Genomic DNA, 113,686 nt, shown 5'->3' with positions numbered 1-113,686 from the left:
GTAGCTCACGTGGCCCAGCAGCGAGCCGCGCAGGCCCAGCGTGGCGCCGGCAAGCTCGTTACCGAGCAGCCACTCGCTGCTGGGACCGCTCACCCGGCCGTAGTCGAGCCCCGCATAGAGCGTTTGGCCGCTGCCCCCCAGCGCCAGCCCGAGGTCGTTGCGTATCAGCCAGCCCCGCTCCGCCACCAGGCTGGCTTCGTTGAAGCCGCGCACCGTGTAGCGGCTACCGATGGAGAAGCGATCCAGGGGAGTCAGCGGCGTCAGGTTGTTCTGCATGCGCCAGCGCCCGCGGTACTCCAGCGCCTGGCCGCCCACCTGGAACGGCAGCGTGAGCCCCGCATGGGTGGAAACGAGCTGGAAGCGCGAGGTGCCTTCCCCGAACGCCTCCTCGGGCGCCGCCAGGGAGCCGAAGGCGCCGGTACCGCGCTTGTAGGCGGTGCCGAGGTCCAGGGTGGCGCGGCCGATGAACTCGCGGTGGTCGAGGCCGGCTTCCCAGCCGCCCACTACCCGGCGCTGGATCTCGATCTCGATGTCGTCGATGTAGTTGCGCGAGCGGCGCTGGAAGCCGCCCAGCGACACCGTGGTCTTGCGGGTGGCATCGCGATAGACGAGGCGTGACAAGGTCGCCCCGATCTGCTGGCTGGTACCGCTGTAGACGTATTCCTGGAAGGCGCCGGCAATGGTCTGGTAGTACTCGTGGTCGCTGTAGTCGAGCGCCAGGCTCCAGTAGCCCCAAGGCACCGAGTAGTGAAGGCTGTGGCTGCGGCTCCCCCGCGGCCCGGCCGCGCCGCCGCCGAGATCCCGCCCCAGGTGGATATGGAAGAGGTCGTTGATGCCCAGGGGATTGTCGAAGGAGATGCCGACGCCGCCCATGTACTGGCCCGTTGCGTCACTGCCGCTGTCGTCGGCCGACCATGAGGAACGCAGGCGCCAGTCCTGCTGGTAGTCGATGACCAGGTCGCTGGCACCCGGCTCTTCTGCCGGTGCGATCTGGATATCGGCCTCGACGGAAGGCAGACGCTGGAAGTTTTCCAACGCCTGCTCGATGTCGCGCAGGTTGAGCACGTCGCCCGGCCGGGCGGGCACGGCATTGCGCAGCGAGGCATGAGAGCGACTGGGATCGGTGACGCGAATGGCGGCGATGCGCCCGGGCAGGAGACTGAGGGTGAGCGTGCCGTCGCTGAGGTCCTGGGCTTCCAGCAGGACTCGGCTGGTGATGAAGCCGCGCTCGATCATGGCGTTCTGGGCCCGCTTCATGACCAGGTTGATGCCTTCGGTACCCAAGCACCGCCCGATGGGCGAGTCCTCGCCCCGCTCGCCCGCTGTGGCATCCAGCACCCAGGCGAAACGCTGCGCTCCCTCACCTTGCAAGGCGAGCTCTTCGATGACGAAACAGGGCGACTCCTGCTCGGGCAGGCGCTCGAGTTCCTCAACGGGAACCGACAGACGAACGTCCGCCTGGGGGAGTTCTCGCTCCTGGATGGCCTGCTCGCGCTCCTGCTGGCGGCGAAGCGGCTCGTCCGGCGTCGCGTCCTGCGCCAGGAGCAGGGCCGGCCAGGCCAACGCCAGCCAAGCGGAGTGAAGGAAAAGGTGGATGACGCCTTTCTTCGCCATGGGTAGGTTACCGGAGGCCTTGTAGTAAATCGTATGCGGTGACGACAATGCGCCATGCCAGGCAAGCACAGACCCGGGAAGAGGGTCAGGTGCACGCGGCAACAAGCGCGAAGCGTTGGCGCCTTGCGCGCCTTGCGCGGGAGGCGAGAGGGTAATACGGCGGCCAGGGGGCGCCAAATGGCACGAAACTCCCACTTTGACGTGGCATACCCGCATGCCATGTGGCGCTGACAAAAACGATTCAGCCAGCAACACTGTAGCAATGCGGACCCTTGGGCTGCCCCGGCATGATGCAAATCACTTAATGGTCAAAAGATTACAAAGGGAGTAGCAAATCACTTACAGAAGAAATGGCAAATCACTCACACGAATATAAGGAATATATGACATCAAGAGTCGCCAATAGCCTCGCCCGAATCTCGCCAAGGAGGAACGACGGAACTGAACCGGGTGATGTTCAGGAAAGCCGAAAATGAAGCCCAGCCGACAGCAAAAATCGAAGCGAGCTTGACCCAAGACAAGGACAACCACAGGCATAGTAGGCATAGTTCCTATAACAGTCATTCAAAATGCCTATTTATTATCGACACACCCACGGGAGGGCGCGATGTCCACCATCTCGTATACCCAGCCCGACACGGCCGAAGCCCCGCTCGATACCCGCGGCCGTGGCCTCGCTGCGATCATCTACGTGCTCTACCTCGGCAGCGTGATGGCGGTGGTCACCGCCCCCATCGGCGTGCTGATCGCCCACTTTCGCCGTCGCCACGCCGCCGATTGGGTGGCGAGCCACCTGCAGTTCCAGATCCGCACCTTCTGGCTCGGCGCATTGGCTGGTGCCGCGGTACTTGCCGCCTGGCATCTGCTGGGGCTGGTCGGGGCGCCAGCCTGGGCTTCCTGGGTGCTGGGTTACGGCTTCTTCACCGCCTGCCTGGCCTGGACCATGGGCCGCTGCGGCGTAGGCATCAATCGCCTGTTGCACGACCGCGCCATCGACGCCCCACGCAGTCTGCTGTTCGGCGGCGCCAAGGTCTCGCTGGAAGACTGAACACCGGAGCACGCCCATGAACACCGCCACCTCGACACTGCGACGCTCCGGCGCCGTCACCGGCCTGGCCTGGGGCTTCATCGCTTTCTCCGCGCTGGTCTTGGCATTGGTCACCCTGCCGCTGCTGCCCGGCGAGGCACTGGTCGCCTCGCTCGGCGTGGAAGCCGGCAGCGGCGGGCTCACCGGCGGCGTGGCCTGGCTGATCGAGCGCAGCCGCACCGTGGCCGCCCTGCTGATGATAGGGGCCGCCATTACCCTGGCGCTCTCCGTGGCGCTGTTGCAGCGCCGCCGTTGGGCCAGGCCCAGCTTCGTCGGCCTGATGAGCGCCGGCTTCGTCGGCGTGCTGGGCGGCGCCGCGCTGACGCCGCTGACCTTCGGCTTCATGGCCGATGCGGCGGGCAACGTCGCCAGCCCCGAGGATCCGGTGGCGGGCCTGATCGGCGCGCTGGCCCTGCTGATCATGATCGCCACGATGCTGGTGGTGCTGTTCGCCTGGGCGGGCTGGAAGCTGACCACCCCGGCCGTGCGCGCCGAGTTCGAGCGAACCCCCATCGCCGCGGTGGGCTGAGTGACGGCACGCGACGAGATAACTCAGCCGCAGCCACTGCCCAACCCCGGCTGGGGGCCGCTCTCGGCGCTACCCGGCAACCCGCTGATGTGGGTACTGATCCTCAGCGAGATGGTGGTGTTCGCTGCGTTCTTCGGCCTGTTCGCCTGGCTGCGGGCCGGTGAGCGCGAGATCTTCGATGCCTCCCAGCAGCTGCTCGACCCGGTGGCCGGCGGCGTCAACACCCTGGTGCTGCTGACCAGCGGGATGTTCGCCGCCCTGGCGGTGCAGGCCATCACCCAGGGCAAGGTGCGACGCTGCCGCCAATGGCTGGGGGCGGCCTTCGCCCTGGGCGTGGTGTTCTGCGTGGTCAAGCTGGTGGAATACGCCGACAAGCTCGGCCAGGGCCTGATGCCCGAGACCAACACCTTCTTCACCTTCTACTACCTGTTGACCGGTTTCCACTTCGCCCACGTGCTGTTCGGCCTGGGGCTGATCGCCCTGGTGGCGTGGCGCATCTCCCACGACAACGTGGAGACCGCCGCCGCCTTCTGGCACATGGTCGACCTGATCTGGATCCTGCTCTATCCGATCATCTACCTGCTGAGGTGAGCCCATGACCGCCACGTCGAACCCTACTCGCCGGCTGTTGATGACCTGGGCGCTGCTGATGGGCCTGACGCTGGTCACCATGCTCTCCGCCCGGCTCGGCGGCGACGCCCGCCTGGCCGCGCTGCCGCTGTGGTCGGCCGGCCTGCTGCTGGCCACCACCTTCTTCAAGGCGCACCGGGTGCTGATGGTCTACCTGGGCCTGGCCGACGCCTCACCCGCCTGGCGCGGCGCTTTCGTCGGGCTGGTGCTGGCGACCCTGATGCTGGTGGGGTCGGGCTATCTCTTCGCCCAACTGTCCTAGGCTCTATTAAGGGCCTCAACGAAACGGCGCCGCTATCCTCGATAGCGGCGCCGTTTGCTGTGAGCTGCGGCTCAATAGGAGGGCGGCGGCGGGTCTTATTCCAGCCCTATGCCTGCCCAATCGGCCAGCCGCCGGCCCAGGCGGATGAGGCCATAGACCGCGAAGGGGGCAACGAACATCATCAGGATGCCCCAGTCCTGGGTGTTGATCACCCAGGCCAACGGGGTGATCACGGCGAAGGCGGCCAGCAGGCCGAGGCACAGGGCAATGGCGGGACGGTACGAAGTCATGGCACGGCCTCCCTAGTTTCCGATGATTTGGCGATAGATACCTGGCAGCGCCAGGGACAGGTGCTCCGGCCGGTTGACGATAGCGTAGCTGCCGCGGCCGAACAGGTGCGACACGTACTGGTGCGCCTCGCTGTCGATGGTCACACCGAATACCCGTACCTCGTGCTGGCGCGCCTCGAGTACCGCCCGGCGGGTGTCCTCGATGCCGTAGCGGCCCTCGTAGTAGTCGGTGTCGTTGGGCTTGCCGTCGGTGAGCAGCAGCAGCAGCCGATGCCGGTTGGGGCGTTCGGAGAGCTCCTTGGTAACGTGGCGGATCGCCGGCCCCATGCGGGTGTAGTGGCCGGGCTTGAGCGCCGAGACACGCCTGGCTACCCGCTCGCTCATGGGCTCGTCGAAGGCCTTCAAGGTGTTGACCCACACCTTCTGGCGCCGGTGTGAGGTGAAGCAGTGAATGCTGTAGTCGTCGCCGCAGCCGGCCAGGCCATGGCCCAGCACCAGCAGCGCCTCCTTGGCCACGTCGAGTACGCGACGGTCCTCGAGCCAGGCATCGGTGGAGAGCGAGACGTCGACCAGGATGGACACGGCCAGGTCGCGGGCCTGCTGGCGGGTGGCCTGGTAGAGCCGGTCGCTGGACTCGCCGGTGGCGGCCAGGTCGCAGCGCGAGCGGATCACCGCATCCATGTCGAGCTCGCTGCCGTCGTACTGTCCGCGCAGGGTCTCGCGGCGTGGGCGCAGCGCCTCGAACTCGCGGCGCACCCGGCGGATACGCCGCTGGGTAGCGGCATCGGGCTGCCACTGCTCGCCCTCCTCGCTCGCAAGCTCGGTGTGCACCAGGCAGTGGTCGGGCAGGTAGCTCTGCTTGCGGTAGTTCCACTCGGGGTAGGTATGCTTGCCGCGCAGCCGCTCGCCCAGCGCCTCGTCCGGCGGCAGGTCGAGGTCGACCTTGATGCGCGTCGCCGCCCGCTGCTTGTGCGGGCTGAGGATGATCTCCTCCATCTGCTCGGCGGCGCGCTTGGCTTCTTCGTCCTCGTTGTCCTCGACCAGACGGTTGAGGTTCACCATCTCGGTCCAGGAGAGCATCTTCTCGAAGCGATTGGCGACCAGCGGGTCGTCGCGCTCGGTCTGGTCCTGCTGCTTGCGCTCGGCCTTGCGCTTGCCGTCGCTGACGGTCTGAGCGCTGTTGGTCTCGCCTTCTTCCGGCTCCTCCTGGCTCTCGTCGCGGCCCGCGCCGGTACCCAGGGTGACTACCTGGCCCCACAGCGGCACCGGCAGCGGCGGGCGGTAGCCGCGCGGCGCATGGATCCCTTCCAGCGAGAGTGACGGGTCAAGCACCGCGCGATGCATCGCCGCGGCCCAGCCTTCCAGCGCCTGCTCCTCGCCGAGCAGTGCGCGCAGGGTCTGCTCCAGCGCCAGCTCCATCGGCGGCAGACGGTTACGGGCCGGACGCACCACCAGCAGCGCCAGGCTCAGCCGGCGATAGCGCTCGGCCAGGCCGGGGAAGCGTTCGAGCGCCGCGTCGCGGGCGCGCACCGCCTCGCGCAGGCGGGCCAGATCGTCGCGCAGCGGGTCCCGCTGCGGAATGGGCTTGCGCGCCACCGCCAGGTAGGCCACCAGCCAGAAATAGAGATCGCGGTTCAGCTCGGCATCGGGAAACAGGTCGATACGCGGCGGCAGCAGCAGGTTCTCTTCGTCGCGCCGGGCCTGGTCGATGGCCTCATCGTCGAAGCCCAGCTTCTGGCGCAGCGACAGCCGATGCTGCGAGCTGCGCGCAATGATGGCCGATACTTCCACGCCCGCCTCGCCGCCGCTGGCGCGGAAGAACACGCCGAGCACGTGGCGCATCTGCTCCATGGAGACGGCCGCTTCCGGGTAGCGCTGGTAGCTGGCCGCGCTGGAGGCCCAGCGATGCCAGTGGCGACCGACGAACTCTTCGAGTTCAAGAAACTGCATGACCGATCTCCTGATCAGGGAAGGCGGTGTAGGACATCCTCTTCGGCCTGCCCCCTACGCCCCTCGCTGTAGAGTGCTTCAACCAAAGGTGGCGCGAATCGACTCGATCAGGCCTTCCTGCACGTCCAAGTCGTCCGAAAGCGGTTCGACCAGGGTCGCACGGGTGGCCTCGAGGATCGGCATGCCGGCCTTGATCAGGGTGGCGCAGTAGACCAGCAGGCGGGTGGAAACACCCTCTTCCAGGTCCTGCCCCTTGAGTTCGCGCAGGCGCCCGGCCAGGTTGACCAGCGCAGCGCAGCGCTCGTGCGACAGGCCGCTCTCGCGGGCGACGATATCGCACTCCACCTTGGGCGGCGGGAAGTCGAACGACATCGCCACGAAGCGCTGGCGGGTACTCGGCTTGAGCGACTTGAGAATGTGCTGATAGCCGGGGTTGTAGGAGACCACCAGCATGAAGTCGTCCGGCGCCTCGAGCAGCTCGCCGGTACGCTCCAGCGGCAGCATACGACGGTCATCGGTGAGGGGGTGCAGCACCACGGTGACGTCCTTGCGCGCCTCCACCACCTCATCGAGGTAGCAGATACCGCCCTCGCGCACGGCGCGGGTCAGCGGACCGTCGACCCAGCGGGTCTCGCCGCCCTGCAGCAGGTAGCGCCCGGTGAGGTCGGCGGCGGTCAGGTCATCGTGGCAGGAAACGGTGAACAGCGGACGGCCCAGCTTGGCCGCCATATGGCTGACGAAACGGGTCTTGCCGCAGCCGGTCGGCCCCTTGAGCAGCATCGGCAGACGCTGCCGGTACGCCTGCTCGAACAGCGCGCACTCGTTGCCGACCGGTTCGTAATAGGGCAGGTCCCGCGTGAAGGCGGAAGCGGCTTTGGTGGCGGTAGCGGTATGAGACATGGCGAAACTCCAGGGGTGAAGAGGACGGGGCGGCATGCCGCCCCGTCACTGGCTCACTCGGCGGCGACGATGGAGGGCTGCTTGACGTGTGCAGACACCTGCTGGCGCGCCGGTCCGAAGACCGCGTAGAAGAACATGGCGGCGGCAATGGCCACGAAGATGCCGGTGCCGAAGCGCATCACGTAGAACAGGTCGAGCTGCGCCTGTACCTGCATGAAGTTCATACCCAGCACCCGCTGCAGGTGAGTCTGGACGACACCGGCGAAGGTCAGGGTGAAGGTCATGAACCACATGGCCGAGGTCATGATCCAGAACGCCCACATGTTGAGCACCTGGTTATAGGGCTGCACGCGACGCATCTGCGGCATGGCGTAGGTGATGATGCCCAGCAGCAGCATCACGTAGGCACCGTAGAAGGCCAGGTGGCCGTGGGCCGCAGTGATCTGGGTACCGTGGGTGTAGTAGTTGATCCACGACAGGGTGTGCATGAAGCCCCACACGCCGGCGCCGAAGAAGGCTACGGCAGCACAGCCCAGGGTCCACAGCATGGCCGCCTTGTTGGGGTGGTTACGGCTGCCCTTCCAGAACATGTAGAAGGCGAACACCACCATGGCGAAGAACGGGATCACCTCCAGCGTGGAGAAGATGCTGCCGATCGGCTGCCAGTAGCCGGGGGTACCGATCCAGTAGTAGTGGTGGCCGGTGCCCAGCAGGCCGGAGAACAGCGCCAGGCCGACGATCACGTAGAGCCACTTCTCGATGATCTCGCGGTCCACACCGGTCATCTTGATCAGCAGGTAGCCGAGCAGCGAGGCCATGATCAGCTCCCACACGCCTTCGACCCAGATGTGCACGATCCACCACCACCACAGCTTGTCCAGCGCCAGGTTGTCAGGGTTGTAGAAGGCGAACAGCCAGAACACCGCGGCCAGCCACAGGCCCAGCATCAGCACCATGTTGATGGCGGTCTTGCGGCCCTTGAGCATGGTCAGGCTGGTGTTGAACAGGAACATCAGGAACGAGATCGTGATCAACAGCTTCGACCACAGCGGCTGTTCGAGGTAGTGGCGCCCCTCGTGGATGCCGAACTGGTAGCTGATCAGCGCGCCGGCGCCGGCGATGGCGAACAGCAGCAGTTGGAAGTAGGCCAGCTTGGGGCTGTAGATCTCGTTCTCGGCCTCTTCCGGCATCAGGTAGTAGGTGCTACCCATGAAGCCGATCAGGAGCCACACGATCAACAGGTTGGTATGACTGGTACGGGAGATGTTGAAGGGCATCGCCTCGGACAGGAAGTGCGGCCACACGTAGGCCGCCGCCGCTGCAAGTCCAAAGATTATCTGCAGCGCGAACAGCGCCATGGCCAGCATGAAGAAGGGCAGGGCCACCTTCTGCGTTTCGTATTTCATCGTTCGACTCCTTGGTGCCTGGAATGCGGATCAGCCGGCCGGGTGCGGCGGCCAGCCCTGGGTGTTGATGGAATCGGTCCATTCCAGGAAATCGATCAGGGCCGCCATTTCTTCGTCGTTGATGTCGTGCGCGGGCATCTGGCGACGGCCGGGGGCGCCGGTGGGCTGGGCATTCATCCACGCCTTGAGCGCCATGCGCGCACCTTCGGGATTGCTGTGGCCACCGAAGCGAGTCCAGACGTTGCCGATCTCGGGTGCGAAGTAGGAGCCTTCTCCGAGGATGGTGTGGCAGTTGATGCAGTTGTGCTCTTCCCACACGTGCTTGCCCAGGCGTACGGAGTCCGACATGGGCTGGGTCGAGGTATTGACGATGTAGAAATGGCTGTGAGCCGTCAGCGCGGCAAACAGCAGGAAGAAGAACAGCGAGCCGCCGTAGAAGATGTTACGGGCCGCCGCCTTGGTGAGGCCTTCGGTCATGGGCCTTTCCCCCTCGCTAGTGACACTTAAGGGACCTGCGACCGAAGTCGGCGAGCCCCACCCCTTAAACAAGCATTTGTAATGCATCTTAAGAGTAACGCCACAGGGAAGATGCATCATTGATCTTCGTCAAATCGGCGGTAAAGAACGGCAGGAGCGGCGAGAATAGGGCGTTTTCAAGCTTGCGACCGGATGTCGCACGGCGGGCCAGGCCAGGGTGCACAGGTAGGGTGAAAAAACGGACGAGCGGGATGAGGGCTAGGCGCACGGCGCACAGAACCGAGCGAAGCGACAAACATCCGACGGATGGCTCCGAAGGAGCGAGAAACCGGAGGTTTCAAGTCAGCCGGAGCCTATGGGGTATAGGTGAGGATCCGACGGTCCGACGCTCGGCACCGTGCAACAACGCCCTTCGCCCGCGCAGTCGTTTATCTCCGGGCGTCGGTGATGTCCTCGATCCAGGTCAATGCCGCCACCCCGGCCGGCAGCCCCAGGGTGGGTATCGCCAGCATGGCCACCTGCTTCAAGGCCTCGGGCTCGATGCCTTCGTCCATGGCCCGGCGCATGTGCGAATGGACGGCGCCTTCGGAGCCGCCGCCCACGGCCAGCGCCAACTTGACCAGGCGCCGGGTGCGCTCGTCCAGCGGGCCGGCTTCGGCACACGCCTTGCCCAGCGAGGCGAAGGCGCGCCACACCTCAGGATAGTCATCGGCGACCTTGCCGGCACCGGAGGGAAGATCGTGTTTGGCCATGCGGTTTTCCTCGTCTTGTCGTGAATGTCTCGGCAGGCTTCAGTATAGAAGCCTGGGCTGACGCGGAAAGCCGCACGTCAAAGCGGCAGGAAGAACAGCGGATCCTTGGTCATGGCCGTGCCCATGATGTAGAAGAAGACCACGATGGCGGTAAGCGCCGCCAGGCCGCGGGACATGGGCGTTCGCCCGCGCTTGATCGCCACGGTTCCCAGCACGATGTAGCCGATCAGGCCCAGCAGCTTGGCGGCAAGCCATGGATGATGCTGCGGCCACATGGATAGCATCGTCATCAGCGTGACGCCCAGTACCAGCAGCAGGGTGTCGTTGACGTGTGGCAGGATCCGCACCCAGCGCCGCTGCAGCAGCGAAACCTCGCGCACCGACCACCAGGCTCGCACGATGAAGAAGGTAATGCTCAGCACCGCCGTGGTCATGTGCAGGTGCTTGATCAGCGCATAGTGTTCGATCATCGACTTGCTCCGTCTATCCTTCTTGCCCGTCCACACGGGCACTCAATAGCGGCAGCGTATAGTGAAACAGGAAGATGAGATAGGCGATACACCAGAAGATGATGCTCAGGTTGTAGGTCCAGTGGGTGATCTGCGGGAACATGGCGAGAATCGGCGCGCGCAGCAGGGCGGCGGCGAACATCAAGCCCAGACCCACGCCGATACCCGGCAGGGTGCGGATCGCCCGGCCGGTATGACCCAGCGAGACCCGCGCCATCATTGCCAGCATCATGGCGCCGATACCGCCGATGGCCATGGCGTGCACGGCCAGTTCTACGCGGAAGGCACCGAACAGCGCCAGTGCCCACATCGTCAGGCCGAGCGGGACGAAGGCGTAGCTGAGATGAAGCCCCCACAGCAGCGGCTCACGTAGGGTGAGATGGCCTTCCCAACGCGCCAGGCGCACGAGGCTGGCTATCGCCGCAATCAACATCGCTGAGGCTTGCAACGCAGCGGGCACCGCCACGCCAAGCAGCAGCGCCAGTTGCAGCAGTACCACCGCCAGCACCGAGCCCAGGGTCAGCTTTTCCAGCAACGGAATCGGTTCCGGCTGTGGCCGCCCCAGCTTGCGCGAGGTGAAGAACGGAATCACCCGACCGCCCAGCAGCACCATCAGCACGGCGATCAGCAGCACGGCGAGGTAGGCGCCTTCACGGATCAGCGCCAGCTTGCCCTGGGCCACGCCCAGGTGCATGGCCAGGTTGGCACCGGCCAGCAGCAGCAGGACCGGCACGAACATCAGGTTGCGCCACAGCTTCGCTGCCAGCACCAGGCGCGCCATGACCAGCGCGGCCAGCGGCAGGAAGGCCAGGTCAAGGGTGATCAGCAACCCGGCCGGCAGCCCCATGGGAAACGCCAGCGTGACTCGTGCCGCCAGCCACAGCGCCACCAGTCCGAGCAGCGGCGCGCCGCTCACGCTTTTCCGTCCCGTCCAGTTCTGCACCGCGGTGAGCAGGAAGCCGACCACCACGGCGGCACCGAAGCCGAAGATCATCTCGTGCTGGTGCCACCACATCAGCCCGCCGTGGGGCCGCAGCAGGATATCGCCGTGCCAGAACGCGAACCACACCACCATCGCCAGCACGCTGAACAGCGATGCCAACAGGAAGAAGGGGCGAAACGCCAACCGCGCCAAGGGAAGTCGCGGCTGGCGGGGAGCGGGAGAAGCGTTGTTCATGGCGGCATACCCGACTTGAATACTTGGATAAATCCATTATGCGGGCTCACGCCGGGCGGCTTCATGACGCGTATCAAGAATGCTTCTTTTTATACACCGCGCAGCCAATGATCTTCAGTGGCTGGTCCCTTCTTCATATTGCGTCTTGTTCCACACGTTATATTTTCCCGAAGGCTTTCGCATCGGCATCCGCCCCAGCTCTTCCAGGGTGTTGGCGTCGAGCCACAGCAGGTAGCCGTCGTTGTCCCAGATGCTCAGCAGCAGGGTCTCGCCGCGTCGGTCGAACTCCACGTGGGCGGCGGTCTTGCCCGGCTCGGGAATCAGCGTCTCGACGATCTCCAGGCTCTGCTTGTCGATCACGTGGATACGGTCGTGGTTGGGGCCGAAGAAGACGTCCACCCAGGCGTAGGGCGAGTTCTCGTGGCTGCGCATGAAGAAGCCGGGGCCGTCGGTCTCGATCTGGGTGACCAGCGACCAGTCGGTCATGTCGAACACCGAGACCTGGCCCTTGTCGATGTGCGGTATCGCCATGACGCGGCGCCCGTCCAGTTCCCATGTGATGCCGGCGCCCAGGTGCGGCATGCCCTCCAGCGGCAGGTCGGCGACCTTGACCTCCTCGTCCATGTCGAACACTTGCCCGCCCTTGCCGCCGCGGGCGGCGCCGACCAGGTAGCGGTACTCCATGTCGAAGAAGAAGTCGTCGAGGTAGTCCGGCGCCTCCATGCGGTGCAGGGCGAAGTCGCCGACCAGCGCCTCGTCGCCCGCGGCTCGCTCCTCGGGCCAGCGGATCTCCCACACCTCGGGAATGTCGCGCAGGGCGGCGACGAAGCTGTTGCGCGGCGGCGCGGTGTAGACGGCGCTGACCCGCGAGGTCTCGCCGTTGAGGCCTTCCACCGGAATGGAAGCGATCAGTTCGAGGTTGCGCGCGTCCAGCAGCACCAGGGTGTGGGGCAGGTAGTTGCCGGCCAGCACGTAGTTGCCGTCGGCCGATACCGCGATGTTGCGCATGTTGATGCCGGCGCGCACCTCGGCGGTGACCTCGAGGTTGTAGATGTCGTACTTGGTCACCCAGCCGTCGCGGGAGCCGAAGTAGACGTAGCGGCCGTCGGGCGAGTACTTGGGCCCGCCGTGCAGCGCATAGCGGCTGGGGAAGCGGGCGATGCGCTCGAACTCGTCGCCGTCGAGCAGGCTGACGTGGTGATCGCCGATCTCCACCACCAGGAACAGGTTCTTGAGGTCCTCGACCTCGAACACCGGCTCGTCGGGCAGCGTGCCGTAGTAGTGATTGACGATGTGGCTGGCCAGGATGTCCGCATCGGTCCAGCTCGGCTCGATCTCCGGGCGTTCATAGATCCATTCGGCCAGGGCGGCGATCTCCGCCTCGCCGAGCAGCGCGCCGTAGCCCGGCATCTGGGTGGCCGGGCGTCCCTCGCGGATCACCCCGACGGCCTCGGCTGGTTTGAGGCGTGAGAGATTGTCGGGCAGCAGCGCAGGGCCGATGCCGCCCAGACGGCTGACACCGTGGCACACCGAACAGTGCTGGTTGTAGAGCATGTGGGGGTCGGGGCCGTCGGCCAGCGTCGGCACGCCGGGAAGAGCCAGGACGAATAGCGCGCCGAGCAGCAGCTTGGTGGTTTTCACAGCGCCGCCCTCCCCATGGCCAAGGGTGGATCGATATCGGCATCGCTGCGGGCCAGCCGCGTCATGCCCGGGGCGAGGGTCGCGGCCAGGCTCACCACCTCGCCCACCACGATCAGGGTCGGCGGCTTGAGCGCCTCGCGCTCGATCACCTCCACCAGGTCGCCCAGGGTGGCAAACACGTTGCGCTGCTCGGTCGTGGTGCCACGCTCCACCAGGGCCACGGGATGATCCGCCGGCAGGCCGTGGCGCTGCAGTTCGCGGCTGATCAGCGCGGCATTGGTCAGGCCCATGTAGAACACCGCGGTATGGTGGGGCACCGCCAGGGCGGCCCAGTCCAGCGTCAGCTCGCCGTCGGCCTTGGCATGGCCGGTGACGAAGGTCACGCTCTGGGCGTGGTCGCGATGGGTGAGCGGGAAGCCCGCATAGGTGGAGCAGCCCGACGCCGAGGTGATGCCCGGCACCACGCGAAAGCCGATGCCGCACTCGACCAGGTACTCGGCCTCCTCGCCACCGCGACCGAAGATGTAGGGGTCGCCTCCCTTGAGGCGCAGCACGCGCTGGCCTTCTCGGGCCAGCTTGACCAGCAGGGCGTTGGTTTCCTCCTGGGGCAGCGAATGGTGGCTCGAGGCCTTGCCCACGTAGTACTGCTTCGCCTCGGGGCGGGCCAGCGACAGTATTTCCTGGGACACCAGCCGGTCGAAGACCAGGCAGTCGGCCTGCTGCAGCAGCGACAGGGCACGCAGGGTCAGCAGGCCAGGGTCGCCGGGGCCGGCGCCGACGATGGCGACCTCGCCGGGGGCCAGCGGTGCCTCGTCGAGAGCGAAGCCCAGGTGTCGCGAATGTCGCTGAAGTGTCATGGTCGGCCTCTCCCCGAAGCGTCAACGGTCATTTTTTTCGTTTCTGTGGGCTACAGCTCGATGGCCTGGATGGCATCGTAGGCTGCCGCCACGCGGCGCTGCCGGCCGTGTTCGACGCCGATCTCCTCGTTGCTGAGGTAGCAGCCGGGATCCTCTTCCCAGGGATCTCCCGTCACCTTCCACGCCCTCACCCGGGTATTGCCGTTGCAGATCGCCAAGTAGCGGCAGTCGCCGCAGCGCCCCTTGAGCGGGCGCGGGCGCTGGCGGAACCCCTGCATCAGTTCATCCTGGCTGTCGCGCCAGATCTCGGAGAACGGGCGCCGACGCACGTTGCCGATATCGTGGTCCCACCAGAAGGTGTCCGGGTGTACCGTGCCCAGGTTGTCGATGTTGGCGATGTACTCGCCCGAGGCGTTGCCGCCCCAGTCGGTCAGGCGCCGTTCCAGCGCCTCGGCCTGGTCGGGAAAGTGCTCGCGTGCCCACATCAGCAGGAAGGGACCGTCGGCGTCGTTGTTACCGGTGACGTATTCGCGCTCCACGCCGCGCTCGAGCTCGGCCCGGCAGTGGTCGAACAGCCGGGTCATGGCATCGCGGGTCATCTGGTACCAGGCGTCCTGCTTGCGGTGGCGGTGGCCGCGTCCGCCGTAGTTGAGGTGCGAGAGGTAGAACTTGTCGACGTCGTGCTCGTCGATCAGCGCCAGGATGTCATCGAGCTGCTCGTAGTTCTGCTGGGTCAGGGTGAAGCGCAGTCCCACCTTGATGCCGTGCTGCTTGCACAGCTTGACGGCGTGCATCGACTCGCGAAACGCCCCCTGGCGACGGCGGAACTCGTCATGGGTGGCCTCGAGCCCGTCGATGCTGATGCCCACGTAGTCGTAGCCGCACTCGGCGATGCGCGCGATGTTGCTCTCGTCGATCAGGGTGCCGTTGGTGGAGAGCCCGGTGTAGATGCCAAGCTCCCTGGCCCGCTGCGATATCTCGAAGATGTCCGGACGCATCAGCGGCTCGCCGCCGGAGAGGATCAGCGCCGGCACCCGGAAGCGCTTGAGGTCGTCGAGAACGGTGAAGACCTCCTCGGTCGTGAGTTCGCCCTGGAAGTCGATGTCCGCCGACACCGTGTAGCAGTGCTTGCAGGTCAGGTTGCAGCGGCGGATCAGGTTCCAGATCACCACCGGGCCGGGGGGCTTGCGGGGCGGCCCTATCGTTTCATGACCTGGGGGCGTGGGTTCGAGCAGCGACTTGACGTAGCGGGTGACGCGGAACATAGGAGACCTCCTCTGGCGCGAGCGAACCTCAGCGCGGCGGACCGGGCCGGCGAGCGAGCCGCAGGCCGGTCTTCTTGAGAATGCGGGAGCTGTACAGGATGCGGTGATCGCGGCAGGCGTCGCCGAGCAGCTCGTGCAGCGCTTCGGCCTGGCGTTCGACCTCGGCCTTGCTGCGCCCGTGTAGCATGACAAACAGGTTGTAGGGCCACTCGGGCAGGTGGCGTGGGCGTCGGTAGCAGTGGCTCACGCCAGGTATCTCGGCCACCTCCCGACCCAGGCGCTCGATATGGGTGTCATCGACGTCCCATACGCTCATGCCGTTGGCCACGTAGCCCAGGCGGTAGTGGTTGGGTACCGCGGCGATACGGCGGATCACGCCGCTGTCGATCATGCGCCGCATGCGTGCGCGCACCTCGTTTCCGGCGAGGCCAAGCGGTTTGCCCACCGCGCTCCAGGGGTCTGGCACCAGCGGCAGGCCGGCCTGGGTGGCCAGCACGATGTCGCGGTCGAGCGCATCCAGGCCATCCACGACGCCAGCAGCGGGCGCCGATTCAGGCGGGCAGGTGGAGACGGACATGGAATTCCTCCTGCTTGGGCATGTTGAATACCGTGAGGCCAGTGGCGGCCTCGATCGCCACGATTACCTCGCCGATGCGCTCGGGGGTCTCGGTAGCCAGCACGAACCACATGTTGAGCCGGTGTTCCCGGCGGTAGTTATGGGCCACTTCGGCAAAGGCGTTGACCGCTTCAGTCACACGCTCGAAGTCGGCTTCCGGCACCTCGAGGGCCGCCAGGGTCAGCCCGCCGCCCAAGCGTTCGGCGTGGTACATGGGGCCGAAGCGGCTCAGTACGCCGGCTTCCAGCAGCCGCTCGAGGCGATAGAGCAGCTCCCCTTCGGAGAGCGAAAGCTCGGCTGCCACGGCGGCATAAGGCGACTCGACCAGCGGCAGACCGTCCTGCAGGCGGTTGATGATGCGCCGATCGGCGCCGTCCAGTTCGGCCGGCTCGGGCCGCTGGGCACGTGTAACGCTCATGGCTGCTCCTCGCGGGTATAGCGGCCGCCGCACTGCTTGTAGGCTTTCACGCTGAACAGCACGCGGTGGGGGACATCCTGCAATCCCTGGCGTTCGACGATCTCCTCGAGCCCCCCCAGCACGCGGTCGCGCCGGGTGCCGTGGATCATGCAGAACAAGTTGTAGGGCCAGTCGGGCAGGCGGCGCGGGCGGCGATAGCAGAGCGTCACGGCAGGCTCCGCGGCGAGCCGCCGCCCCACCTCGGCCACGGTGAGGTCGGGCAGGTCCCACACCACCATGGCGTTGGCCCGGATGCCCAGGGCATGATGCCTGACCACCAGCCCCATGCGCTTGATCAGGCCTTCGCGCTGCCAGCGCTCGACCCAGGCCAGCACTTCGGCTTCGCTCATGCCGCACTGTTCGGCCAGCGTCCGCCATGGGCGCTCGGTCAGGGGCAGGCCACGCTCGAGCAGCGCCCGGAGCCGCCGGTGAGACGTGCCCCCAGTGGGCATGGAAGTCGACGACAGGCTGCTCATGGCGCCTCCAGCTCGGCCCAGGGAATGGGGAAGCCGAGGTCGATGTGGAACCCCTCGACCATCGGCAGGCGCAGCAGCGGAAGCCCCAGCTCTTCTTCCAACGCTTCCAGGCGCGCCTCGAGCTCGATCTCGTCGGCTGCCGCCATCACGAACCACAGGTTGAAGTCGTGTTCTCTTGCGTAGTTGTGGTTGACGCCAGGCGAACGGCTGATCGCCGCGGCCACCTCGTCGCGCTCGGCCTCGGGCACCGCCACCGCGGCCAGCAGGCTGGCACCCGCACGGGCATGGTCGAACACCGGTCCCACCCGGCTGAGCACTTCGCGCTGCTGCAGGGCCTGGAGGCGCGCGATCACCTGCGTCTCGCTCGTCCCGAGGCGCTCGGCCATGGCGGCAAAGGGACGCTCACAAAGCGGCAAATCACGCTGGTAGGCATCGATGAGGCGGCGGTCGAGTGGGTCGAGTACAGCCATGAGCAGTTACCGGGCAGGCCGATGGAAACATGAATCTTAAGCGGTATCTTACATGCCACATCAGCCCCGCAAGCCGCCATCGGACATGCCGTTGACGCAAGTCAAAAGAGTCGAGCGACTTGCAGAGAGCTTGATGACGGTCAAGGCGGCACCTTGCCCAGGGCGGGACACTCCAGCGACGGTCCGCTCTGCGCGCCCACCGCTGCTGCACGAGGTCTCCATGAAATTGTCCGCCCTGGTTTCGCTGCTCGTCGTTGCCCTGGCCCTGCCGGCGCTGGCTTCAGACGAAGCGCTCGGCCCCGAACGCCAGGCCGAACTGGAAACCCTGCTTTACCAGGACTGCGGCTCGTGCCACGGCATGACCCTGCGCGGCGGGTTGGGGCCGGCGCTGCCCCGCGACCGCATGCAAGGCTTCAGCGTCGACGCGCTCGCGCACATCATCCAGCACGGTATTCCCGGCAGCGCCATGCCGGGCTGGAAGGCGCTGCTCAGTGAGGAGGAGGCGCGCTGGCTGGCCGACCACCTGCGTACCGACAACCGCCTGGAATCGCTGCAACGCGACTGATTTTTTGGAGATCGCCATGCCCATTTCGTCCCCGCTGAGAAGCCTGCTCGCCGCTGGCGCCCTGGTGCTTCTGAGCACTGGCCAGGCCATGGCCGAGACACCCGCCCGGAATGGTGAACTGCGCGGCACCGGGGACCTCGGCGTAGTCATCGAGCGTGCTACCGGCAGCGTGGCGCTGGTCGACACCACCCACAGGACGGTATTGCGCCATATCGAAGGCTTCGGCGACCTTTCCCACGCTTCGGTGAAGTTCACCCGCGACGCGCGTCACGCCTTCGTCTTCGGTCGCGATGGCGGCCTGACCAAGCTGAACCTGCTCACCGGCGAGATCGCCGGGCGCATCATCCAGGGCGGCAACAGTATCGGCGGCGCCATCTCCCAGGACGGCCGCTTCGTGGCGGTGGGCAACTACGAGCCGGGCGGGGTGAAGGTGTTCGATGTCGAGACCATGGAGCTGGTGGTCGACGTGCCGGCCACCTACGAACGCCCCGACGGCAGCAGCGCCCAGGCCAAGGTAGTGGGCGTCGTGGACGTACCGGGCAACCTCTTCGTCTTCAGCCTGTTCGAGGCCGGCGAGATCTGGACCCTGGACATGTCCACCGAACCGCCTGCGCTGACCAAGCATCGCGACGTGGGCAGCATGCCCTACGATGCCCTGATCACACCCAACGGGCGCTACTACATCGCCGGACTGTTCGGCGAAGATGGCATGGCCCTGCTCGACCTGTGGTATCCCGAGAACGGCGTGCAGCGCATCCTGCCCGGCTACGGCCAGGGGGAGGAGCGCCTGCCGGTCTACAAGATGCCGCACCTGGAGGGCTGGGCCATGGCCGGCAACCGCGCTTTCTTCCCCGCCGTGGGTCGCAACGAGGTGCTGGTGGCCGATACCGTCGACTGGTCGTTGCGCGAACGCATCGAAGTGCATGGCCAGCCGATCTTCGTCATGAGCCGCCCCGACGAGCGCCAGGTGTGGGTCACCTTCGCCCATCCCAACAACGACAGGGTTCAGGTCATCGATACCCAGACGCTGGAAGTGATCCGGACCCTCGAGCCCGGCGAGTCGATCCTGCACAAGGAGTTCACTCCCCGCGGCGAGCACATCTGGATCTCGGCGCGCGACAGCAACCAGGTGGTGGTCTACGACACTCGCACCTTCGAGGAGCTGGCACGCCTGCCCGCCGAGTCGCCCAGCGGGATTTTCTTCACGAACAGAGCGCATCGCATCGGGTTGTAGAAAGGGACTCTTGACAGGCTCTCGTCTCGCCGCTAAACCAAGGAAAACAATAATGTTTTCCCTGACGCGAGAGCCTCTTGATGGATATCAATCATATCCTGCAACTGCCCTTCACCCGTGAGGGCGGCTGGCAGCAGCTGCGCCGCGAGCGCCCCTCTCTCAACGCCCTGATCCTGCGCGTGGTGCTGCCGCTGTCGCTGCTGCCGCCGGTGATGCTGCACTACGCCATCCATCGGCATGGCGACGCCCTGCTGCCGGGCCTCGCCGAGCGCCCCTGGACCATCATCGCCCCGGCGCTGTTCACCGCCGAGCTGCTCACCTTCCTGGTGATGGGCTGGCTGATCCACGGCGTGGCGGGCGCCCACCGCCTGCGGCTGAGCCATCGCGACGCCTACTTCCTCGCCGCCATGGCGCCGCTGCCGCTATGGCTCTCCTCGCTGACGCTGTTCGTTCCCGACATGGTCTTCATCGTCTGTGGCGTGTTGCTGGCGATGATGCTGTCGTGCGGGCTGGTCTACCACGGCCTGCAGGCGCTCGCCGAGCGCGAAGAAGACGACATCATGGTCATGTCCGCCACCTACACGGTGATGGCGTTTGGCCTGATGGCGTGGGGCGTCCTTCTGGCGCTGGTGTGGGCGCTGTAGGCTCCAACCGAAAGGACCTGCGCTCGGCCAACCCAAGAACACCGCGACTAAGCGCCTCTGGAGGGTGAGGATTTAAAGATGTATATTGCATGCACATTTCAAACCTCCCCTCGACGAAGGAGATACGCATGCTCACCCAGCAGCAGGAGCAGCTCATCGAATCCACTGCCCCAGTGGTCGCAGAACACCTTGGCGCCATCACTCAGCGCTTCTACCCGCTGATGTTCGCCCGCTATCCCGAGGTGAAACCGCTATTCAACGACGCCCACCAGGCCGACGGCGGCCAGCCAAGGGCGTTGGCCGGCGCCGTGCTGGCCTATGTCCAGCTTCGCCAAAACCGCGAGAAGGTGCGCGAGGTCCTGGCCACGGTGGTCAGCAAGCACGTTTCGCTGGACATCCGCCCCGAGCACTACCCCATTGTCGGCGAGTGCCTGATGGCCGCCATCGGCGAGGTGCTAGGCGACGCCGTGACACCCAAGATCGCCGACGCCTGGAGCACGCTGTATGAAGAGCTCGCCGGACTGCTGATCGAGCTGGAGGATCATCGCTACCTGGAGTTCGAGCGTCGCCCCGGCGGCTGGCGCGGTCCCCGCGAGTTCCGCATCGCCGACATTCGTCAGGAAAGCACGGTGATCCGCTCCTTCGTACTGGCCCCCGTCGACGGCGGTCCGGTTGCCGAGCATGCCCCTGGGCAGTACATCGGCGTCAGGCTCACCATCGACGGCGAGCCGCTCTATCGCCACTACAGCCTGTCGGATGTGCCCAACGGCAAGCACTATCGCATCTCGGTCAAGCGTGAACCCCAGGGCCGAGCCAGCCGCCACCTGCACGACGCCATGGCGGTGGGCGATACCCTGGAGCTGCTGCCCCCCGCCGGCGACCTGACCCTGCAGGACGGTGACGAGCCGCTGCTGCTGGCCTCGGGCGGTGTCGGCCAGACGCCGATGCTGCCTCTGGCTCGCCAGGCACTCGCCCAGGGGCGCCGGGTGGTCTACCTGCACGCCGCCCTGGATGCGCAGCACCACGCCTTCCGCGACGAGATCGCAGCCCTGGCCGAGGCGCATCCGGAACAGCTCAGGACGGTGATGGTTCATGAGCGAGGCGACCAGGCCGACCATATCGGCCGGATTGACCGCGAGCTGCTGGCCCAGCTGCTGCCGGCGAACGCGCGCTGCTATTACGTCGGCCCGCAGGGCTTCATGGGCGCCATCGACAAGGCGCTGGCCGAGCTGGGCGTACCAGTCGAACGCCGCCACTACGAACACTTCGGCCCCTCGCGCCCGCTCGACGCCGCCTGAGCACAAGCGCCAGCGTTGGTACGACGACAGCGCCCCGGCCAGGCCGGGGCGCTGTCGTTCACGGGACCAACCCCAAGCACTCAGTACATGTCGAGACGCGCGATATCGCGGGTCTGAAGGCGCGCCTCGGCGTCCTGCTGCTCGGCGAACCTCCTTCCCATTCGAATGCGGGCTTGGGTCAGGTGCCCCTCGCCAGGAGCATCGCCTTGATATGACCGATGGCACGCATCGGGTTGAGCCCCTTGGGGCAGACCCAGGTGCAGTTGGCAATCTGTCGGCAACGAAACACGCTGAAGGGGTCGTCGAGGTCAGCCAGCCGCTCGTCGGTGGCTGTATCGCGGCTGTCGATGAGGAAGCGGTAGGCCTGAAGCAGTCCGGCCGGGCCGATGTACTTGTCCGGATTCCACCACCAGGAGGGGCAGGCCGAGCTGCAGCAGGCACACAGGATGCACTCGTAGAGGCCGTCGAGCTTCTCGCGATCCTCCGGGCTCTGCCGCCGCTCGGTGGTAGCGGGCGGCTCGTCGTTGATCAGCCAGGGGCGAACCTTCTCGAACTGGCGGAAAAAGAGGCTGTAATCCACCGCCAGATCGCGGATCACCGGCATCCCGGGTAGCGGCCTGATCGTCAAGGTATTCTTCCCGCTCAGCGCCTCGGCGACCGGCGTCACGCAGGCCAGGCCGTTCTTGCCGTTGATGTTCATGCCATCGGAGCCACACACCCCTTCGCGGCAGGAGCGCCGGTATGCCAGGGTGGTATCCTGCTGCTTCAAGTGCTCGAGGACATCCAGCACCATCGCTTTCCGGAAGCTCTCCTCGACCTCCAACGTTTCCATCCGGGGTGCGGCATCCTGCTCGGGGTGGTAGCGGTAGAGCTGTACCTTGATCATTGAGGTCTCCTGTTGCCGGACAAGTCGTATCAGCAGGCCAAATGGAGGCGCTCACATAGCCAACCTTGATCAGCGTAGGCCCGGCAATGACCAGCAGATGCGATGGCATGGCTGGCTTCTAAAGCGGAATGATGGGAGTAACCGCCATGGCGACCTCTCCCATCACTCATAAAATGCACCATCAATACATCTTAAAGGCTAGATTCTCGCGCAGCCTCGTCAAGGGGAGAACTCAATCCGCTGTCTGCCGATGCGGCAGAGCCTCTGTCGGCGGTGCCTCACGTATCCACCCCCAGTCGTCGAACAGCACGTAGAGTGCCGGGATTACCACCAGCACCAGCACGGTGGCGCTGAGCAGGCCGAACACCACCGAGATCACCAGCGGCTTGATGGTGGCCGCCTGGGTGCTGGTTTCCGCCAGCAGCGGCAGCAGCCCCGCGATGGTGGTGGTTGACGAGATGAGGATGGCACGCAGCCGGTCGCGGCTGGCCTGCCCCGCCGCCGCCGCGGCATCCAGGCCGCGCTGGCGATGCGTCTTGATGAACTGGATCAGCAGGATGGCGTTGTTGACCACGATGCCGGCCAGCGACGCCGCCCCGATCAGCGACGGCATGGAAAGGTAGTAGCCCATCAGCACGTGCCCCCAGACCGCGCCGATGAACGCCAGCGGTATCGTCAGCATGACGATCAGTGGCTCCACGTAGCTGCGGAACTGGAACGACAGGATCACGAAGATGCCCAGCAGGCCGATGAGCAGCGCCCGGCCGATGGAGGCGCCGGTTTCCGCGGAGCTGGCCACCTGCCCCTCGAAGGCGACCGTCACGCCGGGATGGCGCGCCTCGAAGTCGTCCAGCCAGCCGCCGCGCAGGTCGTCGACGATGGCCCGGGCGCTGGTGCGGCGCGCGTCGACATTGGCCTCCACCCTCACCGTGCGGCGCCCGTCGATACGCGTGATGCGCGCCCAGTCACGCCGCTCGTGCATGTTCGCCACCACTTCCAGCGGTACCCGTCTGCCGTCGGGCAGGGTGATCGTCAGATCGGCCAGGTCATTCAGATCGTCGCGATCGGCTCGTGCCTGGCGCACCAGGATTTCCACCTCCAGCTCGCCGATGCGCTGAGTATCGGCCACTTCGCCGAGCAGGGCGGCGCGCAGTTGGACGGCCACCTCCTCGGCGCTCAGGCCGAGGCCGTGAGCACCCTCGGCCAGGGTGTAGGCACGCTGCGGCTTGCCCAGGCGCAGGTCGTCGATGACGTTGTAGACGGCGCCGTAGCCCTCCAGATGAGTGGCCAGCTCCGTGGCGGCCGCCTTCAGGGCCTCCAGCTCTTCGCCGGCGAGACGCACCTCGATCGGCACGCCGGCCGGACCGAAGCCCGGCTCCTGGATGATCAGCCGCTCGATGCCCTCGATCTGGCCGATCGCCTCGCGCCACGCCTCGGTCAGCGCATCGAGCGTAATGCGGCGGCGCTCGGCGGTGAGCAGGTCGACCATCACCGTGGCCACGTGCGGGCCGGTTTCCCCTACGCTGGCGTTGTGGTTGAAGCGCACCTGGATCGCCTCCACCAGGGAGGCGCCGTCCGGCTGCTCGGGTGAATAATGGGCGTCCAGCTCGCGCATGGCCGCCTCGACGTGCTCGGCCACGGCCTCGGTGCGGGCCAGCGGCGTGCCCTGGGGCATGAGGATACGCGCCTCCAGCACGTCGCCATCGATATCGGGCATCGCCTCGCTGCCGATATGGCCGCCGGCCATGAAGCCGAGCGAACCCAGCATCACGGCCAATACTGCCCCCAGCACCGCATGACGCCGGCGGATCGCCCCGTCGGCGAGCCTCCCGACCCGCTCGCGAAAGGTGTCGAAGCCGCGCTCGAAGGCCGCCCGGAAACGGGAGTCGTTCCGCTCGTGCAACCGCGACGCGCCGCCCTTGAGACTGCCCTTGAGATGATGCGGCAGGATCCAGAACGCCTCCACCAGGCTGGCCGTCAGCGCCGCGATCAGCACCACCGGCAGGACCTCCAGCACCGCACCCAGTTCGCCGGCCAGGAACGACAGCGGCGCGAAGACCGATACCGTGGTGAGAAAGGAGGAGAACACCCCCGGCAGCACCTGCCGCGTGCCGGTCACCACCGCCTCCAGCGGCGTGGCCGCCTGCATGGCATGAGCGGCGACACTGTCGGTGATGACGATGGCGTCGTCCATGACGATGCCGATGGCCATCAGCAGCGCCACCAGGGTGATCATGTTGAGCGACAGCCCGGTTAGCGCCATCACCGCGAAAGCGCCCATGAAGGCCGCCGGTAGCCCCAGCACCGCCCACAGCGCCAGCCGGGGGCGGAAGAACAGGCTCATCGTCAGCACCACCAGTGCCAATCCCATGATGCCGTTGACGACCAGCATCCTCAGGCGATCGCGCACGATGCCGGTCATGTCCTGGGTCAGGGTGAGCGAGAGCCGGCCGTCGAAGCGCTGTCGCTCAGCTTCCAGCAGGCGCTCCAGGGTACTCTTCACCGTCAGCGCATCGGCACGCAGCGACTTGCTCACCTCCAGTACCAGGGCCGGCTCGCCTTCGAAGCGGATCTTTTCCTCGGGCCGCTCGCCCACTTCACGCAGGGTGGCGATATCGCCCAGGGTCAGCTCGCCACCGGCCGCATCGGACACCACCACCATGCTTGTCAGTTCGCGCAGCGAGCGGCGCTGATCGCTGAAGCGCAGCAGAATATCCTGATCCGATGTTTCCAGGGTACCCAGCGGCAGGTCGAGGTTCTGGCTGGCGATACGGGCAGCGAGCTGGCGCGCCGAGAGGCCGTGCTGCCCCAGCATCTCGCGCGATACCTCCACCTGCCACTGGCGCTGGGACATGCCGTGGATCGTCACGTCCGCCACACCCGGCAGGGCCATCAGACGCTCTTCCAGGCGCAGGGCATAATCCTCGAGCTGGCGCCCCGGCATGTCGGCAGAGACCGCCACCGCGGCCACCAGATCGCTGCGATGCCGTTCACGCACCACCGGCTGCTCGGCGCGCGGCGGCAGGTCGCTGATCGCGTCCACCTCGGTTTTGAGTTCGTTGAGAAAACGGATGGCATCTCCGTCCCGCGTCATGCTCGCCGTGGCGCTGGCCCGGTTGTCCTGGGCGGCGCAGACGAACTCATCAAGAAACTCCACACCCTTGACCGCATCGTGCAAGCGGCGGCAGATGGCGTCCTCGACGTCGGCGGCGCTGGCCCCGCGATAGACCACCTCGATGCTCGCCTCGACTGCACGATAGTCGGGAAGCGTCTCGCGCTTGAGCTGGGGCAAGACGAACAGGCCGGCGGCGATCAGCAGCACCAGCAGCAGGTTGGCCGCCGTGGGGTGGCCGGCGAACCAGCGGATCATGGCCGCTCTCCCGCCGCCTGCGCGATAAGCCGACGCTCGAGCGCTGCATCGCGCTGGGGGGCCAGCGCCATGCCCTGTATCGCACTGGCGAGGTCGGTTACCACCACCCGCTCGCCCGGCGCGAGGCCCGTGGCGATCACCGCCATGCCGCCCTGTTCGAAGCTCACGTCAACGTCGCGGCGTACCAGGCGGTCCTCGTCATCCACCAGGTACAGCTCCCCCTGATGCACCGCGCTCGCCGGCACCACCAGCAACGACTCGCGGCTCGGCGTGGAGAGGCGCACGCGGGTATACATGTCGCGCTGTAGCGGCGGTCGGTCGGGCGGCAGGACATCCCGGTAGGGATCCGCGACACGGACCACCGCTCGCACGGTGCGCGTGGCCGGGTCCAGGCCGCTGGCGACACGCACCAGCCGCCCCGTCCAGCCCACGCCCTCGGCGCCGACCAGCGCGACCTCGGCCTGGATATTCGCCAATTCCAGTCGCTCGCTCAGCTCCAGTGCGCTGCGGGGCGGCTCGTCGGGCACCACGCCAGCCAACAAGCGCCGCATCATGGCGAGGGGAATGCGCGCCTCCACCTCGGCCGCCGCCAGGCTGTCGGCTTGGAAGAGCCGCTGAGCGACGTTCACGAACTGGTGACGCTCCACCTCGACCTCGGCCAGGCGCAGGTCGTAGGGTGCCACGAAGCGGGTGTCCTCGAGGTCGCGCCGGGCCTGGGCCAGACGCACGGCAGCACGCTCGCGCTGGGCGGCGAGAACGTCGCGCCGCGCGGGTAGCAGCGCCAGGGTATTCTCCAGCGACGCCGCCGCCTGGCGTTGAGCCAGCGTGCTGCGACGCTGCTCGTCGCGCTGCGAGGTGGAGACCGACCCGCTCTCGGCCAGCCGCTCGATGCGGGTCAGCTCGCTCTCGGCAAGGCTCAGCCGCTCTCGCTCCAACGCCAGCAAGCGGCGGGCGTTGTCCGCCTCGGTCTCCAGTTGATCGACTTCTGCCGTCAGGCTGGCCAGCTCCGCCTCGGCCTCGGCGATGGCCAGTTCGTAGCGACTCGGGTCGAGTGCCAGCAGCAGGGTGCCCTCGGCCAGCAGGGTACCGCTCTCCAGGCCGGGATGACGCTCCACGACCCGCCCACTCACGTTGGCTATCGCCTGCCAGGTCTCGGCCGGACGCGCCACGCCGTGTCCGCGGGCCTCGAGGCGAAACGCCAGCGGGCGCGCTTCGATGAACGCCACGCTCGTCGGTGTGACTGACGCCTCGCTACGCTCGGGGGCCTGGCGGTTGGCCACGAAGAGCACCAGCAGGGCCGCGCCCACGGCCACGCCGGCGAACACCACTAGCGCGCGCCCCAGGCGCCGGGTTGGGCGAGTCATTGGTGCACCTCGCCAGCGGCGTGGATGCCATGACAGTAAAGCTCGAATGCCCCCGGGGCCTGCTGGGCGACATGGTTCATGTTGCCGATCATCAACGACTGCATGACCAGCCCCTGGATGGTGCCGATGAACTGCGTGGCTGCCGCCTCGATGTTCAGACCCTGGCGCAGTTCACCGGCGGCCTGGGCCTGGCTCAGCAGCAGCTCGACCCGTTCGCGGTAACGGAACAGGAGTGAGCGGACCAGGCGCCGGGCCGGGGTCGGCCGGGCATGCTGCAACTGCCCCATCATCAACCGAGGCACGCCGGGGTGATCGACGATGAAGGCGATATGGGCATGAAACATCGCCTCCAGCGCGGCGAGGGGGCCGTCGGCCTCGGCGGCCGCAGCGTCCAGTCGCTGCATCACCCGCTCGCCCACCCAGCCGATCACGGCCTCCCAGACGGCGTCCTTGCTGGGGAAATGACGAAACAGCGCGCCCTGGGTGACCCCCATGTGCTTGGCGATATCGCCCGTGGTGATCGTCGCCGGATCGTCGCCCGCGCTCAGCTCGATGACCGCCTTGACGGTGAGTTCACGCCGCGCTTCGGCGGTGAGATTGCGCTTGGTCGACATCAGCGACTCCAAAAGATAGTAATCGATTACTATCTTATGCCGCACTTGCTCGTACCGCCAGCACTAACCCACCTCGCCATGACCCTCATCAAAAGACGCCTCTCCTTAGTCGACTAGCATGGTCGGGTTTACCCAGACTGCGAGGAGAGCGACATGGAGCTCGTCTGCCCGGCCGGCAACCTGCCGGCCCTGAAGCGGGCGGTGGATGAAGGCGCCGATGCCGTCTACTTCGGCTTCCAGAACGCCACCAACGCCCGGCAGTTCGCCGGCCTCAACTTCACCGACAGTCGCGCCCGTGAAGGCATCGACTACGCCCATGCCCGCGGCAAGCGGGTGTTCTGCGCCATCAACACCTACCCGCAGCCCGACGGCTGGGCCCAGTGGACCCGCGCCGTGGACCAGGCCGCCGAGCTCGGCGTCGACGCCCTGATCATGGCCGACATGGGGCTGCTCGACTACGCCGCGCGGCGCTACCCGGACCTCGCCCGCCACCTCTCGGTGCAGGGCTCGGCCACCAGCCACGAGGCCTTGCGCTTCTACCACGACCAGTTCGGCATCAAGCGCGCCGTGCTGCCACGCGTGCTCTCCATCACCCAGGTGCGCGATCTGGCCAGGCAAAGCCCGGTGGAACTCGAGGTGTTCGCCTTCGGCAGCCTGTGCATCATGGCCGAGGGGCGCTGCTACCTGTCGTCGTACCTGACTGGCGAGTCGCCCAACACCCGCGGGGTCTGCTCGCCGGCGGCCCATGTGCGCTGGGAGGAGACGCCCCAAGGACTGGAGTCGCGCTTGAACGGCGTGCTGATCGACAGATACGGCGACGACGAGCGCGCCGGCTACCCGACCCTGTGCAAGGGACGCTTCGAGGTCGGCGGCGAGACCTACCACGCCATCGAGGAGCCCACCAGCCTCAACACCTTGGAGCTGCTGCCGGAGCTGCGCGAGCTGGGTATCAGCGCGGTGAAGATCGAGGGTCGTCAGCGCAGCCCGGCCTACGTATCGAAGGTAGCCGGGATCTGGCGCCAGGCACTGGACCGCCTGGAGCGAGCGCCGGAGCGCTTCCACCCCGACCCCGCCTGGATGGCCGGCCTCGGCGAGGTCTCCGAGGGCGCCACCACCACCCTGGGCGCCTACGAACGCCGCTGGAAATAGGAGGTTTCATGTCATCCGATTCCCTGCAGCTCGCCCTGGGCCCGGTGCTGTTCTACTGGACCCGCGAGCGCTACGCCGACTTCTATCGCGAGGCCGCCGACTGGCCGGTGGAGAGCGTCTATCTGGGCGAGTCCGTCTGCTCGCGACGGCGCGACATGAAGCTCGACGACTGGCTCGGCATCGGCCGCGAGCTGGCCCAGAGCGGCAAGCAGGTGGTGCTGGCGAGCCAGACCCTGATCGAATCCGAGGCGGACCTGCGCGACCTGCGCAAGCTGTGTGACAACGGCGAGTTCACCGTCGAGGCCAACGACCAGAGTGCACTGCAGCGCCTGGCCGCCGCCGGCCTGCCCTTCGTTGCCGGTGCCGCGCTCAACCTCTACAACCCGGCGGCCATCGGCGTGATGGCGCGTGCCGGCATGCGCCGCTGGCAGGCGCCGGTGGAGATGTCGCGAGACGATCTCGCCCGGCTGCTCGCCGACTGCGCCGCCGAGGGTCTCGACCGGCCCTGCGAGGTATTCGCCTACGGCCACCTGCCGCTGGCCTGGTCGTCGCGCTGCTTCACCGCACGGCGTCACCAGAAGCCCAAGGACCGCTGCCAGTTCGTCTGCCAGAAGTACCCCGAGGGCCTGGCGCTGCGCTCGCAGGAGTCGAAGGAGGTGTTCACCCTCAACGGCATCCAGACCCTCTCGGGGGCCTGCCAGGATCTGCGCTACGAAGTGGGTGACATGGCCGCGATGGGCGTGGCGGTAGCGCGGCTGAGTCCGCGGGCCGAGGGCATGGCCGAGGTGGTCGCCGCCTTCGACGCCGCGCGCCGCGGCGAGCTGCCTGCCCCCGACCCGCTGGCGCTGGTCGAGGCCGAGGTGTGCGACGGCTACTGGCACGGCCGCCCGGGCATGGACAACACCCGGCTGCCCGCCGACTGAGCCGCCGCATGCCACGCGCCAGTCAGCGAGCCGCCGTTCCACCCGCTTAACCGCCGGTCCAAGTGCCCGGCATGGAGACTTCGATGATCGCCACCGACCTCGACACCTCCTGCAACACGCCCATCGGCGGCATCCGGCTACCCATCGCCGGCATGACCCAGATGACCGCGCTGGATTACCCGGATCATCTGGCCTGCGTGGTGTTTCTGCAGGGCTGCCCACTGCGCTGCGGCTACTGCGACAACAGCCAGCGGATGGCACCGCGACGCGGCGACGAGAGCGAATGGCAGGCGGTGCGGGCGTTTCTCGAGGAGCGCCGGGGCTTGCTCGAGGGGGTAGTCTTCAGCGGCGGTGAGCCCACGCTGCACAACGCCCTGCCGGCCGCCATCCGCGAGGTGAAGACGATGGGCTTCAAGGTCGGCTTGCACACCGCCGGGCCCTACCCGGCACGGCTCTTACGCCTGCTGCCGTGGCTCGACTGGGTGGGGCTCGACGTCAAGGGGCGCGGGCGCGACTTCGACCGCATCTGCGGGCGGACGGGCATCTGGCAACGCAACAGCCAGAGCCTGACGACGCTACTCGACAGCGGCATCGACTTCGAGTGTCGTACCACCGTGCACTGGCGCGACTTCGACCTGCGCGACGTGGAGCACCTGGCGCTGACCTTGGCCGACTGCGGCGTGCGCCGCTACGCCATCCAGGTGGCCCGCACCCGCGGCTGCCTCGACCCGGCCTACTGCCAGCCGGTGGCAGGCGCCCCGCCGCGGGCCATGCTCGCCGGACTGGTCAAGCGCCTGGCACCAAACTTCGAACACATCGAGTTACGCGAGTAGACTGGCCGGAGTGACACGATGTACCTGAGCTTGGCCGACATCCTGCTTTTGACCAGCATCCTGCAATCGCTGGTGCTCGCCGGCTTCCTGCTAATGCCAGACCACATACATCTACTCAGCAACCGCCTGCTGTTGGCGACAGTGCTTGCCTTTGCTGCGGGCCTGGCCGAAGTCTTCTTGTACAGCACGGGGCTGGCGCAGCGCTTCCTCAACCTGGCCTACCTGGGTACGTTGGTCGGCCTGCTGCAGGCCGGCCTGCTGTTTCTTTATGCCAAATCCCTGATGTACCAGGACTTTCGCCTGACGTCTGGGCACTGGATCCATACCCTTCTGTTCTGGATCGTCGGCGCCATCTTCCTGGTCGAGTACTACCTTCAACCGGATGAACTGAAGCGCCAGATCCTGATGGAGCGCGATCACCCGGGGGTATTGACCTCACCGCTCCTGGCGGCCGCTATACACCTGGTCTTTCTCGGCTACCTGATCGCCACCATTCGCGAGATCTCGGCTTTTGGCACGGGCGTGAGGCAAATATTCTCCAACATCGAGAACAAGCAGCTGGCCTGGCTACGTGTTCTATTGCTGGGCTATACGGCCGTCTGGAGTGTCAGCCTGGTCTACTGCCTGTCGGCGCACGTGTTCAAGAGCAGCGCCAGCGTATTGTGGGTATCGACAGTGGGAGGGGCGACGGGCTTCCTGTTCATCAACTACTTGCTCCTTCATGCGCTGCGACAGCCCATCGTGTTCTCGGGCCTCAGTGCTGAAGAGTCTCGCTTGCTAGCCAGCAGCAAGGAATCGACAACGAGCCAGCCGGCCAATGCAAACCTGCTGATGCGGCTCGAGGATCATATGCGTCACGGCAAACCCTACCTCGACGCCAATCTGACCGTGCAACAGCTCGCTCGTCAGCTCAATGTGACCACCCGGGAGCTGTCACGCGCCATCAACCAAGGGCTGAGGAAGAATTTCTTCGAATTCGTCAGCGATTACCGTATCGCCGAGGCGCGCAGGCGACTGATTGCCGATACCCACCAGACCATTCTGCAAGTGATGTACGACTCCGGCTTCAACTCGAAGTCGGTCTTCAACACGGCATTCAAGAGAGCGACCGGCATGACGCCCCGCGAGTTTCGCACACAGCCGTTGTCCGCTGCCGGCGAGTGTCCGGACCGCCCGGAAACGGAGTGAGGTTCGACTTCGTGCTGCCAAATAATGGAACCCCCAACCATTTGAATTTAATACCAATTAAACATTTACTCGAAAGCGTTCGAGATCGCATGAGCGAACGCTTCGAATTCTCCGTCTCCGTAGCATGAGGGATAGCCGAAACACGCAAACGGCTGCAAACCTTGAACCAAGGAGACCCATCATGACCTACCTTCGCCTTCCCCTGCGCAAGACGCTGCTCGCCCTTGCCACTTCCTCCGCTTTGGCCCTGGTCTTTGCTGCCCCCGCACTGGCCCATTGCGATGCCCTTGATGGGCCAGTGATTTCTGAGGCACGAATCGCTCTGAACTCAGGGGATGTCACCCCGGTCCTGAAGTGGGTTCCAGCCGTGGACGAAGCTCGAATCTCCTCGACGTTCGAGAAAGTGCTTGAGGTTCGCCAGAACGGCGGAAGCGCTCGGGAGCTGGCCGATCAGCAGTTCTTCGCTGAGCTGGTCGAAATCCATCGCGCTTCGGAAGACGCGCCCTTCACCGGCATAAAGCCGGCCGGAGCAATCGACCCGGCAGTGCAGCTGGCCGATAAGGCGTTGGACGAGGGCGAGATCGATACCTTCCTGGCTCGCATCGTAGAGAAATTCGAACAGAACGCCCGCTCTGCCTTTGAGGCCACGCTGGCCGCAAAACAGCAAGCAGGCAACGATCCCGAGCGGGGCCGGGAGTTCGTCGACCATTATGTGAACTACGTTCACTACCTTGAGGACGTGCATAAAGTAATTGCAGGTAACAGTGGGCATAGCCACTAAGAAAGCTACTAGCAGCTAACCGACGCCACCAGAATCACCAGGCCGCCGTCATGGCCGAAAATGGGCGTGGCCGTAGCATGGCTAATCCCTCGCCGAGGGGTCGCCGCCTTCGACGATACCCGCAATGAGCGTCTTTGCGGCCACCTTCGAGCCCCGCCGACCGGCGGGGTTCGTCGTTCCCCAACGTTCCAAATGGCCGTTTTCTGACCTGGGTCATTTCCCCTCGCTGCCGAAGGCACTAGCCTTCACACACCATATGTTGTGTATAGAAACACTAATTGGCAGCACATATAGGGAGATAACGGTGAACGCCCCCACCCGCCAGGCCGGCCCGCGCCGCATCGATGTCGCCTCGACCGTCAACGAATACCTCGAACGCGCCGACTGGCGCGTGCACGCCAATGCCAACCAGGGCTACTCCCTGGGTGGGCTGATCCTCAACGTCTCGGGCAAGCTGATCGCCAACTACTGGCTCGACGAGGTCTACCCGGCGGAGGTCGGCGCCGCCCACCGCGAGGGCGACCTGCACATCCACGACCTCGACATGCTGTGCGGCTACTGCGCCGGCTGGTCGCTGCGCCAGCTGCTGATCGAAGGCTTCAACGGCGTGCCCGGGCGCGCCGAGAGCGATCCGCCGCGGCATCTCTCCAGTGCGCTGGGGCAGATGGTCAACTTCCTCGGCACGCTGCAGAACGAGTGGGCCGGCGCCCAGGCCTTCAGCTCCTTCGATACTTACCTGGCCCCTTACGTACGTAGGGACGCCCTCGACTTTTCTGCGGTGAAGCAGGCGATCCAGGAGTTCATCTACAACCTCAACGTGCCGTCGCGCTGGGGCAGCCAGACGCCCTTCACCAACCTCACCTTCGACTGGGTATGCCCGGCGGACCTGCGCGACCAGGTGCCGATCGTCGGCGGCGAGGAGCAGTCCTTCACCTATGGCGAGCTGCAGGCGGAGATGGACCTGATCAACCGCGCCTACCTGGAGGTGATGGAGGCCGGCGATCGCCAGGGGCGGGTGTTCACCTTTCCCATCCCCACCTACAACATCACCCCGGATTTCGACTGGGAGAGCGACAACGCCGAGCGACTGTTCGCGCTGACCGCCAAGTACGGCTTGCCCTATTTCCAGAATTTCCTCAACTCGGACCTGGAGCCGCACATGGTGCGTTCCATGTGCTGCCGCCTGCAGCTCGACCTCACCGAGCTGCTCAAGCGCGGCAACGGCCTGTTCGGCAGCGCCGAGCAGACCGGCTCGCTGGGCGTGGTGACGCTCAACTGCGCGCGGCTGGGCCATCGCTTCGCCGGCGACCGGACGGGCCTGTTCACCGAGCTCGACCGCCTGCTGGCGCTGGGCCGCGACAGCCTGGAGCTCAAGCGCGAGCGTATCCAGCAGTGGATGGACGATGGGCTCTACCCCTACACCCAGCGCTACCTCGGCACCCTGCGCAACCACTTCTCCACCCTGGGCGTGAACGGGCTCAACGAGATGGTGCGCAACTTCTGCGACGACCGCTATGACATCACCGCCCCCGAGGGACGCCAGCTCGCCCTGGAGGTGCTCGACCACGTTCGCAGCCGGATGCAAGCGTTCCAGGCCGAGACCGGCCACCTCTACAACCTGGAGGCGACCCCGGCGGAGGGCACCACCTATCGCTTCGCCCGCGCCGACGCCGAGCGCTTCCCCGGCATTCTGCAGGCCGGTACGCCGGAGGCGCCCTACTACACCAACTCGAGCCAGCTGCCGGTGGGGCATACCGACGATCCTTTCGAGGCGCTGATCCACCAGGACCCGCTGCAGACCCGCTATACCGGCGGCACCGTGCTGCACCTCTACATGCGCGAGCGGCTCTCCAGCGCCACCGCCTGCCGCAAGCTGGTGCACACCGCATTGTCGCGCTTCCGCCTGCCCTACATCACCGTGACGCCGACCTTCTCGATCTGCCCGGTGCACGGCTACCTGGCCGGCGAACACGAGTTCTGCCCGAAGTGCGACGAGGCACTGCTGGCAAGACGCGCCGCGGCCGTTTCGGCCTGAGCGTTTTTGCAACTTACTGCTTTTCAATCCGCTGTTTTACCCACCACTGGAAGGAGCCAAGAAGATGACGAACATCGACACCCTGCCCACCGAACAACGCCAGCGCTGCGAGGTGTGGACCCGCGTGATGGGCTACCACCGTCCGGTCAGCCAGTTCAACGTCGGCAAGCGTTCCGAGCACCGCGAGCGCCGTCACTTCACCGAGCGGGCCGCCGCCCTGACGCCCTGACACTCGACCGACTGAGCGGCCGGGCCTCTGCGCCCGGCATGAGCCCACATCTGGGTAAGGAGCTTCCCGATGATCGCCACCGACCTCGACTCGTCCTCACCCGAGTTTCTCGACGGCATCCGCCTGCCCATTGCCGGCCTGACCCAGATGACCACCCTGGACTATCCGGATCACCTGGCCTGCGTGGTGTTCCTGCAGGGCTGCCCGCTGCGCTGCGGCTACTGCCACAACGGGCACATGATGGCGCCACGGCGTGGCGACGAGCGGGAGTGGCAGGCGGTTCGGGAGTTTCTGGAGAGCCGTCGGGGGCTGCTCGAAGCGGTGGTGTTCAGCGGTGGCGAGCCGACGCTGCACAATGCCTTGCCGGCCGCCGTCAGCGAGGTGAAGGCGATGGGCTTCAAGGTTGGCTTGCACACCGCCGGCCCCTACCCGGCGCGGCTCTCGCGCCTGCTACCGAATCTCGACTGGGTGGGGCTCGACGTGAAGGGGCGCGGGGGCGACTTCGACCGAATCTGCGGGCGCCCGGGCATCTGGCAGCGCAACAGCCAGAGCCTGATGGCACTGCTCGACAGCGGCGTGGCTTTCGAATGCCGCACTACCGTGCACTGGCGCGACTTCGACCTGGCCGACGTGGAGCGCCTGGCGCTGACCCTGGCCGACTGCGGCGTGCGCCGCTACGCCATCCAGGTGGCGCGCACCCGCCAGTGCCTCGACCCGGCCTACTGTCAGCCGGTGGAGAACGCCCCGCCACGAGCGATGCTGGCCGGGCTGGTCAGGCGCCTTTCCCCTCATTTCGAACGCATCGAGCTACGCGATTAGGCTCTGCCTGCGCTCACAGCCTCAGATTCTCCGGCCCAAACGCATCGGGCAGGAGCTGTTCCATGGTGTAGCGCTTGAGCAGCTTGCCCTCGGCGTTCACCACGTGAATGCGGGTCTCGGCGTCGGCGAATTCGCGGATGCGCTGGCGACAGTCGCCGCAGGGCGAACACAGGTGCTCGCCGGGGCCGATGACGTAGACGTGGCGCAGGTGCCGCTCGCCGGCGCTGACCATGGCGGCGATGGCCGAGGCCTCAGCGCACAAGCCCTTGTAGTGGGCCACCTCGACGTTGGCGCCGAAGTAACGCGCGCCGCTGCCGCTCTCCACCATGGCGCCCACCGGGTGCTGCGAATAGGGTGCATAGGCGTTATCGCGCACCGCGATCAATGCGCCAACGATGGCCGGGTCGACGGCATCGCTCATGCCAAGGCTCATGCCGAAGCCCCAGCGTCGTCGCGCAGTACCGCTTCCAGCGCCACCTCGACCATCTCGTTGAAGCTGCGCTCGCGGGCCTCGCTGGGCAGCGACTCGCCCTTGAGAATATGGTCCGACACCGTGCAGATGGTCATCGCCCGGCCGCCGAACTCCGCCGCCACGCCGTAGAGCCCCGCCGCCTCCATCTCCACGCCGACGATGCCGTAGCGCTTCATCAGGGTGAACAGCTCGGCCTGGGGGTTGTAGAACAGATCCGCCGAGAACAGGTTGCCCACCTTGACCGCCACGCCCTGGGCCGTGGCGGCGTCCACCGCGTGTCGGGTCAGTTCGAAGTCGGCAATGGCGGCGAAGTCGTGGCCCATGAAGCGGGTGCGGTTGACCGCCGAATCGGTGCTCGCGCCGAGGCCGATCACCACGTCGCGCACCGCCACGTCGTCGCGCACCGCGCCGCAGGAGCCGACCCGGATCAGGCGCTTCACGCCATAGTCGGTGATCAGTTCCTTGGCGTAGATGGAGACCGAGGGAATGCCCATGCCGTGTCCCATCACCGAGATCTCGCGACCGCGATAGCGGCCGGTGAAGCCGAGCATGTTGCGCACGCTGTTCACCTCGCGCGCCTCTTCGAGGAAGGTCTCGGCGATGTACTTGGCGCGCAGCGGGTCGCCGGGCATCAGCACGGTGTCGGCGAAGATGCCGCGTTCGCCCTGGATATGGGGAGTCGCCATGTCGAGGCTCCTATGCAGCGAGAGGGTCGGTGGGTAGTGGCTCGGGCAGAAAACTCGTGCCATCGGCCATGGGCGCAAGCCCCAGATGCACCGCCAGGCTCTGGCCGATATCGGCGAAGGTGTCGCGCGCGCCGAGCGAGCCGGGCTCGAGTCCCACGCCCAGCGCCAGTACCGGCACCCGCTCGCGGGTGTGGTCGCTGCCGTGCCAGGTGGGGTCGCAGCCATGGTCGGCGGTAAGGATCAGCAGATCGTCGTCGCGCAGTTTGGCCAGCAGCTCGGGCAGGCGAGCATCGAAGGCTTCGAGAGCGGCGGCGTAGCCGGCCACGTCGCGGCGGTGGCCGTAGAGGGTGTCGAAGTCAACGAAGTTGGTCATCACCAGCGAGCGCTCGCCAGCCTCATCCAGGGCAGCCAGGGTGGCGTCCATCAGCGCGTCGTGGCCACTGGCCTTGACCGTGCGCGTCACGCCGCAGTGGGCGTAGATGTCGGCGATCTTGCCGATGGCGATCACCTCGCCGCCGTCGCTCTCGAGCTTTTGCAGCACCGTGGGCGCGGGCGGCTCGACGCTGTAGTCACGGCGATTGGCGGTGCGAGCGAAGTCCGCCGCGCTCTGCCCGACGAAGGGCCGCGCGATCACCCGGCCGATGTTGTAGGGCTCGAGCAGGCAACGGGCGGTCTCGCACAGGGCGTAGAGCCGCTCGAGGCCGAAGGCCTCCTCGTGGGCGGCGATCTGGAACACCGAGTCGCCCGAGGTATAGACGATGGGCTTGCCGCTCGCCACGTGCTCCTCGCCGAGCCGGGCGATGATCTCGGTGCCCGAGGCGTGGCAGTTGCCCAGCACGCCGGGCAGCCCGGCCTCGCGCTCGAGCGCCTGGAGCAGCTCGGGCGGGAAGCTGTCCTCGAGGTCGAAGAAGTAGCCCCAGTCGAAGCGCACCGGCACCCCGGCGATCTCCCAGTGGCCCGAGGGGGTATCCTTGCCCGAGGAGATCTCGCGGGCATGGCCGTAGGCGCCGATCACCTCGGCTGGCACGTCAACTCCCTTGGCCCAGTTGCCGGTGCTTTCGCGGTGGGCGTGGAACAGCCCCAGCCGGCCCAAGTGGGGCAGTGCAAGCGAGCCCTGGCGACCGGCACCGTTACACTCTCCACGAGCGCAGGCGGCGGCGATATGGCCCAGGGTATCGGCCCCGGCGTCGCCGAAGTCCACCGCATCCGGCGCGCCGCCGATGCCGAAGGAATCGAGTACCAGCACGATGGCACGTGTCATGGCGCCTCCCGACGAATCACGTCCTGAATGAGTGTAGGCAATCTGACGTCGCCAGCGGTGACGTCGTTCACTTCGATGGCCGCCTTGAGCTGGGCAGCAGCATGCTCGGCATCGGCCTCGCTTGCCGCATGCACCCAGGCCAGCGGTCGCTCGCCGTCGACCGCCTCACCGATGGCGGCGATGCCAGTCAGCCCGACCGCGGGGTCGATGGCGTCCTGCGGCGCACGCCGCCCACCGCCCAGCGTCACCACGGCGAGGCCCAGGGCGCGAGTGTCCATGCGCGTGACCCGCCCGCTGCGCTCGGCATGCACGGGACGAACGATAGGCGCCTGGGGCAAATAGCGGTCGTGGCGCTCCAGCAGGTCGGCGGAGCCGCCCAGGCCCGCCACCATGCGCGCGAAGCGCTCGGCGGCGGCGCCGCTGGCAAGCCGCTCATCCAGCAGCGCCAGGGCTGCATCGCGGCTGTCCGCCAGGCCACCGGCCAGCAGCAGCTCGGCGGCGAGTTCACGGGTCACCTCGAGCAGGCGGCCGCCCGTCCTTTCCCCTCTCTTATCACCGGTAAGCAGCGTGATCGCTTCGCGTACCTCGACGGCGTTGCCGGCGCAGGGCGCCAGCGGCTGGCTCATGTCGGTGAGCAGCGCGGTGGTCGGCGTACCGGCGCGGCTGGCCACCTCGGCGATGGTACTCGCCAGTTCGAACGAGGCCTCATGGGTGGGCATAAAGGCGCCGCTGCCGGTCTTGACGTCCATCACCAGGGCATCGAGGCCGCAGGCGAGCTTCTTGCCCAGTATCGAGCTGACGATCAGCGGCAGCGACTCCACCGTGGCGGTGACGTCGCGGATGGCGTAGAGCCGCCGGTCGGCCGGCGCCAGCTCGGCGGTCTGGCCGACGATGGCCACGCCCGCCTCGCGCACCAGGGTGCGAAAGCGCTCCCGCGAGGGCACGATGTCGTAGCCGGGAATCGCCTCGAGCTTGTCCAGGGTGCCGCCGGTGTGGCCCAGGCCACGGCCCGAGACCATCGGCACGAAGCCGCCGCAGGCGGCGACCCATGGCCCCAGCACCAGCGAGACGAGATCGCCCACGCCGCCGGTGGAGTGCTTGTCCAGCACCGGCCCCGGCAGGTCCAGATCAGGGCCCAAGCCGCGCCACGCCAGCACCTCGCCGGAGTCGCGCACCGCCTCGGTCAGCGCCACCGTCTCGGCGGCATTCATGCCGTTGAGGTAGATCGCCATGGCCAGCGCCCCGACCTGGGCGTCGGAGAGGCTGCCGTCGCTGATGCCGCCCACCAGCTCACGGATCGCCTCGGGCGAGAGCGCCTCGCCGTCGCGCTTGGCGCGGATCAGCTCCTGTGGCAGTGCTCGTGCCGGCATCAGTAGCCCTCCGTCGAGCCCTTGTCTTCCCCGACACCCAAGGTTTCCAGCAGGCTGCCGAGCAGGCCCGAGGCACCGAAGCGGAAGTGCGCCGGGGTGATCCAATCCGCTCCCATCACCTGCTCGGCGAGCTGCAGGTAGGCGGCGGCATCCTCGGCGGTGCGCACGCCGCCGGCGGCCTTGAAGCCCACGTCGCGCCCGCTCGCCTTGATCGCGGTGAGCAGGACCTTGGCGGCGTCCAGGGTGGCGTTGACCGCCACCTTGCCGGTGGAGGTCTTGAGGAAGTCGGCACCGCCGTCGATGGCCAGCATGCCGGCACGGTCGATCAGCCCCGCCTCCTTGAGTTCACCTGTCTCGAGGATCACCTTGAGCACGGCATCGCCGCACTCGCGCTTGCAGGCGGCAACCAGCTCTTGGCCGACCTCGGCGTCGCCCGCCATCAGCGCCCGATAGGGAAACACCACGTCGACCTCGTCGGCCCCCGCGGCGATGGCCGCGCGGGTCTCGGCCGCGGCACGCTCGACGTCGGCCTCGCCGTGGGGGAAGTTGGTCACCGTAGCCACCTTGACCTTGCCGGCCAGGCCCTGCCCGGCCAACGCCTCACGGGCGGTTTCGATGAAGGCGGGGTAGATGCACACCGCCGCTGGATGACCCGCAGGCGTATTGGCACGGGCACACAGTTCACGAATGACGGCGTCGCTGTCGTCGTCGTTGAGGCTGGTGAGGTCCATCAGCGCCAGGGCCTGGCGTGCGGCCTGCTGCAGATCGGTCATGGTATTACCTGTCGAATCAAGAAGTCGTTGGCAGCAGCCATCAGATCACTCCCCCCAGGGCGAGGAAGAAGCCGGCAATGGCCGCCGACATCAGGTTGGAGAGCGTGCCCGCCAGCACGGCCTTCACCCCGAAGCGGGCGATGTCGTGGCGCCGGCTGGGAGCGATGCTGCCCAGGCCGCCGAGCAGGATGGCGATCGACGAGAGGTTGGCGAAGCCGCACAGGGCGAAGGAGAGGATCGCCACGGTATGCCCGCTCATGACCTGGCCGGTATTCGCCACCAGCGAATCGCCGTCGATGTAGGGCGCCAGGTTGATGTAGGCGACGAACTCGTTGACCACCAGCTTCTGGCCGATGAAGGAGCCGGCCAGCGTGGCCTCCGCCCAGGGCACGCCGAGCACGAAGGCGAGCGGCGCGAACAGCCAGCCCAGGATCAGCTCCAGGCTCAGCTCCTCGACGCCGACCCAGCCGCCCACGCCGCCGAGCATGCCGTTGATCAGCGCGATCAGGCCGATGAAGGCGAGCAGCATGGCGCCCACGTTGGCCGCCAGGCGCAGCCCCGAGGAGGCCCCGGCCGCCGCCGCATCGAGGATGTTGACCGGCTTGTCCTCCTCCTCGATGACCTGGTTGGCCTCCTCGGTGTCGTCCACCGGCTCCTGGGTCTCGGGCATGATCAACTTGGCGAACAGCAGCCCGCCGGGGGCGGCCATGAACGACGCCGCGACGAGGTACTCCATGGGGATGCCCAGTGCCGCGTAGCCCGCCAGCACGGAACCGGCCACCGAGGCCAGCCCGCCGCACATCACCGCGAACAGCTGCGAGGGCGTCATGCGGGCGATGAAGGGGCGCACCACCAGCGGCGCCTCGGTCTGGCCGACGAAGATGTTGGCGGTGGCCGAGAGCGATTCGGTGCGCGAGGTGCCCAGCGCCTTCTGCAGCGCCCCGCCGAGGATGCGGATCACCCACTGCATGATGCCGATGTAGTAGAGCACGGCGATCAACGAGGAGAAGAAGATGATCACCGGTAACACCTTGATGGCGAAGACGAAGCCGACATTGCCGGTATCGGCCAGGCCACCGAAGAGGAAATCGATACCGTCGTTGGCGTAGAGCACCACCTGGCTGACACCGGCGGAGATGGTCTGCAGCACCGCCTGGCCGAACGGCACGTAAAGCACGAAGGCACCGATGCCGGCCTGGATGGCGAAGGCGCCACCCACGGTTCGCAGGCGGATGTCGCGCCGGTTGGTAGAGAAGATGAGGGCGATGGCGATCAGCGTCGCCATGCCGACCAGGCTCATGATGGCGGTCATGGGTTCCTTCCTTTCGTGCCGGCGGCGTGCGTGGGGCCGCCGCATCTGGTTGTCGTCATTTCAGCGCAGGGGAAGGCTGCACGAATGTGAAAAATATAACATTGAATGTAAGACTTCCAACATCCTTATCCCAAAAACGGCAAAACCGCTACACAGGGTAGCGGTTTTGCCAGAAGGGTCACTCGAGGCCCGATACGATCAGGGCATGGTGACACGACGCTGCGGGTCGTCAGCGGTCATCAAGCAGGGAAACCCGGCGGGAAGACGTTCGTCGAAGACCCGATCGAAGACTTCCAGCGCCTGGCTCGGTGAGATGATCTCATGACGTACCAATGGCCACCTTAGACAATCCTCGTGCCGCACCAGCGAGGGCCCGCGCCGATGCAGCACATGCACGAGCACAGGCACGAACTCATGGCCAAGCACCGAGAGGACTGCGGCACGGTGTTGACCATTGGCCACCACGAAACGCACCTCACCATCACGCTCAAGTGTATCGACCACGATATGCTGCTGAAAATATCCGAGCTGCTGGGATGCATGACGGCGATAACCATCGCGCAGTATGGTCTCGTACAGGTGGATCAGCTTGCCCAGGCGGTGCTCGCCAAACCAGGCCGGTTTGGGCCCCACCTGACGAACCGCCGTTTCGCTCATTTTCGGTCCGTCGTGCGTGCTGCCGTGAGACTTAGGCTCGGCATAGGCGCGCAACACTTCCACCTGGGCCATGTCGCTCCACGGCATGAAGTCGCTCAAGGGAGGTGCTGCTTGCAACCAGGGATGGGAGTTCTCTTCGCACAAGCCCAGCGACGTCGCCAGTGACGCTGGCTGCCATCGCTGCCAGTACGCTTCCAGACAGCTACCCTTGTATCCTCGGTATTCTCCTCTTACATATTGGTGCAGGCTTTGTACGTAGGGATGCAGCGAGTTACGACCATAGGCAATACCGGTCGATCCGAACCAGCGACAATCGGCCAGCCGGCAGCAGATGAGACAGGGCAGGTCTCGATAGGCGTATAGCGCTTCCAAGGGGCCTAGCGCTTCCTGACTCAGGTCTTTTACGGGATATCGCCTGGGTCCGATCTTGCGCCAGACCCGCCGGGGTAATCGAGCCAACTTCCGACCACGTTTGAGCATCGTGGCAACTGCTGTCGTCGTCATCGCACTTCCTTTCGGGATCAGCTTGAGGGGGGAGCAAGGCGACGTCAGCCAGTGGCTCTCTCGGACCGTGTCTGTAGTTCAGGAGGTCAGCCGAAGTCCTTGCGCAGCGCCTCGAGAACATCGAAGGCACGCAACAGATCTTCTCGGGATACGCTGCAGAAGCGATTCAACGAGCGCTTCAGGTCTGTGGTCGAGACGCCCTCGGTACGCGGCAGGTAGACCACCTCGCAATAGGGCGACAGGAAGTCGAAATGCCCCCGCCAGTCGTCGCCGATAGCAAAGGTGCTTACCTCGTAGCGCTGAATGTCTTCGACCTTCTGCTCCCAGCAGGTTTCGGGGATGACTTCGTCCACGTAGCGGATGGAGCGAACGATTTCGGCACGCTGCTCGAAGGGGATCAGGGTTCGCTTGCCCTTGCCGGAATTGAACTCGTCGGTCGAGACCGCCACGATCAGGCGGTTTCCCATGCTGGAAAGCCGCCGCAGCAGGTTGAGGTGGCCAATATGAAACATGTCGAAGGTGCCATAGGTAATCACGGTGCCATTCATGATGTCGCTCCTCAAGGAATCACACGCTCCGCGCCGGGTCACGACTTCCACCAACCTCGCATGCGCTCGAAACAGGATTGCGGCATCAACAGCAGGAAGGCTCGCAACCAAAGCCGCGGGGGCATGCCGGCCAGCGTCAGCGACGCCAGGTCCGCTCTCACCGATTGTCCCAGCCGCTTCTTCTTGACTGCCCAGCAGAGTACCTTCCGGTTGACCGCTGCCCGGAGATAATGGGATTCGTACCATGACAATCGCCCGGCAAATTCGTCTACCAGGTCGACCCCGGGGTGAACGTGAACCAGGTCGTTCTGGCCACGGCTAGCACCATTGTTCTCGATCAACCAGAGGCTGGTCACGGTATCGTCGTAGTGGATCGCCTCGAGTACGCAAAGCGCCTTGAGCCAGAAATAGGTATCGTGCCCGCGGCGATAGCGGTCGACCGGAAAGCCACCCAGTGCAAGGAAACGTCCACGACGAATGCAGGCGCCATTCATATTGATGAAATCGCAGTGGGAGAACGCCTCCAGTGCCTCACGACGTGCCAATACACCGGTGGGAATGCTTTCCGCCCTGGGCAGCCGTTGATGTCCTTCCATCTTCTGATAAGCGTTGACGAACAGTTCGATCTCGGGGTGCCTGGCGATTGCCTCGGCAAAGCGGGACAGATGATCGAAGAGCAGGATATCGTCGGCATCGAAAAAGACCAGCCATGGTGCCTTGGCCTCTTCGGCTCCGACATTACGCGCTGCATAGCCACCAGGTCCGGGCTCGTCGCGCTGCAGCAGGCGCAGCCGTCCCTTCTGGGCATGCCGTTCGAGCAGTTCGTAGGAGCCGTCGGTAGAGCCATCGTCCACGGCGATGACTTCGAAGTCCCGAAATGTCTGTTGAAATAGGCTGGAGAGCGAGGCCGCCAGCGTCGCTACCTTGTTATAGACAGGTATCACGACTGAAAAAAATGCCATTTCAGTGGCTCCGATGGCGACGCCAGCGATCATAGAAACCCAGCGTCTGCTCACCGACCCACAGCCGTACAAGGCGCTGCAACCCGCGTGACACGAGACGACGCCTCAGGTCGATTTCGTAGAGACTTCGATGCCAGAGCAGTGCCCGGCGATTTCCCGCTACCAGCGCCTGCATCATGCCCAGGTCCTGGCGATCCTCGAAGGATCCGCGCGAGCGCTTGAAGTGCGCGATCTGGTCGAACGAGACGCAACGCAGCTCGCCCAGGCGAAAATGACAGCAAGGATCCGCGAGCAGCTCCCGGAGCGTACGCCCGTGATGCTCCTGATATTCGTCATTACGCTTTATTCGTGGCCGATAGGATCGCTCGGCCGTGAGTGACAGATACTCGATGTTCTCGGCCTTGCGCAGTCCATAGAGTTCGAGCACCAGGCTCGTATCCAGCAGGACTTCGTCATGGCGGTAGCGATTGCTGGCCATGAACGAGCGGAAGTAGGAGAGCCGGGCCGAGGTAACGGAGAAACGTCCCAGGCGTGCAAAGCGCAGGAAATGACTGGCGCTGTCGTCGAGCAGCCAACGCGCCATCTGGATCGCTTCCTCACCGGCCAGGAGCAGCCATTCACCCTGGCTGTCTGCCACCCTGCTGCTGTCGGTCCACGACGGCGTTCGGTAGACCAGCAGCTCCAGCGTGGTCGTCCGCCCCGGGAGGATGATATGGGTCAGCGTCTCCAGATTGGCCCAGGCACGAGGGGTGAGCCGAATGCTCTCACGATAGCCGATCTCCTCAACGCTGAACGGAAAGCCTTTCGCCCTGGTTCTTGTCTTGTTTGTCCTGATAGCCAGCCTCCAGGTGGTTCCGCCCTGTGCCAGAGACTCGAGGGCGGAACGGCGTGTCAGCGGGTGCGTGGGTAAGCTCAGCCCTGCGTACGTCGTTTTCATGCCGGTTGCTCCCCTCCGCTACTTCCCTGTTTGCGGATACGTTCAACTAAAGAAGTTATCGCCGATCCACTGGTTGCGTTTCGACAGTCGTTTCAAGGTATCCGGATCGGGCCTCCAACCAAGCCCATCGAGAAATTCATCGAGCCGCTCGAGCGTCATGCTCAGCGCCAAGGGCGCATAGCTCGACTGGGCGCGCAGCGTCTCGAGAATACCGCGGTAGTCGTGATCCTTCGGCACCACGACCTTGGCATCCCGCTCGCTGTGATCGGACGGGAGACCCGACAGGTATCCCTTGTGATAAACGGCGTGGTAACTCAGCGACAGGAAATGCTCATCGGCTGCCGGCACGCGAACGAGCCCATTGACCCAAATGGCGTTGTCCAGCATTTGCCGCGCCTTGGCTGCCGGATAGTAGCTGCCTTGGTGGTGGCTGGTCCCGGGAAGCCCGCTGACGCTATAGATGTCGCAAGGAATGTCCTTGCTCCTGCGGTTGACGCTCACACACCCACTGAGTGTCTGGGCATCCGCGTCGGCAACGAGGATGTCGACGTCTTCGCCCGGCTCGACGTGGGGCAAGGTATCGAACCAGCGCAGTACGACGTAGTCGACGTTCCTTTCCTTCAGGGTGACAAGAAAGCCCGTCATCCCCGCGCGACCATCGATGTACCGCCTGTGCGTTACCGGCTGCCGTAGCAGGCTCGCATAGCGCTGTCGGGTATAACGCTTGAGTTTCTTGAGCCACATGTTTTCCCCACCTTTATCGCCGGACATTCGCATGTCACGGGCGGCCGAATGCTTGCCCGGCATGAATGGAACCGGGGGCAACTGCGTCAGGCCGCCGGTCCCTGACCAAAGCCGTCTGTCAACTTATGCCGGACCGCCCCACCGGCGCTTCCACCGCTCATGCGTCGGCCTCTCCGCCGAGCCATGCGCCGTATTCCGCTCAGAGTGATACCGACGAGCGTGATGTAACGCACTACCACCAGCAGCGGGCGCGGAAAGGAATATAGGCACATGAAGCGCGGCAGGCCGGTATAAGGCAGCCAGCGCCTAAGATAGGGGCGGTACTGGGTAGTGGGGGGGATATCACCGGGAAAGGTGTCCGGCACCGGGTACCAGGCGTAGTTGCCCTCCAGCGAATCCCGTTCCTGACCGGGCTGCAGGTACTCGAAATCGATGACCTTGAGTCCCTTGCACGGGTCGTAGATCACATTGTGCGGATTGAAATCAATGCACTCATAGCCGAGCCGCCGGTAGTGCAGGATGAGCGTTCGCAAGCGCTCGATGGCCCATATCGGCAGCAAGCCATGGGGATAGAACAGCGGTTTCGGAGAAAGAATGCTAGACAGGCTGTTCTCATACCATTCAAACACCAGGTACGAAGGACCCACCTCCAGGATCTGCGAAATTTCCGGCAGTGTGCTGCCCAGTTCCCGCGCCTTGACTTCACGCTCCAGGAAGCGCTCCCGGCCGGGCCGGAAGGTCTTGCAGATCGCCTGGCGACCATGGAAGTCGATCAGCTCCACCTTGGCCCGGCGCGCATGCTTGCTCAGGTCGGCCAGGACCGGATAGGGCGTGACGAAAGCCTCGTTGCGCTGTCGGGCGCTGGCCAACACCTCCTCCATTCGCTCCGGCGCCACCACACCCAGATACTCCATCGCCTGCATGGCATTGTCGGAAGAGTGCACGGGATTGCAATGCTGCGAGGCGGGAATGCCACGGTTTACCTGCCGGCGCATCTGCTCCTTCACCGTGAACACGCGGGCGTTGTCCACCATCTCGGAAGCGCCCGAGGCCTTCGAGGGCGAGCGATCGGGATAGACGTCATGCGTCACGAGCAAGTGAGCAGGCAAGCCGCCGCTGCACGGAAACGGGCCCCGGCCCCAGTTGCCGCCGCGGATCAGATCGGCCACATCGTCGCGATGCGCCCCGTCGATCGGCACGTCGCAGAGCACGTCAAAGCCATGACGGGCAAGGATACCCCGCAAGGCGTCGAGGTGCGCCAGCCCGCGTTCCCGAATCAGATAGACCGCCAGACCCGGCACGCTGTCCTGCCCAAAGTCCTGCAGTCGCGTCTTGAGCCAGGGATTGACGCCAGACAGCTTGAGCATGGTATCCGAGAAAGGCGACCAGCCCGCCGCGGCAAGCCGGTCGTCCAACTCATCGAGGCAGAATCGACACGCTAGCGGCCACAAACCGCAGCGCGCATTCAAGTCCTCGATGGCCTGAGCATACGGCGAGGCCATGTCGCCCTCGTCGTCGTCAGCATCGCTGGGCAGGCCGCTGGCCAGGCCGAGATGATAGACCGCCTCCGCGCTTACCACCATCAATCGCTGGGCATCGTTGGCAAGCCGGGGAGCCTGCTTCGCGCGCACCGTGTCCAGCAGCTCACGTGAGCGGCGAACCGGTAGATACGCCACCCCGTTGCGATCGCTGCCCCGCAATCCTCCCACGCTGTAGAGGGTACAGCGAAGGTCGCCGGGGCGCGCCCTGGAGCGCATCAGCCCCGCCATCTGCGACAGCCCGTCATCCGCCACCAGCAGCACGACATCCTCGCCGCTGGGCCAGGCCACCTCCGCCCCTGGCCAGTGCAGGAAGATATGATCGATCTCCCGCTCGACCAGGGACACGGCCAACGCCTCGAATCCCGCGAGCCCGGCCACATAGCGCTGTCGATGTTCGCGACGCCTACCCCTTAAACGCCGATCCAATCTGCTCCGAATTTGCTTCCATTTCATCGTGGGTTCCCTCTTGGTGCTGACGCGCGTCAATCCCTGTCGCCAGGGCAGGAGTCGCCGTTCTCTCGATGAAGCAATCGTCGAATACCTTGAGCGCGGCCGACGGCTTGAACAGCCCAGAAGACACACCCGGCCAGAACATGACGTCCTGGCGGCGCACGAAGTATTCGACCCGGATGGGAATACGGGAGTAACCCAAGGCACTGATCACGGCATAGCGATGCTGGCCTACCAGCACCTGCCAGCGCCAGCGTCCATCGGGGTGGCTCAGCACGATGGCGCGGATATCTCCATCGGTGCCGTCATGGCGTCGCACACCGTTGGCACGCACCGATTCCAGCACCCGCGCCAGGCGTTCGACTTCGACGTGCAGCTTGAGCTCGCTCACCGGCCCGCAGAATTTCCAGCCGTCCTCGACATCGAGCGGTTTACCGAGGACGCGGGCATTCTCGCGTCCCTCGGTGCGCCGCCGCTGGGCTCGCTTCTGCTCCAGCCCGAGCGGATCCCAGGGCCAGGGAGATAGCCACGTCGGCAGCGTTGCCAAGTCCCCGGCCTCGCTCCCTTCGAGGCCGAAGAACTCGGCCGCCGAGCGGGGCTGCCAATCACGGTAGAAGTTCGCCAGCGCCTCGCGGATCAGCGCCCGCTCACGGCCGGGGCTGGCCAAGGCCTGCTGCATCACGGAGACGAGCGGGCGCGGGCGGTCGAAAGGGAAGTTGAGAAAACCGAAGCCCCACCCCACGGGGGCATCGAGCAGCAGGCGTCGTCCCGGGTGCCGATAGCTGAGCAGCAACGGATTTCCCTGGTGGTTGCGCCCGTCTATGGGCGCATAACGCTTCATCGACTGCAGATGAAACCCGACGGCTTCCACCTTGCGGATGAACCAAAGTTTTATTAGCAGCGGCTCGATGCGCATGTCAGCCTCCCTTGGCCAAGGGGCTCAGCCTGGGCACCTGCCGGGCACCCGGAAGTCGGCTCGGCTGAGCGGGGTACGGGGGGGCGGTCGTCAACAGCCGAGCCTGGCGTTCTTCCCAGATCAGGTCCGCCAACTCATCGGTCGGCCGATAGTCCAGCGGTGCCGCCTGCAGCAGTTGCCGGATGGTCGAGTGTTCGGCGCTGGCCAGCGCTCGCTCGAGCCTGCGCAGGAAGGCTTCGAGCAGCGGCCACTCCCAATAACGCTCGGAGCTGGCCAGGATCCGGTCGTGGCAGGTCCGTGCCGCCGCATCGCCGATCAACAGCTCCTCGAAGAGTTTCTCGCCCGGCCGCAACCCGGTGTAGACGATCTCGATATCGCCGCCAGGGTGCCGTTCGTCCTTCACCGTCAGCCCGGAGAGGCGGATCATGTTCACCGCGAGGTCATGAATGCGCACCGGCTCGCCCATGTCGAGCACGAATACCTCCCCACCGCTGCCCATGGCCCCGGCCTGGATGACCAGTTGTGCCGCCTCGGGAATGGTCATGAAATAGCGGGTGATATCGGGATGGGTGACCTCGACCGGCCCGCCTTGCTCGATCTGCTGGCGAAAGCGCGGCACCACCGAACCGCTCGAACCAAGCACGTTGCCGAAGCGCACCATGCAGAAGCGGGTCTGGCTGCCGGCCCGTGAGAATGCCTGACAGATCAGCTCGGCCAGGCGCTTGGAGGCCCCCATGGTATTGGTCGGCCGCACGGCCTTGTCGGTGGACACCATGACGAAAGTGGCCACCCCTCCCTTCATCGCCGCCTGGGCCAGCTCGAGCGTACCGAAGACGTTGTTGCGCAGGCCTTCGACCAGGTTGTACTCCACCATCGGCACATGCTTGTAGGCCGCAGCGTGGTAGACGGTATGCACGGCGAAGGTGCCAAAGATCGTGGCCAGGGCATCGCGACTCTGGACCGAGGCCAGCAGCGGCTTGAGCTCGACCCCTGCCGCCACGGCCGGATGCCGCAGCAGCTCCTGTTCGATGGAAAAGAGGGCGAACTCGCATTTGTCGAGCAGCAGCAGCCGCGCCGGCTGCTGCGCCAGGATCTGGCGGCACAGTTCGCTGCCAATCGACCCTCCCGCACCGGTCACCATGACCGACTTGCCACGGATCTCGGCATCCATCAGGTCGGCGAAGGGCGGCACCGGCTCCCGGCCCAGCAGGTCTTCCAGCGCCACGTCACGGACTTCCGAGATACTTGCTCGGCCAGCGATGACGTCGGCACTGCCGGGAATGGTCTTGACGGGCACGGACAGCACGGAAAGACGCTGCAGGATCTCTCGGCGCCGGCAACGCGGCGCGCTGGGAATGGCGAGCAGCACCATGGCGGCCTTGTGCTCCGCGACCAACGCCGCCAGGGCGACCGGCTGATGCACTCGCAGCCCTTCGACCAAGGTACCGTTCAAGCCACGCCAGTCATCGACGAAGGCCACCGGTTCATACTCGCTGCCATGACGCAGGGCTGACACCAGCTCGCTGCCGGCTGCACCGGCACCGTAGATCACTACCGGACGCCGCTTGCATCGCTGGCTATGCAGGTAGAGTTCCCGCAGCAGGAATCGCACACCGCCGACTCCCAACAGCACCAACAAGGCATAGGTGATGACGATAGGCAGCACCAGTTCGGGTCCCTTCAGTCGCGTGACCAGCAGTACAACCGCGGTCGACGCCGCCACCGCCAGTGCGGTAATCAGTATGGTGGTGTGGTTCATGTAACGGATCACCACCCGGTACAAGCCCAGCCAATGGAACAGCACCAGGCTGGCCAGGGCCACGATCAGGCTGGTCGACCACAGTTCCGGATCGAACAACGGCACCAGGCTTTCCCGATGAAGCGCGGCGGCCAATAGCAGACCGGTGGCGACGATCAGGCCATCGCCCGCAACCAGCACGCGCCGTTTGACGCAGCGTGGCAATACCAGCAACGACTGCAAGGAAATATGCATGGCTCTTCCCTCTGATTCTCCAGGTCATTCCTGACCTGGGAGTTCCAGGGCCACAGCGACCTGTGCCCAGTCGAGATACTTGTAGTTCTGGTTCTGCGATGCATTCCTGCCGCTCTGTACCACGACCAGCCCCGTGGCAAAGCGCTCTCCGAAATTGTGTGAACTGACCTCGATACCGTCGGTCTCGCGTACGCTGCCGATGCCGCTCGCGCTGTCCTCATCGATGCGGAAAACGCCCCTGAGACGGTAGGGGGGCGAGGCATCGAGCACGGCGAAGCGATGGTTGCCCTGGCTGGAGACGATCAAGTACTGGTCGCCATAAAGTGCCAACCCTTCGATATCGGGTTCCAGGGGCTTTTTCGCCTCGATGACGACTTCACGGCTCGTTCCCGCCTCCGGAGCCGCCTGCATGACCCAGACACCTACGTCCTCCTCGCCGACGAACAGCAGCGAGCGGGTATCGTCGACCACACAACCCTCGGGCTGGGAGCCCAGCCGGAAGAAGCGCAGCAGCTCGACAGAGGGCTCGCCCTGGGTCATCTCCAGGCGATACTGGAGATAGCGGCCATCCTTGGCATTGGTAAAGACGTGCAGTTCCTCACCGTAACGATAAAGGCAGATACCGTAGATACCCTCCAGGCCGGTAGGTACCAGGCCGATCAGGCTTACCTCACCGACAGGGTCGATCTCGAACACCGCCAGGCTCTCAGTATCGCGGTGGGTCGCCACGGCAATGTCCCGGCGTCGCCCGTCGAGGTACACGCCCTGGCGCAGGTCGACGTTGTTGATCCTGCCCACCGGCAGCGACTGCAGGCGCTGCCCCTCCAGGTCGTAGACCTCCAGGCCACGCTTCTTGTCGGTGCCCAGCACTCGGCTCTGCTCCGGCGCCTCGCCGTTGTACCAGATGGCAGGATCGTCGGCGGCATCGCCGCTACTCTCTACCGGAACGGTCTCTCCCTGGGCCCTGATGACAGCCAAGGATTGCGCAGTGGCCAGCGTGGATGACAAGCCGACCCATAGCAGCGCGTAGGCCGCTCCAAGCGTCACCGCGACACTGGCTAGTTGGCGGTAAAGCCGTCCTCTCGGCCTGAAGTGCGAATTGTCCATGGCTTCTCCCAGTCTTCAGCGTTCGAGTTCCGGCTTGCCCGGGACATCCACGACAACATCCTTGAGCCTTATCCAGCCCTGCCCATAGATATGCCAGCAGATCGCCAGCATCATCCAGAACAGGGTCGAGCGAAGCCCATTGTGGGTAAGCGAATAAATCAGCGGCCCCGCCACTCCCAGCCATACGTATAGCGGCGCCCTGCGCAGCGCGAGGAAGATGACCGCCAGGAACAGGCCTAATCCCGGCACGCCGTAGGCGAACAGCATGTTGACGTAGGAAGAGTGGATTTCGCTGTTGTGATAGGGCGCAAAGCGATGACGCTCGCCTTCCGCCGCCCCCAGGATGGCGTACTCGGGGAAGTTGGCCAGGCGATCGAACTTGCGCTCCTCGTAGACGTTCTCCACCTTCGACTGTGCGCGGTCCATGCGCGCCTGGAGATTGCTCTGCACCTGGCCATCGGAACGCAGGTTCACCGCCAGCACCGCCGCCAGGATCAGCGGTGCCACCAGCAGCAGCCTGGCAAAGCGGCGCAACCGATCCATGTTGGCCACGACCCAGCCGACCCCGACCAGCACCGCGCCGCCCATGGCGCCGAGCGAGGAGGCTGCCAGCATGCTGACCACCGCAGCTGCCACACCCGCCAGCATCAAGGGGCGTAGCGGTGGACGGAAGTCGTCGAGCAGCATGAGAATCACGATCCCGCATAGTGAAAAGTAGGCCAGCTGGTTGGGATTGTTGAAGCTGCCGGTGGTGCGGTTCGCTCCCGCCCCCAGTTGCAGCAGCACCTGGCTTGCGGCCACCAGCAAGGCGATGGAGAGCGCATTGCGGATCAGGCTACGACCCATGTCGCCGGATACGCTGAGGAAACGCAGCAGCGCCATCCCCACCAGGAAATTGAAGAAATAGAAGGCGGGGTAGATGAAGAAGGCGCTGCTCTCCATGACCAGCGCCCAGCCCAAGCAGACGAGCAGCACCCATAGCACCATCAGGGCCCAGCACAGGGCGAAGGACGATACCGTGAGCCGCCTGTCGCCGAGCGCCAGCAGTGTCATCAATGCTGCGAAGCCAAGCAGAAGGAAGTCGGCAGGTTGGGGCTGGCCGCTGGGAAAGACATACAGGCTCGCCAGGCTCAATCCGAAGAACAGTAACGTCGCAGCGATCAGAAACATGGCTATGCGCTCTAGAGGTTGGCCATCATGCGGAACGTGACGTTGCGCGCGACCAGGTCGTCATAGGTACCGCTGTCGACGACGCGTCCCTGGTCGAGCATGTGAATCACGTCGCAACTCTTCACCGTGGTGAGGCGGTGGGCGATCATCACCAGGGTCTTGCCGCCAGCGATGGCATCGATATCAGCCATTACCCGCTGCTCGGTGATCCCGTCGAGCGCGCTGGTGGCCTCGTCGAGTACCAGCACTTGCGCGTTGCGGTAGAGCGCCCGGGCGATCCCGATGCGCTGGCGCTGTCCGCCGGAGAGTTGCACGCCACGCTCGCCGACGTAGGTGTCGAGCCCCTCTGGCAGGGAGGCGAGAAGCTCATCGAGCTGGGCCATGCGCACCGCTTCTTCGGCCTGGCCCACGTCGATTTCGTCACGCGGCACGCCGAAGGCCACGTTCTCGAGGATGGTGGCATCGGCCAGGAAGATGTGCTGAGGCACGAACCCGATGCTGGCCTGCCAACGGGGCAGAGTGGTCTCGGTCAGCGGCTTTCCATCCACCAGGATCTGCCCCTGCTGTGGCTGGAACAGCCCCAGCAGCAAGTCAACGACAGTGGACTTGCCCGAGCCGGACTCGCCGACCAGCCCCACCCGGGCACCAATGGGAATGGTCAGGCTCAAACCGTTAAGTGCTGCCACACGCTTGCCCGGGTAATGGAAATGCACGTCATCGAGCCGGATACTCGTCGTCGGTACCAGCGGCGACACGCCGTCGCATGTTCCACTGGCTTCGGGCTCGGCATGAGCCTGACTGGCGATCAGGTCGTCACGAATCGTCTCGTAGGCCGCCATGTTGCCGCGGATGTGGGAAATGGAAGAGTAGATCTTCTGGTAGGCGGGCAGCATCTTGAAGCCGGCCAGGGCGTAGATCGACAGCGCCGGCAGGATCGTGCCCAGGTTGCCCTGGTGGGCATTCAACAGGTAGAGCACCAGCAGGATCACCGAACCGAAGGCAACCATCTCGATGGCATAGCGGGGCGCCTCGCTGAGCCCCTGAGTCACGCCCTGGCCACGAGCCACCTGCTGGCTGGCCCGGTCGAACTGGGTGGTGAAGATGGCCTGGCGACGCAGCAACAGCAGGTCCTTGATCCCACCGAAGCCCTCCGTCATCAGCTTGAAACGCTTGGCCTGGGAGCGCGACACGCGCCGGCCATTGGAGATCAGAAAACGCCGTACCGTCTTGTACAGCAGCAGGTAGGCCGCAATGAAGATCACGATGCCGCTGGCGGCCACCGCCGGGTTGTAGATAAAGATGGTAAGCGTCATGCACGTTACCATCACCAGCTTGGCGTTGAGCTGCATGAACGGGTTGATCACCCGGTTGGTGACTCGCTGTACCTCCTGGGAAGCGCGATTGATCAGCCGACTGCTGCTGCCGCCAGCATGAAACAGCCAAGGCTGGTGCAGATAGTAGCGATAGAGCCGGCTGGAGAGTTCGGCACCTACCCGGGCACCGTAGAGCGACAGTCGCCAAGTGGTGTACATGGAAAACAGTGCCGCTACCAAGAGCACCAACAGCACGCTGGCTCCCAGCAAGGTGAGGAAACGTTCAGGGCTCTCGAGGCCGCTCCACTGATAGGCCTGGGCCAGCCAGCCCTCGCCCTGCAATCGACCCATGTCGCCCACCACCGCCATGAAAGGGCCGATGGCAATGACGCTGGCGATCTCGGCGAAGGCCATGATGATGATCAGCCCCTGTAGCCGCAGCAGGCGTCGACGCTGGCCTGGGGTCAGCAGCGAGTAGAGTTCGCGTAGTTGGGTCACCATTCCCTGTCACCGGTATGCATAGATATAGTTGCCGTAATGGCCGTAGCGACTGCTGGTCGGTTTCTCCATGCCGTTGAGGATCGCGCCCTTGAGCCGCACCCCCGCACTTTCCAGCCTGCGCTTGGCCGCCTTGATCTCGGCGGGCGGGTTGATGCCGAAGCGCACCACCAGCAGGCTGGTGCCAGCCAGCTTGCCGACGACGGCGGCATCGGTGACTGCCAGCACCGGGGGGGTATCGATCACCACCAGGTCATAGGCACCGCTCATGGCCTGGAGAAAATCGTGGAAGCTACGCTGCATGAGCAGCTCGGAAGGATTGGGCGGCACTGTCCCACGGGACACGTAATCCAGTCCCTCCACCTCGGTGGGCCGAATCGCCTCGCTACGATCGATACGCTGGGCCAACAGCTCCGACAGTCCTGGCACTCCCTTGTCGTGGAAGGCGTGGTGCAAACGACCACGGCGCATGTCGGCATCGATCAGCAGCACCTTTTGACCGGCCTGTGCGCACACCGCTGCGAGGTTGGCCGCCACGAAGCTCTTGCCCGCCCCCGGCCCGGCGCCCGCGATCATCAAGCGATTGTTTCCCGCTTCCAGCATGGCGAAGTAGAGGCTGGTGCGCAGGCTGCGCAGTGCCTCGACCGCCAGCTCGGTGGGGTCGGCAACCGCCAGCAGACCGCGGAAGACATCCTGTTGCAGCTTCGATCCGGCCGGCCTGATACGCCGCGTGAGCTTCGCCTGCTCGGCGGAATCGGGCAGCGTGGCATAGACTGGCAAGCCAACCTCCTCCAACTGGTCGGGGCTCTTGATCGCCTGGCTCAGCAGCAGGCGCAGGATGACGCCCAGCGATGCCAGCAAGGCACCGATCAGACCGCTGATCAGGGTAGTGAGCGAGACGCGTGGTGAAATGATGCCTGGCTGCATCTCGGCGTTGTCGAGAATCCGCACGTTCCCCACCGTACCGGCCTTGAGCAGGCGCATCTCCTGACGCTGATTGAGCAGTTGCACATAGACCTGCTGGTTGACCTGGGTGTCACGGGTCAGGCGCAGCACTTCCTGCTGAGTCTCGGGGAGGTCGCCAATCAAGGCGTTGAGCCGCTCACGTTCAGACTGAAGCTGCGAGCGCTGTCGCAGCAGTGCTTGGTAGTTGGGGTGGGTCGGCCGGAAGCGCTCGGCCAGGTCCGCTTCGGCCAGGGCAAGCTCGGTCAACTGATTTTCGACCGCCACCAGCCGGCTGAGCAGATTCTGGGTTTCGAACGTGAGATCGACGGAGTCGCGCTGGGCACGATAGGCATTCAGCTGATTTTCCGCCTCGGTCAGCTGCACGTTGACCTGGGGGATCTGTTCGTCCAGGAAGGCAAGCTGTTTCTCGGCCTCCTCCGACTGGCGCTGCACGTTCTGGGTCAGGAAAACCCCGGTAATGGTGTCCAGGGTCTGTTGGGTCAGGCTGCGATCGGTACCGCTCAGAAACACCTGGTAGACCCCCGAATCCTTGCCGCGCGGCATGATCATGAAACGCCGCTGGAGCTGACCGATCGCACTGAGCCGGGAAACGCGCCGGACCTCGAACTCAGCGCCTGGGTGGGCATCCAACTGGCTGACGAAGAGGCGATAGCCCTGTTCGCTCATGACGGTCTCGCCGGCACGACCGCTGAGCAACGTCGTGCCATCCAGCAGCAGTTCGTAGGAGTCCTCACCGGTCACTCTCAGGACATGCGGTACCTCTTCCCGATCTGCCGGCAGCTCGAAACGAGAGATACGCAAGGACTCCCCCGCCCAGACATAAGGCGTTCCCAACGAGGCTTCACCATCCTGCAACCGTTTGCGCAGGAACCCAGGTGACAGGCCCTCGAACCAGGCATGCTGGAAGCCATGGTTGACCAGGAAGTCTCCTATCCACGGCATCCGGCGTGGTTCGATGCGTACCGTCAGGTCAAGCCGATCGACGGTTTCTCCCATGACCATGCGCGACTGCAGGATTTCGAGTTCAGCCGCCGTCGGGTTACCCAAATTCTCTCCTCCTGCCAAGGACTCGAGCAAACCGAGCATCGCACCTCGATTCTCGACCTGGATCAGGGCATCGGATTGATAGATACGAGGCTGGGAGCTGGCATGGAAGTACCCTGCCAGCATGAACACGACAATACTGAATAGAATGAGAAATTTTCTGTCGACCAAAGCATCCAACAGTTTTCTCAGACTGATATCGCCACCCTCGGAAGGCGCCTGGGGAGACGTAGGAGGGTTGGGAAAAATCGTCATGTGTGGTGCCTCTCATCGCATGAGTCAGTAGGAAGTCATCGGCTTATATATCACCCACATTGTTCACGGATCTGGCCACATCCCCTGGGAGCGTTACCGAAGGCAGAAGCAGCGAGATGACGTTGTTCCAGCGAGACAGCGGCGCGGAAGTGACATAAACCACATCCTGGGGATTCAGCGGAAACCGGGTTCCCAACATCAAGCGAGTCGCATCACTGATATCCAGTTGATAAACCGTCGCCAGTTTCTCGCTTTCTGGTGGATTACCACGTACTACAAAGATGCCGGAGGGCTGTGCGCGGCTCTCGTTGACACCACCGGCACGGGCCAGGGCATCGGTCAGCGACAGGCGCTCGTTGCCCAGGGCAATGGCGCCGGGCTTCAATACCTGGCCGAGCACGACCACGTTCTGATTCTCGGAAGTGGGCACGTGCACGAGGTCACCGTCACGCAGCAGGCGGTTCTGTGTCAGGTCTCCCTGACGCAGCATGGCATAGAGGGAAATGCTCTCTTCGCGTCCATCGCGAGTGAGCATGACGTTGTGCCAATCGGCATTGGGCCGGGCACCGCCAGCCTCGCTGATCGCGTCGAGAAGGGTGAGCGGCACGATGGTGAGCGGCTGCGCCCCGGGACGTTCCACGGCACCACTGACATAGACCTTCTGCGAGCGGAACGCGGCAATCCCGACTTCCACCTGCGGCTCGGTGATGACCTGCGAGAGCCGCCGACTGATCACGCTGCGCAACTCCTCGAGCGTCATGCCCGCCACCTGCACTCGCCCCACATAGGGATAGAACATGGTGCCGTCGGGCCGCACCCGGTTCCCGGTTTCCGATGCCGCACGTTCACTGCCGGCGGGTATGGTCAGTTCCGGATGGTCGTATACGATGACACTAATCACGTCGCCCGGGCCGATGCGATACTCGTAGCGCTGAAGGTCGCTCTGAAGCTCGGGGGGCAGCGGGCGCGAGGTGGGCTCGACCATTCGCATTCCCATGACCAGCTCAGGCGTTATCGGCTGTATGTCGACGCGGGAGTCGAGTGACTCCTCGAGCCGGCTCTCGTCGATATGGCCACCCGGAGAAAGGGCGCACCCAGCCGATAGGAGCAGGATAAGCAATACGGCTAATGCCGCGGAGAGCCTTGCCGCCCTTGTGGCCAGCGTTCGGCCGTCCGACGCTTCGGATATCCCTATGCTTTCTCTGTCTTCTGCGAACGTTGTCATTGTTCCATCCCCCCGCGGGATCCCATCTGGACACGCTACCGCCCCGGATTTCACTGGCTGTCATCCGAAGACCTGTTTTCTCTTCTTTTTCGGCTTCATCGACTACGCTCCGATTGTTACATTCGTTCACATTTCGGATACGATAACCATGACGCCATGATGAAGCCCAAGATACATTCAGGTTACATTGGTGTTTCGACGCTACCAGGTGATTTTTGCATCAGCCCTGTGCTGAAAATCGGCGGCAAAAAACAGCTCAGGAGAAACAGTCGAAACTGAGTAAGACGCATGAGAAAAATCAGGTGGGGAAACTAGGCAGGGTTGCCCTTCGCAGGAGCAAAAGCTCCCGTTACGAAAACACAACAAAGGGTTGAGAATCAGTCTTCGATACGTCTTTCAGACATTGACAGTCGATGGACCCACTCATTGCTGGCCTCATCAAGGAGCCGATGCGTTCGCTGGAACGCCTCCAGAGAACGGCGGTAAGGATCGGGGATGTCGCATCCATCGCCCTGTGCCAGCCAGTGACCAAGACGCATGACCTTGCCGATTGCCTGAGGCCAGCGCTCTGCCACCAAGCGACGCTGCTCGTCGCTCATCACCAGAACAAGATCGGCACTCGCCAAATGTTGAAGTACGAGCTGCCGGGCCAAGTGGCCGGAGACATCCAGTCCTGCGGCCTCGGCAAGCGCACGCGCGCTAGGCTCGACACCCTGGCCGACCAGGGCGGTCAACCCTGCCGAACTTACCCGACAGTGGGGCAAGCGCTGCTGGAGCATCGCTGCGGCCACGGGGCTGCGACAGACGTTACCGCGACAAACCACCAGAATGGAGCGGATCATGAACGTAGTACACTCGACATGAACGGGTTTGAAGATGTCTTGCCAGAACTATCATAGTGCCCGGCTCTCCGGGAGTGGAAAAACGTCACCACCTAGCTCAGCATAGAGCCAGCCAAAGTGATCTTCGAGCCAGGTTTTCTGAATCAGTGACAAGGTGGGAGCAGCGAATGAATGACCGCAGCGCCATGCGCCTGGCCCGTCTGCAGCAGGTGCTCGCCGGCGGCGGTACCATCCATCTCCGCGAAGCCGCCCAGCTGTGCGGTGTCTCGGAAATGACCATTCGCCGCGACGTGGCCTCGAGCGACGGTGCCATGACCCTGCTCGGAGGTCGCCTGGTGATGGCCAACAACCCGCACTATGCGCCGGCCTACGACCTCGACCGGCAGAAGGATAGCCACGCCCTGGCCAAGCGCCGGCTGAGCGAAAGGGCCGCAAGCTTCATTGCGGATGGCGATACTCTGTTCATCGACTGCGGTACCACCCTGCTGCCCCTGGTAGGCAGCCTCGCTGCCTACCAGGGGCTCACCGTGGTGACCTATGCGCTCAACGTGGCCAATGCGGTCAGCCTGATGCCGGATGTACGCCTGGTGCTGCTGGGCGGCCTCTACCATGCCACTTCGCACTCCTTCGGCAGCGATGACATGAGCGCGGCGATCAAGCGCCTGGGCATCAATCGCGCCTTCATCTCGGCGGCAGGCGTGCACGCCGAGCGCGGCGTGAGCTGCTTCCACTTTCACGAAGTCGCCCCCAAGCAGGCCGCCATCACCTGCGCCGAGCAGCGCCTGCTGGTGGTGGACAAAAGCAAGATCGGCCAGGTACGCCCCGCCTACTTCGCCAAGCTCGACGACTTCGACGTGGTGATCACCGACGGCGACATGGCGCCATCGCCGGCCAACGGCGGCCCCAGGATCGTCGCCGCCTGACCCGGACACGACGAAGCCGGGCAATGCCCGGCGTAATGGCCGAGCGCAGCCAGTTTTCAGAAAGTGCTGGTCAGCTTGGCGAGCGAGATGAAGCGCAAGGCGCACGGAGCGCAGGAACCGGAGCCTATGGGGTATAGGTGAGGATTCCGAGCACCGCGCAACGCAGCGATTCGCTCGCGCAGCCAGCTGTACAGTGCTTTCTTAGCCGCACTTGGACCAGCCGCAACCTGCATAACAGGTCGGACACCCATCCATCATGATCAACTCACCGCGACACTCCGGGCAGTGGCCCACTACCGTAGGGCCGTCGCCCTGCTCGGTCGTGGCCTGGCTCTGATTCGCCTGCTGCTCGGCGCGGGCTTCCTCCTCGGGTGTGGGCGGCTGCCAGGGGTGGCCGTGCGCCAGGCGGTGGGCGTAGCGGCTGACCAGGTCCTCCACCGGCACCTGGTTGCCGTCCTGGTCGAGGAAACCGCGGCGGTAGAGGATCTGCTGGATCGACCAGGCGATGGCGGCGACTTCGGAGTCGTGGAACATCGGCTTGCCCCAGCGGTTCATCCCGCAGCGCACCAGGCCCTTGTCCCAGGCTACCTTGCGCAGGTCGGCCACCGCCTGGGTGACGTAGCCGCCACGGGCGGCCAGCGACAGGCTGCGCATGGTGGCGGTGATCCACTGGTGCTCGCTGGAGAGCTGGCCGGAGGGGAAGAAGAACTCCACCGGACGCTCGATCACCACGCGCTTGCCGTCGAGCACGCCCTCTACCGGCATGAAGGAGACCAGCAGGTAGACTTTCTTGCGGCCCTCGGCACCGACGTAGGAGATCTTCTCGGAAACGGCCTCCAGCGTCCCTTCCGGGCGCGAGGGGATGCGTACCGTGAGCGGGTTCTCGTCGGCCAGCGGCGCCTCTTGCACCGCCTTCTTGACGCTGTAGGAAACGATCTTGGACTTGATTTCGACGGCCATCACGGGGCTCCTGCGGAAAGTTGTGCGTTGACGCTTGGGTGACGGCCGCTCACGACCGTCACGAGCGAAGGCGAGGCAAGGCGCAGGCTTTCGAGGAAGCGGAGTTTACGAGCCGTAAATGAGCATTCCGAGAAAGACTGCAACGCCGCCTCGGCGAGCGCAGTAGGTCGTGAGTTACCACTTCCCATAGGTGCCTTCCTTCAGCGCATCATATAGGTTCGCTGCGTTGTGCTCTTCGCCGTCGTAGACCACCTTCTCGTCGCCGGCAAGCTCCAGCGTCTCGCCGTTCTCCAGCTCGAACACGTAGGTGGTGTTCTTGAGGTCGTCCTCGCGCACCAGCACGCCCTGGAAGGCTTCCGGGTTGAAGCGGAAGGTGGTGCAGCCCTTGAGCTTGCTCTCGTAGGCGTCCAGGTAGAGATCCTTGAACTGCTCGAAGGGAAACTCGGTGGGCACGTTGACCGTCTTGGAGATGGCCGAGTCGACCCAGGCCTGGGCCGCCGCCTGCACCGCCACGTGCTGCGTCGGGGTCACCGCATCGGCGGTGATGAAGTAGTCGGGCAGGTCGCTCTCCACCGCGTCGCTGGCGATGAAGTGGCGGTAGGCGGCCAGCTCGAATGAGACCACTTCCACCTGCTCCTTGGTTTTCTTGCCCGACTGGATCACGTTGCGGAAGTAGCGGTGCGAGAACGACGGCTCGATGCCGTTGGAGGCGTTGTTGCCCAGCGACAGAGAGATGGTGCCGGTCGGCGCGATGGAGCTGTGGTGGGTGAAACGCGCACCGTGCTCGGCCAGCGCCGCGACCAGCTCCGGCTCCACCTCGGCGACCTTCTGCATATAGCGGCTGTAGCGCGCGTGCAGGATGCGCCCCGGCACCTTGTCACCGATCTCGTAGCCGTCCTTCGCCAGCTCGGGACGCTCGCGCATCATCTTCGGCGTGATCTCGAAGTCCTCGGCCAGTATCGGTGCCATGCCCTTCTCGCGGGAGAGCTCCAGCGCCTGCTTCCAGCCCTCGATGGCCAGGTTGCGGCTCACCTCCTCGGTGAAGGCCAGCGACTCGGGCGAGCCGTAGGGGATCTTGAGCATGGTCAGGGTCGAACCGAGGCCGAGGAAGCCCATGCCGTGACGGCGTTTGGCTTCGATCTCGCGGCGCTGGCCGTCCAACGGCAGGCCGCTGATCTCGACCACGTTGTCGAGCATGCGGGTGAAGATCGCCACCACCTGGCGGTAACGCTCCCAGTCGAAGCGCGGCTTCTTGCCGAAGGGATCGATGACGAAGCGGGTCAGGTTCACCGAGCCGAGCAGGCAGGCGCCTTCCGGCGGCAGGGGCTGCTCGCCGCAGGGATTGGTGGCGCGGATCTCTTCGCAGAACCAATTGTTGTTCATGCGGTTGACCTGGTCGATCAGGATGAAGCCCGGCTCGGCGAAGTCGTAGGTGGAACGCATGATGGTGTCCCACAGCTCGCGCGCCTTGATCACCTCGACGATACGACAGGCGACGCGGCCCTCGGCGTCGACGCTATAACCCTCCTCGATCACCGGCCAGTCGCGGTAGATCAGGTCCTCGGGCTTGATGTCGTCCTTCTCGCCGCCGTGCAGCGGGAAGGCCAGCGGCCAGTCGGCATCGTTCTTCACCGCCTCCATGAATTCGTCGGTGATCAGCAGCGAGAGGTTGAACTGGCGCAGCCGGCCGGCCTCGCGCTTGGCCTCGATGAACTGGCGCACGTCGGGGTGGCCGACGTCGAAGGTGCCCATCTGGGCGCCGCGGCGACCGCCCGCCGAGGCCACCGTGAAGCACATCTTGTCGTAGATATCCATGAACGCCAGCGGGCCATTGGTGCCGGCACCGGCGCCAAACACGAAGGCGCCCTTGTGGCGCAGGGTGGAGAACTCGTAACCGATGCCGCAGCCCGCCTTGAGCGTCATGCCGGCATCCACCACCGAGGAGAGGATGTCGTGCATGGAATCACGGATGGTGCGCGAGACGGTGCAGTTGATCAGGCTCACCGCCGGCTTGTAGTCCTCGGCGCCGGCGTTGGACATGATGCGCCCGGCGGGAATGGCGCCGTGCTCCAGCGCCCAGCGGAACTTGGGCAGCCACTCGCCGGCCTTGTCGCCTTCCACCGCGGCCAGGGCCCGCGCGACGCGTTCCCAGGTCGCTGCCACGTCCTTGTCGACGGGGCGTCCATGACGATCCTTGAGCCGATACTTGGAGTCCCAGATATCGCGTGAGGGCACTTGCATAGGCACCTCGTGGGATGTCTTGACGGCCTTGGTGGAAGTACTCATGCAGGGATCTCCAGTAAGGGTCAAAAGTTCAAATCGTTCAACGTTCCTGGCGCGCCATGCGCTCGAAGCGCGCCAGCCATTCGCCTAGCCGGCCCTGGGCCAACCCTTCCTCGCGGCCATCCAGCAGGTTCTTGACCATCAAGCCGAGCTCGATGTCGCCCTCGATCACCAGCCGGCGCTGGAAGAACAGCGCATCGGGGTCCTCACGCCGGGTCGCCAGGCACAGGAACTCGCGCCAACCACCGCGAATGGTGGCCTCGCCCGCATCCTGGGTGAGCCTGAAACGCTCCCCTTCGAGGGTCAGCGTCAGCGCCACGCCCAGATCCTCAACGTGCAGCGAGATCCGGCGGCCTTCGAGCGCATCGAATTCGCCCTCGGCCAAGGGCTCGGCGAAGGTGCGGTTGAGCAGCGGTTCGATCAGCTGGCGTTTCACCCTGAGCGGAACGCGTGGGTCGATGGCACGGATCAGGCGTGGCGGCGCGGGCGGGCGTGGCAAACGCGACAGGGACAACGGCAACATGGCGACTCTCCGATGGTGCGAACCAGTGGATTCGGCGCGGCCAAGGGCGGCCACGAAACCGTTCATCCTAAGCTCGACACCGCCCGCCTGCACTGATATGCGTCAAGCCCGAGTCAGTGCCCCGTTACCGGGGCCTTGGCTACCATATATAGCCAAGAGAGCCGGATCAAGCACCACATCTAGATTTTATTTTTAACGCTAGCTCTTGCATTACGGTAACTATTTGATCCCCAAACGACGCGCCAGCTTGTGCAGGTTGCTGGGGTCCACAGAGAGCCCCCGGGCGGCATTTGCCCAGTTGCCGTCGCATGCCGCCAGCGCCTGGCGAATGGCCCGTCGCTGGGCGGATTCGACCTGATTGCGCAGCGGCTGAACGATACCGGGGCGCGCTTCAGGCTCGCTCTCCTTGTCCTCTGCGGCTTTCAACGCTAAGGCACCGGGCAAGTCGAGCCACTCTGGCTCGAGGGTAACGATATCGTCACGTCGGGCGCCGTGGCCCAGGGCCTTGATCGCCGCCCGGCTGATGACGTGCTCCAGCTCTCGGACGTTGCCTGGCCAGGCATAACCGAGCAGCGCCGCTTCGGCCTGTGGTGACAGGCGCAGGCTGCGTACGCCGAGCCGGGCGCGGTTGATCTCGAGGAAGTGGCCGGCCAGCACCAATACGTCGCTATCGCGCTCGCGCAGCGGCGGAATCGCCACCGGATAGACCGACAGGCGATGGTAGAGATCGGCGCGGAAATAACCGTCGCGCACGCCATCGGCCAAGTGGCGATTGGTGGCGGCGATGATACGCACGTCGACCCGGCGCGGGGTGTCCTCGCCCAGGCGCTGGACTTCCCCGTTCTGCAAGGCACGCAGCAACTTGGCCTGGATCGCCAGCGGCAGCTCGCCCACCTCGTCAAGGAACAAGGTACCGCCGTCGGCGGCCTCGAAGCGTCCCGCACGACCTGTCGTGGCCCCCGAGAACGCCCCCTTCACGTGACCGAACAGCTCGCTCTCGGCCAGCGTTTCGGGCAGCGCTGCACAGTTGACCTGCACCAGCGGCTGATCACGGCGCGGGGAGCGCTGGTGCAAGCGCCGCGCGAACAGCTCCTTGCCCACCCCGGTCTCGCCACTGAGCAGCACCGGCAGGTCCGATTCCGCCACCACGTCGATTTCCCGCAACAGCCGCTGCAGTCCAGCGCTATGACCGAGAATTTCGCCACCTTCACCAGGCTCGGCATGGAAGACCGCGCCATGGGGCGCCATACGCAGCGCGCGCACCTCCTGTTCCAGGCGCGAGACACGCACGGCGGCTTCGATCAGCAGCGCATAGCGCTCCAGCACCGTGCGCGACACCTCATCGAAGGTGCCGGCCATCAGCGCATCCAGGGTCAGCACACCCCAGGGCTCCCCTTCCACGTGCAAGCTGATCCCCATGCAGTCGTGCACGTGCAATGGCTCGCCCGGCTGCTGCTCGACCAGGCCATCGTAGGGATCGGGCAGGGTCGAGTCGGGGGGGAACAGGGTCGAGCGACGGCTGGTGAGAATGGCAGCCAGGCGCGGGTGGCGGGCCACCTCGAAGCGTCGCCCCAGCGCTTCACGGACCAGTCCCTCCACCGCTACTGGCGCCAGTACGTCCTCTTGCAACCGCAGCAGACATACTGCTCCACAGCGAAACCCCTCACGTAGGGTACGCACCAAGCGCTGCAACCTCACGGCACTGGGCAGGTCGGCGGTGAGGTCGGCTAGAAGGGAATCGTCAAGCATGGTGATAAATACCATCACTGGGTTTATATAACCCTAACAAGACAGGGTATTTTTTACCACATAAACTGTAGGCAGCTGAAACTCAAGGAGAATGCAATCTGGCACGCTGCTTGCTCTAGCAGGGTGTCATCCCATTATCCGAGGCACACCGCATGAACCTGCTCGAACAGACCGTTGGCCGTATCGCCCTGTCACTGCCCGGCGCCACCCGTATCTTCCACACTCATAACATCGACTTCTGCTGCGGCGGGCGCATCAGCCTGCGCCAGGCCGCCGAGCGTGCCGGCCTGCATGTCGACCGGCTCGTCGCCGAACTCGAGGCACTGCCGGCCGCCAGCAGCGAGCAACGCGATTGGCGTGACGCCAGCAACGACGAGCTGATCGATCACATCCTGACCCGCTACCACGACGTGCACCGCGAGCAGCTCCCCGAGCTGATCCGCATGGCGCGCCGAGTCGAGCAGGTCCACGGTGAACGCGACAGCTGCCCACGCGGCCTGGCCGACCTGTTGCTGGTGATTTACCAGGAAATGGAGAGCCACATGCAGAAGGAGGAGCAGATCCTGTTCCCGATGCTGCGCCGCGGTATGGGTGCCCAGGCCCAGGGGCCGATCGCCGTGATGCGCCATGAGCACGACGATCATGGCGAGAACCTGGAGCAGGTGATGCTGCTCACCGACGACATCACCCCGCCCAAGGGAGCCTGCACCACCTGGCGTGCCCTCTATACCGGCCTGCGCGAATTTCGCGAGGACCTGATGGAGCACATCCACCTGGAGAACAACCTGCTGTTCGAGCGCGCGGTCTGACCTAAGCGCACTCCGCCGCCGGCCTTGCCGACGGCGGGTTCCAGTCTCCATCCCTGTATAAAGGAGTCCCCATGCGCTTCTGGAAACGCGCCCCGACCTCAGCGAGCGCCGCTTCGCCATGCGCCTCTGCCACTTCGAGCGAAGAACGCGAGCATATGCAGGCAAGAATCGATGCTCTGGAAGCCGAGCAGCGACTCCATCAGCACCTATTCGCTAACCTCACGGGGTTCGGCGATTCCATGGTGGCGCTGCGTGAATCTTTCTCCGAACTCTCCGGCCTGCTGGTGAGCAATAAGCGCATCACCGACCATACCGCCAGCGAGTCATTGCAGAGTCAGGAGGCACTCAATGCCATGGTCGAGGCGCTACGCGAACTCAATCAGCGTATTGGCCGAGCCGCCGAGGACGTCTCTTCGCTGCGAGGCGACGCCGATCGCATCGACAACTTCGTTCACCTGATCGAGGAGATCTCGCTGCAGACGACGCTGCTGGCGTTCAATGCCAGTATCGAGGCCGCCCGCGCCGGCGAGACCGGCCGGGGCTTTGCCGTAGTGGCAACAGAAGTGCGTGAGCTGGCCACTCGCACCGGCTCCGCTACCGAGGAGATAGGCAGTCTCACCGATAATATTCTCGGCCAAACCGGCAGCGTGGATACCCGTATGCATCACAATGCCAGCGAAGCCGAGCGCCTGAGCTGCGAAGCCAACCGCGTGATGCAACGCACCGAGCAGTTGCTGAACCTGACCCGGGAGAGCAGCCAGGCGCTGGCCTTCTCCGCCATGCTCAGCGAGGTGGAACTGGCCAATCTGGAGGAACTCGAGGTCAAGCTGGAGGTATATCGCATTCTGATGGGTCTATCATCGAAGACCGCCGAGGAACTCCCCGACGAAACCCAGTGTGCGCTGGGGCGCTGGTACTACGAAGGCAGCAGCAGTGCGCGCTTCCGTAGCGACGAGGATTTCCAGGCGCTGGAGGCACCCCATCGGGAAGTACATCGCCAAGCGATACAGGCAGTCAGCCTGTTCCATGCCGGCGAGACCGAAGCAGCGATGCAGGCACTGGCCAGGATGGAGGCCGCCAACCTCGACGTGATGAAGCGGTTGCGCTACATCATGCGGAAGTACCGACCCCAGGATAGCCAGGCGACTGCATCCCCGGAAAAGACTGTCGCGTTACCCGTACCTGCCTGAACGATCCCATGCTCCTATACACATGACGGCACCCGAGGGTGCCGCCCTGCCTCAGTCCGTGGCCTGAGCCTCGTCGAAGCAATCAGACCGTACGCGAGAACCGTCCCTCGTTGGGCTTCAGGTAAGCATCGAAGGCCATCGCCATGTTGCGCATCATCAGGCGGCCGGCGGGCCGCACTTCGATGGCCCCGTCCTGGATCGACAGCAGGCCGTCCGCCTGCATTTCCGCGAGCTCGCCGAGCGCGTCGGCGAAGTAGTCGCGGAAGACGATGTCGTGGCGCGCCTCGATGGCGGCGAAGTCGATGCGGCCGTGGCACATCAGGGCGTTGATCACGTCACGGCGCAGGCGGTCGTCGTCGTTGAGACGATAGCCGCGCATCACCGGCAGCCGCCCCGCCTCGAGTCGCGCCTGGTACTGGGCGGTCTCCTTGACGTTCTGACTGTAGCTGTCGCCGACCTTGCCGATGGAGGTGATGCCCAGGCCGATCATGTCGCAGTCGGCGTGGGTGGAGTAACCCTGGAAGTTGCGCTGCAGGGTGCCGCTCTCCTTGGCCAGGGTCAGCTCGTCGTCGGGCAGGGCGAAGTGATCCATGCCGATATAGACGTAGCCGGCCGCCGTCAGGCGGCGAATGGTCAATTCCAGCAGTTCCAGCTTACGCTGCGGCGGCGGCATGTCCTGGGGGCGAATCAGCCGCTGGGCCTTGAACAGCTCCGGCAGGTGCGCGTAGCTGTAGGCGGCGATACGATCCGGGCGCAGGGCAATGATCTTGTCGAGGGTGGCATCGAAGCTCGCCACCGTCTGCAATGGCAGGCCGTAGATCAGGTCCACGCTGACTGACTGGAAGTCCGCCTCCCGCGCCGCAGCCACCAGCTCGATGACCTGCTCCTCGCTCTGGACGCGATTGACTGCCTTTTGCACATCAGGGTCGAAGTCCTGCACGCCGAAGCTCAGGCGGTTGAAGCCGAGGTCGTGGAGCTCGTGGATCTGTGCCGGCGTGACCGTGCGCGGGTCGACTTCGAGAGAGAACTCGCGCTCGGCGGGGGAGGCAAAATGGAAGGCCTCGTCGAGGGCCGCCATCAGCTCGCCGAGCTGGGCATTGCTCAAGTAGGTCGGCGTACCGCCACCCAGGTGCAGCTGGGTCATGCGCCGCGTTTCGTCGAACAGCGCACCCTGCACGCGAATCTCCTGCTTCAGCCACTCGAGATACTCTGCGGCCCGCTCGGTGTTGTGGGTGATGATCTTGTTGCAGGCACAGTAGTAGCACAGGCTCTTGCAAAACGGGATGTGCACGTAGACCGACAGCGGCTTGGGCGAGGCGACGCGGTTGCTGCGCTCGGCGGCGGCGCGATAGTCGTCCTCGGCAAAGGCCGCATGGAACTGGGGCGCCGTCGGGTAGGAGGTGTAGCGCGGCCCGGGGCGGTCGTATTTCTCTACCAATGGGCGATTGAACAGCTGATCGTCTTGCATGATCGAAAACGGCCTCTTGAAACCTCGGCATGGAGCGCGCCATGCCCGTTGCCCGTGAGTATGACATCGGCTACCGGTGTCGTCTCGACAGCTCGCCGCTCTCTTGTCCCGAGTCAAGTTTCCCCAGAACGCGCTGCGACAACCTGTCTGCCCACAAGCCCGACCACATGACAACCCGGCAGGCTACCAGCAGCCAGCCCAGACTCCAGGCCAGGCCCGAGCCCCACAACAGCAACAGCCAGCCGCTGCCGGCCTCGATCGCCCACAGGCGCAGCACCGCCGCCACGGCGAACAGCCCGGCCAGCGGCAGCCAGGCCCACTCCCGTTCGGGATGCTGCTTGGCGCGCAGTATCACATGGCGCAGCATGATGGCGCTGGCCAGGGTACCCAGCGCCCCCACGGTGAAGGCATGCAGCGCCGTGCTGGCATGCTGTGGCGCCCACCAGCTGCGCGCCAGCAACAACAGCCCGATGGCAAGCCAGCCATAGCCCAGCAGCAACACCTGCAGGTCCGGTCTTTCGGAACAGTGCCTTGGCCTCCAGCCACGGATGCGCCACAGCACCAGCAGGCCCGCCGCCAGCACCAGCAGCGCCGCCAGCGGCCGCAGCGTGGCCCACAGCATCAGGAACGGTGCCAGCCCCAGCAGCACGATCAGCGCGGCCTCGACACGAGGCTGTACGCCTGCACCGTACAGCCGGAACTGCCTTGCCAGATAGCCGTTGACCGCCGGCGCAATGACACGCCCACCCATGAAGGTCATCAGCAGTACCAGCCACAGCACGCTCTGATGCATCAGCGGGGCAGTGGTTGGCATGCCATCGAGATAACGCCAGGTCAGCGTCACGACGGCCAGCAGGCAGATCATCCCCAGCAGTGGCGAGAGCAGCCGGTTGCGCCACTTCTTTGCGGCAAGGAAGCGCGGTACCAGGCGCGCGGCCACCCAGAGGGCAAAGCCACCATCTGCCAGTGAAGCCACCAGCGCACCGGGCCACTCCAGCACGCCCAGCCGCCCTGCCAGCCACAGTGCCACCAGCATGAGAAGCTGCCGCTGCGGTACTGGCCCCAACAGGTAGCCTGCAATGACTGCCAGGGCGAAACCGAACAGCATTTCCCGCGCATGGGCAGCCGGCGTCGCCAGTTGCACCGGAGCCCACCCGTGGTAGAGCGCCAGCAACGAAAGCGGCACCATCAGGGCAGCATGCAGGGCCGCCAACGGAAACAGCCAGCGCCAGGCAGGGAGGCGCTGATGTGCGACTTCGGGCATCGACGCGTGATTGAGCTTTGCAAAGTTTTTAAACATGTATATAAAATACTATTTAGTTTCATCACGGGAAACCATGCGCAGAACCAAGTCACAAGAGCAGAGCGAGGTTGCCATGAGAGACGCCCTGGCACGCCTGTGCTGGCGTATGCTGGCCTATGGCTGCATCGGCCTGGGCACCGCCGGGCTGGTGGTGCCACTGCTGCCGACCACGCCTTTCCTGCTGCTCGCCGCCTGGGCAGCACCCAAGGGCTCGCCACGTCTGGCACGCTGGCTGCGGCACCACCCTCGTCTGGGCCCGCCGTTGCGTGCCTGGCAACGGCAGCGGGCCATTGCCAGGCCAGCCAAGCGCCTTGCCACGGTACTGTTGTTCCTGAGCTGGCTGGTATTATGGCTGGGCGGCGCACCTGTCCCGGTACTAGGCGTAACAGCGACCCTCTTCTGCTGTGTGGCCCTTTTCACCTGGACGCGACCCGATGCCACACCTTTGGGCAGCGAACGCCACGATACGCGTACTGCTATGATAAGAAGGATTTAGCGTACATAAATTGTTGCTTATCAAGCCAAAGCCGGACTTGCCATGCACCTGACTCGCTACACCGACTATGCGCTGCGTGTGCTGATCTACCTCGCCGTCAAGGGTGAGGAGCGCGCCACCATCCACGAGATTGCGGAAAGCTTCGGCGTGTCGCGCAACCACCTGATGAAGGTGGTCCAGGATCTCAGCCACCGGGGGTACATCACCACCATCCGCGGCAAGAATGGCGGCATGCTGCTCAATCGCTCCCCGCAGGAGATCTCCCTGGGCGCGCTGGTGCGCGACACCGAGCACGAACTCGGCCTGGTGGAGTGTCTCCGCGACAGCAACGAGTGCATCATCACGCCGGCCTGCCGGCTCAAGCCGATCCTCAACGAGGCACTAGGCGCCTTCCTGGCGGTGCTGGACCAATACACCCTGGCCGACATGCTGGGCAAGCGGCAGCCACAGCTTGCCCGCTTGATGCAGATCCCGATAAGCGCCCCCTAGATATGCCAAAATCCATTTGGCTTTGCATCGAGGCCAGGCCCAAAGAGGTTCTACCCAGACCCGACTGGCCCCACCGTGACCGCAAGTATCAGGAGAAAACCATGAAGAAGTTTACCGCCGCCCTGTTCGCTGGCGCCGCCGCCCTGGCGTTCGCCGCCACTGCCCAGGCCGAGCCCGATGGCGAAGCGATCTACAACCAGGCCTGCATGGCCTGCCACATGACCGGTGCCGCCGGTGCACCGATCAAGGGCGATGCCGATGCCTGGGCGCCGCGTCTGGAACAGGACATGGACACTCTCTATGCCCACGCCATCGACGGCATCGGCGCCATGCCACCCAAGGGTGGTCACATGAACCTGAGCGACGAGGAAGTGAAGGCTGCCGTCGACTTCATGCTCGAACCGGTGCTCTAACCTCCTCTACCGTTCGGTAGCAGACCCACCTCAGGCGGGGCATCGAGCCGACTCCAGGCGACATGCCTCGCCGCTGCCTTCCCCCCGTGCTGCCGCACCGCAGCACCCCAAAGCGACTACCTCGTTGGGGTTACTCCCTCGAACTTGATACACGTCACACCGTCCATGACCCAAGTCAATTAAGGACTGGCAGTCAGCTGGCATGATGGCAGCAGGTAGCAAAGATTCATTTCACATGCCTGTTAATACCTGTCGTCTCTCACGTTTACTGCGACGGGTACGCAATAAGGAACGCCCATGCCCACCCGGCGCAGCCCGCTCTCTTCTCTAGCCCAGACTTGGCTGTTCGGCCTGCTGATGCTGCTCGGCCTGCCCGCCCTGGCCTTCGAACTGTCACAGGTGCAAGCCGGATTCCCCGATGCCACGCGCCTGGCCGATGCCGAGGGAGAACTGCCGGCCACAGCCGTGTATGCCGGAGAGACACTGCTGGGCTACGCCTTCGAGACGCAGGACATCACGCCCATCCCGGCCTACTCGGGCAAGCCGATCAACCTGCTGGTGGGCATCGACCTGGAGGGGCGGATCACCCAGGCCACCATCCTCGGCCACGAGGAGCCGATCATGCTGGTGGGCATTCCCGAACAACGCCTGGTGGACTATGCCGACGCCCACGCGACGCATCATGTCAACCAGCGCCTGCGCGTTGGCGAAAACCTCGATGCCATCTCCGGCGCCACGGTGACGGTCGTGGTGCTCACCGAGACGGTAATGCGCGCTGCCCGCCGGGTCGCCGCCGAGCAGGGCCTGATCGACGACCCGCTGGCCACGCCGCCCGCCGAGGTGCGCCACGACGTGTTCGAGCCCGCCGCCTGGGAAACCCTGGTCGGCGACGGCAGCGTGCGACGCATGCATCTGACCCATGGCGAGATCGACGAGGCCTTCATCGGCACTGCCGCCGAGGCCTACGCCAGCGGCGCCGATCCCGACAGCACCTTCATCGATCTCTACGTGACCTACCTCAACGCCCCTACCACCGGCCGCAACCTGCTCGGTGACGTGGTGTACGAACAGATGATGGAGCGCCTGGAAGAGGGCGAACACGCCATCGGCGTGATGGCCCGCGGCGACTACTCGTTCAAGGGCTCGGGCTACGTACGCGGCGGCATCTTCGACCGACTGGAACTCAGCCAAGGCAACACCAACGTCACCTTCCACGACAGCGACCACCGCCGCATCGTGCGCCTGGCCGTCGACGGCGCCCCGGCACTGACCGAACGCGACATCTTCGTGATCCGTGAGAATGCCCGGTTCGATCCTGGCGAGCCGTGGGAGCTGGGGCTACTGGTGCGCCGCGCCGCGGGGCCCCTGGAAACCGAGTTCGTGCGCTTCAACGCCCACTACAGCATTCCCGAAGCCTACATCGAGCGGCCCGAACCGCTGGTGGAAGAGGCGCTGTGGGTGCAGGTGTGGCGCGACAAGACCTTCCAGATCGTGGTGCTGGGCGTGGGGCTCGTCGTACTGACCGCCGTCATGCTGTTCCAGGACGTGCTGGTGCGCTATCCCCGTGTGTTCGCCCCGCTGCGTGTCGGCTTCCTGGTCTACACCGTGGTGTTCATCGGCTGGTACTCGCTGGCCCAGCTCTCGGTGGTCAACATCCTGACCTTCGTCCATTCGTTGATGGGCGGCTTCAGCTGGGAGTCGTTCTTGATCGACCCGATGATGTTCATCCTCTGGTCGTTCGTGGCGGTGACGCTGCTGATGTGGGGCCGCGGTGTGTTCTGTGGCTGGCTGTGTCCCTTTGGCGCCATGCAGGAGTTGATCAACAAGGCGGCGCGCAAGCTCAAGGTGCCCCAGCTCGAGATCCCCTTCGCCCTGCATGAGCGGCTGTGGGCGATCAAGTACATCATTCTGCTGGCGCTGTTCGCGGTGTCGCTGCACTCGCTGGGCCAGGCCGAGCGCTACGCCGAAGTGGAGCCGTTCAAGACCGCCGTGACCATGCGTTTCCAGCGCGACTGGGCCTTCCTGCTCTACGCCCTGGGTTTGCTCGCCATCTCGGCGTTCACCCACAAGGCCTACTGCCGCTATGTCTGCCCGCTGGGCGCCGGGCTCGCCATTCCTGCACGCCTGCGCCTGTTCGACTGGCTCAAGCGCCATCGCGGCAGCTGCGGCACGCCCTGCCAGATCTGCGCCAACGAGTGCGAAGTACAGGCCATCCACCCCGACGGCCGCATCAACGCCAACGAGTGTCACTACTGCCTGGATTGCCAGGTGACCTACCACGACGACCGGCGCTGTCCGCCGATGGTCAAGCGCCGCAAGCGCTTCGAGAAGGCGGCCCGCGCCTCCTCCGGGGCGAGTGGCGACCTTTCCCCGGCCAACGCTGCGCAGGGCAGCCAGGCCAACTTGCAGCGCATTCCCACCCTCCAGGAGGAGTGAACCATGAGTAACAAGCACGACCACATCAAAGACCTCAGCCGGCGGCACTTCCTGCGCAACAGCGCAGTGACTGGCGTGGCCGGGGCCGGCCTGGCCGGCGGCTTCGGCGCCGGCGCCCTGATGGGCAGCCGGCCCGCCGAGGCAGCTGCCAGCGGCGAGCACAGCGTCGCCCCGGGCGATCTCGACGAATACTACGGTTTCTGGAGCGGTGGTCACTCCGGCGAAGTGCGCATCCTCGGCATTCCCTCCATGCGCGAGCTGCTGCGCATCCCGGTATTCAACGTCGACAGCGCCACCGGCTGGGGCATCACCAACGAATCCAAGCGCGTGCTGGGCCCGAATGCCCCGCTCAACGGCGACACCCACCACCCCAAGGTGAGCTATACCGACGCCCGCTACGATGGCCGCTACTGCTTCATCAACGACAAGCTCAACACCCGTGTCGCGCGCATCCGTCTCGACATCATGCGCGCCGACAAGATCATCGAGGTGCCCAACGTGCAGGCCATCCACGGCCTGACGCTGCAGCGCGTGCCGAAGACCGAGGACGTCTTCGCCGTGGGTGAGATGATCATCCCGCAGCCCAACGATGGCCGCCACCTGGACGATCCGTCCCAGTACTGGACCATGATGACCTGCATCGATGCCGACACCATGGAGGTCAAGTGGCAGGCGATCGTCGACGGCAACCTCGACAACTGCGACACCGACTACACTGGCCGTTTCGTTGCCGCCTCCTGCTACAACTCCGCCCGCGGCATGACCCTGCCGGAAATGATGGGCCCGGAGCGCGACTGGACGGTGTTCTTCGACGTACCCGCCATCGAGCAAGCGGTTGCCGCCGGCAACTACACCACCATCGGCAACTCCGCCGCCCCCGTGGTGGATGCCCGCCAGCAGGCCCATGAGGGCCGCAACCCATTCGCCCTCTACGTGCCGACTCCACGCAGCCCCCACGGCGTCAACACCATGCCGCCGGAAGGCAAGTACTGTGTGGTCAGCGGCAAGCTCTCCCCGACCTGTACCGTGATCGAGTGGTCGCGCGTCGCCGAGTGGTTCGACGGCAACCTGGACGACCCGCGCGATACCGTCGTCGCCGAGCCGGAAGTGGGCCTGGGGCCGCTGCACACCACCTACGACAACCGCGGCAACGCCTACACCTCGCTGTTCCTCGACAGCCAGGTGGTGAAGTGGAACGTGGAGGACGCCATTCGCGCCTACAACGGCGAGGAAGTGAACTACATCCGCGACCGCATCGACGTGCACTACAACATCGGCCACCTCAAGGCCTCGCTGGCCTGTAGCCGCGACGTCGACGGCAAGTACCTGTCGGCCTTGTGCAAGTTCTCCAAGGACCGCTTCCTGCCGGTAGGCCCGATGCACGCCGAGAACGACCAGTTGATCGACATCTCCGGCGAGCAGATGAAGCTGGTACACGACGGCCCGACCTACGCCGAGCCCCACGATGCGCTGATGATCCGTGCCGACCAGCTCAACCCGGCGCGCATCTATAGCCGCGACGATCCGTACTTCGCCGAGACCGTGGCCATGGCCCAGGCCGATGGTGTCACCCTGGAGCGGGACAACAAGGTCATTCGCGACGGCAACAAGGTGCGCGTCTACATGACTTCCGTGGCGCCAAACTTCGGCACCACCGAGTTCCGCGTGAAGCAGGGTGACGAAGTCACCATCGTCGTCACCAACATGGACACCATCGAGGACGTCAGCCACGGCTTCGCCCTGGTCAACCACGGCATCAACATGGAGATCCATCCGCAGCAGACCTCCTCGGTGACCTTCGTGGCCAACAAGCCCGGCGTGCACTGGTACTACTGCAGCTGGTTCTGCCATGCCCTGCACATGGAGATGTCCGGCAGAATGCTGGTGGAAGCGTGAGGTAACCCGGCCGGCCCCTCGGGGCCGGCCACAGGCTCTGTCTGAAAAGTCGACGGGCACAGGCACTTTTCGGACAAAGCCTGGCAATGCACGAGGTGACCGTGATGCAACATACTCTTCTTTCTTTCCTGGGTGGCTGCGCCCTGCTGCTGACGGCGACCTTCGCCTTCGGCGAGCTGCGCATCGAACCCGGCGACGGTCCTCTCCAGTCTCATATCGATACGGCCGCACCCGGCAGCGAGCTGACGCTTGCCCCAGGCATCCATACCGGCGGTATCCAGATCGACAAGCCCTTGACCCTGCGCGGCGAGCCCGGCGCCATTCTCGACGCCGAAGGTAGCGGCGACGTAATACGCGTGCGTGCCGAAGACGTGCACATCGAAGGGCTGACCCTGCGCAACTCCGGCTTCAACCTGACCGAGATGAACGCCGGCATACATGCCGAGCGCGGCGCCCATCGCATCCACGTCGAGAATAACGCCATGGAGAACGTGGCCTTCGGCATCTGGCTGTGGCACCTGGAAGCACCCAGCGTGATCGGCAACCGTATCGTCGGCAACACCGCGGTGCGCTCCCAGGACCGCGGCGATGCCATCCGCCTGTACCACATCGACGGCGGTCTGATCGCGGACAATGACGTGCGCGACGCGCGTGATGCCATCTACGTCGATACCAGCCGCGACCTGACGTTTCGCGGCAACCGTCTGCGCGACTCGCGCTTCGGCATCCACTACATGTTCACCCACGGCGGCAAGATCGTGGGCAACCACACCAGCGGTACCCGCGCCGGTTACGCGCTGATGATGTCGCGCGACCTCGAAGTGGTGAACAACCGCTCCGAGCGCGACATGAACTACGGCATCCTGATGAACTACGTCAACTACAGCACCATCGCCGGCAACCGTATCAGCGGCATCACCGCCTGGCACGGCCCCGGCGGCAGCGAGCACGGCGTCACGCTCGGCGCCGAGGGCAAGGCGTTGTTCATCTACAACTCCCAGAGCAACGAGATCCACGGCAACCGCCTGGCCGACAGCGAACTCGGCATCCACCTCACCGCCGGCTCCGAGAACAACCGTCTTTATGACAATGCCTTCATCAACAATCGCCAGCAGGTGATGTACGTGGCGACGCGCTCCCAGGAGTGGTCCCGCGATGGCCGCGGCAACTACTGGAGCGACTACCTGGGCTGGGACCTGGCCGGTGACGGCATCGGCGACACCCCCTACGAGCCCAACGACGCCGTCGACCGCCTGCTGTGGCGCCACCCCGAGGCGCGCCTGCTGCTGCACAGCCCCGCTGTCGTCGCACTGCGCTGGGTACAGCGCCAGTTCCCCATCTTCCGAGCCCAGGGCGTGCAGGACAGTGCGCCGCTGATGCATGCTCCCGACCTTGGAGAGGCCCAATCATGAATGCGGTCATCGAATGCCACGGGCTGACCAAGCGCCACGGCGACCTCACCCGCCTCGATGCCCTCGATCTAACGGTCAAGGAGGGCGAGGTGATGGCCCTGCTGGGCCACAACGGCGCCGGCAAGACCACTACCATGAAGCTGATCCTGGGCCTCATCTCACCCAGCGCCGGCACGCTCTCGGTGCTCGGCGGCGCACCGGACGGCCCCCATGCCGAGACGCTGCGCCGCCACCTGGGCTACCTGCCCGAGAACGTCAGCTTCTACGAGCAGTTGAGCGGGCGCGAGGTGCTCGCCTATTTCGCCCGACTCAAGCGCGTCGACCGCCGCCAGGTCGACGGCCTGCTCGAGCGGGTCGGCCTGGGTGACGCCGCCAAGCGTCGAGTCAAGACCTACTCCAAAGGCATGCGCCAGCGCCTTGGCCTGGCCCAGGCCCTGCTCGGCGAGCCGCGCCTGCTGCTGCTCGACGAGCCCACCACCGGGCTAGACCCGGCAGCCACCCGCGATTTCTACGAGACGGTGCGCGAGCTGCGCGAGCGCGGCTGCACGGTGCTGCTCTCCTCCCACGTGCTACCCGGCGTGGAACCTTATATCGACCGCGCGCTGATTCTCGGCGCCGGCCGGCGCCTGGCGCTGGGCAGCCTCGAGGAGCTGCGCCACGAGGCGTCGCTGCCGCTGACCATTCGCGCCAAGGGCCGCTGGCCGGGCATCGACTGGTCGCAAGGCTGGGAGGACACCCGCATCGCGCCGCGACACCTCAACGGCTCCGCGCTGGAGCTGGGTGTGCACCCCTCGGCCAAGATGAGTGCGCTGCGCCGCCTGACCGGCACGCCGGGTGTCGAGGACATCGACGTGCTGCCGCCGACACTGGAGCACCTCTATGCGCACTTCTCGGCACCCGTAGCAGCGACCTCCTTCAATCCCGACAAGCGAGACGCCCCATGAACACCGCCCTCATCGTCGCCCGCAAGGAGTTCCAGGACGGCCTGCGCAACCGCTGGGTGCTGGCCATCGCGCTGATCCTCGCCGCCCTGGCCGTCGGCATCGCCTGGTTCGGCGCTGCCGCCAGCGGTGGCATGGGCTTCACCTCGCTGGCCACCACGGTGGTCAGCCTGTCGACCCTGGCGGTATTCCTGATCCCGCTGATCGCCCTGCTGCTGGCCTACGACGCCGTGGTCGGCGAACAGGAAGCCGGTACCCTGCTGCTGCTGCTCACCTACCCGTTGAGCCGCACCTCGCTACTGCTCGGCAAGTTCCTCGGCCACGGCCTGATCCTGGGTGCCGCCACGGCGCTCGGTTTCAGCGTCGCCGGCGCGGTGATCGCCTTCGCCGCCGAGGGCGTGGCGCTCGGCGAGCTGGTGGCAAGCCTGGGACTCTTGATCGTCAGCAGCGTGCTACTCGGATGGGTGTTCATCGCCTTCGCCTACCTGATCAGCGTGTGGGTCAGTGAGAAGGCCCGGGCCGCCGGGCTGGCGCTGGGCGTGTGGTTCCTCTTCGTACTGGTGTTCGACCTCGGCCTGCTGGCGCTGCTGGTCAGCGTGCAGAGCGGCGGAGACTGGCTGCCCTGGCTGCTGCTGCTCAACCCCACCGACGGCTTCCGCCTGATCAACATGGTCGGCTTCGAGTCGGCCCAGGCCTATACCGGCGTGACTGCCATCGCCCAGGGCAGCGCCTTCAACGTCGGCTGGCTGCTGCTGATCCTGGTCGGCTGGGTCGTCGTGCCGCTGGGGCTCGCCGTGCTGCGCTTCCGCCACCATTCGGCCTGAGCGCCAAACCGGAGATATTCAGATGATTCGCGTCACTCTCGCCGTTCGCACGCTTGCCTTTACGGCGGCCCTGCTGCTGGCAGGCTGCGGCGGCAATGAAGAAAAGCCCCTCGCCGCGGCCCAGCCGATCACCGACGGCGATAGCTGCCACGTGTGCGGCATGTTGATCAGCGAGCTGCCCGGACCCAAGGGCCAGGCCTACCTGAACCGCGACGATGCCGTACGCAAGTTCTGCTCTACCGCCGACCTGTTCGCCTTCCTGCTGCAGCCGGAGAACGAGAGCCGCCTCAGCCACGCCTGGGTCCACGACGTCGCCGTCACCCCCTGGGGCCAGCCGGCCGACGATGCCTTCATCCTGGCCAGTGACGCCTGGTACGTAGCGGGGCATACCCAGCGCGGCGCCATGGGACATACCCTGGCATCGTTCAAGGAGCGCCATCACGCCGAGGTTTTCCGCGACACCCATGGCGGCGAAGTGCTGGCCTTCGGCGATATCGACCTGGAGCTCCTGACCGAGCTCGCCCGCGCCGATGCCAGCATGCAGCACAACGGCGGCATGCCTGGCCAAGGCGACGCACACGGCCACTGACAGGCGCCACGCCGGCTCTACCCTTGCTCGGGGCGGAGTCGGCGCACTCGGCGCAGCGTGCTACCATCCGGGGCTCGTCGTTCAGGAAACCGGCCATGTCCTCGACCCACCACTCTCGTTTTCGCTCCCGTCTTGCCTGGCTTCTGCTGGCCGCCGCACCGCTGGCCAGTGCCACCAACTACAACGTCGGCGATGCCGAGCAGCACGAACTCTGGCACTCGGTGGCGCTCACGCTGGGCGATGAACGCCACTTTCGCGCGCTCGAACAGCACAGCTACAGCGACGCCATCCTGAGCGTCAACTACACCGCCGGGGTGTGCGACCTGCCCTGGCTCGAGGTGCGCGTCGAACTGGAGGAACATCAGCCGGAGAGCCGTGTGGCCAACCTGGTGCCCGGCGACCTGCGGGTCGATTACGCGACCATCCACAGCGGCATGGCGGAGTTCATCACCCAGCGCGGCGACCGCGGCTTCTACGTCAACTTCTACCTCGACGAGCTGGACCTGCTGATCGACGAGATGCGCAGCGGCGAAACCCTGCGGCTGCGCTTCGATCGCGGCGACGAGGACTACTGGTTCATGAGCTTCGAACTGGCAGGCGCCGATGCGGCCATCGACCGCGCCGAACGGCTGTGCGAGGCGGCCAGCTGATGGCGGTACTGCTGTTTCGGCTGGCCAACGTCACCGAGGAGGAAGCGTGGGAGGTGCGCCGGCTGCTCGACGAACACGGCTTCGACACCTACGAGACCCATGCCGGCTTCTGGCGCCTGGGCGTCGATGCCATCTGGCTACGCGACGCCTCGCAACTGGACGCGGCGCGCGAGGTGCTCGAGCGCTACCAGATCGAGCGTCAGGAGCGGGTGCAGCGAGAGCATGCCGACCGGGTAGAGCGCGGCGAGGCCCCGACCCTGTGGCAGCGCCTGCGCCATCACCCCGTGCAGGTGCTGCTGGTGGCGCTGGCCGTCGTGGCCATGCTGGCCCTGACGCTGGTGCCCTTCCTGGGCCTGATCTAGCTTCCGCTTACCACGCTGCGGTATCAGCGCAGCAGCCGCGTATCGAGGTACTCCACCGAGAGATAGTCCTCGAAGGCCCAAAGGCGCACGAAGCGGCCACGCTCGCGCCCCTCGCTGCCGTCGCCGCCCCACACGGTCAGGCTGTCCGGCTCCTGCGGCATCCCCGCCTTGAGCTGCTCGAACCACCATTCGGCCATCTCCGCTTCCCACGGCTGGCCGTACTCGGCCTCGAGCCGGGCCTTCACGATCGCGTAGTCCTCCACATTGGGGTGAAACGCCACCACCAGGGCGAGCCGATCGCTGCCCGCCGGGAAGACGTAGCGCAGGTCCGTTTCCGGCTCGCCGTCCACCTGCAGTTCACCGTCGATGATGAGGTCGTCGTCCTCGGTTTGTCGTATCTCGACGTCGGCCACGCCATCGCTATCCAGATGCGCCATCACCTCTTCGGAGGACATCCCGAACTCGGCGCTGCGATAGCCATCGGGGCCTTGTGCGGCCGTGGCGGCGCCGGCCCAGGCCAGTGCCAGCGAGGCCAGAAGCCCGCCGAAAAGCGCTGCGGATCGTGTGAATATCGCCATGGAAATTCCTCCAGGTCACTCTTGCTACGCTTGATGGTCACTCTGCCACGACGTGGATCACGCCGCGCATGTCGCGGCTCGCGTGGGGCTGGCAGTGGTATTCGAAGGTACCGGCCGCATCGAAGGTGCGCTCCCAGCTCTCCCCGGGGAAGAGGCGCCCCGAGGCGACCCCGTCTTCAGGAAAGTAAACGTCGTGACTGGTGCGCTTTTCGACGCTGACCCAGCGCACCGTGGTGCCCACGGTTACCGCGAGTTCGGCGGGGTGGTAACCATAGTCGCGCATTTCCACCTCGACTGTCTCTTCCTGGGCCTGGACCGCCCCGCCAAGCAGGGCGGCCAGAAGGGCGGTAGCGAGTACCGGCCTGCGCCGCGCGATCACCGCGAGACCCGCGTGGCATTGATCTCCACCCGATCCTCGTCGAAGTCGCCGGGGATAGTGGCGTCGAAGGCCAGACCGAGCTGCCAGGAGACGTGGTGGAAGCGCGAGTCGGCGTGATCGTCGTGCAGCGCCACGTTGAAGCTGTACCTGTGGTCGGTGGCGAGCGGCTTGTCGCCTTCCTGTCCGGTACGCAGGGCGCGGGTCAGGTAGGCGGTCCACACACCGTCGGCCTCTTCGGCACTGAACACGATGGCCTCGCTGTCGGAGAAGTGGCGTTCATCGAGGACATAGCCCGACTCGACGGTACCACTGCCGCTGTTGAAGCGCGCCAGGTCGAGGTAGACCCCGCCGCCCAGCAGCTCGGCGATCTCCGCTTCGTCCTTGAGCTTGTCCCAGCCGCCGCGCGGAGCGCCGCGCCGACCGCGTACCTCGATCTCGGTACGGCTCTCGCTCAGGTACTTGGTGACGCCGTTGCCGCTCATCAGGTCGAGCCGCTCGGCGAGTTCGCTGGCCGCCAGCGCCTCGCCTTCCGGGGCGTCGGGCATGTAGGCGGAATCATGGTGGCAACTGGCCCAGCAGCCGCCGCGGTCGGCCATGTCGACGCGCTCGTCGGAGAAGCTGACGGTGAGCTTCATGGGGTTTTCCGGGTCCAACATGCCACCTTCCACGAAGGGCAGCGGGGCGTGTTCTCCGGCTTCCCACTGGAAGCGCATGAACAGGTAGTCGTCGTCGAACGAGGCCTGCACGGTCATCGGCACGTGGCCACGCTTGTCGCCCAGGTCATAGGTCTCGATCTTCTCGGCGCTGGTGGCAAGCGCACCGATCTGCTCTTCCTCGCCCTGGTGACACCAGATGCAGCGGTCGCCGAAGCTGAAGGCGCGGCCACCGCCGTGAGCGCTGCCATCCTGGATCCACTCGATGGACGCCTGGCCGGGCAGGAACAGGGTGATGTCGAGCGCAGGCACGTCGGACCAGTCGAGCGTAGCGGCGATGTCGCCCTCGACGCTCACGGCCTCGCCCAGGTCCTCGGCTTCCAGCGGCAGCTCGGGCTCACTGCGCATGCCGTCGGTCACCGGCTCGTCATGCTCGAAACGGTAGGCCCATACCGGCGACTCGTCCCACTCCTCGGGCAGCTGGTGGGCGATGCCCTGGTGGCACTCGATGCAGGTCTGGCCCTGCTCGAAGGCGCGGCCATGCTCGCGGGCGGCCCGGGGCGCCTGCTGCTCGAGATCCATGGCCGACCAGTCGTGGCAGTTGCGACATTCGCGAGAATCGGTGCGCAGCATCGAGCGCCAGACGTTTTCGGCCAGTTGGATACGCTTGGCCTCGAACTTCTCCTTGCTGTCGATGGTGCCCAGCATCCAGTGCCATACCTCGCGGCTGGCCTCGATCTTGCGGATCATCTTCGGCCCCCAGGCATTCGGCACGTGGCAGTCGGAGCAGGTCGCCCCCACACCGGTCGAATTCTGGTAATGGGGGCGGTCGAGGTACTCCTCATGCACCCAGCTCATTTCATGGCAGGCCGTGCTGCAGAACCTGAAGCTGTTGGTGGCTTCCATTACGGTATTGAAACCGCCCCAGAATATGATGCCGGCCACGAAGAAGATCATGGCGGCGCCGAGCGAAGCCCCCATGATCGTGATCCTGCGCCAGTTGCGTAGACGCTTCACCATGATGTCAGTCTCCCCGAATTTTCATGACGCCAGTGGTGCCATGCCGATCCGCCATGCCGCCCTGTCGTGTTATCTCTGGCCCCTTGCCCAGCCACTCCCGGCATCGGTCGCCCAGGTGTGAAGCGGCTGGAGAAGGAGCCGGGGCACCCATGGGGCGCCCCGGCCGCGGCGCTTGATCAGCCGACGTGCTTCTTGCGGTTGTAGACGTTGAACTTGCCGGTCGGCGTGTTGAGGCCCTCTACGACGGCCTTCACTTCAAGCGTCTTGTCGTCGAAGACCACGATGGCGCCGTCGTTCTGATGACCATCGCCGCGCGCCCAGATGGAGACCCACACTTCGGTACCGGTCTGGTCGTACTCCATGTGCACGGCCACGGCGTCGTGCTCGACGGGACGGTCGGCGACATGGATCGGGGTCAGCTCGCGGGTCTCCTTGTTCATGACCATGACCCACTGGTTGACGTCGGCCTCGGGATGCATGGCCTGGTCGATCCACACATTGTCGGAATCGGGATGGGTGCGTACGAAGAGCCCGGGACCATCGGTCTCGACGCTGTCGCAGATCTGCCAGGCCTGGTCGGGATGGCTCTCGGGGTCGTTGCCCCAGAAGGTCATGCGGCCTTCGCCCAGGTGGGTGGTGCCGGCCACCGGACCGCACTCGGGATCGATCCAGTTGGCGCCCGGGCCCGGATGAGGCTTGACGCCGGTTTCCAGCATGCTGACCAACTTGCGCGTCTCGGTGTCGATGAACACCATCTTGTCGCTCATGTTGGCCGCGATCTGGAAGTAACGGCCGGAGGGATCGAAGAAGCCGTCGTGCAGGTATTCGGCGGTCTCCATCTGGTCGATGCGCAGATTGTCGATATCGCTGTAGTCGACCTGCCAGACCTGACCGGATTCCTTGACGTTGACCAGGAAGGTCGGCGCATGCGGGGTGTTGTAGAGCGCGGCGACGCGGGCCTCGTTCCTGAAGTTGCCCTGGGTGTCGTAGCTGCGGGTGGAGACGACCTTCAGCGGTTCCATGGTCTCGGCATCGGCGATCACGAAGTGCGGCGGCCAATAGGCGCCACCGATGACGTACTTGTCCTTCCACTCTCCGTAGTGGGAGACCGCCACGTCGCGGGCGTCATAACCAATGAAGACTTCGGCGGTGACTTGCGGCGGGTCCATCCACAGGTCGATCTTGGAGAGACGGCCATCGCGGCCCTGGACGTACCAGAAGCGGCCGTCGGAGCTCTCCTTGGCCACGTGCACGGCATAGCCCGTCTCGACCTCGGTGACCAGTTCCTTGGTATCGGCGTCGATGATGCCCATGGCGCCGCGGTCACGCAGGATGGTGACCATGAAGTTTTCCCAGTTGCGGTCGTGCTGGGGCTCGGTGGGCAGATCCTCGGGCGCGACGAAGACCTGCCAGCGCTCCTTCATGTCGGCCAGCGACATCTCCGGCGGGTCGACCGGGTCGTGCTGGATGTACTGCGAAATCAGCGTGATGTCATCCGCGGAAAGAATACCGTCGAAGTTGTTCATGCCGCCTTCGGTACCCAGTGTGATGATGCTCTCCAGACGACGCTGGCCCAGCTCCTGGGTGGTTGCCGGCAGCAGGTTCGGGCCGGTGGCGCCATTGCGCAGGGTGCCGTGACAGCCGGCACAGCGCTGGAAATAGATAGTGTTGGCGCGCTCCATCTCTTCTGCAGACAGTTCCGGTGCCGCGGCGTGGGCGGTTCCCATGGCGGCCAGCGGGAAGCTGAGGGCGAAGATCCCCTTGGTCAATGCTCTCTTGTACATAACGTGCCTCGCTTGGTTTCCCCTTCGGGTAGTGGCTGGCGGGTGCCCGGCATGACCTAATTCTTCTTCGCTCAGCGACCATGGCCTTCAGCCACCCCCCACCTGTCGCCATTAGTAGCAATTTTGCCTTTCGCCTCACTTGACCACTGTCAATTGATGCATCCAGGAGTTGACTTATGTCAGAGGAGAGGAAAAGAAACCGTGGACCAGCATGGAACGGCCCGCTGAGCGGGCCGTATCGAAAGGGGAAAGGGCGCAGTCGGAATATGAGCGAAGCTAGCGACAGGGACGCTGCGCAATCCTGCGCGTGGCCTCCCGTGCCGTGCCTGGCAGCGGAGAGCGCGCCTCCTCCTCGGCGGTGTTGGCGAAACACCGCAGGGCGGCGATGTCCTCCACGTGCACGCAGTTGCGCTCGCAGCTGACACCGACGTCACGCAGGCGGGCCATGGCCCGCGAGAAGCTTTCCGGCTTCATGCCCAGCCGACCGGCGATCAGCAGCTTGTCGCAGGGCAGGCAGACGCTGGCCGGGCCATCCTCATCGGGACACAGCGAGACGATGAACGCCGCCAGGCGCTGGTAGGTGGACTGCAGCGTGAGCTGGTCGAGCTGGCGCACCAGCGAGCGCAGCATACCGGAGAGGTTGGCGAGCATATTGAGCGCCAGGCCGTGGTTGCGCTCCAGGGTGGTGAGGAAGTGCTCGGCAGGGAAGAGCAACAGCCGGGCATCCTCGGCCACCGCCGCATTGACCGGAAATCCCAGCCGGTCGAACATCGCCGCCTCGGCGAAGGATTCGCCACGGGTGAACAGTCCCACCATGCACTCGTTACCGTCGGGGCTCTCGCGGAACAGCTTGATCCAGCCGCTCAGGACCACGTAGAAGCGATCCGCCGGCTCGCCCTTGCTGAACAGCAGCGTGCCGCGGCGATAGCGGCGCTCCAGGGCACCGTCGGTGAGCAGCGCCAGGGTCTGGTTCTCGAGCCCGGCGAACAGCGGCACCTGGCGCACGGCCTGCAGGGCCTCGGGGCTCAGCGGCGACTTCATGGGGATACCTCCTCGATCTTTCTCGCATCGTTCGGCGGCGCCGTCTGGAACAACCGATCCAGGTTGCCGCGGATCACCTCGGCTTCGGGCGATGTCTCCGGCAGCACGGCGAGCAGACGTTCCCAATAGGCCCGGGCCGCTCCCATCTCTTGTTGTTGGAAGGCCAACGAGCCGGCCAACCACAACCCCTGGATGTGCCGGGAGTCGATGGCCAGGGCGCGTTCGATGAGCCGCTGGGGCTCGCCGGCCAGCGTACCCTGGCGCTCGGCCATGACATCCGCATAGCGGATCAACAGGTCGGGGTCCCGGTCACCGCCGTGGGCCATGGCCTCACGGAAAGCGCGCTCGGCGGCTTCCAGGTCATCCAGGAACACCAGCGTGCGACCCAGCAGGATCCAGCTCGCGATATCGTCAGGCGCTTGCGCCAGGCGCCCCTGCAGTTGCAGGGCCAGGTGCTGGAACTCGCGCTGCAGCGTCGCCTCGGAAGGCGGAGCCGACTGGGGGGCAGACGCCATCTCCCCCGCCGGTGTCGCGAGCGCGAAGACCTCCTCCGCATACCCCACCGTCAGGTAGAGTCCGGTCGCCATGAACGGCAGCACGGCCACGCTGATGCCGGCGGCCACCAGCGGTATTCGCCGCGAGCCGCGCCCCTCACGGAGCCGTTGCCCCTCGTGAGTTGGGCGCTCGACGGCACCGCTATCGAGCAGCTCGCGCTCCAGGTCGGCCAGGGCGCTGTCGTGCTGGGCCCGGGTCAGCGTGCCCGCCGCCAGGTCGTGCTCCAGCTCGCGGGCCCGGTCACGGTGCACGGCCAGGTTGATTGCCTGCCGCGACGGCTCCTGCTCACCGCGGGGAGCGCGCAGCAGCGGGGTGACTATGAAGCCCAGGGCCAAGACGCAAAGCCCCATGGCCAGCAGCAGAAACAGTCCGTTCATAGCGGCTCCTTGGCGTTATCGCCATGGCGAAATCGGTCGAGCATGGCGCGCTCCTCGGCGGTAAACGCGGGTCGCTGCGTCATGCGACGGCGGCCCACGACGATGCGCCACCAGACGATGCCGCCGCCGAACAGGAGCAGGAAGGGGCTGGCCCAGAGTAGATAGGTATTGGCCTGCAGCGGCGGCCGGTAGCGCACGTAGTCGCCGTAGCGCTGGACCATGAACTCGACGATGGCGCCGGCTTCATGCCCGGCCAGGGTCATGTCGTAGACCCGACGGCGCATGTCGGCGGCGAGTTCGGCGTTGGATTCGTGGATGGTCTCGCTCTGGCACACCGTGCAGCGCAGCTCGCGCACCAAGGTGTCGTACTGACGCTTCTGGGCCTCGCTGTCGAATTCAAGCGGCTGGCCGATGGCCAGTGCCATGGCAAGCCCCGCCGCCAGCCAGAGGGGCAAGCCAAGCAGGGTGTGAAGCAAGAGTCTCTTCATGAGCTTGCCACCCTCCTGCCCTCGCTTCTGCGCTGCTCATCGCGCAGCTTTTCCACCAGTGGCAGCACCTCTTCGAGCAGCAGCTGGCGCGTGAGCGGGCCGATGCGCTTGTAGCGGATCACGCCTTCGGCATCGAGCACGTAGGTTTCCGGCGTGGCATAGACGCCCCAGTCGATGCCGGCGTCGCCCTTGGGGTCGTAAGCGATGGTGCGGTAGGGATTGTCGCTGACGCTGAGGTAGCGCAGTGCCGCGTCACGCTCGTCGCGGTAGTTGAAGGCGTGAATGGGAATGCCGCCCCGCGCCAGCTCCATCAGCAGCGGCTTCTCGGAGCGACAGGTACTGCACCAGGTGGCCCAGACATTGACCAGCGCCACCTCGCCGATGAAGTCCTGCTCGGTAAGAAGACGTTCGGTATCCTCCAGCGACTCCAGCGTGAAGGGCGGTGCCGGCTTGCCCACCAGCGGTGAGGGCAGGTCACGCGAATTCATTCCAAGACCAATGAACAGCAGCCCTAGCAGGGCGCCCGTAGCCGCCAGCGGTAACAGCATTCGCAGTTTCATCAGCCTGCCACCTCCCGGGGCTGAGCTCCCGCAAGCTCTCGCTGCGGGCGGGTGACACGGTTCCTGGCCAGGCGATAGCGCTTGTCGGCCGCGGCCAGCAACCCGCCCAGGGCCAGCAGGATGGCGCCGGACCACATCCAGAACATGTAGGGCTTGTAGTAGAGCCGGAAGCTCCAGGCATCCCCCACCAGGCGTTCGCCCAGCGAAACGTAGACATCACGAGTCGCGGTGCGATGGAGCGAGGCCTGGTTCATGGGCATCTGGGCGTGGGTGTCGTAGTAGCGACGCTGCGGATGGAGCAGCGCGACCGGGCGGCCGTCGCGGGTGACCTCGACCACCGCCTGATCGGCCTCCCAGTTGGGGCCGCGTACGGTTTCCATGCGCAGCAGGGTGAAGTCGAAGCCCGCCGCCGAAGCGGTCTGGCCCGGCGCCATGCGCACGTCGCGCTCGACCTCGTAGGTGTTGACCATGGCGATGGCCACCACCACCAGCGCCAGTCCCACATGGGCCAGGTGCATGCCCAGGAAGCTCGGCCGCGTGATCCTGCGAAGCCGCGTGGCGAGAGGCTGTCGCGCCGACCCCATGCGCTTGTGGATATCTACCAGTGCCGTCAGCACGATCCAGGTCGCCAGCATCAGCGCCAGCGCGGTCATCGGGCGCCAGGTGCCCAGAGTCAGCGGCCACAGCCCGCCGGCCACCACGCTGACCAAGAGTGCCCAGCGCAGCTGGCGGAAGGTCTCCCCGGGGTTGGCCTGCTTCCATAGTACCGATGGGGCGAGGCCGACCAGCAGCAGTAGCGGTAGCATCAGCGGGGCGAACACCGCGTCGAAGTAGGGAGGCCCCACCGAGATCTTGCCCAGGCCGAAGGCATCCAGCGCCAGCGGGTAGAGGGTGCCGATGAAGACCGCGGCGCAGGCCACCGTCAGCAGCACGTTATTGGCCAGCAGCAGCGACTCGCGTGAGTACCAGGCGAAGGCGCCACCCAGTCCCACCTTGGGGGCACGCCAGGCGTAGATAGTCAGCGCGCCGAGCAGGGTCGCGGTCAACATGCCGAGGATGAACACGCCACGTTCGGGATCCGTGGCGAAAGCGTGCACCGAGGTGATTACCCCCGAGCGCACGATGAAGGCGCCGAGTACGGTCAGGGCAAAGGTGACGATCGCCAGCATCAGGGTCCAGACCTTGAAGCCGCCGCGCTTCTCGGACACCGCCAGCGAGTGCATCAGCGCCGTGGCGGTGAGCCAGGGCAGGAAGGAGGCGTTCTCCACCGGGTCCCAGAACCACCAGCCGCCCCAGCCCAGCTCGTAGTAGGCCCACCAGGCGCCTACGGCGATACCCAGGGTCAGGAACACCCAGGTCACCGTGGTCCAGGGACGCGACCAGCGCGCCCAGGCGGCATCCAGCCGGCCGCCAAGCAGTGCGGCCATGGCGAAGGCGAAGATCACCGCGGTGCCCACGTAGCCCATGTAGAGCAGCGGCGGATGCAGGATCATGCCCGGATCCTGCAGTAGCGGGTTCATGCCGCGGCCGTCCATGGGGCCCGGTACGATGCGCGCGAAGGGGTTGGAAGTGAATAGCGTGAAGGCGATGAAACCCACGCTGACCATGCCCAGCACCGCCAGCACCCGGGCCAGCATCTCGCGCGGCAGCGATTGGCTGAAACAGGCCACGGCGACACTCCACGCCCCCAGGGTGAAGACCCACAGCAGCAGCGAACCCTCGTGACCGCCCCATACCGCAGTGATCTTGTAGATCAGCGGCTGGCCGAGGCTGGAGTGGCCGGCCACGTAGCGCACCGTGAAGTCGCTGGCAACGAAGGCCCAGGTCAGCACGGCAAGCGAAAGCGAGAGGAAGACGAACTGGCCGGCCGCCAGGAAGCGCGCGCTGCGCATCAGGCGGGCCTCGTTGAGCTGGGCCCCCACCAGCGGCAGTACACTCTGGGCCAGCGCCAGGCACAGCGCCAGGACAAGGGCAAAGTTTCCGAGTTCTGCCACCATGGGCCGGCACCTCCCGTCTTCACCGACACCGGCACCAGGAGCGCCTGTCGGTCACTGAGGAACGTTCGTGACCGAGGCAAGTAGAGAGGGTGGATAGACACTGCCTCGGCCGGTATGCAGGCATGGTCCGGCTAACACCGCAAAAAGACCATACCCGATACTTCTTTTCCCGGGAGGCTTGTGATCCACGTCAAACAAACGGGCGTGGCCAGATGTCGCGCCCCAAATCGAGCAGCGGAGACCTGACAGCGGATGCAACTGAACGTAAGCTAGCAGCCTGTCGAACTGAACGCTGATCTGCTGCGAACCCCGGATGTCGGCCAATTTCATTCGGTCGGATTCGTTAAATAGCCCGCTATTCGCCTTATCCGATCGATAAACTTGTCTCGAAACCCGACTTTCTCGCGACGATCGGTCAAGCCCGACAGGCTGCTAGGCACCGTTTTTCTCACCGCATACCCATCACGAACAACAGGAGCTCCCGTGCTGAAGCGAACCCTTCTCTCTCTGCTCGCCGCCGCCAGCCTGCCGCTGGCCGTCGCCCATGCCAACGCAGCCGACGTGGTGCTGCACACCAATCACGGCCCCATCGCCATCGAGCTGTACCAGGAGCAGGCACCCAAGAGCGTCGAGAACTTCCTCACCTACGTGCAGGAAGGCCATTACGACGGCACCCTGTTCCATCGCGTGATCGACGGCTTCATGATTCAGGGCGGCGGATTCGACCAGGACTTCCGCCAGAAGTCGACCCGCGCGCCGATCGCCAACGAAGCCGACAACGGCCTGCGCAACGAACGCGGCACCCTGGCCATGGCACGCACCGGCGACCCGCACTCGGCTACCGCGCAGTTCTTCATCAACGTCAATGACAATGCCTTCCTCAATCACCAGGGCACCCACTCCGGCCAGGCCTGGGGCTACGCGGTGTTCGGCCGCGTGGTGGAAGGCATGGACGTGGTCGACGCCATCAAGCGCGTGCCCACCGGCAGCCGCGGCCCGTTCCAGGACGTGCCGCGCGAGCCCGTGATCATCGAGCGCGCCGAAGTGCAGTAAACGAGAAGTGCAGTGATCGAATAGCCGCCCAGACGCAGCGACGCCCCGCCATCTCTCGATGGCGGGGCGTCGTCGTCTTGCGCTAGTCCTGCCTGGCTAGGGTCGCAACAGGAAGCGGCGCACACCGGCCAGGGTTAACACGGCCGCGGCTGCCCCCAGGCTATTGGCCAGGATGTCGGCCCAGTCGCCGCCGCTGCGCCCCGGCACCGGGATCTGCAGGTATTCGATGCAGATGCCGTAGAGCACCACCGCAATGAAGGTGCGCACCAGCGGCAGCCCGGCAAGGCCGACCAGGCCCGCCAGCCCGGCGTAACCGACGAAGTGGTTGAACTTGTCCCACGGCAGGTTGGTGGGCATCTCGCTGCCCGGGGTCAGGCTGCCGATGGCAATGGCCACGGCAGCTAGAACGGCCGACACCGTCCACAGACGGTGTCGCTTTCTATCCTCACCCCCGGCCAGCCGCCGGAGCCAACGAGCTTCAGGCATTGTGGTGCTGAATGGCACGGTGGTAGCGCGGGCTCAGCTCGTGCAACGCCTCCATGAAGGCGGTGACGTTGTCCGGGTTGGTGAACTGGCTGATACCGTGGCCCAGGTTGAACACGTGGCCCGGCCCATGGCCGTAGCTGTCCAGTATTCGCCCCACCTCGGCACGGATGGCTGCCGGGCGGGCAAACAGCACGTTGGGGTCGAGGTTGCCCTGCAGCGCCACCTTGTGACCCACCCGGGCTCGGGCGTCGGACAGCTCCGTGGTCCAGTCGATGCCCACGGCATCCGGGCCCGCCAGGGCAATGTCCTCGAGCCACTGGCCGCCGTTCTTGGTGAACAGGATCACCGGCACGCGACGCCCATCGTGCTCGCGAATCAGTCCGGCGACGATCTGCTCCATGTAGCGCAGCGAGAATTCGAGGTAGGCCGGCGTGGTGAGCGTCCCGCCCCAGGTGTCGAAGATCTGCACCGCCTGGGCGCCGGCGCGAATCTGGGCGTTCAGGTAGTCGGTCACCGCACTGGCCAACATGTCGAGCAGGTCGTGCATCACGCTGGGCGTGTCGTAGAGCATGGTCTTCACGTGGCGGAAGTCCTTGCTCGAGCTGCCTTCCACCATGTAGGTGGCCAGCGTCCAGGGGCTGCCCGAGAAGCCGATCAGCGGCACCCGGCCGTTCAGCTCGCGGCGAATGGTCGACACCGCACGCATCACGTAGTCCAGGTCGCGCTCGGCATCGGGCACGCTCAGCGCCGCCACGTCTTCTGCCGTGCGCACCGGCTTGCGAAACTTGGGCCCTTCGCCGGTCTCGAAATAGAGCCCCAGCCCCATGGCATCGGGAATGGTGAGGATGTCCGAGAACAGGATGGCGGCATCCAGCGGATAGCGCTCCAACGGCTGCAGCGTCACCTCGCAGGCCAGGTCATGGTTGCGGCACAGGTCCATGAAGTCGCCGGCCTCGGCGCGGGTGGCGCGGTACTCCGGCAGGTAGCGGCCGGCCTGGCGCATCATCCATACCGGGGTGCGGTCCACCGGCTGACGCGAGAGGGCGCGCAGGAAGCGATCGTTCTTGAGATCCATGCAGGCAGTCATCCACAGGAAATGTCGGCCTATTGTAGCGCATCATTTTTCGCGCGGCTTGACCCTGGCCAAGATCGGTGACGCCGCATGATCGTGAGCCACGGCCCCGTTCCTGCTAGAATGCGGGATTCACTTCCGGCATCGCCGTGGTCTTGACCGAGGTACCCCGTGACCATTCGATTCATCGCCGCCTCCCGGCTGCCCACCCCCTGGGCCACCTTCACCATGCACGGCTTCGAGGACGACGCCACCGGCAAGGATCACATCGCCCTGACGCTGGGCGACGTGGCCGACGGCGAGCCGGTGCTCGGCCGGGTGCACTCGGAATGTCTGACCGGCGACGCACTGTTCTCCATGCGCTGCGACTGCGGCTACCAGCTGCAGGAAGCGCTCAAGCGCATCGCCGACGAAGGCCGCGGCGTGCTGCTCTACCTGCGCCAGGAGGGCCGCGGTATCGGCCTGCTCAACAAGATCCGCGCCTACCACCTGCAGGACCAGGGCGCCGACACCGTGGAGGCCAACGAACAACTCGGTTTCGGCGCCGACATGCGCCGCTACGACCTCTGCGTGCCGATGCTGGAGCATCTGGGTATCTCCAGCCTGCGGCTGATGACCAACAACCCGCGCAAGGTCGATGCCCTGACCAAGGCCGGCGTCACCATTGCGGAACGAGTACCGCTGACCACGGGTCTCAATCCTCATAACGAGCAGTATCTTTCGACCAAGGCGGGCAAGCTCGGCCACATGATGGCGCTGGGCGACTTCACTCAGGCCAGTGACGTGGATATCGAACGCAAGCCCTGAGCCGACACGGCATCGGGGCGCCCCTGACGGAGACGCCCATGCCACAGACGGGAAGCCCTGGCGACCATCGCCTCCACCTCATCGAGGAGCTGCTCAACAGCGTCAGCCACGGCATTGGTGCGGCGCTGAGCCTGGCCGGCGTGATCGTGTTGCTGGTAATGGCCAGCATGGCTGCCCATGTGGACCCGTGGAAGATCGTCGGCATCAGCCTTTACGGCGTAACCCTGGTGTTGCTCTATACCGCCTCGACCCTTTACCACGGCGTTCGCCACCCGCGGCTCAAGCGTGTGCTACAGCACCTGGATCACTGCGCCATCTACCTGCTGATCGCCGGCACCTACACGCCCTTCCTGCTGGTCAACATGCGCAGCCCCACCGGCTGGACGCTGTTCGCCATCGTCTGGGGCCTGGCACTGGCCGGCATCGCCTGCAAGCTGGCCTGGCCCCACCGCTTCACCGTACTGCGAGTCGCGATCTACCTGATCATGGGCTGGCTGATCGTGTTCGCCAGCGACGAGCTGAGCGCCAGCCTGCCCACCGCCGGTATCGCCCTGCTCGCTGCCGGCGGCATCACCTACACGCTCGGCGTGATCTTCTTCGCCGTCAGCGTGATCCCCTTCAACCACGCCATCTGGCACCTGTTCGTGCTCGGCGGCAGCACCTGCCACTATTTCGCCGTGTACGCCGCAGTGCTGCCGTTCGGGGGGTAATGCTCGGCCAGCCTCAGCCGCTCAAGCCGCGCGTAGAGGTACTCGGTGAAGAAGCCGTGCATCAGGAAACGCTGGCTCAGATTCCAGGGGCCGACCAGGTAGTGCGGATACTTGTTGTAGGCCATCTCCGCCAGGGTCGGGTCGCCGATCAGCTGGCCGATGCGGATGGCGATCGACTGGTCGAGGTTGAAGCCGTTGATGGCGTCGCGGTACTCCTCGCGGGTCAGCAGCAGGCAGAACAGGCACATGAACAGCGCATGGGCGCTTTCGAAGTCCAGTACCTGGGTGCGCCGGCGCGCCGTCTCGAAGGCGCCCTCTTCCAACGGGCGCCAGTGCGTCCAGTCGATGGCATCCGGCGCCAGCGGTGCCGGGCGCTCACGCCAATGGCCCATCTCCTCGATCACCCGGAACAGCTCCTGGTCGTGCTTGACGAAGCTGGCATCGAGCATGTCGTCGATACGCCGGGGGTAGAGCGCCAGGGGCTCGACCGTCACCTCAGGGCTGTTGTCGATGAGGAAGTTGAGGATGTTCGACTCGGTGGCGAAGTGGCGCAGGATCAGCTGGTTGGCGCTGGGGCTGACGAAGTGAGTACAGAACCAGCAGATCATCCGCTGCAGCAGGCCATGAGCGCGGAACTGGGGCAGCGGCAGACGCTTCACGAACCAGATCAGATGCAGCAGCATCGCCAGCAGGAACTGCAGCAGCGGGCGCAGCGACCAGCGCGTCGGGCTCTCGATGTCGTTCAGCCACAGTCGCACCGCCTCGGATTGGATCGGCAGCGAGTCGTCGAACGCCAGCGCACGCAGGAAAGGGCTGCGCGGCTTCGGCCTGGCATCAGCCATGGTCGACCTCCTCCAGTTGCAGGGCGTAGAGCCGCGCCACCACCCGCGCGGTACGCAGGATCGCCTGTTGGTCTTCCGGCGTACGGCACACCCGGTCGATCAGCGAGTAGAGCTTGTCCAGGTGGGCGTCGTCGTTCTCGCCGTGGTAGCGCATGAAGCAGGTGTAACGGCCATCGCCACCGGTGGCCTCGTCGATCCGCCGGGCCCAGTCGCCGGCCATCTTCTGCCCCAGCCCCTCGATGATCCACATGGCGCCGATCAGGTCGACCGGGTTGGGCTGGCTGGCGCGGTACATCATGAAGGCATGCAGCGCCTCGCTGCCGGCATTGCGCTGCCCCGCGCGGATCTCGTCCGGCTCGCCGCCCGCCGCCACGAAGTCCGCCTCCAGCATCTCGTAGTCGCGATGCTCCTCCTTGGCGTGGCCGATCACCTCCGAGCGCACGTCGGCGTAATCGCGCTCGAAGCTGGAAGCGCCCCGGGTGATCCAGCGCGCGCCTTCGATCACCTGCTGGCGCAGGTGCAGCAGCAGGTTGCGGTAATCCTCGCGGGTGAAGTTGCCGCGTTCCAGGCGCTGGATGACCGGCACCCGGCCCAATTGGCGCTCGAAATCGAACCAGACTCGCATCAGTCCCTGCAGGCACTCCTGCCCCAGTTGGGTAGTGACCTTGCTTTCCATGATTACTCCTCCACGACCGTAAGCTGCATGTAGACGTTATTGAAGCGGCCGCTTTCCGGCACCATGCAGAGGATGGTGTCGCCAGCCTGGTAGTTCTGGGTGCGACGGAACTCGTCGAGCATGATGAACATCGAGGCGCAGCCGGTGTTGCCGCGGGTATAAAGGTTGGTGTACCACTTCTCTTCGGCAATCGCGGCGCCGGCCTGGGTCAGCATGTCGAAGATCTTGCCGCGAAAGTAGTGCGACGAGTAATGGCACAGTACGTGGTCGATCCGGCCCACCTCGACCCGCCCCTCGTCGATCAAGCGCAGCAGCCCGTCCACCCCGAGCTTGACGATGTTGTCGAGCAGGCGGACATCCTGGCGAATCAGCAGGGCGCCGGCGGCCTCCGCCTCGGCATAGGTGGCAAAGTCCTGCCAGCTTCTCTCGTCGCCAGCGGCTGCCCGGCCGACGCTCATGCATACCGGGTAGGCGTCGGCGTGGGAGAAGCCGCGAATCCAGTCGATGCGAAAGCAGCGCCGGCGCGGCACGTTTTCCAGCAACAGCGCACCCGCGCCGTCCGAGAGCATCCAGCGCAGGAACTCGGCATTGAAGTCGACCTCCTGCGCGACCGCCTCGTAGCGGCTGGCCTTGAACAACCTCGAGGCCAGCTCGCTGGCGATCACCAGCGCATTGCCGTGCTCCCCGGCCTTCAGTCCGGTGTAGGCCGCCTTGAGCGCCATCATGCTGCTGGAACAGATGCCATGGCTGCTGTGCAGCTCGACGCCGGCCACGCCCAGCTCCGCCTGCACCATGCTGCCGAAGCCCGGCAGCACCAGGTCACCCTGGCTGGTGGCCACGCTGAGCATGCCGAGCCGCGCCTTGCTGAGAAAGCTCTGGTCGAGGCAGGCCTGCCCCGCCCGGGCGGCCATCTCGCCGTTGCTGATCAGGGTGTTGTGCTTGGCATCGATGGCGTAGTGGCGCTGCCGAATCCCGTTGGACTGCAGAATCCGTCTCTTTAGCCGGCTCGGCTTGCCATGCACCAGGCCGAGCACCGCCTCGATCCGCTCGTTGTCCACCGGCTCGCCCGGCAGGTAGTGTCCGGTACTGGTGATATAGACGCTCATGCCGGCTCTCCCCTGTGCTTCAGGTAATGACGCAGGCAGCGTAGGTTCTCCTCCAGGTAGGGGAACACGCACAGCAGCGCCATGAAGGCCAGGTAATAGGGCAGGTAGCGTTCCCCGCCGTGGGGCACTTCAACGGGCACGAGACGCATCTGCCCTGCCCAGTTGAATGTCACCAGGTCCATCACCACCGGCCAGTTGATCACCATGATCATGGCCAGCATGTAGAACGGCAGGCTGGCCAGGTAACTGTGCGCATGCATTTCCCAGATACTGATGTGCCGTCGCGGTGCGGCGTAGTGCACGTCCCAGTGGGCCACGACCTCGTGCAGCACCCAGGCCAGCAGACAGAGCAACAGCACCAGCACGTTGATGCGATAGAGCAGGCACATGAGGATGGGGATGCCCACTTGGATGCCCATGGCCGAGTGCATCAGGGTTTCCTTCAGCCCCGAGGTCTCCTCGATATGCGTGGCGCGGTGGCAGCACCAGTCGACGAAGCCGGCAATTCCCCATAGCGGCAGGAAAACGTAGAGCAGGACATGGATCAGCAGCGTGTGGGTATCCATGGCGATTTACCTCTGTTTCAGCGACTCTCACTAGGCTCTTGCAAGGCGCTGGCGTTTCATGGATGATGTTAGGAAACACTGTTCGATAACTAATATCCACCAGGCACATGGCATTTGCAAGCGCCAATCGAATGGAAACGCAACATTATGAAACAGGGAACGCATAACTTGGACTCGTCATCGAAAAACGACGGCGAACCTCAGGCAAGCCGGGACCGCTACCCCGATGCCCTGCGTGCCGGCGCGCTGCTCGTCGTCGTGTTCGGCCATTGGATCGCCACCCTGCCGCGGCTCGAGAACGGCCTGATGACCACCACCGACCACCTGCTGCTGGTGTGGACGGGCGCCGGCGTACTCACCTGGGTGTTACAAGTGGTCCCACTGTTCGTGTTCGTCTCGGCCGCGGTGAGTGCAGACGGTGCCCAGCGCCGGCTGGAGCAGGGCCATCGCCAGTTGCACTGGTGGGCGGGCCGGGCGCTTGGCCTGGCGCGACCCACCGTCACCTACCTGGCGGTGCTGGTAGCCTTCGTCATCGTCGCCGCCTATACCGGAGGGCGCCTGCTCGGCCCCCTCAACCACTCGCTGACCGTTCATCTGTGGTTCCTGATGATGCTGCTTGGAGTGCAGGCCCTGCTGCCGCTCAGCGTCTGGGCCGACAACCGCTGGGGGCTCAAGGCCGTGGCGGGCCTGTTGCTGATCGCCGCCGCGGTCGACCTCCTGCGTGCCGGCATCACCGCGCCCGGCGAGCTGCTGGAGCTGGGGTCACGCGTCACCGCCAACGGCGGCGGCATCGGCTGGCTCAACGCCATCGTCGTCTGGCTGCTGCCGCAACAGCTCGGCATCGCCTGGAAGCGCGGCCGCTTCTCGGGCCTGGGCACCGGCCTCGCCCTGCTGCTGTTCGGGCTGCTGTGGCTGGCCGCCGCCGTGGCTTCGGGCTACCCCGTGGCCATGGTCGATGGCGCTTTCGGCGTTCCCAGCAACCTGCTTCCTCCCACCCTGGCCCTGGTGGGCGTGATGTGGGTCCAGGTAGGCGTCGTACTGACCTGTGAAGGGCCTATGCGCCGCCTGCTGGAGCGCCGCCGCATCGACAGGGTGGTGACCATCCTCGGCGCGCTGGGCATGCCGCTCTACCTCTGGCACAAGCTCGCCGAGCTGCCGGCCGCCTGGCTTGGGGAGCGCCTCGGCCTGCCCATCGACGCCGGCATACCGGGCGAGGTGGGCTTCTGGCTCGGCCGCCTGTGGTGGATCGTGCTGTGCATCGTCTCCGTTGCCCCGGTCATGGTCGCGGTGGTGACCTTCGAGATGAGCCGCAAGCGCGATGTGGTCTCCGCCACCGGCACACCGGCCATTCTCGTCGGCGGCACGGCACTCCTGGGTGGCATCATCGCCAGCCTGGCCCTCGGCGCCCTGCCCGGTGCTCTCTTCGGCCTGGCCGGCGTCGCGGCCGCTTCCTGGCTGCTGCGCGCCCATCCGCAGCCGGCAGGGGAACCTTTGGGCCGCACCTGATACGACTGAAGGGAAACTGAATCGAACGTCTTGTAAGCCATGTCTTACAAATTCTATCGGCAATGTCTTACACGCTACTTGCCGCAGGTTAACGTCGGAGGGCCGACACAGTTGGCACAGTGAAGGCGTACTGAGCACGGAGGCTCAGCCAGGGACGACCGAGTCAGGAAGACTCGATTTCCAGGGATGCTCGGGTAGAAGGACACTCGAGGCGGAGGTAAGGAAGCGAAGATCCAGCCCGGCCGCAAGGCCGGGCTTTTCGTTTGTGCCGAGGCCTTCCATAAGGAGCAATGGGCCTGTTCACTGCCGCCATCAGGAGCCTCTCGTTAAGGCGCTACACCCAAGCACCCGGCAGCGAGAATTCATCAAGAATGACACTCTTCCGTCAGCCCCTCCTTTAAATGGGCATAGCCTCACGTCGGTGGGCCCAAAATGGATGATCCGACCACCGTCGCTCCAGGTTATATTGGCGCTGCCACTCCCTGAGAAAGCGGTTTATCCCCCTGTTTGCCCGAGACGCATACTGTTCCGCCGCTTGCAGGCCATTCCCGTGCAGCCAATCGGTGATTACCGGCGCAGCAGCCAGACCGTCGCCCAGTGCGTTGGAAATTCCCGAAGAGGTCAAAGGATCAAAGGCGGCCAAGGCATCGCCCACTGCGATCCAGCCCGGTCCGGCTGCCTGGGTAACAAAACCGCTGCATGCGGCAAAGCAGGTAAGGGAGAGGGTGTGCCGTCGGGTAGGTTGCAGCCACTCTTGCAGCTCCTCTGTCTGAGCCCAGAGCGCATGGAACGTTTCGCGATTGCGTAATCCCTTCCGGCGAACAAGGGCTGCATCCGACATCAACGCCAGCAGCGCTGAACCATCGGGTAAACGGGTCGCGTACCACCATCCGTCGGCCACCGATTCCACCAGTGTCATACCTTCCAGCCTGCCGGGATCGGGCCATTTGCACGCCACCGCCACCAGATCGTCGAGACGCTTGCGCTCCACTCCCAGTCGCCTGCACAGGGCAGCTCTGCGACCGGAAGCGTCAACGAGATAACGGCAACTCAGCAGTTGCTGTTTGCCCTGATACCCTATTTGCAGTTGCCACTCTCCACTATCCCAGCGTAGGGATCCCAGCACCGCCGGCGTCAATAATTTCGCACCTCTCTCACAGCTGGCTTGACGCAGATCCTCGTCAAAGCGTTCCCGATCGAGATGCCAGCCGTCCCCTGTCGATTGATGAAGAAAATCGTCGAACCTGCGCTCTCCCGCCCATCGGGAGAGATTGGTGTAGTAGGGATCATGTCCTCGCGCCTCAAGGTCATCCGATACACCCAGCAGCCTCAATTTAGCGACGACGTCGGGAGCTGCGGATTCCCCCACCCTGAAGGCCTGTCGGGTGGGTTTATCCAGAATAGCCACGCGCTCGACGCCCGCCGCTATCGCGGCGAGAGCCGTGGCGCAACCGGCAGGGCCGGCGCCGAGGATAACGAGATCGAAATCAGCTTCCATTCGGTGTGAAAGGTCGAGGCAAGGTGCGTGCGACTTCCACAAAGCGGCGCTCTCCTTCGACCTCTTTTTCCATCACGAAGCCCAGTTGCGACCAGTACTTCACCATCTGTACGTCGTCGGCAAAGGAGATGAAATCTCCCCGCAACTGGTCGAAATCGGTGCCGACCCAGGCCACCTGTCCTCCCGTCTGTTCATCCGGGGTCGGAATAGCCGCCAGGCCTCCGCCCTGGGGTTGCGGTTCCAGATAGACGAATTCAGGCCTTTGTGCGGGCCACCACCACAATACTCGCTCACCGATGGGCTGCGAGGAGCACTCATTGAAGTCTGCCTGCCAGGGTATGGCCATGTAGCGAGTGAGATCCCCGGGCTCCATCGCAGAAGGCGTAAAACCCAGGTTTAGCGGCCCTTCGGTGGGCGGCGCGGCGTTGATACGGAAAGGGTCTTCATTACTGTAGATGGCCCGATTGCGGGAGATCCAGGTGAGCTCGATCCCCGGAGAAAACGCACCTCCCACACAGTTTTCCAGAACATTGCGCGTCAGTGACTGAGGGCTACTATCGGCAACAGGCTCGTTGACGAAGTGTCCCGCAGCCCACTGTTGAACGAAGAAGAACTGAGTATCCGTCAAACGCAGGTAAGTAGAAGTAAGCGTGCCGTCGATAAGGCAGTTGTCCCCCGCCAGGTAGGGCATCATGGTGCCTCCCCGCTCGGAGATAATCGTGTTCTCATCCGCTGGTGGTCGCAGGATATCCAGAATCCAGTTGCGCAGGCCGCGGTAGTGATCCTCCTGATGGGGTACCGCACCCAGCATCTCCATGTCGAATTTGTGCGGTTTGGGAGGGATTGCCGCGACCCAGGTGTAGGTGGTGGCTCGCTCCAGCAGTGGTTTTATCTCGCTCTGGAAGTTGGGCTTGTAGCCATTGGGTCCGCTTTGCCACATGCCCTGATCATTGATCTGCGGGTAGTGTCCGGCACGCACGGCGCTGTCGAAGATGGTATCCCAGAGCGTTACCAGGTTGGCGATCTCCGGTGCGTAGGAGGGCGGTGCCACAGACACCCAGGCCGGGTCGGCCGGGGTGCTGCTGTCATCGTCCCACTCGATTATCGCCCTGACCGGACCGTCACCGGTATCGTCCCACCAGCCGTCATTATTGGCGTACTGTTTGATCACGGCGTTTTCATCTTCGGTCCCGGATATGCCCAGACCGCCCACTACCATCAGGCGACCGGCTTCGTCGGTACGCAGTTCTCCCAGGGAGTCGATACGCTCCCGGTTGGGATACAGGATGCCCTTGGGGAAGTTTGCACCCTTATAACCCTCGGGAATCGTATGGCGATCCATGGGGACAGGACCGGCATGGGCGCCGCTGATCCGGCGCGGACCTGGATCGATGATCAAGCTGTGCCGGTCCTCCACTCCAGCGTTGCGCAGGGGGTGATTGCTGGCATAACCCAGTTCCCCTTCATTGGTGGCAAACTCGTACCAACTGGCTTTCTTGTTCGCCATGTGCACGGTCCAGGTGATCGACTTTACTCCGGGTGTATCCAGAGTAATCTCTTCGTTGCCGCGATAAATATGAAAGCGTGCGGCCTGGCGACACATGCGACCCTGTCCATCCCGGAAGTCATCCTGGGTGAAGATGCTGCCATCGGGATTGATGGGCAGACCGCGATATGTCTCGGGGCCGATATAGAATTTTTCCGGCGCATTCCCAACACGGGCGATGCCGACAGGCGGGTAAATCTTGTAGTCAGACATGATGATTTCCTTTCAACTTGATCCCGTTACAAGCCCAGCTCTTTGGTTGCCGTCAATATCTCTTGGTCGCCTGCTATGGCGGCCTTGAGGTGCGTGCACAACGCGTTGTCCCTGGGCGATGTCGACAGCTGGTAGAGTTCGCCTTCAAGCTCCTGCGTCAGTTCCTCAAAGGTGCGCCCGGTATCGCTTCTGTAGCGCCACGCCGGTGCGGCATTAGGACCAACGGAGCTGTCGCCGTCGGCAAAGGCCGGGGTAGACATCAGCGCTCTGGCAAGATTCGGCAGAACCCGGTGCATGATTGACAGGACGACGTTGAAATAAGGGTCGGGGGCATCGTCCTTGAATGCGGCCTCGAAGGCGCGCAGCATCAGGCTGTAGTGGTGATCGAAACTGTCAGACAGCCGTTTGGCCCGCTGGTTGGTGTAGTCGCTGCTGTCGGGATTGGAGATGATGGGAAGTGTTGCCGGGAAATTGGCGCTGTCGAGCGAAACTTCGCGGAACTTGAGAAAGTGGCTCAACTCGTACGGGGTGCCGAGGATGGGCCCGTAGGTGCCGTCGGTGCGCTTGCCATAGTGGTTGTAGGTACCGAAACTCTCAACCGGCACCAGAGGCTTTTCGGGGGGGACGGTCCCTTCACCTTGCTCGACGATTTCGTTTACTGCCGCATGGAAGCTCTTCTTGTCCACCACGGCGTTGACGTTACCGCCAAATTTGCCGAGATAGATATTGGTCCTTTGCCGACCGGGAACATCGCTTGTACTGAAGGGGTTCCCGGGATAGGCATCCACCGCATCGACCAGGGCGCCGTAGAGCTGTGCGATGCTGTCGTAGTTGTCACCCTGAGGAGGCGCGCCATACTGCGCGGGGCTCTCGATGGCGGCAAAAACATTGGCGAAAACATCGGGGGATGCGCGAAACAGGCCGACCATAGGAGTCGTATTCGGGTTGGCCCGTGGCAGATAGCCGGGGAAAGTAGGAACCGCATCACCGGTAAATTTGGGCAACGCGCCCAGGGCAACGATGATATTGGCCGCCTGGTTGACATGGAACATCTCTTCCATGGCTACGCTTCGCAGGGTCTGGTAGGCGTGGCTCCCGGTGTCTGAAATGGAATAGAGTGCCGAGAGGTAGACAGGTATGGTGGTAAATTCCACCTGTAAAGCGAGCTGCGCAGCCTCCCGGAGGTCCTGAAGCGCGGGTTCACTGGTGTTTGCAAGCCTGTCGAACAGGCCTGGAGAAAGGTTCTCTGTTTCTGATGGCGCCATGGTTTTCATCTCCTCATGTTTCGTTATCCGGCTAGCCTGTTCCCGCGACAGATGGCGGGAACCTAACGCCTGCAGTCATAACAGCATTGGGTTCCCCTGCGGTCAGGCATGCGGTTACGCTTTTTGCGCAGGGTATTGATCTGAATGTGTGGCCAGCGGGTCGTACCGCCATCAGTAAAGAATAGAAATTCGAAAAGCTGGACCTGCCCGTACTGCAAGTACCTCAGGAGCGTATCTCGGCTGTTGAGTAGGCATGATTTCAATTTTCCCATTGTTATTGTTGATCGTCGGCTCGTAAGTTGACGAACGTATGCGTTCACCTGAAGAAACACCAGCCGAAGAGCTTTCAAATATCTTTCGCGCCGCACCCAAGCATTCTTTTTCTTAAGTCTCGCCAAATCCTCGTGCAGCGAAATCCCATTAAGCTCCCACCACCCACCATGATTATTTATAGTCAACGAAGCTAATTTTTGATGTAGTAAATAAGACTCACGACATGTAAGCATTACATCATTTCACTTGTGCGTTTTTTGCCATGCAAACCTGTCAGCCTTGCGACATTAGTTTTGTAAGACATCGGCTATGAAACTTGTAAGCCTGATACGGCGGTCTCAAGTCCCAACCACAGCACTCGAATGCAGCATTCTTGTCCGGATGGCTCACCTCTACGACCTGCCAATCGCGGTCGAGGCGGTCGGTGGCAGTTTTCATGCCGATGCCCGAATGAAAATGCCAGAGCGCCAACCCCACCCTGGCAAACAGCAGTGTCGTGACAACGAAGTAGCCTAGGTGCAGGTAGTGAAAATCGCCGCTATAGAAACTTGCCCCCTGCACCGCAAAGCGCAAGGCAGCGAGCCCATCCGCAGCCGGCAGCGACATCGCTCTCTCGGAGCACGTCCACCTGAAGGGCTTCAGCCAGCAGCGGTATACGCGGCCCTCCGAGGGCAGCTATGTTAGTAAAGGGTGGGGAGACTTATGCATCTGCCTGCGAGACCTGACAAAGAAAAAAAAGCAAGGAGAGCCTCACATGCGCACACTATTCACGCTCTTGTGCTTGGTAACTGGATTGATGGCAGGCTCGGCAGTGGCCCAGGAGGTCAACCTACCGCCAGAGCTCGAAATTGAATCCGAGGCGGCATTCGTCACGGCATGGGGGCCACGCGTCGAAAGCGAGATCTTCGAGTATTCGACCGGCGGTGAAACCTATCAGGGATACCTGGCACGCAACGTCAACGATAAGAAACCACGGCCGGCAGTACTGGTGGTGCACGAGTGGTGGGGGCTTAACGATTATGCCCGTGCACGTGCCGACCAGCTCGCCGCTCTGGGCTTCGTGGCATTGGCGGTGGATATGTATGGCGGCGGCCAAGTCGCCACGCATCCCGACCAAGCGGGCGAATTCTCCTCGCAAGTCATGCAGGATTGGCCAGCCGCGCGTGCCAGGTTCGAAGCAGCCATGACCCAGCTACGCCAACACCCAGCCGTGGCAGATTCCGGTATGGCAGCCATCGGCTACTGCTTTGGCGGTAGCGTCGTAATGAACATGGCCTTGTCCGGCATGCCGCTCGAGGCCGCCATCAGCTTCCACGGCGACCCCACGCAGGCAGCTTCCGCTCGCGGGAATTTCAGTGGCGCGGTGCAGGTCCACAATGGCGGCGCGGACTCGCTCGTCGCGCGTGAAGACCTGACGGCCATGGCGCGCGCGCTCGAGGCACAGGGTGCCGAAGTCGATGTCATCACCTACCCCCAGGCCCTCCACGGCTTCACCAATCCCGGCGCTGACGCACTGAGCGAGGAACTCGACTTGCCGATTGGCTACAACGCCGCCGCCGACGCCTCTTCCTGGCAATCCGCGCTGCTACTTCTGGACAGAACCCTGAACCAATAATTGCTACGCTTATCTCAACGCCAACGGACAGTAGCTTCGCTCCCACTGACGGCTTGAAAGTGCAGAAGCGCTCGCGCGGCCACTTCAACAGACTGCTGCGTGCCCATCCGCAGCCGGTAGGGGGAGCCTTTGGGCCGCACCTGATACGACTGAAGGGAAACTGAATCGAGCACCTTGTAAGCCATATCCTACAAATTCTGTCGGCAATGTCTTACACGCCGCTTGCGCTAGGTTAACGTCGAAAGACCACCCGAGTTGGCACAGTGAAGGCGTACTGAGCATGGAGGCTCAACCAGGGACGACCGAGTCAGGAAGACTCGATATCCAAGGATGCTCGGGTAGAAGGATACCCGAGGAGGATGTAAGGAAGCGAAGATCCAGCCCGGCCGCAAGGCCGGGCTTTTCGTTTGTGCGCTCAAGACACGCTGCTTGGCAAGTTAGCTGCTACAGGTACGCTTTATCACATACAGCCTACTGTTAAAAGCAAGAGCTTGAGCCCCGGGAGTTTGCTCAATAAACTTCCCCGCTCCACAAATTCACCAGGGCGTATGGATGCGTAAATTACCTTGTCTTGTCTTCCTCTTAATTCTTAGCGGGTGTGAAAGTCAAGACATCTCCAAACTGACCTTTGACGAATCCTTGCGCGACTCGTATAGGACATCAAAAGATGGCTCTCCCGAAGTCAAGCGAGACTACAAGAACTCTATCCTCTCACTCTTGGAAGAGCAGGGAATCGAAACCAGCAAAGTTGATATACGAATCTCCCCGGATGATGACAATTCGGTCATATTAAGCGCGCGGAGAAGTATTGCTGACTCACAAAGCATCGTTTCCTTTCACGAAGCACTGACGGACATCGTGGAATCTCGCGAAGAGCTTCCTCTGAAGATAGTGTTCCGCATTGAGCAAGACAAGCTGTCTTCCAGTTCACCCGAGATACAAGAGAGGCTGGCAGAGCTTCCTGAACTCATTGAAGCCGAACTGGTTCCTGAAGATGTGACTTTAAGCCATTACTACAGCATTGGCACCATGCTGGAAGCAGGGATCAATGGCTCCGACAGAACCAGCAGCGCCATCTACTGCAACATATCAGCAACTGTCGAGCCTCGCCTACCTTCAGCTCTGATTGACTATCTAAGAAATGAAGAAGAGAAAAGTGAACCGTCAGACTTGAGTCCTGAGGATCGTGGCGTAACGCTTTCATTCAACAACGCACACCTCCAGAGCCTTCTTGAACGTCAGAAAATAACTGTTGTGCCTACAGTAAATCGTCGCGGCCGAGCATATCCCTTGATGGTGGGAAAGCGGTCTGACATGATCGATTTTCAGCTGGGCTCTCTAGGTGTCATACCACATGAATATGGCAGAATCGACCGTATGTCTTACACCTCACTGAGAGGCCAATGCCGCTCACGAGCCATAGAGATTGGACAGCCGTTCACCTTCTATCTGGGGTATGGCATGGATCGGCTGGTGTCATTTACTCCACTCATTTCACAAGATTAATAGATAGGGAAGACAGGCCAGTTTCTCTGGCCTGTTCAACTCTGTACAAGAAATCCAGGCCCTACATGAGTATATGTGGCACGAAGCAGGATGTGTCCTTGGTGATGGCTCCATCATCTTCACGAATACCCATGCCACACGCTCGATCACCAACAACCCAGCTCCCAACCAAGGTGTACTTATCTCCGAAGCGGGGCAACGGCGCCAGAGCCTGTACGATCTGAGGTTCATCAGCGTACGGTCCCTCGACGTACTGCCGTTGGCCATCGTGCCCGACCAACTCAATATTGGCCCCCTCACGAGAGAAGAATGGTTTACGGACCCAGCCGGGACCGAGAATTCGGTGCGAAGCATCCTCAAAGTGAGACTCCAGCAGATTGGGGTGCCCTTCGAAACGATCCCACAGAAGCGGCAGAATCGCTTTGTTCGACAATATGGTCTTCCAAGGCGGTTCGAACCAATGGGTATCAAGATCCTTGAGATAGAGCCCAAATTCCTCCCGCAACATGTCCTCCCAAGGGTACAGCTTGAAAATCGCCTTGATGGGCGCTTCTCGGGTATCGACGTAATAGTCACTCTGGTTGACACCGATATCCTCCATGAAGATAAACGGTGCCTCCAAGCCGACAGACTCCGCCACATCCTGCAAATATTGAACCGTGGCCCGATCTTCAATGCTGCCCTTCACGCTGGCGAAGTACATTCGCGGGCTCTCAAGCCGATCCCGGATGTGCGACATGCCCAACAGAAGACGCTCCTGAATGGAATTGAACTGATCGGCCTGACGTGGAACATATCCCAACTGCATCGCCTGCTCGAGCCATACCCATTGGAAGAATGCAGCTTCGTATAGAGAAGTCGGAGTATCGTAGTTCAGCTCCAGAAGCTTGGCCGGGCCTGCTCCGTTATATGAGAAATCCATGCGCCCATAGAGCTGTGGCTGACCGCTTTTCCAAGAGGACACGATTCGATCCCACATGTAACTAGGGATAGCCATTTTGGTGAGCAACTCTTCGCTGTCGCAGACTCGATCCACCAGCTCCATACACATTTCGTGGATAGCCTCAGTTGGCGCCTCGATGTCACGTTCTACTTGTTCCATTGAAAACTGGTAATAGGCAGACTCCACCCAATAGGGCTCCCCCTCAATCGTATGGAAATGGAAGCCAAGCTCTTCGGCTAGCCGTTTCCAGTCGGGGCGTTCGGTGACATCGATGCGCAGCATAGGCGTTTCCTTGGTGATAGGGGTTGGCCCCGCGCTCAGCGGAGCCAGCCGGAGCTTCAGGAACCCCAGCTACCGCGTGCCGATGAACTCGAGGCGAAACCACTGCGCTGAGTGGCTTTCGGCCGGCTGGTAGCCGCAGCCTGGTTTCTCGCGCTGATGCTCTGTTGAATGCTTTGGTTGCGACTAGTGGCTCGCGAGGTTGCTGCGGCGCTTGCCGCAGACCAGTCACCACGATTGTTGCGATCACGGTATACCGGCTCATGATAGATGTGCTGAACGCTGGCGCCCCGATTCGAACTCGACATGGCGTTGCCCACCAGGTAGCCCATCATCGCCGGCATGAACCACCCGCCCCCGCTACTGACGCCGGCCGCCTCTTGAACCCTTGCAGGGGGCTGTTGGCAGGCTCCTTCACCGAACTCGGCTTCGCAGGCGCTCAGACTGTTGAACCGTGGTGCAGCCTGAAGAGCACCTTGGTAGGCCTGCTCACAGGCAGACTGGGTGAAGATATTGGCAGAGACGCATTCCTCAACACTCTGATAGGCATGTCCTTCGCTGAAGCTGATGCTCTGAGTCTCTGGTGGGCGTTCCTCGCTACAGCCTGTCAGTGCGATGGATGACATGCCCATTGCTGCAATTGCAATTCGGCCGCAGCGCATGCGGCGACGTTTCACGACGTTGTCTTCTTTCATTAGGCAGCCCCCTTACCAAGACATGGAAGCGGCGTTGAGCATGCCGACACCGATGGAGATAGAGGCGACAAGGATGCCGTAGGCCAGATGATTGTCCGTGATGTGCTTTGACAGGCTCTCGCCGGACACCCGAACTACGCCCTTGATGACGAAGAACGTTACTATCTGAACGATGAACGCGACCAAGCCCCAGAGCAGGAAATCGATGATCGATACGGAATGCGTCATGATGCTCGAAAGCGGCATGACGAATCCGAGAATAGACCCACCGTAGGCAACTGAAGCGGCAACGTTGCCTTGGCGGATCAGGGACCATTCATGGTGAGGAGTCAATCGGCTATAGCAGACCATGAAGAGGCTGAGCAGGATGACGGCGGTGACTAGATACAGGAAGAACAGCGGCAGACCCGAAAGATAGAGTGCGATGCGATCCATGATTGGGATATTTCCTTATTGCGATGCCTTCGTGGCGAGTTAGATGGCGTCGATGTCAACGGGAGACAGGTCGATACCAAGGTTGGTCACCAGCATGAAGCTGGCGTCCTCAACTTCATTTTCGGCACTGAGGAAGACGTACTCCATCGTCCCGCTTCCAACACTTCGCTCATAGAGCATTCCATAGTGAGAAATGGTTCGATGAGTCAGGCTCTGGTGAGTCAGAAGCGTCTCGACCATGCTGACCGGCGGAGTCCAGTCAGAACCCGAAGCCCCCCATACCCGCATGAAATCGAAGCGCTTTCCTGTGTCGGCCACGGTGAGGCCGGCTGTCTTCGCACCTAGCTCAGGGATCGTCGAGCCAATTGACTTGTGTCCGTTGATGAGAGAGTCGAATTCCTTGTCCGAAACATGATTTGCCTGCCAAATATCGAATAGCTTGAACTCAGCTACTGCACCATTTTCCACGCTTATCTGGATAAAGGTGTCATTCTCGAGATAGAAGCGGCATAGATGGGCACCGGCACCAAGGTCAACATGGCCTATGGCCGCGATATGGTGGTATTCATCATTGCTACCCCAGCGAAAGACCATTTCATCCTGATGTGGTGCCAGCGCCAGCAGGTCCAGCTTGACTCTACCATCAAGGCGCAGGCCTCGCAGATCCTCACGAGTGGCCACTTCCTTGAAGAGCGGATCAACCCCCATAGTTGCATCTGAGGTGGGCTGGGTTGTCGATGAGCTGGCGAACAATTTCTTGAAAGCATCGAGCATTATGGCTTCCTTATGCTAACTCTTTGGCAGGCAGGGAGTCATTTGCCAGGCAGGAAAGTAACAGAGAAGACAGATCTGCTTCGCTGATGCGGCCGCCACCCATGTAATACAGGAAATCGCCACTGGAAATGGGAGTCTCGATTGAAGGGTTGAGTAGGTCCCCACCTTGTCCACTATCCTTACATAAGCCCAGCAGAGTTATATTCAAGTGGCGCTTGGCCGCCACCAGCAGGTCACCGTAGCACACCCCAGCGTTAGAGCCGATCTCTGGAATACGCGTCTGGTACTGTGTTGCCCCATGGTTTAGAGCCAACAGTTCATTGACGACACGACTGATGCCGCGATCCATCGCTGAACGTACCAGCATCTCCATTGAGAAACCCTGGGTACACTCGATACCTGGAAGGGCTTGGCGAAGCATCTCTGCCGTCGATGTATCTTCACAATGGGCCACGACATGACAGTCGTCGGACTTGAAGCGGTAGACGGAAAGCGCAATCGTCGCGACTCGTTCATCCGATGTGTCGTAAATGATGACTCTCTTGGCTCCGACGACCCCTGCACGGCTCAACAAGTCTGGGTTCGAGAAAGACTCTCCGCGCACGAAATTAACCTTGCCAGGTAGCGGATTCTCGATGTCTTTCGTTACGCAGAGAACGATTTCGTCAGGGAATTGCCTGTCTTGCAGAATGATATCCACCATTGCCGCGGTGGTTTCTCCGTGCCAACCGATGATGAGGGTGTGCCCTCGCAACTTTTCGTAGCTGCCTTTACCACACATGGCGCCTCTCCATTGTTCCGCGATGAAGGTCGCCGCCTTTCCCAGAAAGGAAGCGAACAACATGATCGAACCCGGAAGGAACCAGAATGTAGCAATGACCTGGCCCATTTCGGTCGTTGGGGAGTAATCCCCGTACCCCACGGTAGTTGCCGTCGTGACGTAGTAGTAAAGCCAGAGTGTGGCTCTGCTGCTAACTTCCTCTCCTGCCAGGGCCATGGCTGCCCAGGTCGTCAAGCTATGAAAGACAACCAGTATGAAAAGCACGGGCCAGCTCAAATTGAGTGTCGCCGCTTTGATCTGGCGAACTAGCCGTAGCAGAAACATTATCGAGGCCTCAGGAGTAGTGGCCCCGCACGTCCTGAGCGGGACCTGACACAGTTAGTTTCAGTTGGAACTTCCGGCATCGGAGGCCACTGTGCCTGCATCGGCATTTCCACCGGCATCTGCGGGGGAATTGGAAGGTGCAGCCGCTTCCCGAAGTCGTGCCAACACTTCATTGGCTGTCTGGCCACCCGAGCCAATACCGGCAGCCTTCAGGCGTGCATCGAGATCGGCACCGGTTTCTTCCTGGTTCAACTGCTCGGCTGCTGCCATCTGCTCGGAACGGAGCGCTTGCTTTTCACGGATGCGTTCCAGTGACTCCATCGCCGTGTTCATGGCGGAAGTCTGGCCAGAATGATGTGCTGCTACCGCCGACTGGGCTTTCTGCACGCTTTCGGTGGCCTTCACCACCGAGACCTGCTGCTTGAAATTGCGGATACGGTTTTCCGATTCACGGATGGAGCCCCGCAGAGAAGCGATACTGGTGTCGAACTGCTCAACAATCTTCGTTTCCGCATCAAGCTCGGCCTGGACTTCCAACAGCTTGACAGCTACGTCATGAGCAAGCTGCTCCTCACCCTTGTTGAGCGCAGCGGTGGCGCTGCTTTCGAGAGTATTGACCTTTTCTTTCAAATCACCTGCTTTCTTAGCGCTCAGCTGGCGCTTGGCCATGACTTCGGTGAGTTGAGTCTTGGAGTTCGCCAAAGCTGCCTCTGCGTCGCGGATCTCTTGATCTAGAATACGTATCGCCTGCGAGTCGACAATGCTCTGCCCCGCTTCGGTGGCGCCCCCACGGACAGCGGTCAGGAGTTTCTTGATAATCGACATTAATGATTTCCTTTATGTGTATTGGATGCGGAGGATCAGACGTACTCTTCCGTGATCATTTCAGCCAACTGGATCGCTGCACTAGCCGTTGCATGAATCTCGGAGCAGATTGAAGCCAACTTAGAGTCTGAATAAAGCTGACCATAGGCGACATAGTAAGATTTTCCGTCGATGTCGGTGATGCCGATTGATGCCAGAGGCAGCATGACCCCCATTCGCATCGCCGCATCATTGAACCCAGCTCGGTCTTGGATGCTGTCAACAGGTGCAATCGGAGCGCTAACCATCCATTGAGTTTCTTGATGCGAGATGGTTGCAGTCAGATCGGCATAGTCAGAGAGGACCATAGTGATGGCGCTATTCTTCTCATCCAGAGCAAACTGACCACACGGCCAATTAAGCTCACCATCACCGGCAGTGGATAGTAATGTGAAAAGGTGCTGGATACTCACTGCACCTTTCTCGAAACCGGAGGAACGACTCATTTATAAACCTCTCATTATTAAGATTGGCAAGCTTTTCTCACCTCTTATCATGCGAGGTGAGGAAGAATGGTGATACTACTCTTCATGGCGATCGCACTCCTGCATGGCGCCGGATTTTCATCTCAGCCCCGTGCGATTACAGCGTTAATTTTAGCGCTTACCGGCAGCTTCAGTAGGTTACCGATCCCGCCGGGTAAGGCAAGAGGGATCCCTCACGAATAGGCGAAGGCTGACAGAAACTGTCGGCAATGTCTTACATGCCGCTTGGCCAAGGTTCAAGTCTCGATACTGCCGGCGAAGAAGGTAAGGGCCGCTAGACGAGCCAGCACCACCTCATCTCATGAAGCAATGCTAAGACAGATGTCAAGGCATCAAGAACCAGAAACCGTCGCTGCAAACGGCAATGTCGCACCACTCGCTGGCGGGCACCTACGCCACCATCCCAACACCATCAATTGCTGACTGAATTGTTCAGTACAGTGACTTCCGTATAATAAACCCCCGACATCAATAAAAAAACCAACATCAGTGCAATATTCAACGCATGATCGACAACATCACAAAGGGGAGAAACAGCCAAAAATTGCTCATGAAAAAATACTCCGACCATACATAAAAGCGAAAACAAAAATATCCGCTGATACTTTTTAGTCACCAACCTGGAGTCTTTGAGGCTCATCCCCCATCTAGAGAGATACTTGAAAAGACCAAGCAAAGTCTCGTAAAAACCCAAAGCCATCCCACCGTCAAAATCACGAACAGCAGACGAGAAACAAACCTCATCTTGAGAAGGCTTCGCTCAGAATAAACTCAAGCAGCTCCATAACACACAATGAAAGCATGCATAAAAGAGTGTAGAAAAATAGCTACTTTCCGTCTTTGTCCATTTCATGCCAAACGCTGCCGAGCCGCCGGAATCAACACGCTCTTTAGCAAATACATATATGACAAAAGAAGCATAAAAAGCGCCCCAAAGAAAACCATATAAAAGATATAATTTATCCTGAAAATCATCATTCACACCGCATCTTCCGAACCATTTTGCCCGCTGCCGCGCATCAAACAAACAACCGCCCAAACATCCCGAGGCGCTATCCTCGAAGTCATGACAAAATCAACATGACTTTTATTTCCTGATGCCAGGATATATCTGAAATATTCGCAAGCATTCCTGAACTACGCACTTGGGCGTTGATCTTTCCCGCCCAAGTGCGCACTCATCGTACTGCCAAGTTCAGCTTGGCTCGCAGTAGCTCTGCCCGGTCGGTTTCAAGGCGCCGAGGTTACCCACTCCTTCGGCGATCAGGCTCAGCTGACGTACCACTAGCGCTCCGGTCTCCTCGTCCCCACCGGTCAGTTGGCGGCGCCGGAATTCGCGCTTGATGGTCTCCCAGCGCTGCGCTTCCTCGGTACT

The 113,686-nt window shown here is 64.0% G+C and carries 109 protein-coding genes (2 of these 109 running past the window's edge); 36 read left to right on the top strand and 73 right to left on the bottom strand.

Going from position 1 to position 113,686, the window contains the following annotated elements:
* Positions 1–1,614, bottom strand: partial view of a ShlB/FhaC/HecB family hemolysin secretion/activation protein gene (locus ACUY1T_RS10240; protein WP_446022426.1) — the 5' portion only. 90 nt of this gene lie to the left of the window's left edge; the window shows 1,614 of its 1,704 coding nt (coding positions 1–1,614); its start codon is at positions 1,612–1,614; its stop codon lies off the left edge, out of view.
* Positions 1,615–2,221: 607 nt separating this feature from the next.
* Here ACUY1T_RS10240 and ACUY1T_RS10235 point away from each other — a divergent pair.
* From ACUY1T_RS10235 to ACUY1T_RS10220, 4 genes are read left to right on the top strand one after another with little or no spacing between them, the layout of a single operon-like run.
* On the top strand, positions 2,222–2,662 hold the full coding sequence (locus ACUY1T_RS10235; protein ID WP_446022425.1) for a DUF4870 family protein: 441 nt from the start codon (positions 2,222–2,224) through the stop codon (positions 2,660–2,662).
* 16 nt (positions 2,663–2,678) lie between these two features.
* Positions 2,679–3,230, top strand: coding sequence for a hypothetical protein (locus ACUY1T_RS10230; protein ID WP_446022423.1), 552 nt, complete (start codon positions 2,679–2,681; stop codon positions 3,228–3,230).
* The gene (locus ACUY1T_RS10225; RefSeq protein ID WP_446022421.1) at positions 3,231–3,821 is read left to right on the top strand and encodes a cytochrome c oxidase subunit 3 family protein; all 591 of its coding nucleotides are present in this window, start codon (positions 3,231–3,233) and stop codon (positions 3,819–3,821) included. It begins immediately after the preceding gene.
* A 4-nt stretch (positions 3,822–3,825) separates the two neighbouring features.
* A complete protein-coding gene (locus ACUY1T_RS10220) occupies positions 3,826–4,122 on the top strand; it encodes a cytochrome C oxidase subunit IV family protein (protein WP_446022419.1) in 297 nt (98 codons plus the stop codon).
* Positions 4,123–4,217: 95 nt separating this feature from the next.
* Here the strand turns inward: ACUY1T_RS10220 and ACUY1T_RS10215 are convergent, their stop codons facing one another.
* The 15 genes from ACUY1T_RS10215 to ACUY1T_RS10145 all read right to left on the bottom strand — a co-directional run bounded on the left by ACUY1T_RS10215 (position 4,218) and on the right by ACUY1T_RS10145 (position 17,365).
* Positions 4,218–4,412 carry a hypothetical protein gene (locus ACUY1T_RS10215; protein WP_446022417.1) on the bottom strand — a complete coding sequence of 65 codons (195 nt, stop codon included), beginning with the start codon at positions 4,410–4,412 and terminating at the stop codon, positions 4,218–4,220.
* Positions 4,413–4,424: 12 nt separating this feature from the next.
* A complete protein-coding gene (locus ACUY1T_RS10210) occupies positions 4,425–6,362 on the bottom strand; it encodes a VWA domain-containing protein (protein ID WP_446022416.1) in 1,938 nt (645 codons plus the stop codon).
* Between the two features lie 78 nt (positions 6,363–6,440).
* Positions 6,441–7,262 carry an AAA family ATPase gene (locus ACUY1T_RS10205; RefSeq protein WP_446022414.1) on the bottom strand — a complete coding sequence of 274 codons (822 nt, stop codon included), beginning with the start codon at positions 7,260–7,262 and terminating at the stop codon, positions 6,441–6,443.
* Positions 7,263–7,315: 53 nt separating this feature from the next.
* Complete coding sequence (locus ACUY1T_RS10200; protein ID WP_446022412.1) at positions 7,316–8,668, bottom strand: cbb3-type cytochrome c oxidase subunit I; 1,353 nt, start codon at positions 8,666–8,668, stop codon at positions 7,316–7,318.
* A gap of 30 nt (positions 8,669–8,698) precedes the next feature.
* Positions 8,699–9,145, bottom strand: coding sequence for a c-type cytochrome (locus ACUY1T_RS10195; protein ID WP_446022410.1), 447 nt, complete (start codon positions 9,143–9,145; stop codon positions 8,699–8,701).
* Positions 9,146–9,573: 428 nt separating this feature from the next.
* Entirely contained in the window at positions 9,574–9,897 is a 324-nt protein-coding gene (locus ACUY1T_RS10190) for a carboxymuconolactone decarboxylase family protein (protein WP_446022408.1), read from the bottom strand.
* Positions 9,898–9,974: 77 nt separating this feature from the next.
* Entirely contained in the window at positions 9,975–10,367 is a 393-nt protein-coding gene (locus tag ACUY1T_RS10185) for a SirB2 family protein (RefSeq protein WP_446022406.1), read from the bottom strand.
* A gap of 13 nt (positions 10,368–10,380) precedes the next feature.
* Positions 10,381–11,583 (bottom strand): NnrS family protein, encoded by a 1,203-nt coding sequence (locus tag ACUY1T_RS10180; protein WP_446022405.1) that lies wholly within the window; start codon positions 11,581–11,583, stop codon positions 10,381–10,383.
* 114 nt (positions 11,584–11,697) lie between these two features.
* A complete protein-coding gene (locus tag ACUY1T_RS10175) occupies positions 11,698–13,224 on the bottom strand; it encodes a cytochrome D1 domain-containing protein (RefSeq protein ID WP_446022403.1) in 1,527 nt (508 codons plus the stop codon).
* Complete coding sequence (gene cobA, locus ACUY1T_RS10170; protein WP_446022401.1) at positions 13,221–14,081, bottom strand: uroporphyrinogen-III C-methyltransferase; 861 nt, start codon at positions 14,079–14,081, stop codon at positions 13,221–13,223. The genes ACUY1T_RS10175 and cobA overlap by 4 nt, the downstream gene beginning before the upstream one ends.
* Positions 14,082–14,131: 50 nt before the next feature.
* Positions 14,132–15,346 carry a heme d1 biosynthesis radical SAM protein NirJ gene (gene nirJ / locus ACUY1T_RS10165; protein ID WP_446022400.1) on the bottom strand — a complete coding sequence of 405 codons (1,215 nt, stop codon included), beginning with the start codon at positions 15,344–15,346 and terminating at the stop codon, positions 14,132–14,134.
* A 28-nt stretch (positions 15,347–15,374) separates the two neighbouring features.
* Complete coding sequence (gene ahbB, locus ACUY1T_RS10160; RefSeq protein ID WP_446022398.1) at positions 15,375–15,923, bottom strand: siroheme decarboxylase subunit beta; 549 nt, start codon at positions 15,921–15,923, stop codon at positions 15,375–15,377.
* Entirely contained in the window at positions 15,898–16,380 is a 483-nt protein-coding gene (locus ACUY1T_RS10155; protein ID WP_446022397.1) for an Lrp/AsnC family transcriptional regulator, read from the bottom strand. The genes ahbB (ACUY1T_RS10160) and ACUY1T_RS10155 overlap by 26 nt, the downstream gene beginning before the upstream one ends.
* A complete protein-coding gene (gene ahbB, locus ACUY1T_RS10150; RefSeq protein WP_446022395.1) occupies positions 16,377–16,895 on the bottom strand; it encodes a siroheme decarboxylase subunit beta in 519 nt (172 codons plus the stop codon). Before ahbB (ACUY1T_RS10150) ends, ACUY1T_RS10155 begins: the two co-directional genes overlap by 4 nt.
* Complete coding sequence (locus tag ACUY1T_RS10145; protein WP_446022393.1) at positions 16,892–17,365, bottom strand: AsnC family transcriptional regulator; 474 nt, start codon at positions 17,363–17,365, stop codon at positions 16,892–16,894. Before ACUY1T_RS10145 ends, ahbB (ACUY1T_RS10150) begins: the two co-directional genes overlap by 4 nt.
* Before the next feature lie 220 nt (positions 17,366–17,585).
* Between ACUY1T_RS10145 and ACUY1T_RS10140 the strand changes: the two genes are divergently transcribed.
* The 4 genes from ACUY1T_RS10140 (at position 17,586) to hmpA (ending at position 21,106) form a co-directional block, all read left to right on the top strand.
* Complete coding sequence (locus ACUY1T_RS10140; RefSeq protein ID WP_446022391.1) at positions 17,586–17,930, top strand: c-type cytochrome; 345 nt, start codon at positions 17,586–17,588, stop codon at positions 17,928–17,930.
* A 16-nt stretch (positions 17,931–17,946) separates the two neighbouring features.
* The gene (locus tag ACUY1T_RS10135) at positions 17,947–19,164 is read left to right on the top strand and encodes a cytochrome D1 domain-containing protein (protein WP_446022389.1); all 1,218 of its coding nucleotides are present in this window, start codon (positions 17,947–17,949) and stop codon (positions 19,162–19,164) included.
* 80 nt (positions 19,165–19,244) lie between these two features.
* Positions 19,245–19,808 carry a YIP1 family protein gene (locus tag ACUY1T_RS10130; RefSeq protein ID WP_446022387.1) on the top strand — a complete coding sequence of 188 codons (564 nt, stop codon included), beginning with the start codon at positions 19,245–19,247 and terminating at the stop codon, positions 19,806–19,808.
* A gap of 128 nt (positions 19,809–19,936) precedes the next feature.
* Positions 19,937–21,106, top strand: a complete 1,170-nt coding sequence (gene hmpA / locus ACUY1T_RS10125) for an NO-inducible flavohemoprotein (protein WP_446022385.1) — start codon at positions 19,937–19,939, stop codon at positions 21,104–21,106.
* A gap of 178 nt (positions 21,107–21,284) precedes the next feature.
* Here the strand turns inward: hmpA and ACUY1T_RS10120 are convergent, their stop codons facing one another.
* The 4 genes from ACUY1T_RS10120 to ACUY1T_RS10105 form a co-directional block, all read right to left on the bottom strand.
* Entirely contained in the window at positions 21,285–21,989 is a 705-nt protein-coding gene (locus ACUY1T_RS10120; RefSeq protein WP_446022449.1) for a succinate dehydrogenase iron-sulfur subunit, read from the bottom strand.
* A gap of 235 nt (positions 21,990–22,224) precedes the next feature.
* On the bottom strand, positions 22,225–25,362 hold the full coding sequence (locus ACUY1T_RS10115; RefSeq protein ID WP_446022383.1) for an efflux RND transporter permease subunit: 3,138 nt from the start codon (positions 25,360–25,362) through the stop codon (positions 22,225–22,227).
* Positions 25,359–26,726, bottom strand: a complete 1,368-nt coding sequence (locus tag ACUY1T_RS10110) for an efflux RND transporter periplasmic adaptor subunit (protein ID WP_446022381.1) — start codon at positions 26,724–26,726, stop codon at positions 25,359–25,361. The genes ACUY1T_RS10115 and ACUY1T_RS10110 overlap by 4 nt, the downstream gene beginning before the upstream one ends.
* Positions 26,723–27,340 (bottom strand): TetR/AcrR family transcriptional regulator, encoded by a 618-nt coding sequence (locus ACUY1T_RS10105; protein WP_263582063.1) that lies wholly within the window; start codon positions 27,338–27,340, stop codon positions 26,723–26,725. Before ACUY1T_RS10105 ends, ACUY1T_RS10110 begins: the two co-directional genes overlap by 4 nt.
* 153 nt (positions 27,341–27,493) lie before the next feature.
* Between ACUY1T_RS10105 and ubiU the strand changes: the two genes are divergently transcribed.
* The 8 genes from ubiU (at position 27,494) to ACUY1T_RS10065 (ending at position 35,297) form a co-directional block, all read left to right on the top strand.
* Positions 27,494–28,489: a ubiquinone anaerobic biosynthesis protein UbiU gene (gene ubiU, locus ACUY1T_RS10100; RefSeq protein WP_446022380.1), complete on the top strand. Its 996-nt coding sequence runs from the start codon at positions 27,494–27,496 to the stop codon at positions 28,487–28,489.
* A gap of 8 nt (positions 28,490–28,497) precedes the next feature.
* A complete protein-coding gene (locus tag ACUY1T_RS10095) occupies positions 28,498–29,412 on the top strand; it encodes a U32 family peptidase (RefSeq protein ID WP_446022379.1) in 915 nt (304 codons plus the stop codon).
* 83 nt (positions 29,413–29,495) lie between these two features.
* Positions 29,496–30,245, top strand: a complete 750-nt coding sequence (locus tag ACUY1T_RS10090) for an anaerobic ribonucleoside-triphosphate reductase activating protein (protein ID WP_446022377.1) — start codon at positions 29,496–29,498, stop codon at positions 30,243–30,245.
* A gap of 18 nt (positions 30,246–30,263) precedes the next feature.
* A complete protein-coding gene (locus ACUY1T_RS10085; protein WP_446022375.1) occupies positions 30,264–31,433 on the top strand; it encodes a helix-turn-helix domain-containing protein in 1,170 nt (389 codons plus the stop codon).
* Between the two features lie 181 nt (positions 31,434–31,614).
* Positions 31,615–32,214: a DUF6448 family protein gene (locus ACUY1T_RS10080; protein WP_446022373.1), complete on the top strand. Its 600-nt coding sequence runs from the start codon at positions 31,615–31,617 to the stop codon at positions 32,212–32,214.
* A gap of 304 nt (positions 32,215–32,518) precedes the next feature.
* Positions 32,519–34,249: a ribonucleoside triphosphate reductase gene (locus ACUY1T_RS10075; RefSeq protein WP_446022371.1), complete on the top strand. Its 1,731-nt coding sequence runs from the start codon at positions 32,519–32,521 to the stop codon at positions 34,247–34,249.
* Between the two features lie 64 nt (positions 34,250–34,313).
* Entirely contained in the window at positions 34,314–34,478 is a 165-nt protein-coding gene (gene nrdD, locus ACUY1T_RS10070) for an anaerobic ribonucleoside-triphosphate reductase (RefSeq protein WP_066447604.1), read from the top strand.
* A gap of 69 nt (positions 34,479–34,547) precedes the next feature.
* Entirely contained in the window at positions 34,548–35,297 is a 750-nt protein-coding gene (locus ACUY1T_RS10065; RefSeq protein ID WP_446022369.1) for an anaerobic ribonucleoside-triphosphate reductase activating protein, read from the top strand.
* A 13-nt stretch (positions 35,298–35,310) separates the two neighbouring features.
* On the opposite strand, the gene cdd is transcribed toward ACUY1T_RS10065, so the two are convergent.
* From cdd to ACUY1T_RS09965, 20 genes are all read right to left on the bottom strand, one after another.
* Positions 35,311–35,718 carry a cytidine deaminase gene (cdd, locus tag ACUY1T_RS10060; protein ID WP_446022367.1) on the bottom strand — a complete coding sequence of 136 codons (408 nt, stop codon included), beginning with the start codon at positions 35,716–35,718 and terminating at the stop codon, positions 35,311–35,313.
* A gap of 8 nt (positions 35,719–35,726) precedes the next feature.
* On the bottom strand, positions 35,727–36,455 hold the full coding sequence (deoD, locus tag ACUY1T_RS10055) for a purine-nucleoside phosphorylase (protein WP_446022366.1): 729 nt from the start codon (positions 36,453–36,455) through the stop codon (positions 35,727–35,729).
* Positions 36,456–36,465: 10 nt separating this feature from the next.
* Positions 36,466–37,716: a phosphopentomutase gene (locus ACUY1T_RS10050; protein WP_446022364.1), complete on the bottom strand. Its 1,251-nt coding sequence runs from the start codon at positions 37,714–37,716 to the stop codon at positions 36,466–36,468.
* Positions 37,713–39,086, bottom strand: a complete 1,374-nt coding sequence (gene deoA / locus ACUY1T_RS10045) for a thymidine phosphorylase (protein ID WP_446022362.1) — start codon at positions 39,084–39,086, stop codon at positions 37,713–37,715. Before deoA ends, ACUY1T_RS10050 begins: the two co-directional genes overlap by 4 nt.
* Positions 39,086–39,859, bottom strand: coding sequence for a deoxyribose-phosphate aldolase (gene deoC / locus ACUY1T_RS10040; RefSeq protein ID WP_446022361.1), 774 nt, complete (start codon positions 39,857–39,859; stop codon positions 39,086–39,088). The genes deoA and deoC overlap by 1 nt, the downstream gene beginning before the upstream one ends.
* A gap of 40 nt (positions 39,860–39,899) precedes the next feature.
* Positions 39,900–41,171 carry a NupC/NupG family nucleoside CNT transporter gene (locus tag ACUY1T_RS10035; RefSeq protein ID WP_446022359.1) on the bottom strand — a complete coding sequence of 424 codons (1,272 nt, stop codon included), beginning with the start codon at positions 41,169–41,171 and terminating at the stop codon, positions 39,900–39,902.
* A gap of 198 nt (positions 41,172–41,369) precedes the next feature.
* Positions 41,370–42,332 carry a hypothetical protein gene (locus ACUY1T_RS10030; protein WP_446022357.1) on the bottom strand — a complete coding sequence of 321 codons (963 nt, stop codon included), beginning with the start codon at positions 42,330–42,332 and terminating at the stop codon, positions 41,370–41,372.
* Positions 42,333–42,418: 86 nt separating this feature from the next.
* Positions 42,419–42,880 carry an adenylyltransferase/cytidyltransferase family protein gene (locus ACUY1T_RS10025; protein ID WP_446022355.1) on the bottom strand — a complete coding sequence of 154 codons (462 nt, stop codon included), beginning with the start codon at positions 42,878–42,880 and terminating at the stop codon, positions 42,419–42,421.
* A 38-nt stretch (positions 42,881–42,918) separates the two neighbouring features.
* Positions 42,919–43,842, bottom strand: coding sequence for a glycosyltransferase family 2 protein (locus ACUY1T_RS10020; RefSeq protein ID WP_446022354.1), 924 nt, complete (start codon positions 43,840–43,842; stop codon positions 42,919–42,921).
* A gap of 1 nt (position 43,843) precedes the next feature.
* The gene (locus tag ACUY1T_RS10015; protein WP_446022352.1) at positions 43,844–44,779 is read right to left on the bottom strand and encodes a hypothetical protein; all 936 of its coding nucleotides are present in this window, start codon (positions 44,777–44,779) and stop codon (positions 43,844–43,846) included.
* Between the two features lie 42 nt (positions 44,780–44,821).
* Positions 44,822–45,586, bottom strand: a complete 765-nt coding sequence (locus tag ACUY1T_RS10010; RefSeq protein WP_446022350.1) for a hypothetical protein — start codon at positions 45,584–45,586, stop codon at positions 44,822–44,824.
* A 23-nt stretch (positions 45,587–45,609) separates the two neighbouring features.
* Positions 45,610–47,409 carry a hypothetical protein gene (locus tag ACUY1T_RS10005; protein WP_446022348.1) on the bottom strand — a complete coding sequence of 600 codons (1,800 nt, stop codon included), beginning with the start codon at positions 47,407–47,409 and terminating at the stop codon, positions 45,610–45,612.
* 58 nt (positions 47,410–47,467) lie between these two features.
* The gene (locus ACUY1T_RS10000) at positions 47,468–48,430 is read right to left on the bottom strand and encodes a hypothetical protein (RefSeq protein ID WP_446022347.1); all 963 of its coding nucleotides are present in this window, start codon (positions 48,428–48,430) and stop codon (positions 47,468–47,470) included.
* Position 48,431: 1 nt separating this feature from the next.
* The gene (locus tag ACUY1T_RS09995; protein ID WP_446022345.1) at positions 48,432–50,423 is read right to left on the bottom strand and encodes a polysaccharide biosynthesis protein; all 1,992 of its coding nucleotides are present in this window, start codon (positions 50,421–50,423) and stop codon (positions 48,432–48,434) included.
* Between the two features lie 24 nt (positions 50,424–50,447).
* The gene (locus ACUY1T_RS09990; protein WP_446022344.1) at positions 50,448–51,530 is read right to left on the bottom strand and encodes a phytase; all 1,083 of its coding nucleotides are present in this window, start codon (positions 51,528–51,530) and stop codon (positions 50,448–50,450) included.
* Positions 51,531–51,545: 15 nt separating this feature from the next.
* The gene (locus ACUY1T_RS09985) at positions 51,546–52,700 is read right to left on the bottom strand and encodes a hypothetical protein (RefSeq protein ID WP_446022342.1); all 1,155 of its coding nucleotides are present in this window, start codon (positions 52,698–52,700) and stop codon (positions 51,546–51,548) included.
* Between the two features lie 11 nt (positions 52,701–52,711).
* Positions 52,712–54,514 carry an ABC transporter ATP-binding protein gene (locus ACUY1T_RS09980; RefSeq protein WP_446022340.1) on the bottom strand — a complete coding sequence of 601 codons (1,803 nt, stop codon included), beginning with the start codon at positions 54,512–54,514 and terminating at the stop codon, positions 52,712–52,714.
* 6 nt (positions 54,515–54,520) lie between these two features.
* Positions 54,521–56,776 carry a polysaccharide biosynthesis tyrosine autokinase gene (locus ACUY1T_RS09975; RefSeq protein WP_446022338.1) on the bottom strand — a complete coding sequence of 752 codons (2,256 nt, stop codon included), beginning with the start codon at positions 56,774–56,776 and terminating at the stop codon, positions 54,521–54,523.
* A gap of 43 nt (positions 56,777–56,819) precedes the next feature.
* Complete coding sequence (locus ACUY1T_RS09970; RefSeq protein WP_446022336.1) at positions 56,820–57,896, bottom strand: polysaccharide export protein; 1,077 nt, start codon at positions 57,894–57,896, stop codon at positions 56,820–56,822.
* Between the two features lie 482 nt (positions 57,897–58,378).
* The gene (locus ACUY1T_RS09965) at positions 58,379–58,843 is read right to left on the bottom strand and encodes a low molecular weight protein-tyrosine-phosphatase (protein ID WP_446022334.1); all 465 of its coding nucleotides are present in this window, start codon (positions 58,841–58,843) and stop codon (positions 58,379–58,381) included.
* Between the two features lie 167 nt (positions 58,844–59,010).
* Between ACUY1T_RS09965 and ACUY1T_RS09960 the strand changes: the two genes are divergently transcribed.
* Entirely contained in the window at positions 59,011–59,766 is a 756-nt protein-coding gene (locus ACUY1T_RS09960; protein WP_446022332.1) for a DeoR/GlpR family DNA-binding transcription regulator, read from the top strand.
* Positions 59,767–59,967: 201 nt separating this feature from the next.
* On the opposite strand, the gene ACUY1T_RS09955 is transcribed toward ACUY1T_RS09960, so the two are convergent.
* The 4 genes from ACUY1T_RS09955 to norR all read right to left on the bottom strand — a co-directional run bounded on the left by ACUY1T_RS09955 (position 59,968) and on the right by norR (position 65,281).
* Positions 59,968–60,726, bottom strand: coding sequence for a ribonucleoside-diphosphate reductase (locus ACUY1T_RS09955; RefSeq protein ID WP_446022330.1), 759 nt, complete (start codon positions 60,724–60,726; stop codon positions 59,968–59,970).
* Between the two features lie 174 nt (positions 60,727–60,900).
* The gene (locus ACUY1T_RS09950) at positions 60,901–63,012 is read right to left on the bottom strand and encodes an adenosylcobalamin-dependent ribonucleoside-diphosphate reductase (RefSeq protein WP_446022328.1); all 2,112 of its coding nucleotides are present in this window, start codon (positions 63,010–63,012) and stop codon (positions 60,901–60,903) included.
* A gap of 37 nt (positions 63,013–63,049) precedes the next feature.
* Positions 63,050–63,532, bottom strand: a complete 483-nt coding sequence (gene ubiT, locus ACUY1T_RS09945; RefSeq protein ID WP_446022326.1) for a ubiquinone anaerobic biosynthesis accessory factor UbiT — start codon at positions 63,530–63,532, stop codon at positions 63,050–63,052.
* A 219-nt stretch (positions 63,533–63,751) separates the two neighbouring features.
* Positions 63,752–65,281, bottom strand: a complete 1,530-nt coding sequence (gene norR, locus ACUY1T_RS09940) for a nitric oxide reductase transcriptional regulator NorR (protein ID WP_446022325.1) — start codon at positions 65,279–65,281, stop codon at positions 63,752–63,754.
* 152 nt (positions 65,282–65,433) lie between these two features.
* Between norR and ytfE the strand changes: the two genes are divergently transcribed.
* A complete protein-coding gene (gene ytfE / locus ACUY1T_RS09935) occupies positions 65,434–66,090 on the top strand; it encodes an iron-sulfur cluster repair protein YtfE (RefSeq protein WP_446022323.1) in 657 nt (218 codons plus the stop codon).
* A gap of 71 nt (positions 66,091–66,161) precedes the next feature.
* Entirely contained in the window at positions 66,162–67,280 is a 1,119-nt protein-coding gene (locus ACUY1T_RS09930; protein WP_446022321.1) for a methyl-accepting chemotaxis protein, read from the top strand.
* An 82-nt stretch (positions 67,281–67,362) separates the two neighbouring features.
* Here the strand turns inward: ACUY1T_RS09930 and hemN are convergent, their stop codons facing one another.
* Positions 67,363–68,748: an oxygen-independent coproporphyrinogen III oxidase gene (gene hemN / locus ACUY1T_RS09925; RefSeq protein ID WP_446022319.1), complete on the bottom strand. Its 1,386-nt coding sequence runs from the start codon at positions 68,746–68,748 to the stop codon at positions 67,363–67,365.
* A 70-nt stretch (positions 68,749–68,818) separates the two neighbouring features.
* Positions 68,819–70,012 (bottom strand): NnrS family protein, encoded by a 1,194-nt coding sequence (locus ACUY1T_RS09920; RefSeq protein WP_446022318.1) that lies wholly within the window; start codon positions 70,010–70,012, stop codon positions 68,819–68,821.
* Between the two features lie 112 nt (positions 70,013–70,124).
* Between ACUY1T_RS09920 and ACUY1T_RS09915 the strand changes: the two genes are divergently transcribed.
* From ACUY1T_RS09915 to ACUY1T_RS09865, 11 genes are all read left to right on the top strand, one after another.
* Positions 70,125–70,547, top strand: a complete 423-nt coding sequence (locus ACUY1T_RS09915; protein ID WP_446022317.1) for a YbaN family protein — start codon at positions 70,125–70,127, stop codon at positions 70,545–70,547.
* Between the two features lie 42 nt (positions 70,548–70,589).
* Entirely contained in the window at positions 70,590–71,036 is a 447-nt protein-coding gene (locus ACUY1T_RS09910) for an Rrf2 family transcriptional regulator (RefSeq protein ID WP_446022315.1), read from the top strand.
* 101 nt (positions 71,037–71,137) lie between these two features.
* A complete protein-coding gene (locus ACUY1T_RS09905; RefSeq protein WP_446022313.1) occupies positions 71,138–71,449 on the top strand; it encodes a c-type cytochrome in 312 nt (103 codons plus the stop codon).
* Between the two features lie 297 nt (positions 71,450–71,746).
* On the top strand, positions 71,747–73,885 hold the full coding sequence (gene nosR / locus ACUY1T_RS09900; protein WP_446022312.1) for a transcriptional regulator NosR: 2,139 nt from the start codon (positions 71,747–71,749) through the stop codon (positions 73,883–73,885).
* Positions 73,886–73,888: 3 nt separating this feature from the next.
* The gene (nosZ, locus tag ACUY1T_RS09895; RefSeq protein ID WP_446022311.1) at positions 73,889–75,781 is read left to right on the top strand and encodes a TAT-dependent nitrous-oxide reductase; all 1,893 of its coding nucleotides are present in this window, start codon (positions 73,889–73,891) and stop codon (positions 75,779–75,781) included.
* Positions 75,782–75,885: 104 nt separating this feature from the next.
* Positions 75,886–77,193, top strand: a complete 1,308-nt coding sequence (locus ACUY1T_RS09890; protein ID WP_446022309.1) for a nitrous oxide reductase family maturation protein NosD — start codon at positions 75,886–75,888, stop codon at positions 77,191–77,193.
* Positions 77,190–78,137 carry an ABC transporter ATP-binding protein gene (locus tag ACUY1T_RS09885; RefSeq protein WP_446022308.1) on the top strand — a complete coding sequence of 316 codons (948 nt, stop codon included), beginning with the start codon at positions 77,190–77,192 and terminating at the stop codon, positions 78,135–78,137. The genes ACUY1T_RS09890 and ACUY1T_RS09885 overlap by 4 nt, the downstream gene beginning before the upstream one ends.
* The gene (locus tag ACUY1T_RS09880) at positions 78,134–78,958 is read left to right on the top strand and encodes an ABC transporter permease (protein WP_446022306.1); all 825 of its coding nucleotides are present in this window, start codon (positions 78,134–78,136) and stop codon (positions 78,956–78,958) included. Before ACUY1T_RS09885 ends, ACUY1T_RS09880 begins: the two co-directional genes overlap by 4 nt.
* 22 nt (positions 78,959–78,980) lie before the next feature.
* Positions 78,981–79,547: a nitrous oxide reductase accessory protein NosL gene (locus tag ACUY1T_RS09875; protein WP_446022304.1), complete on the top strand. Its 567-nt coding sequence runs from the start codon at positions 78,981–78,983 to the stop codon at positions 79,545–79,547.
* Positions 79,548–79,642: 95 nt separating this feature from the next.
* Positions 79,643–80,197: a hypothetical protein gene (locus ACUY1T_RS09870; protein ID WP_446022303.1), complete on the top strand. Its 555-nt coding sequence runs from the start codon at positions 79,643–79,645 to the stop codon at positions 80,195–80,197.
* Positions 80,197–80,559 carry a DUF6164 family protein gene (locus ACUY1T_RS09865; protein ID WP_446022301.1) on the top strand — a complete coding sequence of 121 codons (363 nt, stop codon included), beginning with the start codon at positions 80,197–80,199 and terminating at the stop codon, positions 80,557–80,559. Before ACUY1T_RS09870 ends, ACUY1T_RS09865 begins: the two co-directional genes overlap by 1 nt.
* A gap of 23 nt (positions 80,560–80,582) precedes the next feature.
* Here ACUY1T_RS09865 and ACUY1T_RS09860 read toward each other — a convergent pair whose 3' ends face one another.
* From ACUY1T_RS09860 to ACUY1T_RS09820, 9 genes are all read right to left on the bottom strand, one after another.
* Positions 80,583–81,137 carry a hypothetical protein gene (locus tag ACUY1T_RS09860; protein ID WP_446022299.1) on the bottom strand — a complete coding sequence of 185 codons (555 nt, stop codon included), beginning with the start codon at positions 81,135–81,137 and terminating at the stop codon, positions 80,583–80,585.
* 37 nt (positions 81,138–81,174) lie between these two features.
* Entirely contained in the window at positions 81,175–81,516 is a 342-nt protein-coding gene (locus tag ACUY1T_RS09855; protein ID WP_446022297.1) for a cupredoxin domain-containing protein, read from the bottom strand.
* Complete coding sequence (locus ACUY1T_RS09850; RefSeq protein ID WP_446022295.1) at positions 81,513–83,189, bottom strand: NapC/NirT family cytochrome c; 1,677 nt, start codon at positions 83,187–83,189, stop codon at positions 81,513–81,515. Before ACUY1T_RS09850 ends, ACUY1T_RS09855 begins: the two co-directional genes overlap by 4 nt.
* A 176-nt stretch (positions 83,190–83,365) precedes the next feature.
* Positions 83,366–84,973, bottom strand: coding sequence for a cytochrome D1 domain-containing protein (locus tag ACUY1T_RS09845; RefSeq protein ID WP_446022293.1), 1,608 nt, complete (start codon positions 84,971–84,973; stop codon positions 83,366–83,368).
* A gap of 276 nt (positions 84,974–85,249) precedes the next feature.
* Entirely contained in the window at positions 85,250–86,014 is a 765-nt protein-coding gene (locus ACUY1T_RS09840) for a Crp/Fnr family transcriptional regulator (RefSeq protein WP_446022291.1), read from the bottom strand.
* A complete protein-coding gene (gene ccmI, locus ACUY1T_RS09835) occupies positions 86,011–86,946 on the bottom strand; it encodes a c-type cytochrome biogenesis protein CcmI (protein ID WP_446022289.1) in 936 nt (311 codons plus the stop codon). The genes ACUY1T_RS09840 and ccmI overlap by 4 nt, the downstream gene beginning before the upstream one ends.
* Entirely contained in the window at positions 86,943–87,434 is a 492-nt protein-coding gene (locus ACUY1T_RS09830; protein WP_446022287.1) for a cytochrome c-type biogenesis protein, read from the bottom strand. The genes ccmI and ACUY1T_RS09830 overlap by 4 nt, the downstream gene beginning before the upstream one ends.
* Entirely contained in the window at positions 87,431–87,994 is a 564-nt protein-coding gene (locus ACUY1T_RS09825; RefSeq protein ID WP_446022285.1) for a DsbE family thiol:disulfide interchange protein, read from the bottom strand. Before ACUY1T_RS09825 ends, ACUY1T_RS09830 begins: the two co-directional genes overlap by 4 nt.
* Positions 87,994–89,991, bottom strand: coding sequence for a heme lyase CcmF/NrfE family subunit (locus ACUY1T_RS09820; RefSeq protein ID WP_446022283.1), 1,998 nt, complete (start codon positions 89,989–89,991; stop codon positions 87,994–87,996). The genes ACUY1T_RS09825 and ACUY1T_RS09820 overlap by 1 nt, the downstream gene beginning before the upstream one ends.
* A 531-nt stretch (positions 89,992–90,522) precedes the next feature.
* Between ACUY1T_RS09820 and ACUY1T_RS09815 the strand changes: the two genes are divergently transcribed.
* Positions 90,523–91,044 carry a peptidylprolyl isomerase gene (locus ACUY1T_RS09815; protein WP_446022447.1) on the top strand — a complete coding sequence of 174 codons (522 nt, stop codon included), beginning with the start codon at positions 90,523–90,525 and terminating at the stop codon, positions 91,042–91,044.
* A 96-nt stretch (positions 91,045–91,140) separates the two neighbouring features.
* Here ACUY1T_RS09815 and ACUY1T_RS09810 read toward each other — a convergent pair whose 3' ends face one another.
* Positions 91,141–91,461: a VanZ family protein gene (locus ACUY1T_RS09810; RefSeq protein WP_446022281.1), complete on the bottom strand. Its 321-nt coding sequence runs from the start codon at positions 91,459–91,461 to the stop codon at positions 91,141–91,143.
* Positions 91,462–91,522: 61 nt separating this feature from the next.
* The gene (gene hemE, locus ACUY1T_RS09805) at positions 91,523–92,605 is read right to left on the bottom strand and encodes a uroporphyrinogen decarboxylase (protein ID WP_446022279.1); all 1,083 of its coding nucleotides are present in this window, start codon (positions 92,603–92,605) and stop codon (positions 91,523–91,525) included.
* Positions 92,606–92,773: 168 nt separating this feature from the next.
* On the opposite strand from hemE, the gene ribA reads away from it, so the two are divergent.
* Both ribA and trhA read left to right on the top strand, forming a co-directional pair.
* Positions 92,774–93,409 carry a GTP cyclohydrolase II gene (gene ribA, locus ACUY1T_RS09800; protein WP_446022277.1) on the top strand — a complete coding sequence of 212 codons (636 nt, stop codon included), beginning with the start codon at positions 92,774–92,776 and terminating at the stop codon, positions 93,407–93,409.
* Positions 93,410–93,447: 38 nt separating this feature from the next.
* Complete coding sequence (gene trhA / locus ACUY1T_RS09795; protein ID WP_446022275.1) at positions 93,448–94,119, top strand: PAQR family membrane homeostasis protein TrhA; 672 nt, start codon at positions 93,448–93,450, stop codon at positions 94,117–94,119.
* Here the strand turns inward: trhA and ACUY1T_RS09790 are convergent.
* Genes ACUY1T_RS09790 through ACUY1T_RS09775 form a run of 4 tightly spaced genes read right to left on the bottom strand, consistent with a single transcriptional unit; the run spans position 94,077 to position 97,309 of the window.
* Positions 94,077–94,961 (bottom strand): DUF6999 family protein, encoded by an 885-nt coding sequence (locus ACUY1T_RS09790; protein WP_446022273.1) that lies wholly within the window; start codon positions 94,959–94,961, stop codon positions 94,077–94,079. The two genes, trhA and ACUY1T_RS09790, sit on opposite strands and share 43 nt — an antisense overlap.
* A complete protein-coding gene (locus tag ACUY1T_RS09785) occupies positions 94,954–95,637 on the bottom strand; it encodes an iron-containing redox enzyme family protein (protein WP_446022272.1) in 684 nt (227 codons plus the stop codon). The genes ACUY1T_RS09790 and ACUY1T_RS09785 overlap by 8 nt, the downstream gene beginning before the upstream one ends.
* 2 nt (positions 95,638–95,639) lie before the next feature.
* Entirely contained in the window at positions 95,640–96,743 is a 1,104-nt protein-coding gene (locus tag ACUY1T_RS09780) for a beta-ketoacyl-ACP synthase III (RefSeq protein ID WP_446022270.1), read from the bottom strand.
* Complete coding sequence (locus tag ACUY1T_RS09775; protein WP_446022268.1) at positions 96,740–97,309, bottom strand: diguanylate cyclase; 570 nt, start codon at positions 97,307–97,309, stop codon at positions 96,740–96,742. The genes ACUY1T_RS09780 and ACUY1T_RS09775 overlap by 4 nt, the downstream gene beginning before the upstream one ends.
* Before the next feature lie 168 nt (positions 97,310–97,477).
* Between ACUY1T_RS09775 and ACUY1T_RS09770 the strand changes: the two genes are divergently transcribed.
* Complete coding sequence (locus tag ACUY1T_RS09770; RefSeq protein WP_446022266.1) at positions 97,478–98,815, top strand: acyltransferase family protein; 1,338 nt, start codon at positions 97,478–97,480, stop codon at positions 98,813–98,815.
* Between the two features lie 397 nt (positions 98,816–99,212).
* Here ACUY1T_RS09770 and ACUY1T_RS09765 read toward each other — a convergent pair whose 3' ends face one another.
* From ACUY1T_RS09765 to ACUY1T_RS09750, 4 genes are all read right to left on the bottom strand, one after another.
* Positions 99,213–100,313 carry a tryptophan 7-halogenase gene (locus ACUY1T_RS09765; protein ID WP_446022264.1) on the bottom strand — a complete coding sequence of 367 codons (1,101 nt, stop codon included), beginning with the start codon at positions 100,311–100,313 and terminating at the stop codon, positions 99,213–99,215.
* On the bottom strand, positions 100,303–102,072 hold the full coding sequence (locus ACUY1T_RS09760; protein WP_446022262.1) for a LodA/GoxA family CTQ-dependent oxidase: 1,770 nt from the start codon (positions 102,070–102,072) through the stop codon (positions 100,303–100,305). The genes ACUY1T_RS09765 and ACUY1T_RS09760 overlap by 11 nt, the downstream gene beginning before the upstream one ends.
* A gap of 26 nt (positions 102,073–102,098) precedes the next feature.
* Positions 102,099–103,337, bottom strand: a complete 1,239-nt coding sequence (locus ACUY1T_RS09755; protein WP_446022261.1) for a ferritin-like domain-containing protein — start codon at positions 103,335–103,337, stop codon at positions 102,099–102,101.
* A gap of 546 nt (positions 103,338–103,883) precedes the next feature.
* A complete protein-coding gene (locus ACUY1T_RS09750; RefSeq protein WP_446022260.1) occupies positions 103,884–104,216 on the bottom strand; it encodes a hypothetical protein in 333 nt (110 codons plus the stop codon).
* A 148-nt stretch (positions 104,217–104,364) separates the two neighbouring features.
* Between ACUY1T_RS09750 and ACUY1T_RS09745 the strand changes: the two genes are divergently transcribed.
* Positions 104,365–105,225, top strand: a complete 861-nt coding sequence (locus ACUY1T_RS09745) for a dienelactone hydrolase family protein (RefSeq protein WP_446022258.1) — start codon at positions 104,365–104,367, stop codon at positions 105,223–105,225.
* Positions 105,226–105,777: 552 nt separating this feature from the next.
* Positions 105,778–106,731, top strand: coding sequence for a hypothetical protein (locus ACUY1T_RS09740; protein ID WP_446022256.1), 954 nt, complete (start codon positions 105,778–105,780; stop codon positions 106,729–106,731).
* Positions 106,732–106,792: 61 nt separating this feature from the next.
* Here ACUY1T_RS09740 and ACUY1T_RS09735 read toward each other — a convergent pair whose 3' ends face one another.
* From ACUY1T_RS09735 to ACUY1T_RS09700, 8 genes are all read right to left on the bottom strand, one after another.
* Positions 106,793–107,956 (bottom strand): glutathionylspermidine synthase family protein, encoded by a 1,164-nt coding sequence (locus ACUY1T_RS09735; RefSeq protein WP_446022254.1) that lies wholly within the window; start codon positions 107,954–107,956, stop codon positions 106,793–106,795.
* 56 nt (positions 107,957–108,012) lie between these two features.
* Positions 108,013–108,648 (bottom strand): DUF1190 domain-containing protein, encoded by a 636-nt coding sequence (locus ACUY1T_RS09730; RefSeq protein ID WP_446022252.1) that lies wholly within the window; start codon positions 108,646–108,648, stop codon positions 108,013–108,015.
* A gap of 12 nt (positions 108,649–108,660) precedes the next feature.
* Positions 108,661–109,083: a DUF350 domain-containing protein gene (locus tag ACUY1T_RS09725; RefSeq protein ID WP_446022250.1), complete on the bottom strand. Its 423-nt coding sequence runs from the start codon at positions 109,081–109,083 to the stop codon at positions 108,661–108,663.
* A gap of 39 nt (positions 109,084–109,122) precedes the next feature.
* Positions 109,123–109,857, bottom strand: coding sequence for a DUF2491 family protein (locus ACUY1T_RS09720; RefSeq protein ID WP_446022248.1), 735 nt, complete (start codon positions 109,855–109,857; stop codon positions 109,123–109,125).
* Positions 109,858–109,867: 10 nt separating this feature from the next.
* Positions 109,868–110,962, bottom strand: coding sequence for a potassium channel family protein (locus ACUY1T_RS09715; protein ID WP_446022246.1), 1,095 nt, complete (start codon positions 110,960–110,962; stop codon positions 109,868–109,870).
* A 60-nt stretch (positions 110,963–111,022) separates the two neighbouring features.
* Positions 111,023–111,787, bottom strand: a complete 765-nt coding sequence (locus tag ACUY1T_RS09710; protein WP_446022245.1) for a PspA/IM30 family protein — start codon at positions 111,785–111,787, stop codon at positions 111,023–111,025.
* A 35-nt stretch (positions 111,788–111,822) separates the two neighbouring features.
* Positions 111,823–112,272 carry a DUF2170 family protein gene (locus ACUY1T_RS09705; RefSeq protein WP_446022243.1) on the bottom strand — a complete coding sequence of 150 codons (450 nt, stop codon included), beginning with the start codon at positions 112,270–112,272 and terminating at the stop codon, positions 111,823–111,825.
* A 1,234-nt stretch (positions 112,273–113,506) separates the two neighbouring features.
* Positions 113,507–113,686 carry the 3' portion of a DNA repair ATPase gene (locus tag ACUY1T_RS09700; protein ID WP_446022241.1) on the bottom strand. It continues 4,758 nt past the right edge of the window, so the window shows 180 of its 4,938 coding nt (coding positions 4,759–4,938); the start codon falls outside the window, past its right edge — the gene reads right to left on this strand; the stop codon is at positions 113,507–113,509.

Source organism: Billgrantia sp. Q4P2 (genome assembly GCF_052806135.1).
Note: the sequence above shows the minus strand (reverse complement) of the source record. Positions and strands in the feature narration are given on the sequence as shown.

Coding starts and splice junctions, on each gene's coding strand:
- ACUY1T_RS10050 (WP_446022364.1), bottom strand. CDS start 37,716: ATGACACGTGCCATCGTGCTGGTACTCGATTCCTTCGGCATCGGCGGC.
- nirJ (WP_446022400.1), bottom strand. CDS start 15,346: ATGTTCCGCGTCACCCGCTACGTCAAGTCGCTGCTCGAACCCACGCCC.
- ACUY1T_RS09755 (WP_446022261.1), bottom strand. CDS start 103,337: ATGGCGCCATCAGAAACAGAGAACCTTTCTCCAGGCCTGTTCGACAGG.
- ACUY1T_RS09740 (WP_446022256.1), top strand. CDS start 105,778: ATGCGTAAATTACCTTGTCTTGTCTTCCTCTTAATTCTTAGCGGGTGT.
- cobA (WP_446022401.1), bottom strand. CDS start 14,081: ATGACACTTCAGCGACATTCGCGACACCTGGGCTTCGCTCTCGACGAG.
- ACUY1T_RS09730 (WP_446022252.1), bottom strand. CDS start 108,648: ATGAAAGAAGACAACGTCGTGAAACGTCGCCGCATGCGCTGCGGCCGA.
- ACUY1T_RS09990 (WP_446022344.1), bottom strand. CDS start 51,530: ATGGACAATTCGCACTTCAGGCCGAGAGGACGGCTTTACCGCCAACTA.
- ACUY1T_RS09865 (WP_446022301.1), top strand. CDS start 80,197: ATGGCGGTACTGCTGTTTCGGCTGGCCAACGTCACCGAGGAGGAAGCG.
- ACUY1T_RS09715 (WP_446022246.1), bottom strand. CDS start 110,962: ATGTTTCTGCTACGGCTAGTTCGCCAGATCAAAGCGGCGACACTCAAT.
- ACUY1T_RS10030 (WP_446022357.1), bottom strand. CDS start 42,332: ATGACGACGACAGCAGTTGCCACGATGCTCAAACGTGGTCGGAAGTTG.
- ACUY1T_RS09760 (WP_446022262.1), bottom strand. CDS start 102,072: ATGTCTGACTACAAGATTTACCCGCCTGTCGGCATCGCCCGTGTTGGG.
- ACUY1T_RS09890 (WP_446022309.1), top strand. CDS start 75,886: ATGCAACATACTCTTCTTTCTTTCCTGGGTGGCTGCGCCCTGCTGCTG.
- ACUY1T_RS10080 (WP_446022373.1), top strand. CDS start 31,615: ATGACCTACCTTCGCCTTCCCCTGCGCAAGACGCTGCTCGCCCTTGCC.
- hemE (WP_446022279.1), bottom strand. CDS start 92,605: ATGGATCTCAAGAACGATCGCTTCCTGCGCGCCCTCTCGCGTCAGCCG.
- ACUY1T_RS09830 (WP_446022287.1), bottom strand. CDS start 87,434: ATGAAGAGACTCTTGCTTCACACCCTGCTTGGCTTGCCCCTCTGGCTG.
- nrdD (WP_066447604.1), top strand. CDS start 34,314: ATGACGAACATCGACACCCTGCCCACCGAACAACGCCAGCGCTGCGAG.
- ACUY1T_RS10000 (WP_446022347.1), bottom strand. CDS start 48,430: ATGCGCATCGAGCCGCTGCTAATAAAACTTTGGTTCATCCGCAAGGTG.
- ACUY1T_RS10090 (WP_446022377.1), top strand. CDS start 29,496: ATGATCGCCACCGACCTCGACACCTCCTGCAACACGCCCATCGGCGGC.
- ACUY1T_RS09725 (WP_446022250.1), bottom strand. CDS start 109,083: ATGGATCGCATCGCACTCTATCTTTCGGGTCTGCCGCTGTTCTTCCTG.
- ACUY1T_RS09975 (WP_446022338.1), bottom strand. CDS start 56,776: ATGACGATTTTTCCCAACCCTCCTACGTCTCCCCAGGCGCCTTCCGAG.
- ACUY1T_RS09880 (WP_446022306.1), top strand. CDS start 78,134: ATGAACACCGCCCTCATCGTCGCCCGCAAGGAGTTCCAGGACGGCCTG.
- ACUY1T_RS09950 (WP_446022328.1), bottom strand. CDS start 63,012: ATGAGTACTTCCACCAAGGCCGTCAAGACATCCCACGAGGTGCCTATG.
- ACUY1T_RS10130 (WP_446022387.1), top strand. CDS start 19,245: ATGGATATCAATCATATCCTGCAACTGCCCTTCACCCGTGAGGGCGGC.
- ACUY1T_RS09785 (WP_446022272.1), bottom strand. CDS start 95,637: ATGGAAAGCAAGGTCACTACCCAACTGGGGCAGGAGTGCCTGCAGGGA.
- ACUY1T_RS09960 (WP_446022332.1), top strand. CDS start 59,011: ATGAATGACCGCAGCGCCATGCGCCTGGCCCGTCTGCAGCAGGTGCTC.
- ACUY1T_RS09720 (WP_446022248.1), bottom strand. CDS start 109,857: ATGCTCGATGCTTTCAAGAAATTGTTCGCCAGCTCATCGACAACCCAG.
- ACUY1T_RS09875 (WP_446022304.1), top strand. CDS start 78,981: ATGATTCGCGTCACTCTCGCCGTTCGCACGCTTGCCTTTACGGCGGCC.
- nosR (WP_446022312.1), top strand. CDS start 71,747: ATGCCCACCCGGCGCAGCCCGCTCTCTTCTCTAGCCCAGACTTGGCTG.
- ACUY1T_RS10195 (WP_446022410.1), bottom strand. CDS start 9,145: ATGACCGAAGGCCTCACCAAGGCGGCGGCCCGTAACATCTTCTACGGC.
- nosZ (WP_446022311.1), top strand. CDS start 73,889: ATGAGTAACAAGCACGACCACATCAAAGACCTCAGCCGGCGGCACTTC.
- ACUY1T_RS09915 (WP_446022317.1), top strand. CDS start 70,125: ATGAGAGACGCCCTGGCACGCCTGTGCTGGCGTATGCTGGCCTATGGC.
- ACUY1T_RS09825 (WP_446022285.1), bottom strand. CDS start 87,994: ATGAAACTGCGAATGCTGTTACCGCTGGCGGCTACGGGCGCCCTGCTA.
- ACUY1T_RS10110 (WP_446022381.1), bottom strand. CDS start 26,726: ATGACTCGCCCAACCCGGCGCCTGGGGCGCGCGCTAGTGGTGTTCGCC.
- ACUY1T_RS09765 (WP_446022264.1), bottom strand. CDS start 100,313: ATGGAAGCTGATTTCGATCTCGTTATCCTCGGCGCCGGCCCTGCCGGT.
- ACUY1T_RS09850 (WP_446022295.1), bottom strand. CDS start 83,189: ATGGTGAAGCGTCTACGCAACTGGCGCAGGATCACGATCATGGGGGCT.
- ACUY1T_RS10095 (WP_446022379.1), top strand. CDS start 28,498: ATGTCATCCGATTCCCTGCAGCTCGCCCTGGGCCCGGTGCTGTTCTAC.
- ACUY1T_RS10025 (WP_446022355.1), bottom strand. CDS start 42,880: ATGAATGGCACCGTGATTACCTATGGCACCTTCGACATGTTTCATATT.
- ACUY1T_RS10140 (WP_446022391.1), top strand. CDS start 17,586: ATGAAATTGTCCGCCCTGGTTTCGCTGCTCGTCGTTGCCCTGGCCCTG.
- ACUY1T_RS10105 (WP_263582063.1), bottom strand. CDS start 27,340: ATGTCGACCAAGCGCAATCTCACCGCCGAAGCGCGGCGTGAACTCACC.
- deoC (WP_446022361.1), bottom strand. CDS start 39,859: ATGACCGATCTGCAGCAGGCCGCACGCCAGGCCCTGGCGCTGATGGAC.
- ccmI (WP_446022289.1), bottom strand. CDS start 86,946: ATGAACGGACTGTTTCTGCTGCTGGCCATGGGGCTTTGCGTCTTGGCC.
- ACUY1T_RS10035 (WP_446022359.1), bottom strand. CDS start 41,171: ATGACCGCCATCATGAGCCTGGTCGGCATGGCGACGCTGATCGCCATC.
- ACUY1T_RS09790 (WP_446022273.1), bottom strand. CDS start 94,961: ATGGCTGATGCCAGGCCGAAGCCGCGCAGCCCTTTCCTGCGTGCGCTG.
- ACUY1T_RS10135 (WP_446022389.1), top strand. CDS start 17,947: ATGCCCATTTCGTCCCCGCTGAGAAGCCTGCTCGCCGCTGGCGCCCTG.
- ACUY1T_RS09860 (WP_446022299.1), bottom strand. CDS start 81,137: ATGGCGATATTCACACGATCCGCAGCGCTTTTCGGCGGGCTTCTGGCC.
- ACUY1T_RS09930 (WP_446022321.1), top strand. CDS start 66,162: ATGCGCTTCTGGAAACGCGCCCCGACCTCAGCGAGCGCCGCTTCGCCA.
- ACUY1T_RS10115 (WP_446022383.1), bottom strand. CDS start 25,362: ATGATCCGCTGGTTCGCCGGCCACCCCACGGCGGCCAACCTGCTGCTG.
- ACUY1T_RS09885 (WP_446022308.1), top strand. CDS start 77,190: ATGAATGCGGTCATCGAATGCCACGGGCTGACCAAGCGCCACGGCGAC.
- ACUY1T_RS09985 (WP_446022342.1), bottom strand. CDS start 52,700: ATGTTTCTGATCGCTGCGACGTTACTGTTCTTCGGATTGAGCCTGGCG.
- ACUY1T_RS09955 (WP_446022330.1), bottom strand. CDS start 60,726: ATGGCCGTCGAAATCAAGTCCAAGATCGTTTCCTACAGCGTCAAGAAG.
- ubiT (WP_446022326.1), bottom strand. CDS start 63,532: ATGTTGCCGTTGTCCCTGTCGCGTTTGCCACGCCCGCCCGCGCCGCCA.
- ACUY1T_RS09920 (WP_446022318.1), bottom strand. CDS start 70,012: ATGCCCGAAGTCGCACATCAGCGCCTCCCTGCCTGGCGCTGGCTGTTT.
- ACUY1T_RS10220 (WP_446022419.1), top strand. CDS start 3,826: ATGACCGCCACGTCGAACCCTACTCGCCGGCTGTTGATGACCTGGGCG.
- ACUY1T_RS10205 (WP_446022414.1), bottom strand. CDS start 7,262: ATGTCTCATACCGCTACCGCCACCAAAGCCGCTTCCGCCTTCACGCGG.
- hmpA (WP_446022385.1), top strand. CDS start 19,937: ATGCTCACCCAGCAGCAGGAGCAGCTCATCGAATCCACTGCCCCAGTG.
- ACUY1T_RS10210 (WP_446022416.1), bottom strand. CDS start 6,362: ATGCAGTTTCTTGAACTCGAAGAGTTCGTCGGTCGCCACTGGCATCGC.
- ahbB (WP_446022398.1), bottom strand. CDS start 15,923: ATGTCCGTCTCCACCTGCCCGCCTGAATCGGCGCCCGCTGCTGGCGTC.
- trhA (WP_446022275.1), top strand. CDS start 93,448: ATGCCACAGACGGGAAGCCCTGGCGACCATCGCCTCCACCTCATCGAG.
- ACUY1T_RS09735 (WP_446022254.1), bottom strand. CDS start 107,956: ATGCTGCGCATCGATGTCACCGAACGCCCCGACTGGAAACGGCTAGCC.
- ACUY1T_RS10185 (WP_446022406.1), bottom strand. CDS start 10,367: ATGATCGAACACTATGCGCTGATCAAGCACCTGCACATGACCACGGCG.
- ACUY1T_RS09845 (WP_446022293.1), bottom strand. CDS start 84,973: ATGTACAAGAGAGCATTGACCAAGGGGATCTTCGCCCTCAGCTTCCCG.
- ACUY1T_RS10235 (WP_446022425.1), top strand. CDS start 2,222: ATGTCCACCATCTCGTATACCCAGCCCGACACGGCCGAAGCCCCGCTC.
- ACUY1T_RS10190 (WP_446022408.1), bottom strand. CDS start 9,897: ATGGCCAAACACGATCTTCCCTCCGGTGCCGGCAAGGTCGCCGATGAC.
- hemN (WP_446022319.1), bottom strand. CDS start 68,748: ATGCAAGACGATCAGCTGTTCAATCGCCCATTGGTAGAGAAATACGAC.
- ACUY1T_RS10180 (WP_446022405.1), bottom strand. CDS start 11,583: ATGAACAACGCTTCTCCCGCTCCCCGCCAGCCGCGACTTCCCTTGGCG.
- ahbB (WP_446022395.1), bottom strand. CDS start 16,895: ATGAGCAGCCTGTCGTCGACTTCCATGCCCACTGGGGGCACGTCTCAC.
- ACUY1T_RS09780 (WP_446022270.1), bottom strand. CDS start 96,743: ATGAGCGTCTATATCACCAGTACCGGACACTACCTGCCGGGCGAGCCG.
- ACUY1T_RS09750 (WP_446022260.1), bottom strand. CDS start 104,216: ATGTCGCTGCCGGCTGCGGATGGGCTCGCTGCCTTGCGCTTTGCGGTG.
- ACUY1T_RS09965 (WP_446022334.1), bottom strand. CDS start 58,843: ATGATCCGCTCCATTCTGGTGGTTTGTCGCGGTAACGTCTGTCGCAGC.
- ACUY1T_RS09775 (WP_446022268.1), bottom strand. CDS start 97,309: ATGGATACCCACACGCTGCTGATCCATGTCCTGCTCTACGTTTTCCTG.
- ubiU (WP_446022380.1), top strand. CDS start 27,494: ATGGAGCTCGTCTGCCCGGCCGGCAACCTGCCGGCCCTGAAGCGGGCG.
- ACUY1T_RS09905 (WP_446022313.1), top strand. CDS start 71,138: ATGAAGAAGTTTACCGCCGCCCTGTTCGCTGGCGCCGCCGCCCTGGCG.
- ytfE (WP_446022323.1), top strand. CDS start 65,434: ATGAACCTGCTCGAACAGACCGTTGGCCGTATCGCCCTGTCACTGCCC.
- ACUY1T_RS10065 (WP_446022369.1), top strand. CDS start 34,548: ATGATCGCCACCGACCTCGACTCGTCCTCACCCGAGTTTCTCGACGGC.
- ACUY1T_RS09820 (WP_446022283.1), bottom strand. CDS start 89,991: ATGGTGGCAGAACTCGGAAACTTTGCCCTTGTCCTGGCGCTGTGCCTG.
- ACUY1T_RS10230 (WP_446022423.1), top strand. CDS start 2,679: ATGAACACCGCCACCTCGACACTGCGACGCTCCGGCGCCGTCACCGGC.
- cdd (WP_446022367.1), bottom strand. CDS start 35,718: ATGAGCGATGCCGTCGACCCGGCCATCGTTGGCGCATTGATCGCGGTG.
- ACUY1T_RS09840 (WP_446022291.1), bottom strand. CDS start 86,014: ATGAAGTCGCCGCTGAGCCCCGAGGCCCTGCAGGCCGTGCGCCAGGTG.
- ACUY1T_RS09870 (WP_446022303.1), top strand. CDS start 79,643: ATGTCCTCGACCCACCACTCTCGTTTTCGCTCCCGTCTTGCCTGGCTT.
- deoD (WP_446022366.1), bottom strand. CDS start 36,455: ATGGCGACTCCCCATATCCAGGGCGAACGCGGCATCTTCGCCGACACC.
- ACUY1T_RS09710 (WP_446022245.1), bottom strand. CDS start 111,787: ATGTCGATTATCAAGAAACTCCTGACCGCTGTCCGTGGGGGCGCCACC.
- ACUY1T_RS10010 (WP_446022350.1), bottom strand. CDS start 45,586: ATGCCGGGCAAGCATTCGGCCGCCCGTGACATGCGAATGTCCGGCGAT.
- ACUY1T_RS10155 (WP_446022397.1), bottom strand. CDS start 16,380: ATGAGCGTTACACGTGCCCAGCGGCCCGAGCCGGCCGAACTGGACGGC.
- deoA (WP_446022362.1), bottom strand. CDS start 39,086: ATGCCGGCACGAGCACTGCCACAGGAGCTGATCCGCGCCAAGCGCGAC.
- ACUY1T_RS09910 (WP_446022315.1), top strand. CDS start 70,590: ATGCACCTGACTCGCTACACCGACTATGCGCTGCGTGTGCTGATCTAC.
- norR (WP_446022325.1), bottom strand. CDS start 65,281: ATGCTTGACGATTCCCTTCTAGCCGACCTCACCGCCGACCTGCCCAGT.
- ACUY1T_RS09980 (WP_446022340.1), bottom strand. CDS start 54,514: ATGGTGACCCAACTACGCGAACTCTACTCGCTGCTGACCCCAGGCCAG.
- ACUY1T_RS10200 (WP_446022412.1), bottom strand. CDS start 8,668: ATGAAATACGAAACGCAGAAGGTGGCCCTGCCCTTCTTCATGCTGGCC.
- ACUY1T_RS10020 (WP_446022354.1), bottom strand. CDS start 43,842: ATGGCATTTTTTTCAGTCGTGATACCTGTCTATAACAAGGTAGCGACG.
- ACUY1T_RS10015 (WP_446022352.1), bottom strand. CDS start 44,779: ATGAAAACGACGTACGCAGGGCTGAGCTTACCCACGCACCCGCTGACA.
- ACUY1T_RS10215 (WP_446022417.1), bottom strand. CDS start 4,412: ATGACTTCGTACCGTCCCGCCATTGCCCTGTGCCTCGGCCTGCTGGCC.
- ACUY1T_RS09745 (WP_446022258.1), top strand. CDS start 104,365: ATGCGCACACTATTCACGCTCTTGTGCTTGGTAACTGGATTGATGGCA.
- ACUY1T_RS10085 (WP_446022375.1), top strand. CDS start 30,264: ATGTACCTGAGCTTGGCCGACATCCTGCTTTTGACCAGCATCCTGCAA.
- ACUY1T_RS09705 (WP_446022243.1), bottom strand. CDS start 112,272: ATGAGTCGTTCCTCCGGTTTCGAGAAAGGTGCAGTGAGTATCCAGCAC.
- ACUY1T_RS09995 (WP_446022345.1), bottom strand. CDS start 50,423: ATGCATATTTCCTTGCAGTCGTTGCTGGTATTGCCACGCTGCGTCAAA.
- ACUY1T_RS10145 (WP_446022393.1), bottom strand. CDS start 17,365: ATGGCTGTACTCGACCCACTCGACCGCCGCCTCATCGATGCCTACCAG.